88 protein-coding genes (1 of these 88 running past the window's edge) are annotated in these 93,718 nt (G+C 72.0%); 46 read left to right on the forward strand and 42 right to left on the reverse strand.

Annotated features, from left to right (window positions below; all coding sequences use genetic code 11):
• Nucleotides 1–173 carry the 3' portion of a low temperature requirement protein A gene (locus tag HCN51_RS33370; protein ID WP_168015021.1) on the forward strand. The gene continues 1,036 nt to the left of window position 1, outside the view, so 173 of the gene's 1,209 nt are visible here — the last part of the coding sequence; its start codon lies off the left edge, out of view; it ends in the stop codon at nt 171–173.
• A 6-nt stretch (nt 174–179) separates the two neighbouring features.
• Here HCN51_RS33370 and HCN51_RS33375 read toward each other — a convergent pair whose 3' ends face one another.
• Together HCN51_RS33375 and HCN51_RS33380 are read right to left on the reverse strand one after the other, a co-directional pair.
• Nucleotides 180–839, reverse strand: coding sequence for a cyclase family protein (locus tag HCN51_RS33375; RefSeq protein WP_168015023.1), 660 nt, complete (start codon nt 837–839; stop codon nt 180–182).
• 28 nt (nt 840–867) lie between these two features.
• Nucleotides 868–1,611 (reverse strand): SDR family oxidoreductase, encoded by a 744-nt coding sequence (locus tag HCN51_RS33380; RefSeq protein ID WP_168015025.1) that lies wholly within the window; start codon nt 1,609–1,611, stop codon nt 868–870.
• 77 nt (nt 1,612–1,688) lie between these two features.
• Here HCN51_RS33380 and HCN51_RS33385 point away from each other — a divergent pair, with 77 nt between their 5' ends.
• Nucleotides 1,689–2,168, forward strand: a complete 480-nt coding sequence (locus HCN51_RS33385; RefSeq protein WP_206068185.1) for an RrF2 family transcriptional regulator — start codon at nt 1,689–1,691, stop codon at nt 2,166–2,168.
• Between the two features lie 104 nt (nt 2,169–2,272).
• Here HCN51_RS33385 and HCN51_RS33390 read toward each other — a convergent pair whose 3' ends face one another.
• From HCN51_RS33390 to HCN51_RS33400, 3 genes are all read right to left on the reverse strand, one after another.
• Nucleotides 2,273–2,467, reverse strand: coding sequence for a ferredoxin (locus HCN51_RS33390; RefSeq protein ID WP_080046005.1), 195 nt, complete (start codon nt 2,465–2,467; stop codon nt 2,273–2,275).
• 28 nt (nt 2,468–2,495) lie between these two features.
• Nucleotides 2,496–3,707, reverse strand: a complete 1,212-nt coding sequence (locus HCN51_RS33395) for a cytochrome P450 (RefSeq protein WP_168015029.1) — start codon at nt 3,705–3,707, stop codon at nt 2,496–2,498.
• Nucleotides 3,708–3,933: 226 nt separating this feature from the next.
• A complete protein-coding gene (locus tag HCN51_RS33400) occupies nt 3,934–5,148 on the reverse strand; it encodes an FAD-dependent oxidoreductase (protein WP_168015031.1) in 1,215 nt (404 codons plus the stop codon).
• A gap of 136 nt (nt 5,149–5,284) precedes the next feature.
• On the opposite strand from HCN51_RS33400, the gene HCN51_RS33405 reads away from it, so the two are divergent.
• Nucleotides 5,285–5,923, forward strand: coding sequence for a TetR family transcriptional regulator (locus HCN51_RS33405; RefSeq protein ID WP_168015033.1), 639 nt, complete (start codon nt 5,285–5,287; stop codon nt 5,921–5,923).
• Nucleotides 5,924–5,940: 17 nt separating this feature from the next.
• Here HCN51_RS33405 and HCN51_RS33410 read toward each other — a convergent pair whose 3' ends face one another.
• Together HCN51_RS33410 and HCN51_RS33415 are read right to left on the reverse strand one after the other, a co-directional pair.
• On the reverse strand, nt 5,941–6,255 hold the full coding sequence (locus HCN51_RS33410) for an SMR family transporter (RefSeq protein WP_168015158.1): 315 nt from the start codon (nt 6,253–6,255) through the stop codon (nt 5,941–5,943).
• Nucleotides 6,256–6,324: 69 nt separating this feature from the next.
• Nucleotides 6,325–7,401: a LacI family DNA-binding transcriptional regulator gene (locus HCN51_RS33415; RefSeq protein WP_168015035.1), complete on the reverse strand. Its 1,077-nt coding sequence runs from the start codon at nt 7,399–7,401 to the stop codon at nt 6,325–6,327.
• A 175-nt stretch (nt 7,402–7,576) separates the two neighbouring features.
• Between HCN51_RS33415 and HCN51_RS33420 the strand changes: the two genes are divergently transcribed.
• The gene (locus tag HCN51_RS33420) at nt 7,577–9,706 is read left to right on the forward strand and encodes a DUF2264 domain-containing protein (RefSeq protein WP_168015037.1); all 2,130 of its coding nucleotides are present in this window, start codon (nt 7,577–7,579) and stop codon (nt 9,704–9,706) included.
• A gap of 258 nt (nt 9,707–9,964) precedes the next feature.
• Here the strand turns inward: HCN51_RS33420 and HCN51_RS33425 are convergent, their stop codons facing one another.
• Nucleotides 9,965–10,345, reverse strand: coding sequence for a DUF4267 domain-containing protein (locus tag HCN51_RS33425; protein WP_168015039.1), 381 nt, complete (start codon nt 10,343–10,345; stop codon nt 9,965–9,967).
• Nucleotides 10,346–10,442: 97 nt separating this feature from the next.
• On the opposite strand from HCN51_RS33425, the gene HCN51_RS33430 reads away from it, so the two are divergent.
• Nucleotides 10,443–11,015, forward strand: a complete 573-nt coding sequence (locus HCN51_RS33430) for a TetR/AcrR family transcriptional regulator (protein WP_206068189.1) — start codon at nt 10,443–10,445, stop codon at nt 11,013–11,015.
• Between the two features lie 398 nt (nt 11,016–11,413).
• The gene (locus tag HCN51_RS33435) at nt 11,414–12,796 is read left to right on the forward strand and encodes a S28 family serine protease (RefSeq protein ID WP_168015042.1); all 1,383 of its coding nucleotides are present in this window, start codon (nt 11,414–11,416) and stop codon (nt 12,794–12,796) included.
• A 230-nt stretch (nt 12,797–13,026) separates the two neighbouring features.
• Here HCN51_RS33435 and HCN51_RS33440 read toward each other — a convergent pair whose 3' ends face one another.
• The 5 genes from HCN51_RS33440 to HCN51_RS33460 are packed head-to-tail and all read right to left on the reverse strand — an operon-like array spanning nt 13,027 to nt 17,931.
• The gene (locus HCN51_RS33440) at nt 13,027–14,115 is read right to left on the reverse strand and encodes a Gfo/Idh/MocA family oxidoreductase (RefSeq protein WP_206068173.1); all 1,089 of its coding nucleotides are present in this window, start codon (nt 14,113–14,115) and stop codon (nt 13,027–13,029) included.
• Nucleotides 14,112–14,891 carry a ThuA domain-containing protein gene (locus HCN51_RS33445; protein ID WP_168015044.1) on the reverse strand — a complete coding sequence of 260 codons (780 nt, stop codon included), beginning with the start codon at nt 14,889–14,891 and terminating at the stop codon, nt 14,112–14,114. Before HCN51_RS33445 ends, HCN51_RS33440 begins: the two co-directional genes overlap by 4 nt.
• A gap of 14 nt (nt 14,892–14,905) precedes the next feature.
• A complete protein-coding gene (locus HCN51_RS33450) occupies nt 14,906–15,757 on the reverse strand; it encodes a carbohydrate ABC transporter permease (RefSeq protein WP_168015046.1) in 852 nt (283 codons plus the stop codon).
• Nucleotides 15,754–16,692 (reverse strand): carbohydrate ABC transporter permease, encoded by a 939-nt coding sequence (locus HCN51_RS33455; RefSeq protein ID WP_168015048.1) that lies wholly within the window; start codon nt 16,690–16,692, stop codon nt 15,754–15,756. The genes HCN51_RS33450 and HCN51_RS33455 overlap by 4 nt, the downstream gene beginning before the upstream one ends.
• A 12-nt stretch (nt 16,693–16,704) precedes the next feature.
• The gene (locus HCN51_RS33460; RefSeq protein WP_168015050.1) at nt 16,705–17,931 is read right to left on the reverse strand and encodes a sugar ABC transporter substrate-binding protein; all 1,227 of its coding nucleotides are present in this window, start codon (nt 17,929–17,931) and stop codon (nt 16,705–16,707) included.
• Between the two features lie 258 nt (nt 17,932–18,189).
• On the opposite strand from HCN51_RS33460, the gene HCN51_RS33465 reads away from it, so the two are divergent.
• The 4 genes from HCN51_RS33465 (at nt 18,190) to HCN51_RS33480 (ending at nt 25,884) form a co-directional block, all read left to right on the forward strand.
• The gene (locus HCN51_RS33465) at nt 18,190–19,197 is read left to right on the forward strand and encodes a LacI family DNA-binding transcriptional regulator (RefSeq protein WP_168015052.1); all 1,008 of its coding nucleotides are present in this window, start codon (nt 18,190–18,192) and stop codon (nt 19,195–19,197) included.
• Nucleotides 19,198–19,330: 133 nt separating this feature from the next.
• Complete coding sequence (locus HCN51_RS33470; protein WP_168015054.1) at nt 19,331–23,269, forward strand: metallophosphoesterase; 3,939 nt, start codon at nt 19,331–19,333, stop codon at nt 23,267–23,269.
• Between the two features lie 55 nt (nt 23,270–23,324).
• Entirely contained in the window at nt 23,325–24,437 is a 1,113-nt protein-coding gene (locus HCN51_RS33475; protein WP_168015056.1) for a HupE/UreJ family protein, read from the forward strand.
• A gap of 82 nt (nt 24,438–24,519) precedes the next feature.
• A complete protein-coding gene (locus HCN51_RS33480; RefSeq protein WP_346433878.1) occupies nt 24,520–25,884 on the forward strand; it encodes a sensor histidine kinase in 1,365 nt (454 codons plus the stop codon).
• Nucleotides 25,885–25,890: 6 nt separating this feature from the next.
• On the opposite strand, the gene HCN51_RS33485 is transcribed toward HCN51_RS33480, so the two are convergent.
• Entirely contained in the window at nt 25,891–27,093 is a 1,203-nt protein-coding gene (locus tag HCN51_RS33485; RefSeq protein ID WP_168015058.1) for a hypothetical protein, read from the reverse strand.
• A 207-nt stretch (nt 27,094–27,300) separates the two neighbouring features.
• Between HCN51_RS33485 and HCN51_RS33490 the strand changes: the two genes are divergently transcribed.
• Nucleotides 27,301–27,585: a hypothetical protein gene (locus HCN51_RS33490; protein ID WP_168015060.1), complete on the forward strand. Its 285-nt coding sequence runs from the start codon at nt 27,301–27,303 to the stop codon at nt 27,583–27,585.
• A 4-nt stretch (nt 27,586–27,589) separates the two neighbouring features.
• Here the strand turns inward: HCN51_RS33490 and HCN51_RS33495 are convergent, their stop codons facing one another.
• Nucleotides 27,590–27,958 carry an STAS domain-containing protein gene (locus HCN51_RS33495; protein WP_168015063.1) on the reverse strand — a complete coding sequence of 123 codons (369 nt, stop codon included), beginning with the start codon at nt 27,956–27,958 and terminating at the stop codon, nt 27,590–27,592.
• 154 nt (nt 27,959–28,112) lie between these two features.
• On the opposite strand from HCN51_RS33495, the gene HCN51_RS33500 reads away from it, so the two are divergent.
• On the forward strand, nt 28,113–28,469 hold the full coding sequence (locus HCN51_RS33500; protein ID WP_168015065.1) for a MarR family transcriptional regulator: 357 nt from the start codon (nt 28,113–28,115) through the stop codon (nt 28,467–28,469).
• On the opposite strand, the gene HCN51_RS33505 is transcribed toward HCN51_RS33500, so the two are convergent.
• Nucleotides 28,442–29,329, reverse strand: a complete 888-nt coding sequence (locus HCN51_RS33505) for a DNA-3-methyladenine glycosylase family protein (RefSeq protein ID WP_168015067.1) — start codon at nt 29,327–29,329, stop codon at nt 28,442–28,444. The genes HCN51_RS33500 and HCN51_RS33505 overlap by 28 nt on opposite strands.
• 26 nt (nt 29,330–29,355) lie before the next feature.
• The gene (locus tag HCN51_RS33510) at nt 29,356–30,000 is read right to left on the reverse strand and encodes an O-methyltransferase (protein WP_168015069.1); all 645 of its coding nucleotides are present in this window, start codon (nt 29,998–30,000) and stop codon (nt 29,356–29,358) included.
• Nucleotides 30,001–30,053: 53 nt separating this feature from the next.
• Between HCN51_RS33510 and HCN51_RS33515 the strand changes: the two genes are divergently transcribed.
• On the forward strand, nt 30,054–30,674 hold the full coding sequence (locus tag HCN51_RS33515) for a TetR/AcrR family transcriptional regulator (protein ID WP_168015071.1): 621 nt from the start codon (nt 30,054–30,056) through the stop codon (nt 30,672–30,674).
• Nucleotides 30,675–30,684: 10 nt separating this feature from the next.
• On the opposite strand, the gene HCN51_RS33520 is transcribed toward HCN51_RS33515, so the two are convergent.
• Entirely contained in the window at nt 30,685–31,587 is a 903-nt protein-coding gene (locus HCN51_RS33520) for a MerR family transcriptional regulator (RefSeq protein ID WP_168015073.1), read from the reverse strand.
• Between the two features lie 33 nt (nt 31,588–31,620).
• Nucleotides 31,621–32,319 (reverse strand): SDR family oxidoreductase, encoded by a 699-nt coding sequence (locus tag HCN51_RS33525; RefSeq protein ID WP_168015075.1) that lies wholly within the window; start codon nt 32,317–32,319, stop codon nt 31,621–31,623.
• Between the two features lie 93 nt (nt 32,320–32,412).
• Here HCN51_RS33525 and HCN51_RS33530 point away from each other — a divergent pair, with 93 nt between their 5' ends.
• The 4 genes from HCN51_RS33530 to HCN51_RS33545 all read left to right on the forward strand — a co-directional run bounded on the left by HCN51_RS33530 (nt 32,413) and on the right by HCN51_RS33545 (nt 35,562).
• Nucleotides 32,413–32,775 (forward strand): MerR family transcriptional regulator, encoded by a 363-nt coding sequence (locus HCN51_RS33530; RefSeq protein WP_080046030.1) that lies wholly within the window; start codon nt 32,413–32,415, stop codon nt 32,773–32,775.
• 41 nt (nt 32,776–32,816) lie between these two features.
• On the forward strand, nt 32,817–33,632 hold the full coding sequence (locus HCN51_RS33535) for a patatin-like phospholipase family protein (protein WP_168015077.1): 816 nt from the start codon (nt 32,817–32,819) through the stop codon (nt 33,630–33,632).
• Nucleotides 33,633–33,656: 24 nt separating this feature from the next.
• Nucleotides 33,657–34,658 (forward strand): 1-acyl-sn-glycerol-3-phosphate acyltransferase, encoded by a 1,002-nt coding sequence (locus tag HCN51_RS33540; protein ID WP_168015079.1) that lies wholly within the window; start codon nt 33,657–33,659, stop codon nt 34,656–34,658.
• Between the two features lie 88 nt (nt 34,659–34,746).
• Nucleotides 34,747–35,562: an SAM-dependent methyltransferase gene (locus HCN51_RS33545; protein ID WP_168015081.1), complete on the forward strand. Its 816-nt coding sequence runs from the start codon at nt 34,747–34,749 to the stop codon at nt 35,560–35,562.
• A gap of 51 nt (nt 35,563–35,613) precedes the next feature.
• On the opposite strand, the gene HCN51_RS33550 is transcribed toward HCN51_RS33545, so the two are convergent.
• Nucleotides 35,614–37,101 carry a cobyric acid synthase gene (locus tag HCN51_RS33550; RefSeq protein WP_168015083.1) on the reverse strand — a complete coding sequence of 496 codons (1,488 nt, stop codon included), beginning with the start codon at nt 37,099–37,101 and terminating at the stop codon, nt 35,614–35,616.
• Between the two features lie 125 nt (nt 37,102–37,226).
• Here HCN51_RS33550 and HCN51_RS33555 point away from each other — a divergent pair, with 125 nt between their 5' ends.
• Nucleotides 37,227–38,579 carry an MFS transporter gene (locus tag HCN51_RS33555; RefSeq protein WP_168015085.1) on the forward strand — a complete coding sequence of 451 codons (1,353 nt, stop codon included), beginning with the start codon at nt 37,227–37,229 and terminating at the stop codon, nt 38,577–38,579.
• Nucleotides 38,580–38,658: 79 nt separating this feature from the next.
• Here HCN51_RS33555 and HCN51_RS33560 read toward each other — a convergent pair whose 3' ends face one another.
• Nucleotides 38,659–38,946: an antitoxin gene (locus HCN51_RS33560; protein ID WP_168015087.1), complete on the reverse strand. Its 288-nt coding sequence runs from the start codon at nt 38,944–38,946 to the stop codon at nt 38,659–38,661.
• Nucleotides 38,947–39,089: 143 nt separating this feature from the next.
• Between HCN51_RS33560 and HCN51_RS33565 the strand changes: the two genes are divergently transcribed.
• Genes HCN51_RS33565 through HCN51_RS33575 form a run of 3 tightly spaced genes read left to right on the forward strand, consistent with a single transcriptional unit; the run spans nt 39,090 to nt 41,927 of the window.
• A complete protein-coding gene (locus tag HCN51_RS33565) occupies nt 39,090–39,998 on the forward strand; it encodes an ABC transporter ATP-binding protein (protein ID WP_168015089.1) in 909 nt (302 codons plus the stop codon).
• Nucleotides 39,976–40,767: an ABC transporter permease subunit gene (locus HCN51_RS33570; protein WP_168015091.1), complete on the forward strand. Its 792-nt coding sequence runs from the start codon at nt 39,976–39,978 to the stop codon at nt 40,765–40,767. Before HCN51_RS33565 ends, HCN51_RS33570 begins: the two co-directional genes overlap by 23 nt.
• Nucleotides 40,767–41,927, forward strand: coding sequence for a PucR family transcriptional regulator (locus tag HCN51_RS33575; RefSeq protein WP_168015093.1), 1,161 nt, complete (start codon nt 40,767–40,769; stop codon nt 41,925–41,927). The genes HCN51_RS33570 and HCN51_RS33575 overlap by 1 nt, the downstream gene beginning before the upstream one ends.
• Nucleotides 41,928–41,942: 15 nt before the next feature.
• On the opposite strand, the gene HCN51_RS33580 is transcribed toward HCN51_RS33575, so the two are convergent.
• The gene (locus tag HCN51_RS33580) at nt 41,943–42,563 is read right to left on the reverse strand and encodes a LysE family transporter (RefSeq protein WP_168015095.1); all 621 of its coding nucleotides are present in this window, start codon (nt 42,561–42,563) and stop codon (nt 41,943–41,945) included.
• A gap of 244 nt (nt 42,564–42,807) precedes the next feature.
• Complete coding sequence (locus HCN51_RS33585; protein ID WP_168015097.1) at nt 42,808–43,755, reverse strand: quinone oxidoreductase family protein; 948 nt, start codon at nt 43,753–43,755, stop codon at nt 42,808–42,810.
• Nucleotides 43,756–43,886: 131 nt separating this feature from the next.
• Here HCN51_RS33585 and HCN51_RS33590 point away from each other — a divergent pair, with 131 nt between their 5' ends.
• Nucleotides 43,887–44,471, forward strand: coding sequence for a dihydrofolate reductase family protein (locus HCN51_RS33590; protein ID WP_168015099.1), 585 nt, complete (start codon nt 43,887–43,889; stop codon nt 44,469–44,471).
• A 106-nt stretch (nt 44,472–44,577) separates the two neighbouring features.
• On the opposite strand, the gene HCN51_RS33595 is transcribed toward HCN51_RS33590, so the two are convergent.
• From HCN51_RS33595 to HCN51_RS33605, 3 genes are all read right to left on the reverse strand, one after another.
• The gene (locus tag HCN51_RS33595; protein ID WP_168015101.1) at nt 44,578–45,585 is read right to left on the reverse strand and encodes an RNA polymerase subunit sigma-70; all 1,008 of its coding nucleotides are present in this window, start codon (nt 45,583–45,585) and stop codon (nt 44,578–44,580) included.
• A gap of 338 nt (nt 45,586–45,923) precedes the next feature.
• Complete coding sequence (locus HCN51_RS33600; protein WP_168015103.1) at nt 45,924–46,814, reverse strand: Vgb family protein; 891 nt, start codon at nt 46,812–46,814, stop codon at nt 45,924–45,926.
• A gap of 268 nt (nt 46,815–47,082) precedes the next feature.
• Complete coding sequence (locus HCN51_RS33605) at nt 47,083–48,975, reverse strand: ABC-F family ATP-binding cassette domain-containing protein (protein WP_346433882.1); 1,893 nt, start codon at nt 48,973–48,975, stop codon at nt 47,083–47,085.
• A gap of 121 nt (nt 48,976–49,096) precedes the next feature.
• Here HCN51_RS33605 and HCN51_RS33610 point away from each other — a divergent pair, with 121 nt between their 5' ends.
• Nucleotides 49,097–49,633 carry a TetR/AcrR family transcriptional regulator gene (locus HCN51_RS33610; protein ID WP_346433879.1) on the forward strand — a complete coding sequence of 179 codons (537 nt, stop codon included), beginning with the start codon at nt 49,097–49,099 and terminating at the stop codon, nt 49,631–49,633.
• Nucleotides 49,634–49,879: 246 nt separating this feature from the next.
• Here the strand turns inward: HCN51_RS33610 and HCN51_RS33615 are convergent, their stop codons facing one another.
• The 8 genes from HCN51_RS33615 to HCN51_RS33650 all read right to left on the reverse strand — a co-directional run bounded on the left by HCN51_RS33615 (nt 49,880) and on the right by HCN51_RS33650 (nt 57,830).
• Nucleotides 49,880–51,511: a serine/threonine-protein kinase gene (locus tag HCN51_RS33615; RefSeq protein WP_346433880.1), complete on the reverse strand. Its 1,632-nt coding sequence runs from the start codon at nt 51,509–51,511 to the stop codon at nt 49,880–49,882.
• A 118-nt stretch (nt 51,512–51,629) separates the two neighbouring features.
• Nucleotides 51,630–52,154, reverse strand: coding sequence for an RloB family protein (locus tag HCN51_RS63090; protein WP_428981560.1), 525 nt, complete (start codon nt 52,152–52,154; stop codon nt 51,630–51,632).
• Between the two features lie 73 nt (nt 52,155–52,227).
• A complete protein-coding gene (locus HCN51_RS33625; RefSeq protein WP_240973508.1) occupies nt 52,228–53,259 on the reverse strand; it encodes an AAA family ATPase in 1,032 nt (343 codons plus the stop codon).
• A gap of 13 nt (nt 53,260–53,272) precedes the next feature.
• Nucleotides 53,273–53,938 (reverse strand): HAD family hydrolase, encoded by a 666-nt coding sequence (locus tag HCN51_RS33630; RefSeq protein WP_168015113.1) that lies wholly within the window; start codon nt 53,936–53,938, stop codon nt 53,273–53,275.
• The gene (locus tag HCN51_RS33635; RefSeq protein ID WP_168015115.1) at nt 53,928–55,019 is read right to left on the reverse strand and encodes an ABC transporter ATP-binding protein; all 1,092 of its coding nucleotides are present in this window, start codon (nt 55,017–55,019) and stop codon (nt 53,928–53,930) included. The genes HCN51_RS33630 and HCN51_RS33635 overlap by 11 nt, the downstream gene beginning before the upstream one ends.
• Nucleotides 55,016–55,867 (reverse strand): ABC transporter permease, encoded by an 852-nt coding sequence (locus tag HCN51_RS33640; protein ID WP_168015116.1) that lies wholly within the window; start codon nt 55,865–55,867, stop codon nt 55,016–55,018. Before HCN51_RS33640 ends, HCN51_RS33635 begins: the two co-directional genes overlap by 4 nt.
• Nucleotides 55,855–56,679, reverse strand: a complete 825-nt coding sequence (locus HCN51_RS33645; RefSeq protein WP_168015117.1) for an ABC transporter permease — start codon at nt 56,677–56,679, stop codon at nt 55,855–55,857. The genes HCN51_RS33640 and HCN51_RS33645 overlap by 13 nt, the downstream gene beginning before the upstream one ends.
• Entirely contained in the window at nt 56,676–57,830 is a 1,155-nt protein-coding gene (locus HCN51_RS33650) for an ABC transporter substrate-binding protein (protein ID WP_168015118.1), read from the reverse strand. The genes HCN51_RS33645 and HCN51_RS33650 overlap by 4 nt, the downstream gene beginning before the upstream one ends.
• A 112-nt stretch (nt 57,831–57,942) precedes the next feature.
• Between HCN51_RS33650 and HCN51_RS33655 the strand changes: the two genes are divergently transcribed.
• Genes HCN51_RS33655 through HCN51_RS33665 form a run of 3 tightly spaced genes read left to right on the forward strand, consistent with a single transcriptional unit; the run spans nt 57,943 to nt 62,691 of the window.
• Complete coding sequence (locus HCN51_RS33655; RefSeq protein WP_168015119.1) at nt 57,943–58,710, forward strand: GntR family transcriptional regulator; 768 nt, start codon at nt 57,943–57,945, stop codon at nt 58,708–58,710.
• A gap of 58 nt (nt 58,711–58,768) precedes the next feature.
• Nucleotides 58,769–59,035 (forward strand): DUF6504 family protein, encoded by a 267-nt coding sequence (locus tag HCN51_RS33660; RefSeq protein WP_168015120.1) that lies wholly within the window; start codon nt 58,769–58,771, stop codon nt 59,033–59,035.
• Nucleotides 59,035–62,691, forward strand: a complete 3,657-nt coding sequence (locus HCN51_RS33665) for a DNA polymerase III subunit alpha (protein ID WP_206068175.1) — start codon at nt 59,035–59,037, stop codon at nt 62,689–62,691. Before HCN51_RS33660 ends, HCN51_RS33665 begins: the two co-directional genes overlap by 1 nt.
• A 3-nt stretch (nt 62,692–62,694) precedes the next feature.
• On the opposite strand, the gene HCN51_RS33670 is transcribed toward HCN51_RS33665, so the two are convergent.
• Together HCN51_RS33670 and HCN51_RS33675 are read right to left on the reverse strand one after the other, a co-directional pair.
• Nucleotides 62,695–63,420 (reverse strand): DUF4328 domain-containing protein, encoded by a 726-nt coding sequence (locus HCN51_RS33670; protein WP_168015121.1) that lies wholly within the window; start codon nt 63,418–63,420, stop codon nt 62,695–62,697.
• Between the two features lie 46 nt (nt 63,421–63,466).
• Nucleotides 63,467–64,114 (reverse strand): response regulator, encoded by a 648-nt coding sequence (locus HCN51_RS33675; protein WP_080046055.1) that lies wholly within the window; start codon nt 64,112–64,114, stop codon nt 63,467–63,469.
• A gap of 91 nt (nt 64,115–64,205) precedes the next feature.
• Between HCN51_RS33675 and HCN51_RS33680 the strand changes: the two genes are divergently transcribed.
• Both HCN51_RS33680 and HCN51_RS33685 read left to right on the forward strand, forming a co-directional pair.
• Complete coding sequence (locus HCN51_RS33680; protein WP_168015122.1) at nt 64,206–64,889, forward strand: ABC transporter ATP-binding protein; 684 nt, start codon at nt 64,206–64,208, stop codon at nt 64,887–64,889.
• A complete protein-coding gene (locus HCN51_RS33685) occupies nt 64,886–66,826 on the forward strand; it encodes an FtsX-like permease family protein (RefSeq protein ID WP_168015123.1) in 1,941 nt (646 codons plus the stop codon). The genes HCN51_RS33680 and HCN51_RS33685 overlap by 4 nt, the downstream gene beginning before the upstream one ends.
• Nucleotide 66,827: 1 nt before the next feature.
• On the opposite strand, the gene HCN51_RS33690 is transcribed toward HCN51_RS33685, so the two are convergent.
• Nucleotides 66,828–67,829 carry an LLM class F420-dependent oxidoreductase gene (locus HCN51_RS33690; RefSeq protein ID WP_168015124.1) on the reverse strand — a complete coding sequence of 334 codons (1,002 nt, stop codon included), beginning with the start codon at nt 67,827–67,829 and terminating at the stop codon, nt 66,828–66,830.
• Between the two features lie 82 nt (nt 67,830–67,911).
• Between HCN51_RS33690 and HCN51_RS33695 the strand changes: the two genes are divergently transcribed.
• Nucleotides 67,912–69,339, forward strand: coding sequence for a sulfatase-like hydrolase/transferase (locus tag HCN51_RS33695; protein ID WP_168015125.1), 1,428 nt, complete (start codon nt 67,912–67,914; stop codon nt 69,337–69,339).
• Here HCN51_RS33695 and HCN51_RS33700 read toward each other — a convergent pair.
• Nucleotides 69,336–70,043, reverse strand: a complete 708-nt coding sequence (locus HCN51_RS33700; RefSeq protein ID WP_168015126.1) for an FCD domain-containing protein — start codon at nt 70,041–70,043, stop codon at nt 69,336–69,338. The two genes, HCN51_RS33695 and HCN51_RS33700, sit on opposite strands and share 4 nt — an antisense overlap.
• Before the next feature lie 89 nt (nt 70,044–70,132).
• Between HCN51_RS33700 and HCN51_RS33705 the strand changes: the two genes are divergently transcribed.
• Genes HCN51_RS33705 through HCN51_RS33715 form a run of 3 tightly spaced genes read left to right on the forward strand, consistent with a single transcriptional unit; the run spans nt 70,133 to nt 72,796 of the window.
• Nucleotides 70,133–70,864 carry a heterodisulfide reductase-related iron-sulfur binding cluster gene (locus HCN51_RS33705; RefSeq protein ID WP_168015127.1) on the forward strand — a complete coding sequence of 244 codons (732 nt, stop codon included), beginning with the start codon at nt 70,133–70,135 and terminating at the stop codon, nt 70,862–70,864.
• Nucleotides 70,861–72,252 (forward strand): lactate utilization protein B, encoded by a 1,392-nt coding sequence (locus HCN51_RS33710; protein ID WP_168015128.1) that lies wholly within the window; start codon nt 70,861–70,863, stop codon nt 72,250–72,252. Before HCN51_RS33705 ends, HCN51_RS33710 begins: the two co-directional genes overlap by 4 nt.
• Nucleotides 72,239–72,796, forward strand: coding sequence for a LutC/YkgG family protein (locus tag HCN51_RS33715; RefSeq protein WP_168015129.1), 558 nt, complete (start codon nt 72,239–72,241; stop codon nt 72,794–72,796). The genes HCN51_RS33710 and HCN51_RS33715 overlap by 14 nt, the downstream gene beginning before the upstream one ends.
• Here HCN51_RS33715 and HCN51_RS33720 read toward each other — a convergent pair.
• On the reverse strand, nt 72,786–73,808 hold the full coding sequence (locus HCN51_RS33720) for a baeRF2 domain-containing protein (protein WP_168015130.1): 1,023 nt from the start codon (nt 73,806–73,808) through the stop codon (nt 72,786–72,788). The genes HCN51_RS33715 and HCN51_RS33720 overlap by 11 nt on opposite strands.
• Nucleotides 73,809–73,811: 3 nt before the next feature.
• Nucleotides 73,812–74,222: a DUF2795 domain-containing protein gene (locus HCN51_RS33725; RefSeq protein WP_240973511.1), complete on the reverse strand. Its 411-nt coding sequence runs from the start codon at nt 74,220–74,222 to the stop codon at nt 73,812–73,814.
• Nucleotides 74,223–74,298: 76 nt separating this feature from the next.
• Here HCN51_RS33725 and HCN51_RS33730 point away from each other — a divergent pair, with 76 nt between their 5' ends.
• From HCN51_RS33730 to HCN51_RS33765, 8 genes are all read left to right on the forward strand, one after another.
• A complete protein-coding gene (locus tag HCN51_RS33730; protein ID WP_168015131.1) occupies nt 74,299–75,378 on the forward strand; it encodes a GNAT family N-acetyltransferase in 1,080 nt (359 codons plus the stop codon).
• 79 nt (nt 75,379–75,457) lie between these two features.
• Complete coding sequence (locus tag HCN51_RS33735; RefSeq protein WP_168015132.1) at nt 75,458–76,633, forward strand: bifunctional cobalt-precorrin-7 (C(5))-methyltransferase/cobalt-precorrin-6B (C(15))-methyltransferase; 1,176 nt, start codon at nt 75,458–75,460, stop codon at nt 76,631–76,633.
• Between the two features lie 70 nt (nt 76,634–76,703).
• Nucleotides 76,704–77,549 carry a sirohydrochlorin chelatase gene (locus HCN51_RS33740; protein WP_080046066.1) on the forward strand — a complete coding sequence of 282 codons (846 nt, stop codon included), beginning with the start codon at nt 76,704–76,706 and terminating at the stop codon, nt 77,547–77,549.
• A gap of 124 nt (nt 77,550–77,673) precedes the next feature.
• Complete coding sequence (gene cobT / locus HCN51_RS33745) at nt 77,674–78,744, forward strand: nicotinate-nucleotide--dimethylbenzimidazole phosphoribosyltransferase (protein WP_168015133.1); 1,071 nt, start codon at nt 77,674–77,676, stop codon at nt 78,742–78,744.
• Nucleotides 78,745–78,789: 45 nt separating this feature from the next.
• Entirely contained in the window at nt 78,790–79,785 is a 996-nt protein-coding gene (gene speB / locus HCN51_RS33750) for an agmatinase (protein WP_206068178.1), read from the forward strand.
• A gap of 79 nt (nt 79,786–79,864) precedes the next feature.
• Nucleotides 79,865–81,097, forward strand: coding sequence for a uroporphyrinogen-III C-methyltransferase (gene cobA, locus HCN51_RS33755; protein WP_168015135.1), 1,233 nt, complete (start codon nt 79,865–79,867; stop codon nt 81,095–81,097).
• Complete coding sequence (locus HCN51_RS62515) at nt 81,094–84,006, forward strand: dynamin family protein (RefSeq protein WP_346433881.1); 2,913 nt, start codon at nt 81,094–81,096, stop codon at nt 84,004–84,006. Before cobA ends, HCN51_RS62515 begins: the two co-directional genes overlap by 4 nt.
• The gene (locus HCN51_RS33765; RefSeq protein ID WP_168015136.1) at nt 84,003–85,625 is read left to right on the forward strand and encodes a GTP-binding protein; all 1,623 of its coding nucleotides are present in this window, start codon (nt 84,003–84,005) and stop codon (nt 85,623–85,625) included. The genes HCN51_RS62515 and HCN51_RS33765 overlap by 4 nt, the downstream gene beginning before the upstream one ends.
• 25 nt (nt 85,626–85,650) lie before the next feature.
• Here the strand turns inward: HCN51_RS33765 and HCN51_RS33770 are convergent, their stop codons facing one another.
• Nucleotides 85,651–86,631, reverse strand: coding sequence for a hypothetical protein (locus tag HCN51_RS33770; protein ID WP_168015138.1), 981 nt, complete (start codon nt 86,629–86,631; stop codon nt 85,651–85,653).
• A complete protein-coding gene (locus HCN51_RS33775) occupies nt 86,628–87,194 on the reverse strand; it encodes a PadR family transcriptional regulator (RefSeq protein ID WP_168015140.1) in 567 nt (188 codons plus the stop codon). The genes HCN51_RS33770 and HCN51_RS33775 overlap by 4 nt, the downstream gene beginning before the upstream one ends.
• A gap of 155 nt (nt 87,195–87,349) precedes the next feature.
• On the opposite strand from HCN51_RS33775, the gene HCN51_RS33780 reads away from it, so the two are divergent.
• From HCN51_RS33780 to HCN51_RS33805, 6 genes are all read left to right on the forward strand, one after another.
• Nucleotides 87,350–88,774, forward strand: a complete 1,425-nt coding sequence (locus HCN51_RS33780; RefSeq protein ID WP_168015142.1) for an MFS transporter — start codon at nt 87,350–87,352, stop codon at nt 88,772–88,774.
• Nucleotides 88,775–88,800: 26 nt separating this feature from the next.
• Entirely contained in the window at nt 88,801–89,652 is an 852-nt protein-coding gene (locus HCN51_RS33785; protein WP_168015144.1) for an SDR family NAD(P)-dependent oxidoreductase, read from the forward strand.
• Nucleotides 89,649–90,617, forward strand: a complete 969-nt coding sequence (locus HCN51_RS33790) for an alpha/beta hydrolase fold domain-containing protein (protein WP_206068179.1) — start codon at nt 89,649–89,651, stop codon at nt 90,615–90,617. Before HCN51_RS33785 ends, HCN51_RS33790 begins: the two co-directional genes overlap by 4 nt.
• A gap of 8 nt (nt 90,618–90,625) precedes the next feature.
• Entirely contained in the window at nt 90,626–91,120 is a 495-nt protein-coding gene (locus HCN51_RS33795; protein ID WP_168015146.1) for a hypothetical protein, read from the forward strand.
• 31 nt (nt 91,121–91,151) lie between these two features.
• Nucleotides 91,152–92,498: an SGNH/GDSL hydrolase family protein gene (locus HCN51_RS33800; RefSeq protein WP_168015148.1), complete on the forward strand. Its 1,347-nt coding sequence runs from the start codon at nt 91,152–91,154 to the stop codon at nt 92,496–92,498.
• A 158-nt stretch (nt 92,499–92,656) separates the two neighbouring features.
• Nucleotides 92,657–93,637 (forward strand): single-stranded DNA-binding protein, encoded by a 981-nt coding sequence (locus HCN51_RS33805; protein WP_168015150.1) that lies wholly within the window; start codon nt 92,657–92,659, stop codon nt 93,635–93,637.
• Nucleotides 93,638–93,718: the final 81 nt, after the last annotated feature.

Here is a 93,718-nt window from a genome sequence, read left to right on the forward strand (position 1 = left end):
CCACCGTGAAGGTGCCGCGGCTCGTCACGGTGGCGGTGCTGCTGGTGGCGCTGCCGGGCGCGATCGTGGTGCCGCCGCTGGCCGCGCTGGCCGGCCTGGTGCTCGTGCTCGGGGCCCTGATCGTCTTCGAGACCAGGCAGTACGCCCAGCAACGCCAGGAGCTGCGGCAGTAGCCCCGGTCAGCCGCTCAGCAGCGCGTACGCCCGTACCGTGAAGGTGCCCATGCCACGCACGGCGGGCGGCGCGGCGTGGAAGGCGAACGACCGCCCCGCCAGCCGCTCCAGCCCGGTCAGGTGCTCCACCACCGGGATGCCGGCGGCCAGCAGCTTCGTGTGCGCGGGGCGGGACGGGTCGGCCGTGTCGTCGATGTTCACCGAGTCGATGCCCACGAGCGCGGCCCCCTGCTCCACCAGCCACTCGACGGCGTCGGCGGTCAGGAACGGGTGGGACCCGCCGCCGTACAGCTCGGTGCGCCAGTGCCGGTCCCAGCCCGTGTGGACCAGCACCGCCCTGCCGCGCACCTCGTGCTTGTCGAACGCCTCCCGCCCGATCGCGCGGGGCTCGCCGGCGGACACGAGCACCCCTTCGAGGCCCACCAGCCTCGACAGCGGCAGCTCGCTCAGGTCGGCGCCGTCGGGGTAGCGGTGGAAGGGCGCGTCGAGGTAGGTGCCGGTGTTGGCGACCATGCTGATGCGGCCGATCTGGAACTCCGTGCCGGGCCCGTACGTGCCGCGCGACGCCTCCCTGGACAGGTGGTCGGCGATCTCGGGCCCGGGCAGCCCGGGGTAGGTGATCATGCCGTGCTCGACGGCGTGCGACAGGTCGACCACTTCGGTCATCTCGGGCCTCCAATGCTCGGGGGCCACGTTACCGCTGCTGCCCGAGCCACTCCTCGAAGGTGGTCGGCGCGAGGCGGGCGTCCTTGCCGGGCAGCAGCACGTCGCCGGCCATCTCCGTGCCGAACAGCCCCGACCACACCGGCACCAGCTTCACCTCGCGCCCGCGCGCCTGGTGCGTGCGGCGGGCCATGTCGACCAGGTCCTGCGTCTCCGGCCCCGCCACGTCGGCGTGGCGGCCCTGGGGCTCGCCGAGCGCGACCTCGGCCAGCACCTCGGCCACGTCGGCGGGCGCGATCGGCTGGATGAGCAGCGGCGCGATCGTGGACACGCCGTCCTGCTCCGTCCAGCCCGCCACCATCTCCGCGAAGTCGTGGAACTGCGTGGCGGGCATGATCGTCCACGGCACCTGGCCGGCCTCCACCAGGCGCTCCTGCTCACGTTTGGCCGCGTAGTGGGCGTTGCCCTCGACGCGGTGCACGCCCACGATCGACAACAGCACGTGGTGGCGCACGCCGGCCCGCCCCTCGGCGGCCAGCAGGTTGCGCGTGGCGGCGGCGAAGTAGCTCACCGCCTCCTCGCGCGAGCCCGCCGGGCCGTTGACCGCGTCCACCACCGCGTCGACGCCGGCCAGCGCCGCGTCCAGCCCCTCGCCGGTCACGAGGTCGACGCCCAGTGAGCGGCTGATGCGCACCACGTCGTGGCCGTCCCGTTCGAGGGCGGCGGTCGTCAGTGCTCCGATGTTGCCGGTCGCGCCGGCGACGGCGATCCGCATGATGATCTCCTTCTCGATCCCGTAATGCCCTGACCGTATCTCGGACTAAACAGATCCGCAATATCCACGATATGCTGATGATCGTGAAGCTGCCTGTGAGTACCGAATGGCTGTTGCACTGCGCGACGTCCCTGGCCCAGCTCGAACCGGGCACGACCGCGTCCGCGGCGCAGCTCGCCGACTACTACGACCTACCCGCGCCCTACCTCGCCAAGCAGCTCCAGGCCCTGGTCAAGGCCGGGATCCTGGCGGCGACGACCGGGCCCAGGGGCGGGTTCCGGCTGGCGCGGGCGGCCTCCGAGATCACGATGCTGCAGATCGTCGAGGCGGTCGACGGCGCGTCCATGCCGTACGAGTGCCGCGAGATCCGCCGGCAGGGGCGCGGCGCGCTGCCACCTGAGGACTGCCGGAGCATCTGCGTGCTGGCGGCGAAGATGGCCGACGCGCACCGGGCGTGGCGGGCCAGCCTCGCCGGCGTCTCGCTCGCCGACGTCCTCGCCGAGCTGCCCGCGTACGCGCCGGAACGAACCCGGTCCCGCCTCACGTCCCGGGCATGAGTCCCGGGCATGAGTCCCGGGCCCGGGTCCCAGGCACGCGTCCCGGGCATGAGAAGGGCGCACGTGCCTGCTACGCACGTGCGCCCGGAGTCATCGGCGGCCGGCTACTCGCTCACCTCGATGGCGGCGCCCGGGCACACCGCGGCGGCCTCGCGCACCGCCGCGTGCTGCCCCGCGCCCGGCTCCGCGTCCAGCAGGATCACGATGCCGTCGTCCTCCCGCTGGTCGAACACCTCGGGCGCGATCAGCACGCACGACCCGGCGCCGCAGCACTTGTCCTCATCGACGGTGATCTTCATCTTGGGGTTCCCTCCTCGTCGAACGATGTCACCAGCGGACCGGCACCGTACGCAGGCCGCCGACCGCCAGGCCCTCCACCCGCTCCAGCTCCGCCACCGGCACGGCCAGCTCCAGCGTCGGGAGCCTGCGCAGCAGCACCTCCAGCACGACCTGCAGCTCGGTGCGCGCCAGCGACTGGCCCAGGCACGAGTGCGCGCCGGCGCCGAAGGCCAGGTGCGGGTTCGGGCTGCGGGTCAGGTCCATGGACGCCGCGTCCTCGAACGCGCTCTCGTCGCGGTTGGCCGCGGCCATGCTGCAGATCACGGTGGTGCCCTTGGGCAGGGTCTCGCCGCCGATCTCCGCCTCCACCGGCAGGTAGCGGGGCAGGCCGAAGCCGGAGTTCGCGTCGAGGCGCAGCGTCTCCTCGACGGCCGTGCGCACCAGCGACGGGTCGGCCAGCAGCGCCTCCCAGCGGGCGCGGTCGGCCAGCAGCATCGAGACCATCTTGCCGATCATGTTGGCGGTGGTCTCGTGCCCCGCGACCAGCAGCGCCATGCCCGTCACGATGATCTGCAGGTCCTCGAGCCCACCCTCGTCGGGGCCGCCCGCCGCCAGCAGCTCGCTGAGCAGGTCGTCGCCCGGCTCGGCCCGCTTGGCGGCGATGAGGTCGGACATGTACTGGAAGAACTCGGCCTGCGCGGCCTCGATCTCCTCCTTGCCGTACCGGGTCAGGTTCAGCAGCGTGTCCGACCAGTACGAGAACCGCTCCCGGTCCTCGGCCGGCACGCCCAGCATGTCGCAGATCACGTACACCGGCAGCGGGAAGCCCAGCCCCGCCCGCAGGTCGCCCGGGGCGCCCCGCTCGACCAGGTCGTCGATGAGGCTGCCGGCGATCTCCGCCATCCGCGGCCGCATCGCGGCCATGCGCTTGGCCGTGAACCACTTGCCGACCAGGCGCCGCCAGTGCAGGTGCCCGTCGCCGCTGTCGGGGATGATCTGGGCCACGTCGCTGTTGAACACCCCGCCGCCGTCGGCCGACAGCCGGGCCGCGTCGGGGGCGGTGAGCTGGCGGGTGAAGCGCGGGTCGGCCAGCACCTGCTTGACGTCCTCGTAGCGGGTGATCAGCCGCGCCGCGTCGCCGCTGGGCAGCTTCACGTGCGCCACCGGGCACCCGCCGCGCAGCTCCGCCCACTCGGCGGGCGGCTCCAGCGGCGCTTCTGCGGGGATCGGGTAGCTCAGGACCTGCTCGTTCACACTCATGAGGCACTCTCCTCGTACGCGGATCTTCCGGCCGCCCGGTGGCGGCCCGTGTCATGCCTGGATCGCTGGTGGCGGCCTCTCCCGAAGCCGCGTTGGGCACTCGCGCGGCCGCGCTGGGCATTCGCGCGGTCGAGTTGCGCTCTCATGCGCTCGCGCCGGGCTGTCATGCGCCGGCACCAGGCTCTTGCGCAGTCGCGACGGGCTGTCATGTGCTCGTGCCGCGCGCTTACGCGGTCGCGACGGGCTGGGTGGCGAGGTGCTGCTGCCGCAGGACGCGCGCCTGCTTCGGCATGTTCCAGCCGAGCACCCCGGTGACCCGGCCGTCCTCGCGGTAGACGGCGGCGAAGCGGCCCTGCTCGGGGTCGCCCTCCACGACGCTCACCTCGGCGCTCGCCGACGGCAGCCCGTGGGCCTGGATCTTTATGTCGTACTGGTCGGTCCAGAAGTACGGGATCGGCGTGTACGGGCGATCGGCCCCGAGGAGGTTGGCCGCCACCACCTGCGCCTGTTCGGTGGCGTTGGTGCGGTTCTCCAGCCGCAGCCGCCGGCCGAGCCCTTCGTGCTGCCACGACGCCACGTCCCCGACGGCGTAGACGCCCTCGGCGGCGCGGCAGCGCGCGTCGCACTCCACGCCGTCGCCGAGCGACAGCCCGCTGCCCGCCAGCCAGCCGGTCGCCGGGCGGGAGCCGATGGCCACCACGACCGCGTCGGCGGGCAGCACCTCGCCCGTCGCCAGCCGTACCCCGGTGACGCGCCCGCCCGCCGACGTCAGCTCCTCGACCGCGACGCCGAGCCGCAGCTCGACGCCGCGCTCGGCGTGCGCGCGGGTGAGCAGCCCGCTGACCTGGTCGCCGAGCTGGTCGGCGAGGATCGCCCGGCCGAGGCCGACGAGCGTGACCTCAAGGCTCAGCTTGCGGGCCGTCGCGGCCAGCTCGCCGCCGAGCACGCCCTCGCCCACGACCACCAGCCGCCGGGCGGCGGCCAGGTGCGCGCGCAGGGTGAGCGCGTCGTCCAGGCCGCGCAGCTCGTGCACCCCCGCAAGCCCCTGTTGCCCCGGCCCCTGCATACCCGCCGGCCCCTGTTGTCCGGGCAGCCGGTACGGGGTCAGGCCGGTCGCGATGACGACGGCGTCGGCACGCAGCATCCGTCCGCCGGCCGTACGCACCTCGCGCGCCCCGGCGTCGAACGCGACGGCCGCCTCGCCGCGGACGAACTGCGCGTCCAGCGCGTCGAGCTGTGCCTGCGAGCGGAGCTGGGCGCGGCCCGGCTCCCAGTCGCCGGCCAGGACCTGCTTCGACAGCGGCGGCCGGTCGTAGGGGAGATGCGGCTCGGCGTCGAGCAACGTGAGCGGCCCCTGGTAGCCCTGGCGCCGCAACGCCTCGGCCGTGCTCAGACCGGCGGCCGACGCGCCGACGATCAGGACGCTCCCGGGCGGGGTCACGCCGCCCCGCTCCGGTGAGAGGTGGCTCCACCTGCAGTAACCCGCATGGCTCGTCGTCCTTTCCCTCGTGTCGCCCACAGATTACCCTACATCTGTAGGAAAACCTTCACGTGTCGTTAGACGGTAGGGTGAACACGTGGCCACGACCAGAGCAAGCACCACCACCTCCGCGGGCGACCGGCGCGTGCGCCGCACCCAGGCGGCCCTGGCGCGGGCGCTGCTCGACCTCGTCGAGGAGCAGGACCTGTCCCGCGTCACCGTCGCCGACGTCGCCGAGCACGCCGGCGTGAGCCGCTCCACCTTCTACGACCACTACCGCGACGTGCACGAGCTGGCCGAAGCCGCCTGCACCGCGATGATCGACCGGCTGATCGAGTCGCTGCCCGGCGACTTCAACTCCACCGACCCCGAGGCGGAGGCCACCGCGTCACTGGAGTCGTTCTTCGCCAGCCTCGCCGAGCACGCCGGGCTCTACCGCGCGCTGCTCGGGCCGCAGGGCAGCGCCCGCGTGGCCGACCACATCCGGCAGCGCAGCACGGCCGCCATCCGCGAACGCCTGGAGGAGGCCGTGGCCGGCGACGACGTGCCCGAGCAGGCCAGGCCGCTGCTCAGCCTGCCGCTCGACGTGCCCGCCTCCTTCACGGCGGGGGCGCTCATCGGGGTGGCCGCCGAATGGCTGCAGGGCGGCTGCGCCCGCTCGCCGGGGGAGATGGCCGCGCTGACGTGGCCGCTGTTCCACTCGCTCTTCCGCATCGAGGCCCGCCCGCCCTCCTGAGCGCTGGTGACGGGCTTCTAGTGCACGAACTTCAGGCCCACGACCCCGCCGATGATCAGCGCCAGGCAGACGAGCCGCGCGGCCGTGGCCGGCTCCTGGAGGAAGACCATGCCGTACAGCGCCGTGCCGACCGCCCCGATGCCCACCCACACCGCGTAACCCGTGCCCACGGGGATGGTCCGCAGGGCGTACCCCAGCCCGAGCATGCTCGCCGCCAGCGCCGCACCGAACAGCAGGCTGGGACGCAGGCGCGACAGGCCGTGCGAGGCGGCCAGGGCGGCGGCCCAGACCGACTCCAGCACCCCGGAGACGACCAGCACGATCCACGCCACGACGCACCCCCTGACCTTCGCGGGGGTTTCGTCCTGTATCGACGCTATCACGGGCGGTAGGGCAGATCCTCAGGTCACGTCGGCCCGGAGCGGCCGCACCGAGTCGCGGACGATGATGTGCGTGCCGAGCAGCACGTGCTGGGCCGGCTGCGACCGGTCCTGGCGGCGTTCGAGCGCCAGGCGCACGGCGGTGCGCCCCAGCTCCTCATGCGGTACGTGCACGGTGGTGAGGTCGATGTCGGCCGCGGGCGGCAGGTCGTCGAACCCGACCATCGAGATGTCGTCGGGCACCCGCAGCCCGTGCTCGCGCAGAGCCTGGCGGGCGCCGGCGGCGATGAGGTCGTTGCCGGCGAAGACGGCGGTGAAGTCGGGCGGGCCGGCCGCGAGCCGTTCGCGGATCATGCGGTAGCCCTCGCTGCGCTCCATCGTGCCGTCGACCTCAAGGCCCGGATCATGGGGGACGCGGTGGTCGGCGAGCGCGTTGCGGTAGCCGGTGATGCGGCTGTCGGAGGTGGTGTAACCCTCGCGCCGGCCCAGGAACAGGATGCGCCGGTGCCCGGCCGACAGCAGGTGGCTGGTGATGGCGTAGGCACCGCCCGTGTTGTCGTACTCGACGACGAGGGCGGGCACGTCGGGGCCCAGCGTGGGCCGTCCGCACAGGACGAGCTGCGAGCCGGCCGCCGCGAGCGCGCGCGCGTAGTCGGCCATGCGCTGGCGGTAGGCGTCGTTGTTGACGACGTTGCCGACGAGGATCACGCATTCGGCGTGCTCCTGCCGCATGAGCTGGACGGTGGCCAGCTCCCGCTCGGGGTCGCCGCCGGTGGTGCCGACGATGCACAGCTTGCCTTCGAGCGCGGCCTGCGTCTGTACGCCCTGAGCGACGTGCGCGTAGTGCGGCGAGACGACGGAGCTGACGATGATGGCGACGCTGCGGCTGCTGGCTCCGGCGAGGTTGCGGGCGTTGGCGTTGGCCACGTAGTCGAGCTCGCGGACCGCCTTCATGACCTTGCTGCGGGTGGCGGGGGCGCTGGGATAGGAGCCGGACAGGATGCGGGAGACGGTCGCCACGGACACGCCCGCGTGCGCGGCCACGTCGCGGATCGTCGGCCGCCGCTCCTCGCCCTCGGACGCCGCCCGCCGGACCATGCCACCTCCTGGTGAAACATGCGGGTAAACCGCTTACACACGATGTTTCCGCCCGGCCGCCGCGGTGTCAAATCCCCCTGGTGCCTGGTTCGCCGTAACGATGAGGTAAAACGCTTACTGGGGAAGCCCTTTCCGAACCTCCATATTCCAGGCACACTGGCCTAGTATCCGCTTTATGTCGATTCCCGAAGAGCGCCCCCGACTTCGGTGGGAGGCGGCCGCGGACCACCTGCTCGCCTCCGTGCTGCCCTACGCCACCGACGGCCATGCCCAGTACCGCCTTCCCGGCCGGACCAGCAGGTCGGGGACGGTGAGCGACGGCCTCGAAGGGTACGCGCGCACGTTCCTGCTCGCCGCCTTCAGGATCGCGGGCGCCGGCGGGGACGTGCCGGCGGCGCTGCTGGAACGGTACGCGGAGGGCCTCGTCGCCGGCACCGACCCGGCGCACCCGTACGCGTGGCCCGCCCTGACCGACATGGCGCAGCAGCTCGTCGAGGCGGCCTCCATCGCCCTCGCCCTGCACGAGACCCGGCCGTGGCTCTTCGACCGGCTCTCTCCCCAGCAGCAGGAGCGGGTGGTGGACTGGCTGGCCGGGTTCATCGGCAAGCGCACGCCCGACAACAACTGGGTGCTCTTCCGGGTGATCGTCGAGCAGTTCCTCGCCGGGGTCGGCGGGCCGCACGAGCCCTCCGAGATCACCGGCGGCCTCGAACGCATCGAGGAGTGGTACGCCGGCGACGGCTGGTACACCGACGGCAAGGGCCGCAACTATGACTACTACTGCGGCTGGGCGCTGCACCTGTACCCGTCGCTGTGGGCCAGGATGAGCGGCGACACCGCCAGGCAGGACCTCTACGCGGGGCGGCTGCGCCGCTTCCTGGAGCAGTACCAGCACTTCTTCGCCGCCGACGGCGCACCCGTGCACCAGGGACGCTCCCTCACCTACCGGTTCGCCACGGTCGCACCCCTGTGGCTCGGCGCCCTCACCGGCGCCTCCCCCCTCCCGCCCGGCCGCACCCGCCGCATCGCCGACCGCGTCCTGCGCCACTTCGCCGACCACGGCGCCCCGGACGAACGCGGCCTCCTCACCCTCGGCTGGTACCACGAGTTCCTGCCCGTCACCCAGTCCTACTCGGGGCCCGCGTCACCGTACTGGGCCAGCAAAGCCTTCCTCGGCCTCCTGCTCCCACCCGATCACCCCGCCTGGACCGCCCCCGAGGAACCCGCCCCCGTCGAACTCGCCGACCAGACCCTCACCATCCCCGCGCCCGGCTGGCTGCTGCACACCACCAGCGCGGACGGCATCGTCCGCCTCGTCAACCACGGCACCGACCGCGACCGCGTCCAACCCCCCGACGGCATCCCCGACCCCCACTACGTCAAGCTCGCCTACACCAGCCACACGGGGCCGGAGGTGGGGGAGCAGGCGCCGGGCGTCGACAACCACGTCGCCGTCCTCGCCCCCGACGGCACCCCCTCGTTGCGCCGCCTCATCGAACCCCTCACCACCGCCGACCGCTTCGCCGCCTCCGCCTACCAGGACGGCGCCGTCCGCATCGTCACCGCCTCGGTGGTGGACGGCGCGTCCGAGATCCGCATCCACCGCGTAACCGCCCCAGCCGGCCACCAGGTCCGCGACGGCGGCCACCCGGTGGCCGCCGGCTCCGAAACTGGCCTGTTCCTGTGGCAGGAGGGTGATTTGGCGCTCGCCCGTCGGCGGCAGGAGGGTGATCCGGCGCTTGGCGGTAGGCGGCCGGAGGGTGTTCCGGCGCTTGGCGGTCCGGGACGGGAGGGTGGCCTGCCGCCCGTCGACGAGCGGCCGTGGGATGGCGTGGCGCTCACCGGTCATTGGCCTGAGGATGATGTGGCGCTTGCTGGTCTGGCGCGGGAGGGTGGCGTGGCGCCCGCCGACGAGCGGCCGGAGGGTGACGCGGCGCTCACCCGTCTGCCGCAGGGAGACGGCCTGACGGGCGCCGACCGTTCGGCCGGTGGCCTGACCAGCGCCGTCCGCGCCCTGCACGGCTTCACCGGTACGGGCCTGGTCACGGCCACGAACACCAACGCCTTCGGCCGCCACTCCGCCACCCCGTACGCGCTCGCGACATCCCATCCCGGCGGGACCGCCCTCTACGTGAGCCTTGTGTGGCTGGCGGGAGTGGGGCAGGAGCCGCCCGCCCCTGCGGTGCGCGTCGAGCCAGGCGATGTGGCCGTCATCTCCCTTCCCGAAGGCAGGACGGTCACGGTCGACATGGGCACGGACGTGCCGACCGCACGCTGGCAGGATCCCGCCGCTCGCCATCCATAACGTGCCCGCTCGGCTCCCGGTCGGTTGTCCGTGTGCAGGTCCCTGGCCTGTGTCCGCGTGCGGGTCCTCGGTCATGTGCGCGTCCGGTCGTGTGGGCACCCCCGATACGCCGCTGTATGTCCGCCCACCGTGTGCCCGGCGAGTCAGGTGACCGGTGATCCTGCCCGTCTGCCACCCGACCGTCTTAGGGGCGGTCAGGCGGTCGGCCGGTAAGCGTCAGCCTGGGCATGCGCGTGCCATGAACGGGTGAGGGGGTTGTCAGGTGAGGCCGATGGTGAAGAGGAGGGCGGCGCTGAGCAGGACGGCTATGGCGGTTGCGAAGTGGATGCCGAAAGCGGTCGCCTTGGTGCCTCCGTGCCGTAGGACGATCAGCGTGTCTCCCAGCGGGGCCAGGGCGGCGGCCAGCATGAACCAGGCTTCGGCTGTGGGGCCGGCGAAGGCCAGGAGGGCCAGGCCGATCACTCCGAACGTGAAGTCGCGCAGGCCCTTGATCGTCAGGTAGGCGGCGTCGCCGTGCTCCTTGGCGGGGACGCCGTAGCCGGCGGCGGCGGGGTGGGGGGTGAGCAAGAAGCGGGCGCCGATGAAAAGGATCATCAGGTTGAGGGCGATGGCTAGGCCGTAGGCAAGGTAGGTGACCATGTTCGTTCCTTGAAATGCTAGCGATGCTAGGAATTGGAGCGATGCTAGCACTAGCGATGATAGAAGTTCTAGCGGTGCTAGATTTGGAGGCGTGACGATGCAGACGCGGCGTGAGCGGGTTCGGGCCGAGCGGGAGAAGCTGATCGTTTCTGCGGCCAGGGAGCTGGCCGAGGCTGAGGGGTGGGAGGCGGTGACGACTCGGCGGCTTGCCGAGCGGGTCGAGTACAGCCAGCCGGTGCTCTACAGCCATTTCAAGGGCAAGGGGGCGATCATGACCGCTGTGGCGGTCGAAGGGTTCGCCAGCATGGCTGAGGAGTTGCGGGCTGCGCGTACGGAGGCGGTCGACGCGGCTGGGGCGCTGGAAGCCGTTGCGCGGGCGTATACCGCCTTCGCTGGATGGCGGCCGGCGCTCTACGACGCGATGTTCCACCACCAGGTGGATCTGCCGTTCGGTGATCCCGAGGCGCCGCCTGCGCTCTGGGCGGCGTTCAACGAGCTGGCCGCTGCTGTTCGGCCGTACGCGGAGAGCGAGGATGAGCTGGGGGCGCTGGCCGAGACGTTCTGGGCTGCGTTGCATGGCCTGACGACGTTGATGCGTCAGGGCAGGCTTCCGAATGATGGTCACGAGCGTCGGCTTGCGCTCCTGCTGTCCCGATTCACCGGGGTGTGACGCGCCGCCCGCGCCTGTTAGCTCTGTGCTTCTTTCTGTCGTCCGTTGCTTCGTCTCGGTGTGGGGTGAGGAGGCGAGAGAGGGCGTGACGGGTGTGGTTGCGGGCTTGCTGTCCTGCTCTCCTGCTGTCCTGCTTCGTCTCGGGCTTCGGGCCTCGGGCTTCGGGCCCCGGATTGCGGGCTTCGGGCTTCGGGCTTCGGGCTTTGGGCCCCGGATTGCGGGCCTCGGGCTGCGGCCGCGGGTCTTGGGTCTCGGACGGGAGGAGGGAGGGGTCGTGATGGTCATGGCCGTTGGGTTGGGCTTTTGCCGGGCCGCTTTCGTCCGGGGTGGGGTGGTCGGGAGGGCATGATCGATATACCTTCGGGCGAAACCGGTTCTCCTTCGAAGGAGCGCATGTCGTGCGATTACGGTTTCTCGCCGCGTTGGCGGCAGCGACCCTGGCCCTCCTCCTGCCCGCTTTCCCCGCCACCGCCGCAGCTCAGGACGAGCTGCTTGAACGGCTCAAGGCCATCCCCGGCCTGACCGTGGTGTCGGAGGCGCAGCCGGCCGGCTATCGGTTCTTCGTCCTGTCCTATACGCAGCCTGCTGATCACCGGCATCCCGGCCGGGACGTCTTTCAGCAGCGCCTCACTCTGCTCCACCGTTCGGAGCAGGCACCTGTCGTGCTCGCTACCAGCGGGTACGGGTTGCCGGTGAACCCGGTGGCCTCGCGTACCGAACCGACCAGGCTGCTCGACGGCAACCAGGTCTCCGTCGAGCACCGCTTCTTCCGCTCCTCCCGGCCGTCGCCCGCCGACTGGGATGACCTGACGATCTGGCAGGAAGCCACCGATGAGCACCGCATCGTTCAGGCGCTCGAGACGATCTACTCGGGGAAGTGGATCCAGACGGGGGTGAGCAAGGGCGGGATGACCTCGGTCTACCACCGTCGCTTCTACCCGGGTGACGTGGATGGCGTGGTCGCCTACGTTGCGCCCGACGATCCGGTCAACCCGCAGGATCTCGCCTACGACCGGTTCTTCGCCAGGGTCGGTACCCCGGCTTGCCGCGCGGCGCTGGAGAACGTGCAGCGGGAGGCGTTGCAGCGGCGCGAGCGGATGGTGGCGCTGCTGGAGGCGGACGCGGCGCGCAACGGGTACACGTTCGGGCGGACGCTGGGCAGCGCCGACCGGTCGTTCGAGATGACGGTGCTCGACACGGCGTGGGCGTTCTGGCAGTACCTCGGCGTGGCCGACTGCCCGTCCGTGCCGCCCGTGACGGCGACCGACGAGGAGCTGTACGCCTGGATCGACAACGTCGCCTCCTTCGCCTTCTACACCGATCAGGGCATGGAGTACTACACGCCGTACTACTACCAGGCGGCCACCCAGCTCGGCTGGCCCGATCTCGCCTTCCGGCACCTGCGCGGGCTGACCCGCTACCGTGGCCTGTACCAGCCCAACTCCGTTCTGCCGGCCGAGCTGCGGTCCCGGCATGATCCGTGGCCGATGCTGGACGTGGACCACTGGGTGCGTACGCGCTCGGAACGCATGATGTTCGTCTACGGCGAGAACGATCCGTGGAGTGCCGAGCGGTTCACCCCGAGCAGGCGTGACTCCTACCTGTACGTCGCGCCGGGCGCGAACCACGGGGCGTCCATCGCGCTGCTGTCCGAGGCGGAACGGGCGGAGGCGACGGCCACGCTGCTCCGATGGGCGGACCTGTCCACGGCCCGGCAGCGGCTCCCGGAAGCGGCGCCTCTTCCGGATGATCCGATGCTTCCCGACCGTCACACCCGCTGACCGTCTCGCTCGGTTGACCGTCTCGCCCGCTGACCGTCTCGCCTCCTGACGTCGTACGTGGTGCGCGTTCGTCGGACGCCACGCGGGCTGCGTCGGCGGAAACGGCGCGGGGAGCAGGGAAGAGGGAAGGAGGTGGGCGAGCAGGGCGATGGCGTTCCGGGGCACTTGCCCATGCGAACGTCGCGCCCTGCCGCGCCCGCGCGCCGCGCGACGGCGTCCCGTCCTTGAGATCAGGACAGGACGGTGGCCGCCGCGCCCCAAGCCTTCAGCCGTTCCCGGACCTCCTCCCGCACCGGCAACGCCAGCGCCTCCTCGTACGCCCGCTCCAGCAACGCCCCGATCTGCACCCTTTCTCCCGTTTCGGCCGATCGGACGGCCGCCTCGACCATGGCCAGGCTGCGGAGGTTGCCGTGGATGGTGCCGTCGGGCTCGGAGCCGGTCCGTACGGCGTGCACGAACGCGGCGAGTGCCCCGGCGATCTGCTCGTGCGCGGCCGGAGGCACGTCCTCGGGCCGGTCGCGAGCGCTGGAGGTGACGTGACGCTCGCCGTCCCAGGTGGCGGTGCCGCCGGCGGTGACGGCGCGCCATTCGCCGTTCCAGGACGTGTCCCGGCCCTCCGCGCACCAGCTCCCGGTGAACACGTACCGGGTGCCGTCGGAGAACAGGAAGGTGGCGGTGGCGGACGCGTCCCCCTGGTACCAGCTCCAGGGCGGGTTCCAGCTCTCGCACACGACGGAGACCGGCTCGGCGCGCAGGAGGTAGCGGCTGGCGTCGAAGGCGTGGATGGCCATGTCGACCAGCAGGGGTTGCGGCATCTCGTCGCGGAAGCCGCCGAAGTGGGGGGCGCGGAAGAAGCTCGTGGTGAGCAGGCCGGGGGTGCCGAGCTCCGCGATGCGTTCGCGGAAGGTGGACAGGGCGGCGAAGTAGCGGCGTGACTGGCTGATCATGAGCAGCCGGCTGGCGGCCTCCGAGGCGGCGGCCTGGACGAGTGCTTCGGCCAGGGTCGGGGCGGCGGGTTTCTCGCACAGGACGGGCACGCCGGCGAAGAGCGCCTCGATGTTCACCGGGCTGTGAGCCGCGGGGACGGTGACGTTCACGACCGCGTCGGGCTCGATGGACGCGAGCAGCTCACCGAGCGAGCCGGCCACTTCGATCGAGTCAGAGCCGGAGAGCGACCGGACGGCCGCCTCCGCGCGCGCCACGTCGAGGTCGGCCACGCCGACGAGCTCGACGTCGGAGGAGGCGGCGAGCGTGCGCAGCCACGCCATCCCCATCGCCCCGGCCCCCACCTGGACGACGCGGAGCGGACGCGCACTCACTGGCCGCTCTCCTTGTTGTGCATGGCGCCCCGGTAGCCGTGCCCGTTGAAGAAGTCCCCCATCTCGTACCGGAGCAGGGTGGGCAGCTCGCGCCGCGCGGGGTCGCCGGCCGCCCACTCGACCCCGTTGGCGATGACCTGCAGCACGTCGGGGTGGTGGTAGACGGGGTAGTCCTGGTCGCCGGGGCTGAAGTAGAAGATCTTGCCGTTGCCGCGCCGGAACGTGCACCCGCTGCGGAACACCTCGCCCCCGGTGAAGGAGCTGATGAAGATGAGCTCGTCGGGTGTCGGGATGTCGAACTGCTCCCCGTACATCTCCTGGGCGGGGATCTCGATGGGGTGCGGGATGCCGCGCGCGATGGGGTGGGTGGGGTTGACGGTCCAGATCAGCTCGCGGTCGTTCTGGCTGCGCCAGCGCAGCGTGCAGGTGGTGCCCATCAGCTTGGTGAAGATCTTCGACCAGTGGCCGGAGTGCAGCACCAGCAGCCCCATGCCGGACAGGACGTGCCGGTGCACGCGCTCCACCACCTCGTCGGCCACCTCGCCGTGGGCGGCGTGCCCCCACCATGTCAGCACGTCGGTGGCGGCGAGCACGTCTTCGGTCAGGCCGTGCTCGGGGTCGTCAAGGGTGGCGGTCCGTACGGTCGCCCGCTCGCCGAGCCGCTCCTCGATGCCGCGCCGGATGGCGTTGTGCATGCCGTCGGGGTAGATCTTGGCCACTTCGGGCTCGGCCTGCTCGTGGCGGTTCTCGCCCCACACCAGGACACGGATCGTCATAAGAGTGAATCTCCTTACTTGACGGCGCCGGCGACGGCGCCTGCCGCGATGTAACGCTGCGCGAAGATCAGGAGCAGGGCGGCGGGGATGGAGGCGAGCACCGCCGTGGCCATCACCGTGTCCCAGTCCTGGGTGTTCGCGCTGATGTAGTCGTAGATGCCGAGGGTGATGGGCCGGACTTCCGGTGTGCTGGTCAGGGTGAGGGCGAACAGGAAGTCGCTCCAGGCCGAGAGGAACGTGAACAGGGCGGCGGTGACGATGGCGTTCTTGCTGATCGGCACGACGATCGAGAGGAACGCCCGTAGCTGCCCGGCCCCGTCCACCATGGCGGCCTCGACGAGCGCCCGGGGGATGGAGCCCATGAACGCCCGCATGAGCAGCACCGCGAACGGGATGCCGGCGGCGGTGTTGGCGAGGATCAGGCCGAAGACGTTGTTGATCAGGTAGAGCTGGTTGAACAGGGGGTAGAGCGCGTTCGCGATGACCATGGCGGGGATCATCTGCGTGATCAGCAGCACCAGCACGAACGTGCTCGCGCCGCGCGAGCGGAAGCGGGACAGGCCGTAGGCGGCGGGGGTGGCGACGACCAGGGTGAGCACGACGGTGCCGAGGGCGATGAGCAGGCTGGTGACGAAGTTCTGTCCCTGCTCGGAGATGGCCTTCGCGTAGCCGGACAGGGTGGCGTCGAGCGGGAGCCAGTCCCTGGTGGTGGCGCCGGAGCTGGACTGCAGGCTGCTGTTGACCATCCAGTAGACGGGGAACAGCATCACGGCCAGGAAGAGCACGCCCAGCGCGGTCATCGGCAGCCGCCGCAGGTCGAGGCTGGCGCGGGCGCCTGCCGCGCCCGGGCCGACGGTGAGGTTCATTCGGACGGCTCCCGGCGCGAGAGGTACAGGTAGACGAGGGCGAAGGCGAGCGAGACGACGATGAGGACGTTGCTGATCGCCGCCCCCTCCCCGAAGTTGAACTCGACGAACGACTTGTTGTACGCGTTCGTCGCCAATGTCTGCGTGGAGTTGGCGGGCCCGCCGCCGGTCAGCCCGAGGATGATGTCGACGACCTTGAGCGTGTAGACGACGCCGAGCACGATGACGACGCTGACCACGGGCCGCAGGTTGGGCCAGGTGATGTGGCGGAACGCCGTCCACCCGGTGGCGCCGTCGAGCGAGCCCGCCTCGTACAGCTCCTTGGGCACGGCCTGCAGCCCGCTGTAGAGGATGGCGACGTTGAACGGGATGCCCAGCCAGATGTTGACGCCGATGACGCCGGCCAGCGCGAGCGTGGGGTCGACGAGCCAGGGCACGGCGGGCACGCCGAACAGGCCGAGGAACTGGTTGAGCGCGCCGCTCTCCTGGTCGAGCAGCCATTTCCAGACGGCGCTGGAGGCGATGAGCGGGATGAGCCACGGCAGCAGCAGCATCGAGCGCAGGAACCCGCTGAGCGGGAAGGCGCGCTTGAAGAACAGCGCCAGCGCGAGCCCGATGACGAACTGGAAGGTGATGGACCCGACGGTGAACAGCGCGGTGTTGACCAGCGTGGTGGTGAACAGGTAGCTGGACAGGATAGTGGCGTAGTTGGCCAGGCCGACCCAGGGCGCCTCACTGCTGTAGAACGTCGAGGTGGTGTACTCCTGGAGGCTCATGACGACGTTCTGGACGATCGGGTAGCCGAAGAACATCGCCACGAACACGACGGCGGGCAGGGAGAACAGCCAGGGCGTGGCGCGCCGCAGCAGCCGCGTCCACAGGATCGTGCGGCGCTCGCCGGCCGCGACGGTCAGGCTCAGGTGGGCTGAGGTCATCGCGGTGCTCCTTTACTGCTCGCCCTGCGCCTGGCGCAGGGCCTCGGCGGGAGCGGCCTTGCCCGTGAGGGCGATCTGCACGGCGTTGTAGATCTTGGTGGCCGCCTTGGGCCAGTCGGGGCCGAGCAGCGCGGTGCGGGAGCGCGCGGTCCTGACGGTCGTGACGAACGGGGCGAGCGCGGGGTTCTCCTTGCCGGCCTGCTCGGCGACGTCGGGGTTGGACGGCACGTTCTGCTTGATCCTCGCCGTTTCGAGCTGCTTCTCCGGCGATACGAGACATTTCACGAACTGCCCGGCCTTGGCCATCTTGGCGTGGTTCCCCGTGCGCGGCACCGTGAAGACCTCGCCGCCGAGCGGCGCGACCGTGGTCTGCGACGGGTCCCGCTTGGGGATCGTGAACGCGCCCCAGCGCACCTCCCGCTGCTTCTTGAGCGCGGGCAGCTGCCAGGGCCCGTTGACGACCATCGCCGCCTTGCCCGCGACGAACTGGTCGATCACGTCGTCCTGGCTCCAGATGATCGAGCTCCTGGACATCGACCCGTCGTTCTGCAGATCGACGAGGAAGCGCAGCGCCTGCACGGTCTGGGGTGTCGTGATGTCCCGTTCGGTGCCGCCGTTGCCCCACATGAACGGCAGGAACTGCCAGGTGCCCTCGTACGTGTTGATCGTGCTCATGGCGAAGCCGTAGCGGCTCTGGCCGGTCAGCCGGCGGGCGATCGCGCGCAGCTCGTCCCAGGTGGCGGGCGGGGTGGTGATGCCGGCCTGGTCGAACAGGTCCTTGTTGTAGAAGATGCTCAGCGTGTTCACGCCGGGGGCGAGCCCGTACAGCTTGCCCGCGTACGTGCCGGCCTGCACCACGGCGGGCACCATGCCCTCGCCGGTGAGGCCGTAGTCGGACAGCGGGGAGAGGGCGCCCGACTTGGCGATTTGCTGCACGTCGGGGTTGTCGAGCATGAGCACGTCCGGCAGGGTGCGGGAGGAGCTCTGCTGGAGCACCTTGGGGATCAGCCCGGGGCCCGCGACGTGGCTGATCTCGATGGAGACGCCGATGCTGCTCGCGCACGAGTGGTAGATCGGGTCCTGGGTCTCGTCGTAATAGTCCTGAATGGTCAGCGTGTTCGGGGATTCCGTGCCGGAGGCGGCCGCCCCGGTGCACGCGGTGAGCGTGAGGGGGGCGAGCAGCGCCGCCGCGACAGCCACTTTGGGCGCCTTTCCCTGGCGCTTCTGTGCTGTCTCCATGTGATGACTCCTGTCCCGTTGGAGCGGGTCGCGGAAATCGGCCGTGGAGGGGTGGAGAGCAGGGGAGATGGAGGGAGGGGGCCGGCCCGCACTGATCGATCAAAGCGCTTAACCGGCGTTCGCTTGTTGTGTATGTTGCGCTGATCTGTCTGTGATGTCAACCACAAGTTAAGCGTTTTGCCGAAGGCCGCAGGGATATATAGTCGCAGTGCTCGGTGCTCCCTCAGAAAAGTCTCCCGGCAAAGAGAGCGGGCCGCCATGGTCACGATGCGCGACGTCGCCGCCCGGGCGAACGTCTCCATCGCCACGGTCTCCTTCGTGCTCAACGGCACCAAGCGGGTCGCGCCCGAGACCAGGGCCCGCATCGAGGCCGCCATCGAGGAGCTCAACTACCGGCGCAACGTCGTGGCGCGCGCCCTGGCCAGCTCGCGCACCCGCATCCTCGCCCTGCTCCACCCCGACCTGGAGTCGCGGCCGAACGCCACCGTGATCCAGTTCGCCATGGGCGCCGCGCACGGGGCCCGCGAGCGCGGCTACGACCTGGTGCTGTGGCCGGTCAACGACGACGAGCAGATGTCGCACCTGCTCGCGGGCGGGCTGGTCGACGGGGCGCTGCTCATGGAGGTGCAGATCCGTGACTCCCGGGTCGAGCGGCTGGTGGCCAGCGGCATCCCGTTCGCGCTGATCGGCCGCACCGAGAACGACGACCTGCCGTACGTGGACATCGACTTCGCCACCACGCTCCGCGAGGCGGTCGCCCACCTGCGCTCCTACGGGCACGAGCGCATCGCGCTCGTCACGCAGCGCACGAAGGGCGGTGCGGAGCCGGGCCGGATCATGCGGGTCGAGTCGGCCTACCGCGACGCGATCGCGCCGCTCGGCACGCCGCCCGTGGTCATCCCCGTGGACGGCACGTCGGCCGGCGGGCGGGAGGCCGCCCGCCTGCTGTGCGAGGAGCACCCGGGGTACACGGCCGTCGTCCTCGTCAACGAGGGCGCCTCGGCGGGGTTGGCCAAGGGGCTGCGGTCGGCCGGTCGCGCCATTCCCGGCGACGTGTCGGTGATCTCGGCGTCCACCACGCGGGAGCTGGGCGAGATGATCGAGCCCGAGCTGACCGTCATGGCCGCGCCCGCCGCCGAGCTGGCGAGGCTGGCTGTGGACGCGCTGATCGACCAGCTCGAAGGCGTGCCCGACGCGCCGCCGCACACGCTGATCCCGTGCGCGCTGGTGCCGGGGGAATCCGTGGGGCCCGTTCCCGTTTTGTGACAAATGCCCAGAATGAGGAGACAGTTCCCATTCTCTTCAGTCACTCCATGCTCAACGTTCACCCGAGCGCCCCAAGGTGCCCGGGGGCCGTCCGACCGGCCCCGGAACGTTTGAGAAAGGGACCCCTCTCCCGATGCAGCGCAGATTATGGCAACGGGGACGGCCGGCCACGGCCGTCGCGCTCACCGCACTCCTGGTGAACACCCTGGTGACGGCCGCGTACGCCGACCCGGAGCGCGGCCGGCCGACCCCGTCGCCCACGCCCCCCGCCTCCCCGACCCCGCCGGCCCTCACCCCGGCCGACGGCTCCTACCTCGAAGGCACGGTCAAGGCCGCCGCCGTCCCGGCGACGGCCGGCGACAGCGTCACCAAGCTCGCCGTGGACGACGCCGCGATCGAGGGCGCCACCCGTACGGTGGGCGTCTCCAAGCTCGCCTTCGACGTCGGCTCCAACTCCACCGAAGCCCAGTACCACAGCTACGTGCTGGTCAACGGCGCGTACAAGGTCGAGATCGGCAACTACGTCAGCCAGCGGGCCACCCTCGACATTCCGAACGAGCACCTCGTCAAGGGCGAGAACACCGTCGAGATCGTCGTCGGCGCCATCCAGTCGTCCTGCGGCACCAACTACGACGACTTCGTGCTGTCCGACGTGGGCCTCGAACTGCTCGGCGAGGTCGCCGACGGCGAGGACAACCCGTACACGCTCTCGTTCGGCGACGGGAGCTGCGGCACGAACACGACGCTGCTCAAGCGCGCCACCCTCACGTTCTTCACCCAGTCCGACCCGCAGGGCACCACGGGCCTCGCGGCGGACGTGGACACGACCAAGCTGTCCAACGGCCCGCACGTGCTCAGCGCCACGACCGCGGCGGGCGTCACCGTCAAGCACGACGTGACCGTCAACAACGCCCCCGCCGGGGCGCCGCGGCTGCTGCCCACCGACGGCACGCTGGTCGCGGGCACCAAGGCGGTCTTCGCGACGGTCCCGGCGGGCAGCGCGGGCGGCGTCAAGAAGCTGACTGTGGACGGCGAGGCTCCCGTCACGAAGGCCACCCTCGGCAACGGGGCCGCGATGCTCGCCTTTGACGTCGGCGCGGACGCGCTGGACGACAAGTACAACAACTTCCTGCTCGTCAACGGCAAGCGCATCGACCTCGGTGGCTCGTACGTCAACGGCCGCGCCACCGTCGCCGTGCCGGCCCGCTTCCTGACGCCCGGCGACAACACGATCAAGGTCGTCACCGGGGACTACAAGGAGGCGTGCGGCAACGACCGCGACGACTTCACCCTGTCCGGCCTGGCCCTGACGCTCGACGGCGCCACGGTGACCGGGCAGGGCGTCGAGGCGTCGTACGCGATGGGCGACGGCACCTGCGGCTCCGACACCGCGGCCAGGCGCGAGGTCGAACTGCGCTACACGATCGACGCCCCGGCCGTGCACCTCGTCGAGACGCTCGGCTCGGGCGAGGCGAAGCTCAGCTTCAACGTCGGCAGCAACTCGATCGAGGCCCGCTACCAGAGCTACCTGCTCGTCAACGGCCAGAAGGTCATCGTGGACGGCGACTTCGTCAGCAAGCGCGTCGACCTGACGATCCCGAACGAGTACCTGGTGCCCGGCTGGAACACGATCGACTTCGTGGCCGGCACGTACCCGACGTCCTGCGGGAACAACCGCGACGACTACGCCATCTCCAACATCGCCCTGACGCCGGCGCAGGGCACGGCCACCGGGCAGATGCTGAAGAGCTCGTACAGCATGGGCGACGGCAACTGCGGCGACTCGGTCAACCCGCTCACCGAGATCGACCTGGAGTTCCTGGTGGCCGCCCCGGCGGGCGGCCTGCGCGCCGACCTCGACACCACGGCGATCAAGGACGGCAAGCACACGCTGGCCGCTGAGTCGAGCGGCGGCGAGCGCGCCACCCGTACGCTGATCACCGACAACTCCGCGCCGAAGGTCACCAGGAGCGTCCCGGCGGCGGGCGAGAAGATCAGGGCCACGGTCGTGCTGGACGTCCGGCTGGAGGACGCCTCCGGCGTGGTCACCGGCCCCGAGGTCAAGCTCGACGGGCAGCCCGTCGCGCTCGGCGCCCAGGTCGGGCCGGGCCTGAAGGCGGGCCGGCACACGCTGTCGGTGTCCGGCTCCGACGGGCTCGGCAACGCCGCGACGCGCGAGATCGTGTTCGAGTCGGCCGGCATCCCGGACGTGCCGTCCGAGCTGAGCCCCGCGCTGGGCGCCGTGGACGTCTCCGACCCCGCCACCCTGTCGGCCAAGGTGGCCGAGCCGGACGGCGGCCCGGTCACCGCGACGTTCTCGCAGGCCGAGATCCTCACCCCGAACGAGGTGTACCAGGGCACGGCCACGACGCTGCCGACCACGCTCCAGGTGCCCGGCGAGAAGAAGGTCAGGGCGCGCGGGCTCGAACCGGCCGACGGGCAGACGCTCGACGCGCCGAGCGGCCAGGACCTCGTCTACCAGCGCTTCGACGTCCAGGTGAAGGGGCACGCGGACGACCCGGTGCTGCGCTGGGAGGGCTCGATCGACCCCGAGCGGCTCGCCTCGCTGCGCGTGTGGAACACCAAGGCGAAGGCGTGGGACCTGCTGACCAGCTCCCGCGGCGCCCCCGAGGGGAAGACCGCGCTGACGGCCGTGGTGGACCCGGCCTACATCGACCGGCAGAAGGTGCACGTCATGGTGACGGCCGAGGACCCGTTCGCCGACGACATCGAGCCGGGCGACCCCAACGGCTTCGCCGACCCGTCCACCTACGACTTCTCGATCGTGCACTTCACCGACACCCAGTACATCTCGGAAGGCGCGGTGGAGCAGGAGACGGCCGAGGAGCGCGCGGTGTGGGAGTCCGCCTACGCCGGCATCGTCAACTGGATCAAGGACAACAAGGACCAGCGGAAGATCTCGTACGTCGCCCACACCGGCGACATCGTGGAGAACAACATCCGCAAGCCCGCCGACGAGGCCACGCAGCGGCAGGTGGTCGGCGAGTTCGAGGTCTCCTCCAAGCAGCAGCGCGTGCTGGACGACGCCGGCATCCCGAACGGCGTGATCGCCGGCAACCACGACAACCAGTCGGGCACCGAGGATGGCCCCGGCGCGATCTACAACCAGTACTACGGACCCTCCCGCTACCGGACCGCCGCGCAGGGATGGCAGCACGCCGAGTACGGAGGCCCGTGGAAGGAGGGCGACAACCAGAACCACTACGACCTGTTCTCCGCGGGCGGGCTGGACTTCGTGGTCGTCGGCCTGTCGTACGGGGTGACCCGCGACGAGGCCGAATGGGCCGACTCGGTCTTCAAGAAGTACCCGAACCGCAACGGCATCCTGCTCTCGCACGACTACCTCGTGCCGAGCACGAACCCCGACGGGCGCGGCGCCGGCTTCTCCGCCCCCGACGGCTCGATGCTGTACAAGACGGTCGTCGAGAAGAACCCGAACGTCTTCCTCATCCTCGCCGGCCACGAGCACGGCGTGGGCACCAACGTCAAGCCGAAGGTGGGCCAGGTCGGCAACGGCGTCGTGGAGCTGCTGGCGGACTACCAGTTCTACACGGTCTCGGCCGACCGGCTCGGCCTGACCGAGATCGGCGGCTACAACCCGCAGGACCAGCTCCAGTTCGGCGCGAGCTTCCTGCGCATGCTGCAGTTCGACGTCAAGCGCTCCGAGCTGAGCGTCGACACGTTCTCGCCGCTGCTCAACGAGTTCGGCGCCACCGAGTACGACCCGCTGCGCCGCTACAACGGCCTCGAGGACAACATGGTGCTGCCGGTCGACCTCACCTCGCGTACGACGAGCCTGCAGACCGACTCGCTGGCCATCTACAAGCCGACCCGGGTCATCGGGCGCGACCGGGTGGCCTCCGGCCAGGTCGCCTCGGTGACGTGGGACCGGCTCAAGGACGACACGGCCTACGCCTGGTTCGTCACCGCCCGCTCCGCCGGCGGCGGCGTGACCGCGTCCGAGCCGAGCGTCTTCGTCACCAAGGACGAGCACGGCCGCCCCGGCAGGTGGGACGCCGACTCGCCCATGCACCGCTGGTTCAACCGCTAGATCCACCCGCCGCCCCGGGCCCGGCCCGGGGCGGCATCCCCTCTGGAGACCTGACATGCCGCGCCGGCTGCCTGCCCTCGTCTTACTGTTGCTGGCCGCTCTGCTGCTCCCCGCCCCCGCCGCGGCGCACGACGCCACCACGACCGCCCGCGCCGAGGTCACCGGCACCGGAGCGGACGTGCGGGTCGTGCTGGACCTCGAGTACGACCTGCTGATGAAGTCGGCCTGGCTCTACGCCTCCGCCTACGACGCCAAGGAACGGGCCGAGCAGCTGCGCCAGCTCAAGCTCAACCGCGACGCCGTCGTGGAGTACGTCACGGAGCGCTTCGCCGTCACGTACGACGACCGGCCCTGCGCGCCCACCCTGACCCGCGACGCCGACGTGCGCCCGCGGGACAGGAAGACCTTCGCCGTGCTCACCTTCGCCTTCGCCTGCCAGAGCGGCTCCGGGGGCACGCACGCGATCTCCAGCGCGCTGTTCCCCGACGCCGAGACGTTCGTGCACAGCACGGAGACGCTCGTCCGCTACGACCTCGACGGGAAGCGCGGCTCCGCCGTCCTGGTGGCGGAGTCCCCGACGCTGAAGGTGGGCGAGCGCGCGCGGAGCGACCAGGCCGGCGAGTTCTTCCTGCTCGGCGCCGAGCACCTGCTGACCGGCCTCGACCATGTGCTCTTCCTGCTGGCCCTGCTCATCGGCGCGCGCCGGCTGCGCGACGTCGTCGTCACCGCCACCGCGTTCACCGCCGCGCACAGCATCACGTTCCTGCTGGCGGCGCTGGGCCTGGTGGACGTGCCGGGCGCGATCGTCGAGCCGGTCATCGCCGCCTCCATCATCGTGGTCGCCCTCGCCAACCTGCTCGGCCGCGACGAGGACCGCCTCGGCCGCCGGCGCCTGCCCATCGTCCTCGCCTTCGGGTTGGTGCACGGGCTGGGCTTCGCGGGCGCCCTCGACATCGACCGGAGCGGGTCGTGGGAGCTGCTGCTGTCGCTGCTCAGCTTCAACGCCGGCATCGAGGCCACCCAGCTCGCCCTCATCGCCGTTCTCTTCCCCCTGCTCACCCTGCTCCGCCGGACGCCCTGGGCCCGCTGGGCGATGATCGCCCTATCGGTGCCCATCGTGGGGGTCAGCCTGTACTGGCTGGTCGAGCGCCTTCCGCTGCCGCTCTGACAGTAGGCGGATTTGTCGGGGAATCTCCCGAGGTTAGCGGCGAACACCCCCTCTGTGTTCTGCTGATCCTCGGGGGAGGGGCGTGAGCAGACGGTTGGGCCGGTCCTTGCGGACGCGGCTGGCCCTGTGGGCCAGCATCGCGATGTTGCTGCTGAACGTCGTCGTCAGCGCGTTCGTGTTGTTCGGCATCCGCAACGAGGTGGCCGACATCAGGGCGCGCGAGGTGACGAGCAAGAGCGTGCGCGTGCTGCTCATGGTGAAACGCAACCGGCTGCCCCAAGTGCTGCCGGACCACGGGCTCGACGGCGTGCAGGTCGTGGACCCGCACGGCCGGCCGGTCGCCTGGACGCGGGGGCTGGCCGGGGCGCCGCGGCTGACCACCGAGATCCCGCACCACGACCAGGCGAACGAGGTCGCCAGGCTCTGCGACCTGCCGCGCTTCCCGGGCACGTGCAAGACCGTCGTGGTGCTGGTCGCGTACCAGCCGGAGGGGGAGTGGCTGATCTACGGGGTCGGCCCGGCCGTGCCGTGGTACGTCGCCCCGCAGGTGATCGCGTTCCAGGCCGTCGTGACGGCGGCGCTGGTCGTGCTGACCTGGTTCGGGGTCTCCCGCGTCGTGGCGAGGACGTTGCGGCCGGTCGGCGGCATCACCAAGCGGCTGGCCGAGATCAGCGAGGGCGGCGGCGGGATGCGGGTGCCCGTGCCCGAGACCGACGACGAGATCAGGGCCCTGGCCGAGACGAGCAACCGCACGCTGGAGCGGCTGGAGTCGGCCCTGCAGCGGTTGCAGGAGGCGATGGAGCGGCAGCGCCAGTTCGCCGCGGACGCCTCCCACGACCTGCGCAGCCCCATCACCGCGATGCGCGCCCAGGTCGAGGACGCGCTGCTGCACCCCGAGGACGCCGACTGGCCGGAGACCGGCGCCGAGGTGCTGGCCAGCCTGGAGCGGTTGCAGGCGATCGTGACGGACCTGCTCACGCTGAGCAAGCTCGACGCGGGCGCCCCCGACGAGCGTGAGCCCCTCGACCTGGCGGATCTGGTGACGGCCGAGACCGCCAGGCCGCGCTCCAAGCGGATCGTCACCACGCTCCAGACGGGCGTGGTCGTCAACGGCGACCGGCTGCAGCTGGCCCGCCTGCTGACGAACCTCCTCGACAACGCCGAGCGGCACGCCGAGTCGCAGATCATCGTGACCCTGCGCAGGCAGGGCGACGAGGCCGTGCTGGAGGTCGTCGACGACGGCACGGGCATCGCGCCCGAGCACCGCGAGAAGGTCTTCGAGCGCTTCACCCGCCTCGACGCCTCGCGCAGCCGCGACGCGGGCGGCACCGGCCTCGGCCTGCCGATCGCCCGCGAGATCGCGACGGCGCACCTCGGCACGCTCACCATCGAGGACTCCGACACCGGCGCCCGGTTCGTGCTCAGGCTGCCGGTGCAGGAGGACTGATCGTGCTCAGCGCTGCATCTGGAGGCTGTGGACGGGGTGGTCGCCCTCGGTCTGCAGCCGGTACTCCTCGCCGGACTTGGCGCGGTTGTCGTCGATGACCCGCTCGGAGGGGGCCTTCTCGCCGCCCATCAGCGCCTCTTGCATCTTCTCGAAGCGCTCGTGGGCGTCCTGAACGTAGCCGGTGCCCAGGGTGGTGTAGTCGATCTGGGTGGCGATCAGCTCGCGCAGGTAGGCCTTGTTCGGCTCGAACGTGACCGGCTGCGGCAGCTCCGGCGCGCACACCTGCTCGGGGTCGCGGCCGTCGTGCTTCTTGAACAGCTCGGCGGCCAGCCGCAGGTGCTCCAGCTCCATGTTGAGGTGCAGCTCCCAGATGTTCTTCACCTTGGGGTCGGACTCGGTCTCCATGAACGAGTGGTACAGGTAGCACTCGTTGTACTCGTGGTTGAGCAGCATCTCCCACCAGCTCTCGCCCGGGTCGACCAGCGACTCGTAGTGGGTGACGTGCTCCTCCTCGATGAGGCCGATCTCCTGGTAGAGCTGGCGGGCGATCGGCTCCATGTAGGTGGGGCCGACGTTCATGTAGAAGTTCATGGTCTGCTGCTCGGCCGACATGATCGTCAGGGCGTGCAGCTTGCTGATCGGGGCGGCCGAGCTCTTGTCGTACGGCTCGCGCACGTTGTCGACCGGGTCACGGTGGTGCAGGTACGTGGGCCGGCCCGGCATGACCTCGGTCAGGTTGTCGACGATCTTCTCCGCCTTGCGGTGCTCGATCATCTCGTACAGGTTGGCGTAGCGGTAGAGGTGGTCGAAGTCCTCCAGCACGCCGAACTGGTAGGCCTGCTGCAGGTACGGGTCCGGCTCCATCCGCGCGACCCAGGCGGTCAGGTCGACGGCCACCTGCTCGTAGGCGATCGTGGTCTCCAGCACCGAGGCCAGGCCGGGCAGCAGCCAGTTGACGACCTTCTGCTGCTGGGCCTCGATGTAGCGCACCCGCGCCAGGTGCTGCTTCAGCTCCAGGTCGGGGCAGTGGCGGGCGAGCTGGTGGCTGAACAGGATGGCCTCCACCTCGATCCCGTTCATGGTGATGATCCGGCACCGCGTGTACGGGTCGGCGTGGTCGGGGTCGGTCGGGGTGACGTTCAGCTCCCGCCAGTTGCGCAGTTGCTTGTCCAGCGGGATGCCCCGCTCCTGAAGTGGATTGAAGGTCATGTCGGTGCGTTCCTTCGCGCTCGTCGGCGTGCGACCTGCCCGCCCGCCCTACCCGAGGCTTCCCGGTCGAATCTCTGGACGCTCCCGCTTGAACCTCCGCAGTCGGTAATGAACACACACGGGCCCGGCATGCTGCGGCATGACTGACCTGATGGGGATCGGGGCATGGACTCGGCACCAGGGTTGCGTGATCGGAGGGAGACCCAGATGGACCAGCGGGGCACCGGCGGGAACGTCCGCACCGTCGAGGGGCGGGCGGACGGACACGTCCGCTGCACGCCTCCTGCCGCCGCCGAGCTGTTCGAGATCGCCGTTCTGGACACCACGGGCGACGACGGCGAGGCGCGCTGGCACACGATCGGCTGGGGCGTGGACCGCGGCCACGCCGACAGCATCGCGGAGGCGTACGTGACGCGGCCCCTGTGCCCCTACGCCGAGGCACAGGTGCGGCAGAACGGTCACCTGGTGAACGTGCACCGCCGGCCGGCGTGACCCCCTACGCGGGCTCCTGCGGGTTGACCAGGTCGAGGTCGACGATCGCGCCGAGGGCCTGCTCGATGTGATCGTGCACCGTCACGGCCCGCCCCGCTCCGGTGATCTCCAGCAGGCGGGCCGGCATCGGTTGCAGCCCGGCCAGGTGCACCTCCGCGCCGTGCGCGCGGGCGAGGGTGGCGGCGGCGAGCAGGACGGCCAGACCCGAGCTGTCGAGGAAGGACAGCTCGCTCATGTCGATGACGAGATGCTCGTCGAGCCGCTCGCGGTGCTGGTCGATGTACTCTTCGAGGCGGCCGGACGTCGTGGTGTCCACCTGCCCGGCCACGGCGATGAGCGTGGCGCCAGGGAGACGGCGACAGGTGAGATTCACGGGCACTCCTGGGGCTGGGGGTCTTCGGTTACCGCGGGTACGCCTGTCGTTGCGCACAAACTCTATGCCCGTAGATAGATACAGGAAAGACTTTTCGTCATAGGATCTTCGTGAAAGGTTTTCATCCGGGGCCAGGATCGGAGTCGAAAGGGGCATGAGCGCAACCGACGATCGAACGTCCAGCTGGACCTTCCTCACCCACCACGCCCGCGTGCTCGTGGAGATCGCCAAGGATCCCGACATCAGGCTGCGTGACATCGCCGCCGGCATCGGCATCACCGAGCGCGCCGTCCAGAACATCGTGCGCGACCTGCTCGAAGGCGGCTACGTCACCCGCGACAAGGTCGGCCGCCGCAACCGCTACAGCCTCAACCTCGACCAGCACTTCCGCTACCCGACCGAGGCCGACCTGCCGATCAGGCTGCTGATCGACATGTTCACCCAGCACGACGACCTGCCCCAGATGCGGAAGATCGACGGAGTTCAGTCGCGCTCGTCCATGACGCCGTAGGCGGTCGCCCGGAACAGGAACGAGGCCCACGAGCGGTAGGGCCGCCACGTTTCGGCCAGCTTCCGGTACGCCGACGGCGGCGCGTCCTCCGCCAGCCCGTACGCCTCGCGCAGGATCGCGAACAGCCGCGGCTCGTCCCCGGGGAACGCGTCGGGGGCGCCCGCGCCGCGGATCAGGATCAGGCCCGCCGAGAACGGCCCCACGCCGGGCAGCGCCCGCAGCTCGGCCAGGGCCTCCTCCGGGGCCAGCGAGCGCAGGTGCTCGGTGGTGAGCAGGCCGTCGAGCGCCGCCCTGGCCAGGCCGCGCACCCACTCCTCCTTCTGCACGGGCAGCCCGAGCCCGCCCGCGTCCAGCAGCGAGACGGGCGGCGGGAAGGCGGTGTACGGGTGCCCGTCCACCTCGACCCGCGCGCCGTACCGCTCGGCGATGCGCTGCTTGATCCGGGACGCGATGAGCATCGACGAGCGCTGCACGATCACCGCCCAGCACGCCGCCTCCCACGGGCTCCAGAAGCACACGGGCCGCAGGCCGGGGCGCAGCCGCTGCAGGTCGCCGAGCACCGGGTCGGCCTCGCCCAGCTTGGCGAAGCCGGCGCCGTCCACGTCGAGGGAGAGGATGCGCGCCACCTCGCCCCTGATCGCCGGCCCGGCCGGCCGCGTAGTGGTGACCGCCACCCCGCCCGGCGCGCCCGTCACGCTCACGCCGATCGGCCGCCAGTCGGCCTCCGCGCAGTACGCGAAGCGCAGGCTCCGGCCGTCGGAGGGCAGCGCGCTCGTGGCCGGCCAGTCCTCGACGAACCGCAGTGAGTCGGCGAAGTCGAACGGCCCTTCGGCGGTCAGCGTGAATCCGTGCGTGGTCATGCGCGTATGGTAGGCGGCTCCGGGGACTAGAGGCGGCAGCTGATCTCGATGCCGTCCTCCACCGGGAACGGGACGCTCTCGTAGCCGTTGGCCGGGTCGCGGACGTGGTCGAGGTAGGGGCGGACGCTGTCGAAGGTGCTGTCGTCGGCGGCGACGAGCGTGCCGGGGGCGAGGCGGGGCTCCAGCAGGCGCAGCACGGGCAGGTAGAGGTCCTTCCAGCCGTCGAGCAGCACGAACCCGGCCGGCTCCGACAGGCCGGCGAGCGTCTCGCGGGCGTCGCCCTCCAGGACGGTGATCACGTCGTCCAGGCCGGTCTCGGCGAACGTGCGGCGCGCGGCGGCGATCTTGGCCTTGCTCAGCTCGGTGGTGACGACGCGGCCCGTGCCGTTGTCGCGCACGGCGGAGGCCAGGTAGAGGGTCGAGATGCCGAACGAGGTGCCGAACTCGACCACCGTGGCCGGGCGGGCGGCCCGTACCAGCGTGTAGAGCAGCCGGCCGCCCTCGGGGGAGATCGGCATGTAGATCTCGGCGGCGGCGTCGGCCTGCTCCTGGGCCGTCATCGTGCCGCCGGCGCGCGGGAACGGCCGGGAGTCGTCGCGCTCGGCCTCGGCGAACATGCGGTCGAGCGCCGCCGCCACGCGCGGGTCGGCGAGTGTGCTGGTGTGTGTCATGCCGCCTAGGCTAGACGCAACGTCGCGTCTACGCTAACGATATTCTTCATGACATGGCGGACACGGAGCGGCGGCACCACGGCAACCGGCACGGGCGCAGCGAGGCGGCCCGGCAGGCGGTGCTCCAGGCGGCCGACGACCTGCTGGCCGAGAAGGGCTTCGCGGGCGTCACCATGGAGGGCATCGCGGCCCGCGCCGGGGTCGCCAAGCAGACCGTCTACCGCTGGTGGAGCGGCAAGACGGCGGTGCTCGTCGACGCGCTCGTCGAAGACCTGGCCGAGGACCTGACGCCGCCCGACCACGGCCTGCTCGCCCTCGACCTGCCCGCCTACCTCGCCCAGCTCGCCCACGTGCTGAGCGCCACCGACACCGGGGCCGTGTTCAAGGCGCTCATCGCCCAGGCCCAGCACGACCCCGCCTTCGGGGCCGGCTTCCGCGCCCGCTACCTCGACGAGCAGCGGCGGCGCGACCGCCTGCCGCTGGAGCGGGCGGTCGCGCGGGGGGAGCTGCCCGCCGGGATCGACGTGGCGGCCGAGACCGACCGCCTCGTGGGGCCGCTCTACTACCGGGTGCTCGTCACGGACGAGCCGATCGGGCGCGACTACACCGACCGGCTCGCGCACGACTTCCTCGACCGCGTGCTCCATGAGCGCGGACCCGCGGCGCCGCGCTGAGGTCGCGCGTTCAGCGGGCGTGGGCCCGCAGGGCCCGGCCGAACCAGGTGAGCGCCGGGGTCAGGCTCTCCGGCGGCGGCCAGCCGTTGATCACCGCGAGCAGGCGCAGGTACCGCTCCCTGCGCGGGTCGCAGGCGGCCTCCAGCCGGTCGGCCAGCCCGGCCCGGTCCAGGCCGGAGGCGGCGAGAAGCGCCGCGACGTACGGCTCGGCCGCGGGCCCCGCCGGATCGACGCCGGCGGCAAGGGCTGGGGCGGCCAGGTCACGCGCCAGCGCGGCGGCGTCGGGCCGGATGCCGGGCTCTCTCGCCCGGTCGGCGGCGTGCCGCTCGATCATCCGGCGCAGCGCGGCCCGGAAGTCCGGGTCGCGCGACAGCTCCGCCAGCTCGACCCAGGCTTCGACCTGCTTCGGCGCCGGATCGTCCGGCAGCTCGGGCGTCATCGACACCATCGCCCCCGCGTAGGCGGGATCATGGTCCACACCGCCGAACGTGGCGGCGAGGAAGTCGCCGACCAGGTGGCGCCGGCCGGCTTCCGGCAGCTTGGCGAGCTCGTGCATCAGTTCCATCTCCTCCGGGGTGGAGCCGCGCCTGGCCACCGCCCGCAGCACGGCCTGCCGCAGGCGCAGCGTGCGGATCGAGACCTCCAGGGCCTCGGCGTGCGCCGCCGCGACCTCGGGCAGCGACGACTCGCGCTCCACGACCCGGCGGATCGTGGGCAGGTCGAGCCCGAGGTCGCGCAGCGTGCGCACGAGCTCCAGTCGGGCCGCGGCGGCGAGGTCGTACCGGCGGTAGCCGGCGGGGCTGCGGCTGGTGGGCGGCACGATCCCCGCGTCGGAGTAGAACCTGACGGTCTTGACCGTCAGCCCGGTGCGCCGGGCCAGGTCACCGATCGAGTAGAGCGTGTCCCCGTCCATGGGCCCACTCTGGCGTCTCCCCTTGCTGGAGACTCAAGCGGCGTCGTAGAACGCGCGCGGGTCGCCGGCCAGCGACGCCTTGACGTGCGCGGACCACTCGTCCACCACGACCTCGTACGCGCCGGCCTCGGCCCCGTCGAGCGCCGCCCGCACGACGTCGGCCGGGTCGAGCAGGTCGCCCTCGTAGCCGGCCATCATGTCGGTGGCGGCGGCGCCCAGGTGCACGCCGGTCACCTGCGTGCCCTGGCCGCGCAGCTCCAGGCGCACCCCGTTGGTCAGGCTCCAGGCGGCGGCCTTCGCGGCGGCGTAGGCGTTGGCGCCGTCGTAGGAGAACCAGGACAGCGCGGACAGCACGTTCACGATCGCGCCGCCGCCGCCCGCCGCCAGCACGGGGGCGAAGGCGCGGACCATGCTCAGCGTGCCGTAGAAGTGCGTGTCCATCTCCAGGCGGATCTTGTCCAGGTCGCCCGTGACGAGGTTCGCGTAGGTGGCGATGCCGGCGTTGTTGATCAGCAGGGTCACGTCGCCCGCGGCCGCGGCCGCCGCGGCCACCGAGGCCGGGTCGGTGATGTCGAGCCGCAGCGGCTCCACGCCGGGCAGGTCGACGCGCTCCGGGTTGCGCGCGGTCGCGTACACCTTCTTCGCGCCCCGCTCCAGCAGCTGCTGGGCGAAGTGGCGGCCGAGGCCGCGGTTGGCGCCGGTGACGAGAGCGACGGAGCCGGAGATGTTCATGGTTGTCCTCCGAAGTGAACTGAGTGAGGGGTGTGCGGATACGCTAAAACCTCACGTTGACGTCAGAGGCAAGTGTTGTGAGGAGGGTCACTCATGAGGATCGGCGAGCTGGCCGCCAGGACCGGGGTGAGCGTGCGCGCGCTGCGTTACTACGAGGAGCAGCGGCTGCTCGTCCCGGAGCGCACCCCCAGCGGGCAGCGCGTGTATCCCGAGAACGCGGTGGACCGGGTGCGGATGATCCAGCACCTCTACGCGGCCGGGCTGCCGAGCCGCTCGATCGAGCCGATCATGCCGTGCGTGGCGAGCGGCGAGGTGACGCCCGAGCTGCTGGAGCGGCTGCGGGCCGAGCAGCGGCGCATCGAGGAGCGGATCGACGACCTGGTCAGGACCCGCGACCGGCTCGACTCGATGATCAACGCGGCCTCGGTCTACGAGGGGCGAACCTGCCCCAGGTGAGCCTGTTATGACGATTCCCGCGTAAGGTGCAGAATTCCACCATGGCCGAGACCGCGTTCGTGCTCGGTGGTGGGGGCGTGCTCGGCGCGTACGAGGTGGGCATGCTGCGCGCGCTCGACGAGGCGGGCATCCGCCCCGACCTCGTCGTGGGCACCTCCGTCGGCGCCCTGAACGGGGCCGTCATCGCCGCCGACCCCGCCGAGGCGGTCGCCCGGCTGACCGGTCTGTGGCAGTCCGACGTCGTCCGTACGGCGTTCGCCGGGTCCTGGGTGTCCCGGTTGTCCACGCTCGCCAGGACGGGCACCCATCTGCACCCGGCCAGTCCGCTACGTGCGGTGCTGAGCAGGACCGTCCGGGTTTCGCGCATCGAGGAGCTGGCCGTGCCGTTCCAGTGCGTGGCGGCCTCGGTCGAGCGGGCGGCGGCGCACTGGTTCGTCCGCGGGCCGCTGGTGGACGCGGTGCTGGCGTCGTGCGCGGTGCCCGGGCTGCTGCCGCCGGTCGTGATCGGCGGCGAGCACTTCTACGACGGCGGGCTGGTGCACAGCATCCCCATCGGCCGGGCCGTGCAGCTCGGGGCGAAGCGGGTCTTCGTCCTGCACGTCGGCCGCATCGAGCGCCCGCTGTCGCCGCCGCGGCGGTTCTGGGAGGTGGGCATGGTGGCGTTCGAGATCGCCCGCCGCCACCGGTTCGCCGAGGACCTGGCCACGCTGCCGCCCGGCGTGGAGGTGCACGTGCTGCCGTCGGGCGTGACCGAGCCGCTCTCGCCGCTGCGCTACCGCGACGTGTCGCAGATCTCCGCCTGCATCGAGCGCTCCTACGAGGCGTCACGCGGCTACCTGCGGAACAGGGCAGGATGAAGGGAGACGCTGAAGGGGGCTTCGGTGCTTCCACCTCGGATCCTGCGCAGGCTCGTGCTGGCGCCGCTGGTCATCGTGGTGACCGTGTTCATGGTGCTGACGCTGCCGTTCTGGCTGGTCGTCGCGGCCGCCGCCGCGCTCCGGCTGCCGCCGCCGCAGCGCAGGAGCGCGAGGTTCGTGTGGTTCCTGGTGGTGTGGCTGACGCTGGAGTCGGCCGTGCTGGTGGCCTGCCTGTGGCTGTGGGTGGCGGGCGGGGCCCGGCGGCAGGAGCGCCACTACGAGCTGATCAAGTGGTTCCTGGAGAAGGTCTACACGACCGCCGTGCACATCTTCCAGCTGCGCGTGGACATCGAGAAGCCGGACCTGCCGGACGAGTCGGGGGTCGCCAGGCCGATCATCGTGCTGTCCAGGCACGCGGGCCCCGGCGACTCGTTCCTGCTGATCCACCACCTCCTGGAGCGCTACGAGCGCCGGCCGCGCATCGTCATGAAGGCCGCGCTCCAGTACGACCCCTCGCTCGACGTCGTCATCAACCGGCTGCCGAACGCGTTCGTCCCCCGCAAGTCCGGCCAGACGCTCGTGATCGAGGAGATCCGCCGCCTGGCCGCCACCATGAGCGGCCAGGACGCCCTCGTGATCTTCCCGGAGGGCGGGAACTTCACCCCGCGCCGCCGCCAGAAGGCCATCCATCGCCTGGAGGAGAAGGGGCTGCATGCCGAGGCGGAGCGGGCGCGCGGCATGAACCACCTGCTCCCGCCCCGCCCGAACGGCGCGATCGCGGCCATCGAGGCGTGCCCGTCGGCCGACGTCGTCTTCGTCGCGCACACCGGCCTCGACGACCTGGTCACCCTGCACGACATCTGGCGCTACCTGCCCATCCGCGCACACATCACCGCGAAGTGGTGGCGCGTGCCCGCCGACCACGTCCCGCGCGGCCGGGAGGAGAGGATCCGCTGGCTGTACGACCACTGGGAGCAGATCGACGAGTGGATCACGGCGCAACACGTGGCCGCCAGGAGGGGCTGAACGTGCGGATTCGTCCCGCATGTCAGGCTGTGAGCGTCTAGGTTGATCTCTGAGACGAATCGAAGTGAATGCCACCGGGGAGACATTGATGGGCGACGCGCCCAAGAAGATCGACAGGGCGGCGGAGCTGGCCCGCATCGACACCTCCGTCCCGCACCCGGCTCGCGTGTGGGACTACTGGCTGGGGGGCAAGGACAACTACGCGCCCGACCGCGCGGTCGGTGACGAGATCGTCAAGGTCATGCCGGACCTGCCGGTCAACGCCCGCGCCGAGCGCGAGTTCATCGGCCGCGCCGTCCGATACCTGACCGGCGAGTGCGGCATCGACCAGTTCCTCGACGTGGGCACCGGCATCCCGACCGAGAGCAACACCCACGGCGTGGCCCAGGCGGTCAACCCGGCGGCCCGCATCGTGTACGTCGACAACGACCCCATCGTGCTCGTCCACGCCCGCGCCCTGCTGGTCGGCACCGAGGAGGGCGAGACCGACTACATCGACGCCGACCTGCGCGATCCGGACACCATCCTGCGCGAGGCCAAGCGCACGCTCGACTTCTCCCGTCCGATCGCGCTGATGCTGATGGGCGTGCTGGAGTTCGTCCCCGACGCCGCGCAGGCGCACGCCTCCGTGAGCACGCTGCTCGACGCGCTGCCGTCCGGCAGCTACCTGGCGATCGCGCACAGCCTGCGCAGCCCTTCCATGGAGGAGGCCGCCGCCCGCTGGAACGCCAGCGGCGCGACCCCGCTCGCCCTGCGCACCGAGGAGGAACTGCTGGCCTTCTTCGAGGGCATGAAGCTGGTCGAGCCGGGGCTGGTGTCGCTGCCGAAGTGGCGGCCCGAGCCGGGGACCAGCTTCACCGATCGCGAGGTGTTCCAGTACGGCGTGGTGGGCCGCAAGCCGTAACGCTCGCTGGTGGGCCGCGCGTCGCCCGGCCGCACGGTCCCGGGCGCCGTTCTACCGGACGACCCCCGGCGGCAGCGTGGGCAGGGTCACGGGCGGGCCCTGGTCGATGAGGCGGAGCAGCGCGTCCGTGTCGAGATGCTGCTCGACCAGGTCGCCGAGCGCGTCGAGCCGCCGCTCGCGCAACCCCGCGAAGTCGGTGGCCGGGTCGGGGACGAAGTCGCGCCCGGCCCGCGCCGCCACGTCGGCGAGGAAGGCGCGGCGGAAGCCGTCGTTCTCCAGGGCGCCGTGCCACGTGGTGCCCCAGACGTCGCCCACCCGGCAGCCGTCGAGGAACGGCTCGCCCCCTTCGACCGTGGCCACCCCGTGGTGGATCTCGTAGGCCCGCACCGGCTGCCCGTAGGCCGTCCCCTCGGGCCTGGCCAGCCGCTTCTCCCGCCCGAACGTCACCCGTACCGGCAGGACGCCCAGCCCCTCGACGCGGCCCGCGCCCGACTCGACCTCGTCCACGATCTCCTCGGCCAGCATCTGGAACCCGCCGCAGATCCCCAGGACCGGCCCCTTCCTGGCGCTGATGGCCGCCGCCAGGCCGCTCTCGCGCAGCCAGTCCAGGTCGGAGACGGTGGCGCGGGAGCCGGGCAGCACGACCAGGTCGGCGTCGTCCAGCTCGACCGGATCGGTGGCGAACCGCACCACGACGCCCGGCTCGGCGGCCAGCGCGTCCACGTCGGTGAAGTTGGAGATCCTGGGCAGCCGCACGACCGCCACGCGCAGGGTCTGCCGGCCGTACGGGGCGCGCAGGGGGACGTGGCGGCTGTCGAGCGCCAGTGAGTCCTCGACGTCGAGCCAGAGCCCGTCGAGCCAGGGCAGCACCCCGTACACGGCCCGCCCGGTCAGCTGCCTGATCATGTCGAGCCCCGGCTCCAGCAGCTCCTTCGCGCCCCTGAACTTGTTGACCACGAACCCGGCCACGTGCGCCTGGTCGGCGGCGTCCAGCAGGCCCACCGTGCCGTAGAACGCGGCGAACACCCCGCCCCTGTCGATGTCGCCGACCACGATCACCGGCAGGTTCGCGGCCCTGGCCAGGCCCATGTTGGCGATGTCGCCGCGGCGCAGGTTGATCTCGGCGGGGCTGCCCGCGCCCTCGCACACCACCACGTCGTAGCGGGCGCGCAGCCGCTCCAGCGCCTCCAGGGCCGAGGTGCGCAGCAGGTCCTTGAGCGCGCCGTACTCCATGGCGTCCACGTCCGCCACCGGGCGGCCCATGAGGACGACCTGGCTGCGGCGGTCGCTGCCCGGTTTGAGGAGGATCGGGTTCATGTCGGCGACGGGTTCGAGGCCGCACGCCTGCGCCTGCATGGCCTGGGCGCGGCCGATCTCGGCGCCGTCGGCGGTGACGTACGAGTTCAGCGACATGTTCTGCGCCTTGTAGGGCGCCACGCTGACGCCCTGGCGGGCCAGCCAGCGGCAGATGCCCGCCGTGACCACGCTCTTGCCCGCGTCGGATGTGGTGCCCGCGACCAGCAATGCCCCCTTGACCATGGGATCACGGTACACGGAGGCAAATTCCCAGTAATTCACCATTTACGAACGCTGTGACTTCTGCCACTCTGGCTAGAACATTGCCCTAGAACGCAATTCTAGATTTCCCTACGGAAAGGGTGGGCATGGTCGGGACGTTCGGTTCGCCGCGTACAGGCACCATCAACGCGCAGTCCCGCGCACCATTCGGCTGGGCACCCCTCGTGGTGCTCTTCATCGTCGGACTAGTGGACCGGATCGAGCACAACCTCCTGTCGGGCGTGCTCCCGCTCATACAGAAGGAATGGGGCTTCAGCGACACCGCCGCCGGCTCCATCCCGACCGCCGCCGCGCTGGCCGCGGTCGTCGTGTCGCTGCCCGCCGGATACCTGGCGGACCGCTTCAGCCGCACCCGCATCATCGCGATCGTCGTCTTCTGCTGGGCCATCGCCACCCTCGGCTCCGGCCTGGCCACCGGCTTCGCCATGTTCTACCTCATGCGGGTCTTCCTGGCCGCCGCCGAGAACATCGACAACCCCGCCGCCGGCAGCCTCCTCGCCGACTACTACCCGCCCGTCAGCCGCGCCAAAGCGTACGGGCTCACCCGCGTGACCACGTACCTCGGCGGCGTCGGCACCCTGCTCGGCGGCGTGCTGGCCGAAGCGTTCTCGTGGCGCACCGCGTTCCTCATCATGGTCGTGCCGGGCGTGCTCACGGCGCTGCTCGTGTGGTTCCTGCGCGAGCCGCGGCGCGGCGAGCTCGACCGGCTCGTCGCCGCTGGCGAAGCGCCCGCCGAGACGCTTGCTGAGGCGCCCGCCGGGATGGCCGCCGAGACGCCCGCCTCGCAGGTCAAGCCGCCGTTCTGGGCGCAGCTGCGCCAGGTGGTGGCCATCCCCACCCTGCTCTTCGTCTGCGCCGGGCTGGCGCTGCTCAGCCTCGGCCTGGCCGGCGTCTTCTTCTGGCTGCCCACCCTCATGGTGCGCGGCTTCGGGGCCGGCGTCGGCGCGGCCGGCTCGCTCAGCGGCCTCATCACCATCGCCGGCACCCTGATCGGCACCCTCGTCGGCTCGTGGCTGGGCCGGAAGTGGCACGGCACCCGCAAGGGCGGCCGGCTCCTGGCGGGCGGCAGCGGCATCACGGCCGGCTCGCTCGTGCTGGCCGGCGCGCTGTCCATGGACTCGCTCGCCGCCCTCACGGCGCTGGTGCTGGTGGCGTGCTCGCTCATGTCGATCGCGATCCCCAACATGACGGCCTGCCTGGCCGACGTCGTGCCGGCCGCCTCGCGCGGCCTCGGCTTCGCCGTGCTGCAACTGCTGCTCACGGCCGGGACCGCGTTCGGGTCGCTGGTCGTCGGCATCGCCTCCGACCAGTTCGGGTCGCTGCTGACCGGCATGTACGTCCTGGTGCTGCCCATGGCCGCCGGCGGGCTGCTCACGCTGGGCGCCAGGGCGTCCTTCGAGCGGGACGCGCGCCGGGTCATGGAGGCCGCCGGCCGTTGACGAGCCGTCGACGAGCCTCTGACGAGCCTCTGACGAGCTGAGGGGCGTGGCCTGTGAGGCGGCCACGCCCCTCTCGCCGTCAGCCCTGCGAGCGGCGCTCGCGCTCCTCCTGCGAGTACGGCTGCTGCTGCGGCGGGTACGGCGGCCGCTGCTCACCGGCACCAGGGGTACCCGTCTCCCCAGGCGTGCCGCCACCGCCGTAGCGGCGCTGCACGGCGTCCACACCCTTGCTGATCTTGTCGTCGTACTTGTGGCCCGTGCGCTCCTTCGCATACCGCTCGGCGCGGTCAAGCACCTGGTCGGCCTGCTTGGAGTGCCCTCTGGCCAGGTTTTCGGCCTTCTTCAGCCATTCTCCGATGCGGCTCATGACCAATTCCCCTCTTCAGACTACGTGCGCCCCCTACCCCCGCAGCCTCGAATGATGTTTGCCGGGCTCCGGAAGCGAACCAGGTCACAAGCTGCCGTACTCGCCCCATGACGCCTCGCCCCCGCGAGCGGGACGATGCGGGCATGACAGCAGTGGTACAGGCGGAAGCCCTGACCAAGTACTACGGCAGGCGCCGCGGCCTGGAGGACCTCACGCTCGACATCCAGCCGGGCGAGATCTTCGGCTACCTGGGCCCGAACGGCGCCGGCAAGACCACCACGCTGCGCCTCCTGCTCGACGTCATCCGGCCCACCCGCGGCTCGGTACGCGTCCTCGGAGGCGCCCCGCGCGAGCCCGCCACCCGCGCCAGGATCGGTTACCTGCCCGGCGACCTCGTCCTGGAGGGCCGCGACCGGGCCATCGACTACCTGCGCTTCCTCGGCCGGATGCGCGGCGGCGTGCCGGCCTCCCGCATCGAGGCGCTGGCCGAGCGGTTCGACGCCGACCTGACGGTGCCGATGCGCAAGCTCTCCAAGGGCAACAGGCAGAAGGTCGGGCTGATCCAGGCGTTCATGCACGAGCCGGAGTTCGTCATCCTCGACGAGCCGACCATGGGGCTGGACCCGCTGGTGCAGCAGGAGTTCCTCGCCCTGGTGCGGGAGGTGCGCGCGTCCGGGCGTACCGTGCTGATGTCCTCGCACGTGCTGGCCGAGGTGCAGAGCGTCTCCGACCGGGTCGGCATCGTCCGCGCCGGGCGGCTCGTCGCCGTCGAGAACGTCGCCGCGCTGCGCGAGAAGGCGGTGCGCCGCGTCGAGCTGCACTTCGCCTCGCCCGTCCCGCCCGCCGCCTTCGAGAACCTGCCCGGCGTACGGGACCTGCGCGTCGAGGGGGCCAGCGTGCGCTGCACGATCGACGGCCGGCCCGACGCGCTGATCAAGGCCGCGGCCCGGTTCACCGTCGTCCACCTGGTCAGCGCCGAGCCGGACCTGGAGGAGATCTTCCTGACCTACTACAGCGAGGGGGAGCACGATGATCACCAGAACCCTGCGTGACCACCGGCGGCCGCTGATCTGGTGGAGCGCCGGCATCGGCGCCTTCATCGCCCTCTACCTGGCCGTCTACGGCAGCGTCCGCCAGGACCCCGAGGTGTACGGGCCGGCCGCGGTCGCCAAGTTCCCCGGCCCGCTACGCGATCTCATGGGCGGCATGACCGACATGGTGTCCGGCGCCGGATACCTCCAGACGGTCGTCTACCAGCTCTTCGTCCCCATGCTGTTCATCGCGTGCGCGACCCTGCTGGCCAACCGGGCGATCGCCGGGCCCGAGGAGAGCGGCACCCTGGAGCTCGTCGTCACCCTGCCCGTGGACCGGCGGCGGCTCGTGCTCGACAAGCTCGCCGCGCTCGCCCTGGGCCTGCTCCTGGTCGCCGGCGCGACGTTCGTCATCGCCGCAGGGCTGAGCGCGCTCATGGAGACCGGGGTCCCCTTCGACCGGATCCTCGCCGGGCACCTCGGAGTGCTCCTGCTCGGCCTGTTCTTCGGCACGGTCGCCCTGGCCGCCGGCGCCGCCACCGGGCGCCGCGTCGTCGCCTCCGCCGTCGTGGGCGTCTGGGCGGCGGCCGGCTACACCGTCGTCACCGTCGGCCGCTCCCTCGACGCCGTCGCCTGGCTCAAATGGGTCTCGCCGTTCCACTACTACGCCGAAGGCCGGCCCCTCTACGACGGGCTGCCCGCCGGGGACTACCTTGTCCTCGCGGGCGCGACCGCCGTACTCGCGCTCACCGCGGTCCTCGCCTTCGACAGGCGTGACGTAGGAGTCTGATGGCGATCTCCGAGCTGCCCGCCGACCTGCTCGCGGGGCACGGGCAGCGGCTGGCCGACCACGCGGCCACAGGCCGCTTACCCGACCGGCACGCCCTGGACACCTACCGCGCCGCCGGCACCAGGGCCGCCGAACTGGGCGTCCCGCTGCGCACCCTCGTGGACGCCGCCCTCGCCGCCGGCGAAAACCTCCCCGGAGTGCTGCCCGCCCTGCGCAAGGCCGTCTCCGCGCTCATGGAGGGGTACGAGGCGGCACAGCTCGCCGCCATCCGCAACGAGGAGGAGGCCCGCAGGGAGTTCGTCGACGACCTCCTCCAGGGGCGGGCCGAACGGCTCGCGGAACGGGCCGAGCACTTCGGGCTGCGACTCGCCGAGTCGTACGTGGTCGCGGTCGCCCGCGGCCTGCACACCGCTGACCACGGCGCGCACGAGGGCGCTGGCGGCCGGCACGACGACGCCCGCGGCCTGCACGGCGCCCCTGGCCTGCGCGGCGACGCTCGCGGCCGTCCCGCGCGCGAGGGGGATCTTGGCGACCGCGACCGCGACCGTACCGGCGGCCGGGACTGGGGGCGCATCGAACGCGACCTCATCGCCCGCTTCGGCTCCCACAACGTGCTCGTCGCCGTCCGGGACGGGCTGCTGGTGTGCGTGGCCCCCGCCACCCTGCCCGCCGCCGTGGGCGAGTTCACCCACCACGTACGCGCCCGCTTCCCGCCCGGCTGGCGCGTCGGCATCGGCCGCGCCCACCGGGGCCCCGGGGGAGTGGTGACCTCCTACCGCGAGGCCGCGCAGGCCCTGGAGCTGGCCGACGGCCTCCGCCTCACGATCGACGTGGTCAAGGCCGCCGACCTGCTGGTCTTCCCCGTGCTGCTGCGCGACAGAAGCGCCATCGAGGACCTGGTGAACAGCGTGCTGAGCCCGCTGCTGGAGGCGAGGGGCGGGCACGAGCCGCTCCTGGAGACCCTGGAGGCCATCTTCGCCGCCCACGGCAACCAGACGGCCGCGGCGCGACGGCTGAAGGTGAGCCCGCGGGCGGTCACGTACCGGCTGGAACGCATCCGCCGCCTGACCGGCTTCTCACCGGACGACCCGACCCAGCGCTTCACCCTGGAGACAGCCGTCCTCGGCGCCCGCCTCCTCGGCTGGCCCCCAACCGGCTGACCAGGGCTCACCGGTTCACTCGCTGACGGCGAGCCGTACCCCGAACCCCACGATCACCACACCGGTCAGCCGATCGAGGAACCGCCGCACCGCCGGCGAGCGCAGCACCCCGCCCATCCACGACGCGAACCCGATCAGCACCGCACTCCACACGAGCCCCTCCACCACGTGCACCCCGGCCAGCGCCAGCCCCATCACCGCATGCGGGGCCTGCGCCGGGATGAACTGCGGCAACATGGCCACGTAGAACGCCCCCACCTTGGGATTCAGCAGGTTCGTCAGCAGCCCCCGCCGCAACCCCTTCCCGAAGCGCAGCTCCTCCTGCCGCTCCACCTCCGGCGCCTGCGCGTGCCTGGTCAGCAGCATCCGCAGCCCCATCCACACGAGGTACGCCGCCCCCACCCAGCGCAGCACGTCGTAAGCGAGCTGGGAGGCGGCCAGCAGCGCCGACAACCCGGCCGCCGTGAGCACCCCCCAGCAGAGCGTGCCGAGCTGGATGCCCAGCGTCACTCCCCAGGCCGGCCGCCGCCCGGCCAGCAGGGACGTACGCAGGATCAGGGCCGTGTCGAGGCCGGGGGTCAGGGTGAGCAGGGCAACGACGGCGGCGAATGACCAGAAAGATCCAGCGATGTCCACGAACGCGAGGCTATAGCAGCCATTCACGACCACTCCTGAGACCTCGACTCCCGACCTCCGGCGCCGACCTCCGGCGCCGACCTCCGGCCCCGACCTCCGGCCCCTTGGCTCCCGGCCCCTTGGCTCCCGGCCCCTTGGCTCCCGGCCCTCGCGCGCCCGGCTCCGGCGCCCGGGCCTCGTGCGCTCGGGCCCTTGAAGCCCGAACGCCGGACCTCCGAGCCCTCGGACCCTTACCCCTCGCCTCCTACGGGATCAGGAGCAGCTTCCCGGTGGTGCGGCGGCCGGCCAGGTCCTCGTGGGCCTGGCGCGCCTCCGCCAGCGGATACCGGTGGGAGATGTTGATCGTGAGCTGCCCCTCGGTGATCCATCCGAACAGGTCGGAGGCCCGCCGCAGCAGCTCCTCCCGTTCGGCGATGTAGTGGACGAGCGTCGGCCGGGTGAGGAAGAGCGAGCCCTGCTTGTTGAGCGTCTGCGGGTCGAACGGCGGCACGGGGCCGCTGGCGGCACCGTACAGAGCCATGAGGCCGCGCGGGCGCAGCGCCTCAAGCCCGCCGTCGAACGTGGCCTTGCCGACCCCGTCGTACACCACGTCGATCTTGCCGCGCAGTGCCTCGGCGAAGTCGTCGTAACGCAGCACCTCGTCCGCCCCCGCCTCCCTGGCCAGCTTCTCCTTCTCGCTGGTGGAGACCGTGGTGTAGACCTTGGCGCCCTTGTGCTTGGCGAGCTGGATCAGCAGCTGCCCCATGCCGCCCGCCCCGGCGTGCACGAGCACCTGGTCGCCCTCCTTGACCTCATGCGTGGAGTGGGTCAGGTAGTGGGCCGTCATCCCCTGCAACATGGCCGCCGCCGCCACCTCGGCCGGCACCCCGTCCGGCACCGGCACCGCCCGGTGGGCCGGCAGGACGGCCTTCTCGGCGTAGCTGCCGAGAACGTTCGCCCAGGCGACGGTGTCGCCGACGGCGACGCCCTCCACCCCGGCCCCGACGGCCGAGACCGTGCCCGCCCCTTCGGAGCCGATGGGCGTGGGCAGAGGGAGGGGGTAGGCGCCTGAGCGATGGTAGATGTCGATGAAGTTCACGCCACTGGCGGCGACGTCGACCACGATCTCCCCGTCACCGGGGACAGGGTCGGGCCGTTCGACGTATTCGAGAGCCTCTGGGCCGCCTGGGGCGGAGACGATGATGGCATGCATGGTCCTAGTCAACTCCTCCCGTCGGGATCAGTGCCACTTGGGGACCGAGGCGGGGGCGGATCGTGCACCGACCAGGTTTCCGCGCCGTACCCGTCTGTATGGGTGAGATCGACTCACGAGAGGCTGGCACGATGCGGAAACTGATCTTCGGCATGAACGTGACCCTGGACGGCTACACCGCCGCCACCGGCGACGACATCGGCTGGAGCGGAGGGGAGGGGCCGGACTCGTCGCCGAGCGCCGAGCTGTTCCAGTGGTGGTACCACCAGATGCGGGCGAGCGAGCTGTCGCTGTACGGGCGCAAGCTGTGGGAGGCGATGAGCTCCCACTGGCCGACCGCCGACCAGCGGCCCGGCGCTCTCCCGGCGGAGATCGAGTTCGCGCGCCTGTGGCGGGACATGCCGAAGGTGGTGTTCTCGTCCACGATCGACAAGGTCGACTGGAACACCCGCCTGGTCACCGGCGACGCGGTCGCCGAGATCGCCCGGCTCAAGGCCGAGGACGGCGGCCCGATGGACATCGGCGGCGCGACACTCGCCGGGGCGGCCATGCGGGCCGGGCTCATCGACGAGTACACGATCGTCACGCACCCGGTCCTGGTGGGCGGCGGCACGCCGTTCTTCGCCGCGCTGGACAGCTGGGTGAACCTCCGCCTGGTCGAGACGCGGACGTTCCCCGGCGGCGTGGTGCTGACCCGCTACGAGAGGAGACGATGAGCACGGGCCACCCGCTCGGCTCGTAACGCCGCCGCCCCGGGGCCGGCGCGCTCACCGTGCCCCTCGGCGAGCCGTGGACCGCCTCGCCGAATGTGAGAACGATGGGTCAGAGCGTCGCGGGCAGACCCAGCCATGGCTTGTCCGTGGCGTCGAACCCGGTCAGCTCGGCGATCCTCCCGTCGACGATGCGCAGGACCGCGATGTTGAACAGACGGTACTCCGGGTCGTCGGGGGTGCGCCGGTACAGCACGGCGGCAGGCATGAGGTTGACCGTCGTGGGAACGCAGCGCCAGTCGTCGTAGCCACGCTGGAAGAGCCCGCCGGAGACCCAGCCGTCCACCGCGTCCTTGGCCGTGACGACCAGGGTGCCCCGATCGGGCAGCATCGCGAAGCGCAGGTCGTCGCGCAGCAGAGCCGTCAGCCCGTCGAGGTCGTTGCGCTCGTGAGCGTCCATGTACGACTTCACCACGCCGCGCTCCTCGTCCGACAGCTCGTGCGTGGCAGGGCTGCGCCAGTCGAGGCGGCGCCCGGGCAGCTGCTCACGCATCGTCACACGCGCCCGCCGCAGGGCGCTCGTCACCGATGCGACGGTCAGCTCCAGCTCGCCCGCCACCTTCGGCGCCGGCCAGCCGAGGACGTCACGCAGGACGAACACCGCCCGCTGCCGCGGCGGCAGGTGCTGGACGGCGACGACGAACGCCAGCTCGATCGTCTCCCGCGCCACCACCGACTCCTGCGGATCCTCCGGAAGCATCCGGTCCGGGTACGGCTGCAGGTAGTGCACCTCCGAGCCCGCTCCCGGCAGTTCGGCCGGCACGGGTATGCGGTCGTCGCGCTTGCCCAGGAAGTCGAGGCAGGCGTTCGTCGCGATCCGGTACAGCCAGGTCCGCAGCGTGGCGTGGCCCTTGAACGACTCCCGCTTGCGCCACACCCGCAGGAACGTCTCCTGCGTCAGGTCCTGGGCGTCCTCGTAGTTCGCGAGCATCCGGTAACAGTGCACCTGCAGCTCATGCCGGTAGCGCTCCGTGATGAGCGCGAACTGCGCCGCGTCGTTCGAGCGGGCCGCCGCGATGAACGCGGCCCCGTCGTCCTCCAGCAGCCTGGCATCGTTCATGGTCGTCAATCCTTCCGCGGGTGGCGAGGGCGTACCAGAACTGACGACGTGGCGACGGATTTCTGAGCGGTGCGGTGCAGGTGGTACTGCCGTGAGAACCGGCTCGCTCACCCCCGCTGCGCGCCGGCCAAGCCGCCCGGGTACGGCCCCCGCCACCGCCGCCATCAGGCCCCAGCGGGGGAACGCCCGTCTCCGCCATCACCGTCGTCAGGCCCCAGCGGGGGAACGCCCGTCCCCCGTCAACGCCCTCATCAGATCCCGGCAGGGGAGCGCCCGACCCCCGCCATCACCCCTCATCAGGCCTGGCGGCGGAAAGTGCTCCTCCCCGCCGTCACGGGTCAGCCGATGCGGGCCAGGGCTCCCGCCTCCAGTGCCACCCAGATCGCGCCGTCAGGGCCCACCGTCAGCCCGTGGGGCTCGGCCTTGCGTTCGTTGCCGTCCTCGCCCGGAACGCTGGGCAGTGGCTGCACGTCGAAGGTGCCGTCGGTGGTGAGGCGGCCGACGCGGCCCGCCGCCCACTCCGTGAACCACAGGGCACCGTCGGGGCCGGTGACGATCGCGTGGGGGCGGGCGGAGCGGTCGGGGAGCGGGTGCTCGGTGATCTTGCCGGAGGTGTCGATCCGCCCGATCTGGCCGGCGCCGATCTCCACGAACCACAGGGCGTCGTCGGGCCCCAGCGTGATGCCCACCGGCCCGGCTCCCTCGGTCGGGAGCGGGTGGACGGTCACCTCGCCCGACAGCGATATGCGGCCGATGGCGTTGGCCTGGTTGAGGGTGAACCAGAGGGCGTCGTCAGGCCCCACAGTGATGAAGGACGGCATACCGCCGCCCTCCACCGGCACCGCGAACCCCGTCATCGCCCCGTCATGCCCGATGCGGCCGATCGCACCCGGCTGCATCTGGGTGAACCACATGGCGCCGTCCGGGCCGGCGACGATCCCGTACGGGGAGGGCGCCTGGTGCGCCGTCACCACACCGTCGGCCGAGATGCGGCACACCCTGCCGATCTCACCGAACTTCCCCTCTGTGAACCACATCGCCCCGTCATGACCCGGCGTGATCACCATCGGCTGGCCGTCGGCCGGGTCGAGCTGGTGGATCACCGGATCCTGCCCGGGCACCATCCTGCCGATGCGCCCCTCATGGACGAGCGTGAACCACAAGGCACCGTCGGGCGCGGCGGCGATGCCGTAGGGCGCGCCCGCGTCGATCACGGTCAAGGTATGCATATGTCCCCCTGGTTGTCGTTCTGGTCCGGCGGGTGACCCCGCGCGGGCGGTTGCTTGTGCTGAGGCCTGCCCGTACGCCTCATGAGGGCGGTCGCTTGTGCTGAGCTGCCCGCACATCTCACGAGGGTGGTGAGGCTAGCCGCACACCTCACGAGGGTGGTGAGGCTGCCCGTACGCCTCACGAGGGTGTACATCCGTGCTGAGGCCGGGTGCGACGCCCGCGCGGGCGGCGTCTGTGCGTGGGCGGCTGCGTGCGCCGCGGTCTTGGTCAGCGGACGCGGCCTCCTACCAGCTCCAGCTCGGCCCCCCGGAAGCGGCGGACCAGTGCGCGGTCGTGCGAGACCAGGACGAGGGCGCCGCTGTAGGCGTCGAGGGCCCGCTCCAGCTCCTCGGCCAGGACCGGCGAGAGGTGGTTGGTCGGCTCGTCGAGCAGCAGCAGGTCGTACTGGCGCGCCAGCAGCCGGGCCAGCGCCAGCCTGCGCTGCTGGCCGACCGACAACGTGCCCACCTTCTGGTCGAGGGTGTGCGCCCTTAACAGGCCGGTACTCAGCAGCTTCGCGCGCCGCTCGTCCTCATAGCCCTCTCCGTACGCCTCCAGCACGCTCTGATCGGGATCGAACGTCACCTCCTGCGGCAGATAACCGACCCGGCAACCAGCCCAATCGGCCCCCTCGGCCAGGCGGGTCTCCTCGGCCAGGCGGGTTCGGTTGGTCCGCTCGGCCTGGGCGGCGAGGGCTTGCAGGAGTGTGGACTTGCCTGCGCCGTTCGCGCCCCGGACCAGGAGCCGCTCGCCCTGCCTGATCGTCAGCGAGTCGATGTGCAGGCGGTCACCGATGTGGAGGTCGCGCAGCTCGACGAGCACGCGAGCACCGGCATGCGAGCCCGCGTGCCCAGCCGGCCTTCGGGTCGCGCGGTCCTCGTCCGCCCGCCCGGCGGTATCCCGGACGGCGCTCTCGCCCGCCTTCGCGCGTGTGGTGCAGGTGGCGCTCTCGCCCGCCTTCCCCGGCGCGGTCCGGGTGGCGCTCTCGCCCGCCTTTCCAGAGGAGGCCCGGGCGGTGCTCTCGGCTCGCCGGACTGGCGGCGACCCCGTGGTGCTCCTGCCCGTCTGCACGGGGGCTCCGGAGCCCGTCGCATGTGCGGGGTGCGGCTCGGCAGGGGGCGGGGCCGGGTCGAAGGTGCCCAGGAAGCGGAGCGGGGCCGGTGGGCGGGGGACCGGGTCGGCCTCCAGGCGGCGCAACCGCTCGTGGGCGTTGCGGACGCGGGTGGCCACCGAGCTCTGCACGCGCCCGGCGTTGCGGTCGTAGGCCATCTTGTTGTTGTCGCGCATCACGCGCCCGGCCGCCACTCGGTGGGCGGTGGTGGAGGCGTATTCGCGGACCTGCCGCACCTCCTCGCACCACGCCGCGTATGCCTGCTCCCATCGGGCCCTGGCCGCGGCCTTGGCGGCGAGGAAGCCGGTGTAGCCGCCGCCGAAGCGGGTGACGGAGCCGTGCTCGACCTCGACGATCGCTGTGGCGACGCGGTCGAGGAAGACGCGGTCGTGCGAGATCACGGCCACCGCGCCCCTGTGCTCGCGCAGCCGGTCTTCGAGCCAGGTCAGCGCCGGCGCGTCGAGGTGGTTGGTCGGCTCGTCGAGCAGCAGCACGCGCGGCGCGGCGGCCAGCACGCAGGCCAGGCCGAGGCGCGCCTGCTCGCCGCCGGACAGGCTGGACAGCGGCCGGTCGCGGCCCACGTGGGCCAGGCCGAGGCCGTGGAAGGCCCGGTCGACGCGGGCGTCGGCCTCGTAGCCGCCGCGCAGCTCGTAGGCGGTGAGCAGCTCGCCGTACTCGTGCATGACCTCCTCGGTCAGCGCCGACTCCAGCTCGCGCATCCGGCGCTCCATGGCCCGCAGGTCGGCCAGCGCGGCGTCGACGGCCTGCTGCACGGTGTGGGTGGGCGGCAGGCCGAGCGTCTGACCGAGGTAACCGAGCTCGCCGGTCACCCGGACCTCGCCGTCGTCGGGCCGCTCGACCCCGGCCAGCAGGCGCATCAACGTGGACTTGCCCGAGCCGTTCTCGCCGACGATGCCGACGCGCTCGCCCGCGGACACGGACATCGAGACGCCCGTGAGGACGGCCCGGTCGCCGTAGGACTTGTGGACCTGATGAACGCTGATCAGGATGGAGCTCCAATCGCAACTCGTGTAGCGTTAGTTTGGCATACGGTGAGATCTAACGCAACTGGAGTAGTTTTTGGAGACGAGCAAGCGCCCTGGAGGGCGGAGCGCGCGGGTCCGTGACGCTGTGCGGCGGGCCACGCTCGCGGAGCTGTCCGAGCGCGGCTACCAGGGCCTGACCGTGGAGAACGTCGCCGAGCGGTCAGGCGTGCACAAGACGACCGTCTACCGGCGCTGGGGCGGGATCGAAGGGCTCATCTCCGACGCGCTGGAGCTGGCCAGCCACGAGCCGTGGCCCATCCCCGACACCGGCTCCGTCGAAGGGGACCTGCGGGGGGTCGTCCAGCTCGTACGCAGCGGGTTCGCCGATCCCGAGCTGGGGCCGGTGTCGTCGGCGTTCGTGGCGGCGGCCGTACAGGATGCCGCCGCCGCGCGGGCGCTGCACGATTTCTTCGCGGCCCGGCACGAGCAGTCGGCCGAGGTGGTGCGGCGGGCGGTCGCGCGCGGCGAGCTGCCCGACGTCGTGGACCCGAGCGAGGTGATCAGGGTGGCGGTCGCGCCTGTCTACTACCGGCTGTTCGTCGCGCACGAGCCGGTGACCGAGCGCGACGCCGACCGCGCCGCCGACGCGGCCCTGGCCGCCGCCCGCGCCGGCGTCCTGTGAAGATCTGAACGCGAAACGCCCCCGCAAAGGCGCGAATGTGGAACGCCCCCCCGCGAAGGCGCGAGTATGGGGTGTCCCCCCCGGCGAAGGCGCGAGTGTGGGGGCGTCCCTCGCGAAGGCGGGAACGCGGAACGTCCGCGAAGGCGCGAACGCGGAACGTCCCGCGAAGGCGCGAACGCGGAACGTCCCGCGAAGGCCCCCACCTGTGCCGGCGGCCCGCTGGGCGTCGCGGCCCAGGGGCGCGGGTCAGGTTTCCTTCTGGCCGCGCAGCTCGAAGTCGTCGAACGTCGTCTTCAGCAACGACTTCCCGTCCTCCGGCGTACGGGCGAACAGCCCCAGGGTGCCGCTGCCGATGCCGTTCGGATCTTCGACGTCCTGCACCAGCTCGTCGTTCACCCACATCCGCAGCCGCACGGTCGAGCCCGACTGCTCGCACGCGGCCACCAGCCGCGCCTTGCCCGGCAGGTCGGCCACGGGTACGGACTGGCCCAGCGTCCCGCCCGCGCCGTCCATGATGCGCCGGATCCTGGCGTTGCCCTTCGTGTCCAGCCCGAACTCGTAGTAGGTGTCGTCATCGTCGGAGTTGTGGCAGTAGATCCCGTACTCGCCGCTCCCGACCGCCTTCGTGACGTCGGCGGTGACGGCGATGACGACCGAGGACGGGAGGATCGGCGTGGGGGTGGCCGACGGGTCGGGCGTGCCGGTGGGTGAGCTGATCAGGAAGGGTACGGGCGCCTTCGCCCAGCGCTCGTCGTAGCCGTCGTCCGCCTCCGCGTCCAGCCCGTAGGTGCCGTCCGTGCGGTATCCCTGGCTGGTCGTCTCGTCCGGGTCGTAGATGCCGTTCCAGCCGCCGGAGGTCTGCGTGAAGTCCTCCCGGTAGAGCACGCCCATGTCGTCGGGCGGCCCGCTCGGCGCGAGCACGGCCCAGGCGGTCACGCTCCCGGCGATCAGGAGGGCCGCAGCGGCCGCCACCCCGCCGTACAGCAGCCCGCGCCGCGGCCGCCGCGCGCCCAGCGCGGTGGTCGCCGTGAAGGGGGTCGTCTGCCAGGCGGCCTGTACGGTCCGCGCCGCCTGTTCGGGAGCGGCCGCCCGCCCGACGAGATGGTCCAGCAGTTGCTGCGCGGTGGGCCGCGCGGCCGGGTCCTTGCGCAGCGCCGCCGCGACCAACTCGCGCAGGCCGGGCTCGACGGCGTCGAGGTTCGGCTCGGTGTTGAGCACCTGGTAGACGATGGCGGGCAGCGTGTCGCCGCCGAACGGCGCCCGCCCGCTGGCCGCGAACGCCACCAGCGTCCCCCACGAGAACACGTCGCACGCCGGCGAGACCGGATCGCCCCGCAGCACCTCGGGAGCCATGTAGCGCGGAGTGCCGACGATCTCGCCGGTGCCGGTGACGCCGCCGAGCGTGTCGAGCGCCCGCGCGATGCCGAAGTCGATCACGCGTGGGCCGACGGGCGACAGCAGCACGTTCGACGGCTTGAGGTCGCGGTGCACGACCCCGGCGGCGTGGATGGCGGTGAGCGCGGTGGCCACGCTGACGGCCAGCGCGTCGAGGCTGGAGCCGCGCAACGGGCCCGACTGGCGTACGGCCTCTTCGAGGTTGGGGCCGGGCACGTACTCGGTGACCACGTAGAGCTGGTCGCCGTCGAGCGCGGCCTCCAGCACGGCGGCCGTGCAGAACCTGCGCACCCGCTGAGCCGCGTCCGCCTCCCTGCGGAAACGCATGCGGAACTGCTCGTGCTGGCTGAGCTCCGGGTTGATCACCTTGATGGCGACCCGCTGCCCAGCGGCATCCTCGGCGAGATGCACCGTGCCCATCCCGCCCCGCCCCAGCACGCCAAGCAGCCTGTAGCGCCCGATGTGGGAGGTTTCACCGCTCACGCCGCGCAAGCTTACCGATACCGGGTCTCCCGCCGCAGACCCCGAGAGACGACACGCGTACGGCGGCTCCGGGACAAGGGTCATGGACGTCTTCCTGACCGGCGAATGGCTTCGACGATCAGCCAGACGTTCGTGGAGGGATTCGTGCCCTTGCGGTTGGGCTCGCAGTGCTCAGGGTCGGCCCGGCAGGCACGTTCCCGCGCTGTCTCGTGGTGAACGAAGGGAAATCCCGGCCCAGGTGCTTGTCGTAGTCCTTGATGTGCTTCCTGAGCCGCTGCCTGATGCGTTCCTGGTCACAGGCGGCTGTGTGATCCTCGAAGTGATAGAGGATCCACAGCTCGAAGCAGGGAAGAGAGATCGCGAGATTGACCTGCCCTCTCCGGGCCTCCACGAGTGCCTGGTCGAGAGTCTTGTGCTGGTCGACGTCCACGACGCACCACACCTCGTCGTAGGCGATGTTGGCGTCCCGCTGCGCACGCGCCTCCTTGTCCTTTTGTCGCGTTCCCGGACGGCGTACGCGACGATGGCCGCCGGGTCCCGTCCGAGACCGATCACCTTGCAGTTGAGAATCTCCACGGGGAGAGAGCGGAAGTAATCGCGGACGCCTGCGAAGTACTCGACCTCCGTGACCTCGCCCTCGCACACGATGGGCAGACGTTTCTTCGGGGTTCGTCGGCCGACGGGACGGTCAAGGCGCGGGGGGCTACGCCTGGGGCTCATGGCTTTAGGACGGGCCCTTTCTTGAAGATCTCGCGGATGCTCTCGAAATTGAGATACGGCACGGCGCCGTAACGGCCCTGCAGATAACCACGTTCGATGTTCTCGTCACGCCTGGTGTGGAATTCGGCGAGCGAGTAGAGGCTCGTGGCTCCGGAGTCGTCCTTCTCGGTGAACCAGACCTCGTCCCTGGCGAGGATCTCCTCATTGAGGAGGGAGCCGAGAAGCGTGGTGTCGTGCGAGGAGAAGATGAGCTGGGCGCCGTGACCATTGATGTCGTGGTCCTTGAACATCCGGATCAGCGTCGAGCTGAGCAACGGATGAAGGCTGGAGTCGATCTCGTCGGCGAGCAGGGTGCCACCGATGTACAGAATGCTCAGTGTGTGCCCCAGCAGGGAGAGCCACGCCCTCGTCCCCGCACTCTCCTCCTCCAGGCTCAGCGGCGGGGCGTCTTCCATCTGCCGGCGCAGGACCACCTTCTTCTCCTGCGCGCCTGTCTCCACGAGCTCCATCCGCTCGACGCCGAGGTCCGCGATGCGAAGGAGTTCGTTGATGTCGTCCGTCACGTACTCCGCGTCGAGGATGTGCTTCACGACATCCAGGCGGAACCTTTCGTGCAACTCGCCGTGCTGGATGAAATAGGCGCCGCTGGACGTGAGGCGTTCATAGAGGCCGCTGAGCAACGGATGATTGTTCGACGCCGCGCACGAGAGATAGAGCGAGTTCGGGCGGGTGAGCTTGCGTATGCGCTGTGTCTCGCCGGCGAGGCCGCGTCCGAAGGTGAAGTCGGTCGGCCCGCCGCGGTCGAAGAGTTTTCTGACGCGGCCTCGAGGAAAAGTGTTGAGCCATTCGCCGAGCACCACTTCGTCATCGACTTCGAAACCGTAGGAGTAGCGGACGCCTTCATGCAGGAAGTCGACCTCGAAGAACGACGGGGTCTCCCGCTCTGAGGGAGAGAGCTTGAACGGTCGCCTCGGCACCCCTCCGGTCGGCTTCCAATGCGTGTGGGACAGCCGGATCGCGTCGGACATCCACCTCAGGGAGTCAGGCCTCCTCAGGAAGGGATTCCCCGCAACTGGCCTCCCAAGCGCATACAGCATGCAAGGATGGCAGCCCTTGCTCCGGTGAGGCCACCAGTACGCGGCAGCCCGCCGCCCGGGCCGCCGCGATGCCCGCCGGGCTGTCCTCGATGGCCACGCAGCGTGACGGCGGGGCGCCCAGGCGGCGGGCCGCCTCCAGGTACGGGTCCGGCCACGGCTTGCCGCGCCGCGTGTCCTCGTTGGCCAGCACCAGGTCGAACACGTGGTCCAGCCGGGGCAGCACCAGGTCCACGATGCTCCGGGGGGAGGCGCTGACCAGGGCGGTGGGGATGCCGGTCGCGGCCAGGCCCGCCAGGAGCTCGGGGGCTCCTGGTACGACGGTGAGGTCGCGTTCGACGCGCTGGGCGAAGGCGCCGGTCAGGCAGGGGGTCAGGCCGGGGTCGCCCAGGTAGCCGGCGACGTCCTCGATGGTGCGGCCGTGGACGAAAGGGGCGTCGGCGGCGGTGAGCGGGCGGCCGGCCACGGAGGCGACCGCCTGCCACCACGACCCCTCGGTGTCCACCAAGGTGCCGTCCATGTCCAAGAGGACAGCCGCCGGACCAGGCCATGGCGGGTCGGTCCGCGCCGCCTCCGACCGCGCCGCCTCGGGTCGCGCCGGGTCAGACCGCATCGGCGGGTACGACGGGGGCGGGGACGGTGACGGTGCGGGCCGCGACGAGGACGGGCCGCTCCACCAGGCGTACCACCACGCGGGCGCCGGGGCCGAGCCGGGCGGCCTCGTGGCCGGGCACGTCCGCCAGCACCTCCCCGCCCTCCACCGCGAGCCGCAGCCGTACGGAGGCACCGCGGAAGGAGGCCGCCAGCACTTCGGACGGGCCGTCCTCGGACGGGACGACCTGGACGGCTTCCGGACGGATCAGCACGTCCACGGACGGATCCGCGGGAACGGGGCCGTCCACGGGGAGGAGCTGGCCGAGCACGGTCACGTGGTCGCCGGTGACCTGCCCGGCCAGGTGGTTCATGGTGCCGACGAACTCGGCCACGAACGGCGTGGCCGGCCGGTCGTAGACCTCGGCGGGCGTGCCGACCTGCTCCAGCCGCCCGTCGCGCAGCACCGCGACCCGGTCGGCGATCGACAGGGCCTCCTCCTGGTCGTGGGTGACGAAGACGGTGGTGATGCCCAGGGAGAGCTGGAGGCGGCGGATCTCCTCGCGCAGCGTCACCCGTACCTTGGCGTCGAGCGCGGACAGCGGCTCGTCGAGCAGCAGCACGCGCGGCTCCAGGGCGAGGGCGCGGGCGAGCGCGACGCGCTGCTGCTGGCCGCCGGAGAGCTGGTGCGGGTAGCGGTCGGCGTGGTCGGGCAGGCCGACGAGGGCGAGGAGTTCGTCCGCCTTGGCCCGTCTGACGGCCACGGGGGCCTTGCGGACGCGCAGGCCGAAGGCGACGTTGTCGCGGGCGTTCATGTTCGGGAACAGGGAGTAGGACTGGAAGACCATGCCGGCGTCGCGCTTGTTGGCGGGCACGTCGGTGACGTCCTTGCCGTCGACGAGGACGGCGCCCGAGTCGGGCCGCTCGAACCCGGCCACGCAGCGCAGCGCCGTCGTCTTGCCGCAGCCGGAGGGGCCGAGCAGGGCGACGAACTCGCCGGGGGCGATGACCAGGTCCAGGCCGTCCAGGGCGACGGTCCTGCCGAACGTGCGCCGCAGCGCGCGGAACTCCACCGAGGACGATCCCGTTACCGGTGCGGTCATTTCCCCTTCTCCTTGCCGAAAACGGTGGACACCGCGAGCAGCAGCAGCCAGATGAGCAGCAGGCTCAGGATCGACACCGCGACCGAGAGCTGCCCCTTGGACCCGGACACGGTCACGATCCACACCGCGAACGGCTGGTAGCCGAGCAGGCTCGCCACGGTGTACTCGCCCAGCACCAGCGCCAGGGTCAGGAACGACGCGCTGGCCAGGGCGGAGCGCAGGTTGGGCACGATGACCCGGGCCAGCACGTACGGCCACGAGGCCCCGAGGTTGCGGGCCGCCTCGACCAGCGTCCGCACGTCCATGGTGCGCAGCCCGGCGTCCAGCGACCGGTACACGAACGGCAGCACGAGCACCACGTACGCCAGCACGAGCACGAGCGGGAACCCGGGGTCCTGGATCGCGATCAGCGTGGCCCAGAACGGGGTGGGGGCCAGCAGGTCGGTGCCGCCGCGCAGCGCGGTGCCGATCCCGGCCACGAACGTGATGGGCGGCACGACGAGCGGCAGCGTGCACAGCACTTCCATGACGGGGCGGAGCCGGGGCGCGAAGAGCCGCACGGCCAGCATCGCGGGCAGCGCGAGCAGCAGCACGACCGCGATGGTGGCCAGGGCGAGCCCGAGCGAGAGCGACAGTGACCGGGCGAAGCCGTCGGCGGTGAGCAGTTCTCCGTAGGCGGACAGGGACACGCCCGCGCCCGGCGTGTGGATCGTGTACCAGAAGGCGGTGCCCAGGGGGACCAGGAAGTAGATCCCGGCCAGCAGGAACACCGCGCCGCGCCACCAGGCCCGCCGGGGGCGTGGCGTGTCGGCGCCGGAGACCCGTTCGAGGCCGGTCAGTGCAGCCATCGGGAGGTCCTCCTCTGCAGCGGCAGGTAGATCGCCATGACGAGCCCGGCGACGACGACCATGTCGAGGCTGAGGGCGAGCGCGATGTTCTCGTAGCCGACCAGCACGTCGCCGGTCAGCGCGCTGGCGATCTTCAGGGTGACGAGCGGGACGACGGTGCCGACCATGGCGTTCGCGGTGGCGTAGGCGGAGAAGGCCCCGCCGAACAGCAGGACCACGCCGCCGAGCATGGCGGGCGCCAGCACGGGCAGCGCGACGAAGCGCCAGTAGTGCCAGGTGGTGGCGCCGCTGTTGGCGGCGGCCTCGCGCCATTGGGGGCGCAGCCCGTCGAGGGCGGGGGCCATGGCCAGCACCATGAGGGGGATGGAGAAGTACAGGTAGACCAGGGCCAGGCCCCAGAACGTGTAGAGGGAGCCGGAGGGCAGCCCGACGAGGCCGCTGACCACGCCGGAGTTGCCGAGCGTGGCGATCCAGAAGAACGCCAGCGGCACCCCGCCGAAGTTGGCGAGCACGCCGGACGCGGTCAGCACGGCCTCGCGCAGCAGGGTGCGGCGCGAGGTGACGATCGCGTACGCGAGGAACGTGCCGAGCACGGCCCCGAGGAGCGCGACGACGGCCGACAGCCGCACGCTGCCGATCATGGCGTTGAGGTAGCCGCCCTGGAGGCTCTGTGACAGGTTGGCGAGGCTGGGCCGTCCCTGCGCCGTGAACGCCCCCGCCACCAGCACGACGGCGGGGACGCCGAACACGAGCGCGAAGAACGCCAGCAGCGGCAGCGCGCCCAGCCAGCCTCGTGACCGGGTGCGGTTCATCCCGAGATCGCGGCGTCCCAGCCGGCGGCCAGCTTGGCCTTGGCCGCGTCCACCTGCTCGGTCGTCGGGAACTCGGGCTCGCCCTCGACGGCGGGCAGCTTGGCCGCCAGCGCCTTGTCCACGGTGCCGTCGGCGGTCATCGCGGGCAGCAGGACGGGGCGGGCGAAGCCCTTGAGGTAGAGGTTCTGGCCTTCGGCGCTGTAGAGGTACTCCTGCCACAGGCGGGCGGCGGCGGGGTGCGGGGCGTCCTTGTTGATGGCCTGGGCGTACATCTGGAAGTACTTGCCGTCGGAGGGCACGTTCACCTTCCAGTCGATGCCCTTGGCGGCCATCTGGGGGGCGTAGGCGGCGTTGTTGTAGTCCCAGTCGATGCTGATCTGGGTCTCGCCCTTCTCGATGGTGGCGGGGGTGGTCTCGACGGGGTTGTAGTTGCCGGCGTCCTTGAGCTTCTTGAAGAAGTCGATGCCGGGCTGGATGTCGTCGAAGGAGCCGCCGTTGGCGATGGCGGCGGCGTAGACGCCCGCGAACGCGGAGCCGGCCTTGGTGGGGTTGCCGTTCATCGCGACCTTGCCCTTGTACTCGGGCTTGAGCAGGTCGGCGAAGCTCGTGGGGCAGGTCTTGATCTGCTTGGCGTCGCAGCCGATGGAGACGTAGCCGCCGTAGTCGTTGACCCAGAGCCCGGTGGGCTCCTTCTGGCCTTCGGGGATCTTGTCGAACGTCTGCACCTTGTACGGCGCGAACAGCCCCTCGGCGGCGCCGCTGATCGCGAACGACTGGCCGAGGTCGAGCACGTCGGGGGCGCGGTCCTGGCCCTTGCGCGTCTTGACCGCGTTGATCTCGTCGGCGCTGGCCGCGTCGGGCGTCTCGCTCTCGATCTTGATGCCGTACTTGGCCTGGAACTTCTCGATGATCTCGCCGTAGTTGGCCCAGTCGGGCGGCAGGGCGATGACGTGCAGGTTGCCTTCCTTCTTGGCCGCCTCCACGAGCTTGTCGAGGCCGCCGAAGTCGGCCGCGGAGGTCGCGGTGGCCGCGTTCACGCCGCCTTGCGAGGCCCGGGTGGTCTGCTGGGTGCTCGGGGCGGCGCCGCACGCCGCGGTGACAACGGTGAGGACTGCGACAACGCCGGCCGCACGGGCGCGAGGTGTGAACACGACGCCTCCACTTTCCAGGGGGTGTGGCAAGAACGTAAAGGAACTTGTACAAACAAGCGAGCACCAGTTAGTCGCATCAATGTTGCTCTTTCATGAATGGGAAGGATCGGGGATGGTTGCGCGCTATGAACGGATCGCCGATGAGCTGCGGGGCGAGATCCTGTCGGGCGCGCACCCGGTCGGCTCCCAGCTCCCGAGTGAGGCGGAGCTGGCCGAGCGGCACGGCGCGGCCCGCGGCACCGTCCGCCAGGCGATCGCGGTGCTGGCCGCCGAGGGGCTGGTCGGCTCCCGGCAGGGCGCCCGGCGGATCGTGCTCGGCAGGGCGCGCAGCCAGAGCTTCGCGGAGCTGCACAGCTTCGCCCAGTGGGCGCGCGCGAACGGCTACCGCTACGGCGGCCAGGTGATCGAGCAGCGCCGCCGGGCCGCCCGCGGCACCGAGCCGGCCCGGCTGGGCTGCGCGCAGGTGCTGGAGGTGCTGCGGGTGCGCACGCTGGAGGGCGAGCCGGTGCTGCTGGAGCGGACGGTGTACGCGGACTGGGTGGCCGGCGCCGTCGAGGGGCTGCCGGCCGACTGCGAGTCGGTCACCGAGGCGCTGTACGCGTCCATCGGCCTGGTGTTCGCCTACGGGGAACACCTCATCGACGCGGTGCCCGCCGGGGCCCGGGACGCCCGCCTGCTGGGGGTGCGCCGCGGCAGCCCGCTGCTGCGCCAGCGCAGGACCACCACCACGTACGAGGGCCGCCCCGTGGAGACCTCCGACGACCGTTACCGCGCAGGCAGCGTGGCCTTCAGCATCCGCAACTCGATCGGCGCCAACCCGCTCGTGAGGCAGGCCGGCGACTTGCGTTTCGGCGGCGGAGAACATATGTTCGAGTCATAAGCGCCCGTCTTCCCCCGGGTGGCTCAGTAACCGGACCAGAGCCGCGGGGAGAAGCGTCTTGAGCAGACTCTATGGCGATCCGATAGAGGTGTGGACCAGAGACGGGGAGCCGACCCAGTTCGTCTGGCGCGACCGGCTTTACCTCGTCCGCCGCGTCCTCGACCAGTGGGTGGTCGCGCGCGAGTGGTGGAAGACCGGCGAGGGCGACCCGGGTGAGCGCCAGTTCTGGCGGGTGGAGGCCAGCCCCGGCCGCGAGGTGGGCTCCTACGAGCTGCGTTACGACACCGCGAGCAACGGCTGGCTGCTGCTGAGGGCGTGGGACTGATGGCGCCCCCGTTCGCGCACCTCGACGTGTGCTCCGCCTACTCCATGCGCTACGGCACCGCGTTCCCGCGAGCGCTGGTGAACCGGGCGGTGGAGCACGGGATGGACATCCTCGCCCTGACCGACCGCGACGGCCTCTACGGCGCGATCAAGCACGTCCAGGCGTGCGCGGAGGCCGGTATCGCGCCGGTGGTCGGCGTGAACCTGGCGCTCGACGCCCCGGCCTCCGCCTTCACCCCGGTGCCGGGCGCCCGCGCGCCGCGCCCGCGGACCGGCCCCGACGCCGAGGATCGCGTGACCGTGCTGGCTCGCGGCAAGGGCTGGTCCCGCCTGTGCCGCCTGGTCACGGCCGCCCATCACGCGGGGGAGCGGGGCGCGCCCAAGGTGACCCGCGAGCTGCTCGGCGAGTGGGCCGGCGGGCCCGGCGGCGACCACGGCTTCGGCGCGGAGGACGGGCTCGTGGTGCTGCTCGGCCCCAGGTCCGACGTGGGCCGCGCGGTGGCCGCGCGGCGTGACGAGCACGCCAGGGCGCTGCTCGGCCAGTGGCGCGCCGCCGTGCCGGGCGTGGTGGTCGAGCTGGTCGACCAGTACGGCTTCCGCGACGCCGGCACCGCCGTCCGCATGCTCGGCCTGGCGGAGTCGGCGGGTGTGCCCGCGATCCTGACCAACGCCGTGCGCTACCTCGACCCCGCCGACCACCAGGTCGGCGACGTGCTCGACGCGGCCCGCCAGCTCGTCCCGCTGCACCCGCGCCACCTGGAGCGCACCACCTCCCACGCCTACCTCAAGAGCACCAAGGAGATGTGGCAGGTCGCGGCCAAGGTGTGCGGCGCCGACCAGGAGCGGATGGGCTGGCTGCTGTTCACCACGAGGCGGCTGGCCGAGGCGTGCGCGATGGAGCCGCTCGACGTGCTCGCGCTGCGCAACGACCCGCCCGCCCTGCACCTGCCGGAGATCGGCCGCGACCCCGTGCCGCTGCTGCGCCACCGCGTCGAGGACGGCCTGTTCAGGCGCGGCCTCGACCGCTCCGCCGACGCCAGGGAGAGGCTGCGCGACGAGATGGCGATCATCGAGCGCAAGCGCCTGTCCGGCTACTTCATCGCCGTGGCCGGCATCACCGACATGATCCGCGACATGGGCGTCCGCTGCGCCATCCGCGGCTCGGGCGCCGGCAGCCTGGTCAACTACCTCATCGGCATCGGCGAGGTGAACCCGCTCGAACACGGCCTGCTCATGGAGCGCTTCCTGTCGGAGGGCCGCATCGGGCTGCCCGACATCGACGTGGACGTCGAGTCGGCCCGCCGCCTCGACTGCTACCAGGCCATCTTCGACCGCTACGGCGAGTCCCGCGTGGCCTGCGTGTCCATGATGGAGACCTACCGGGCCCGCAGCGCCATCCGCGACGTCGCCGGCGCGATGGGCCTGCCGCCGCACGAGATCGACGCCATCGCCAAGGCGTTCCCGCACATCAGGGCCAGGCAGATCACCGCGTCCCTGGAGGACCTGCCCGAGCTGCGCGAGAGCCGGCTCGGCGAGGCCGGGCTCGACCGGGTCTTCCGGCTGGCGGAGAAGCTCGACGGCCTGCCCCGGCACATCGCGCTGCACCCGTGCGGCGTGCTGATCGGAAACGCCGGGCTGCGCGACCGCACGCCGGTCGAGCGCAGCATGCTGGGCTTCCCGATGTCGCAGTTCGACAAGGACGACGTGGAGGAGGCCGGGCTGCTCAAGCTCGACGTGCTGGGCGTGCGGATGCAGTCGGCGCTGGCGTACGCGCTGAGCGAGATCAAGCGCGTCGACGACGTCGTGGTGGAGCTCGACACCCAGCGCGGCGACGACCCCGGCGTCCAGTACGTGCCGCACGACGACCAGGACACCTACGACATGATCTGCGCCGCCCGCACCCTCGGCTGCTTCCAGATCGAGTCGCCCGGCCAGCGCGAGCTGGTGGCCAAGCTGGAGCCGCGCAGGATGCACGACCTGATCGTGGACATCTCGCTGTTCCGCCCTGGGCCGGTCAACTCCGACATGGTCACCCCCTACCTGGAGGCCAGGGGCGGGTGGCGGCAGCCGTACTACCCGCACGAGCGGCTGCGGGAGGCGCTGAAGGAGACCCACGGCGTCGTGGTCTTCCACGAGCAGGTCCTGAAGATCATCTCGGTGATGACGGGGCGCGACCTGTCCTACGCCGAGAAGCTGCGGCGCACGCTCGACACGCCGGAGGGCCGCGAGCGGGTGCGCCGCGCGTTCGTCCCGCTGGCCAGGGCCAACGGGTTCGACGACGCGGCCGTGGAGCGGGCCTGGCAGGTGCTCGACGCGTTCGGCTCGTTCGGGTTCTGCAAGGCGCACGCGGCGGCGTTCGCGCTGCCCACGTACCAGTCGGCCTGGCTCAAGCGGCACCACGCGGCGGCGTTCTTCGCCGGGGTGCTCACGCACGAGCCCGGCATGTACCCGCCGCGGGTCATCATCGACGAGGCCCGGCAGTGCGGGGTGAAGATCCTGCCCCTCGACATCAACAAGTCCGGCAGGGACTGGCAGGTCGAGCGGATCGGGCCGCGCGTCCAGGTCCGCGTGCGGCCCTCCTCGCTGGAAGGCGGATCTCCCGTGCGCAGAGACTTCAAGATCGGGGAGATCGGCAAGGGGTACGCGCTGCGGGTGCCGTTCTCGGCGATCAAGGGCGTCAGCGAGGCCGAGGTCGAGCGCATGGTGGCCGGGCAGCCGTACACGTCGCTGGCCGACTTCTGGGACCGCGCCCGGCCCTCGCGGCCCACGATCGAGCGGATCGTCCAGGTCGGCGGCCTCGACGCGCTGCACGACCTGCACCCGGGCGGCGGGCGCCGCTGGCGGCCCGGCGAGCTGACCAGGCGCGACCTGATCGCCCAGGTCGGCGCGCTCGACCGGGCCTCCGCCATCGGCGTGCAGGCGGGCCCGCGCAAGTCCAAGCGCTACAGCTCGCACATGTCCCAGCTGGATCTCACCAAGAACGCGGTTCCCCCGGCGGTACAGCTTCCGCTCGGGTTCGGCGAGAGGCTGCCGCCGGGGGAGCTGCCCGAGATGACGGAGACGGAGATGGTCGAGGCCGAGCTGGAGATCCTCGGCATCGACGTCAGCCGGCACATCCTCAGCTTCCACGACGAGCTGCTCGACGCGCTCGGGGTGGTACGTTCCAGAGACCTGCTCACGCGGCGCAACGGGGCGGAGATCCTCGTCGCCGGCGTCAAGGTGGCCACCCAGACGCCCGCCATCCGCTCGGGCCAGCGCGTCATCTTCACCACGCTCGACGACTCGACCGGGCCGATCGACCTGACGTTCTTCGAGTCGGTGCAGGGGCGGTGCGCGTCGATCGTGTTCGGGTCGTGGCTCATGCTGGCCAAGGGGGTGGTCCGGCGCACGGGGGTGCGGGCGGTGTCGCTGCGGGCGGTCGACTGCTGGAACCTCGCCGACCTCGACGCGCTGTGGCGCTCCCAGGGGATCGAGGCGGTGCGGGCCGTGCTGGAGCGGACGCCGCAGGACCTGGCCGGGGTCGGCGGCCGGAAGATCGAGTACGCCAACGGGTTCAGGCTGTCGCCCTACTCCGACCTGGGGCCGGCCGTCACCGCGAAGCCACCCAGGCAGCTCTGGCACGCCAGCCCGGGCAGCTCGGGCCCCACTGCGGCCTGACCGTCAGCTCGTGCGGCCCACCGCCGTGGACCCGGGAGCCGGTTGCGGCGACTGCGGGGAGAAGGCCCGCAGGGTGCCCGGCTCGACCACCCGGGCCGACCGGGCGGCCCGCTGCAGCCGCGTCAGCTCCCGTACGGTGCCGGCGCACAGCAGCGCCGCCACCGAGGCGCAGGCCAGCTCCGGCACCCCCACCCCCGTCAGGTCGCCGGCGGAGGCGTCGAGCGGCAGCCGGATCGTGAACAGGGCGAGCGTGCCGAGCCAGGCCGCCCACCACGAGCCCAGCAGCGCCAGCCAGCGCCCGCGGCGCCCGGCGGGCGGACGGGTGCCGCGCCAGACCTCGTCGACCAGCACCGCCGGCGCGACGAGGTTGACGCCCGGCAGCAGCCAGGCCGCCGCGACCGGGGCGGTGGCGGCGGAGCGGTCGTTGGCCTGCCTGGCGCGCACGAGCCAGGTCACGTAAGCGGCAGCGGCGGCGACGGTGGTGACCGCCACCAGCATCATCAGCACCGCGAACAGGGTCACCGCCCCCACCACGGCCTCGGCGTCGGCGCCCTGGGGGCGCCCGCCGAAGGCGGCCAGCTCGGCGGCGAGCCGGCGCCCGCGCGACAGCTCGAAGCTCACGAGAGCGCCGAGGGAGAGGATCTGGGCGGTGAGCGTCACGTAGACGGCGGAAGCGGCTCTGGCGGGCGATGCCTGGGTGTAGCGCACGTTGATCTCCCCCCGGGCCATGCGCTGAGGTTCTGATTCACTTGTATCCCGGCGGCCCCGCTGTTAATCAGCTCACCACGCCGGATTCCCACGCCCAAGCTGCGATTTCAACCCGATTGCGGACACCGAGCTTGGCCTGGATGCTGCCCAGGTGCGTCTTCACCGTCGACAGCGACACGAACAGCTCCGCCGCCACCTCCTGGTTGGTGCGCCCCCTGGCGACCAGGCGGACGACGTCCAGCTCGCGGTCCGTCAGCGGGTCGTTCACCGGGGCCGGGACGCGGCGGGGCTGGGCGAGGTGCTGCAGCAGCCGCACGGTGACCGACGGTGAGACCAGCGCGTCGCCCGCCGCCGCGGCCCTGACGGCCTCGATGAGCAGCGTGGGCCCGCTGTCCTTGAGCAGGAAGCCGGTGGCGCCGGAGCGCAGGGCTCCGTACACGTACTCGTCGAGGTCGAACGTGGTCACGATGACCACCCGCAGCGGGTTCTCCACGCCGGGGCCGGCCAGCACGCGGGTCACTTCCAGCCCGTCGAGCTTGGGCATCCTGATGTCGAGCAGGCACACGTCCGGCCGCAGCCGCCTGGCCTCCGCGACGGCCTCGGCGCCGTCGGAGACGGCGGCCACGACCTCCATGTCCGGCTGGGCGTCGAGGATCATCTGGAAGCCGGTGCGCACCAGTTGCTGATCGTCTGCGATGAGAACCCGAATAGTCACGGCCCCAACTCTAGGATCAGCCGTTCGGCCGAGGCGGATATGGACGCAAGGCCGATCCCCGCGCACCCCCTCCGGCGGGAGCCTGGACGGCATGAACGACGTGCTTGTTGGACGGGCCCTGGCCAAACGGTTCGGGCAGACGGTCGCCCTGGGCGGCGTGGACATCGCGGTACGGTCGGGCGAAGCCGTGGCGATCATGGGGCCGAGCGGTTCCGGCAAGTCGACCCTGCTGCACTGCCTGGCCGGCATCATGAAGCCGGACGGGGGCGAGGTGCACCTGCTCGGCCAGCGCATCGACACGCTCGGCGAGCGCAAGCGCAGCGCGCTGCGCCGCACCCGCTTCGGCTTCGTCTTCCAGTTCGGCCAGCTCCTGCCGGAACTGCCCGCCGAGGAGAACGTGGCGCTGCCGCTCATGCTCGGCGGCGTGCCGAGGGCCCAGGCCGTACGGCAGGCCCGCGAGTGGTTCGCCCCGCTCGGCCTGCACTCCCTGGAGGCCAGGCGGCCGGGGGAGCTGTCCGGCGGCCAGGCGCAGCGGGTGGCCATCGCCAGGGCGCTGGTGACCAGGCCGGCCGTGGTCTTCGCCGACGAGCCCACGGGGGCGCTCGACCAGCAGACCGGGCAGGAGACCATGCGGCTGCTGGTGGAGGCCACCAAGCACAACGACGCCAGCCTGATCGTCGTCACCCACGACCCCAACGTGGCCGCCTGGTGCGACCGCACGGTCGAGGTCCGCGACGGCCGGCTGCTGACGAGAGAGCCCGGGGTGTACGCGTGAACCTCGATCTGACCTGGCGGCTGCTCAAGGGCGGCGGGCGCAGGGGCCTGCTCGGCACCTGGCTCACGCTGGGCGCCGTGGCGGTGGCGACGGCGCTGCTGCTGTTCGCCGTGGCGGCGAACTCCGCCTTCCAGGCCAGGGCCGAGCGCGGCGCCTGGCGCAACCCGGTGCCGGCCGCCTCCGGCGCGGTCGCCGTCGAGGCGTCCCGCTACGACTTCGTCCGCGACCGGACGATCACCGTCGTCGACCTGGCCGCGCTGCCCGGCCGGACGCCGGAGCCGCCGCCGGGGCTGCCCCGCTTCCCCGCGCCGGGCGAGACGTGGCTGTCACCGGCCCTGGCCGAGCTGGCCGAGGAGCTGCCCGCCGGCGAGCTGGCCGAGCGTTACCCCGGCAGGAAGGGCGTGCTGGGGGACGAGGCGCTGGTGTTCCCCGGCGAGCTGGTCGCGGTCGTCGGCCACGCGCCGGACAGCCCGGCGATGACCGCGCAGCGCACCGACGACTGGGTCGTCGCCAAGCCGCCCGTCAAGGTCGCGAGCCTGGCCGGGCAGCCGAGCGAGGACGCCGAGGCGTACCAGGTGCTCTCGCTCATCGCCAGCGTGCTCATGGTCGTGCCGCTGCTCGTCTTCGGGGGCGCGGCGGCCCGGCTCACGGTGGCCAGGCGGGATCAGCGGCTGGCCGCGCTGCGCCTGGTCGGAGCCACGCCCGGGCAGGTCGTGGCCATGACGGTGGCGGAGGCGGTGATCGTCGCGCTGGCCGGCGCGCTGGCGGGGGCCGTCGTGTTCGCGCTGGCCGTGCCGCTGCTGGCCGGGATCGAGATGCAGGGCGGGCCGTGGTTCGCCGGCGACCTGTTCCCGCCGCCGCTCGTCCTGGCCGGGGTGCTGGTCGCGGTGCCGCTGCTGGTGGGGCTGTCGGCGGTGGCCGGGCTGCGGCGGGTCGTGGTGAGCCCGCTCGGCGTGGCCAAGCGGGAGACGCCGCCGGGCATGCGGTTCGTACGGGTGCTCGCCCTGCTGGCGGTGCTGGCCGCGTTCCCGCTGCTGACCAGGGGCACCAGCGCCTCGATCATCGCGGTGGCGCTCGCCCTGGCGTTCCTGTGCATCAACCTGGCCGGGCCGTGGGTGGTCGGCATGATCGGCCGGATCACGGCGGCGAGCGCGCGCGGCCCCGCCCGGCTGCTGGCCGGCCGCCGGCTCGTGGACGACCCGCGCGCGGCCTGGCGGACCGTGAGCGGCGTGGCGCTGACCGGCTTCGTGGCGGGCTTCCTCGGCCTGCTCAGCCCGACCGGGTTCGGCGACGAGGTGACGGGCCCGCCCCAGCTGCGCGTCACGGCGCCGGCCGGGCAGGTCACGGAGGTGGCCGCACGGGCCCGCGAGCGGCTGCGCGCCTCCGGCGTGCAAGCCACGGTGAAGCCCGTCAAGAACGTCGTGGTCGCGGCGCTGGGCAGCACCGCCGACGACGCCACCCTCGACCGCGCTCGCACCGCGCTGGCCGAGCTCGTGCCCGGCCGCACGCCCACCACGCAGCGTGACGACCGGCGCTTCGGGATCCAGATCCTGGCCGACGTGCGGGTGGGCACGATCGTGGTGCTGTCGGTGTCGTTCCTGGTGGCCATCGCCAGCTCGGGCATCACGGCCACGTCGTCGATCCTCGACCGGCGGCAGACGTACGGGCTGCTGCGGCTGGCGGGCACGCCGCTGGAGGTGCTCGACCGGGCCCGCCGCACCGAGACGCTGGTCCCGCTGACGGTCATGGGCGGCGGGGCGATCCTGGTCGGGGCGTTCTGCGCGGTGCCGTTCATGATCGGCGGCATGAACGTGGTCGGCACGGTCACGCTCGTCGCCTGCGTCGTCGCGGGCTTCGCCGGGGTGATCGGGGCGGGCGCGCTGAGCCGCCCGCTGCTCCGCTCGGTGACGGCCGACCCTGCGCCCCGCCCCGATTAGTTCACCCCAGCACGAGGTCGCGGACGAGCTTGAGCGAGGGCTCGTCCCGGACCCCCATGACGAGCAGGCTCGTGACCGGGCTGCGGTGCCACAGCTCCAGCCGCTCCTTGATCCGGCCGGGCGGGCCGACGAGCGAGATGCCGTCGGCCAGCTCGTCCGGGATCGCCCGGAACGCCTCGTCCTTGCGCCCCGCCAGGTAGAGCGCCTGGATGTGCTCGGCCGCCTCCGCGTAGCCCATCCGGCCGATGATGTCGGCGTGGAAGTTGCGCTGCCGGGCGCCCATGCCGCCGATGTAGAGCGTCAGCATCGTCTTCACGACGTCGAGCGCGCCCCGGAGGTCGTCGGAGATGAGCACCATCACCATGGCGGCCACGTCGAAGCCCGGCTCGGCGCCCGACAGCGCCTCGCCGTACATCTCCTCGATCTTCTCGGGGAAGGCGAACAGCGGCAGCCAGCCCTGCGCGACCTCGGCGGCCAGCGCCACGTTCCTGGGCCCCTCCGCCCCGAGATAGACGGGGATGTCGGGGCGGAGCGGATGGGTGATGGACTTGAGCGGTTTGCCCAGGCCGCCGGGCAGCGGCAGCGGGTAGTGCGGGCCGTCGCTGGTGACCGGCTCGTCGCGGCGCCACACCTTGCGCATGATCTCGACGTACTCGCGGGTCCTGGCCAGCGGCCGGGCGAACGGCTGGCCGTACCAGCCCTCCACCACCTGCGGCCCGGAGGCGCCCACGCCCAGCAGGAGCCGGCCGCCGGTGAGGTGGTCGAGCGTCATGGCGGTCATCGCGGTCGTGACCGGGGGCCTGGCGGAGATCTGGGCGATCGAGGTGCCCAGCTTGATGCGGGACGTCCGCGCGCCGTACCAGGCCAGCGGCGTGAAGACGTCGCTGCCGTACGCCTCGGCCGTCCAGACCGAGTCGTAGCCGAGGCGTTCGGCCGCCAGGACCGATTCGGTCGCGTCGTCGGCGTTGCGCTGCCAGTAGCCGAGGTTCAAGCCGAGCTTCATGGGACACCTCCGGAATTAAGTTCTATTACGGCCGGGGATGTCCCAAGTGTCAATGGAGGATCTTCCGGGGAAGTGACACTCTGTGCTCAAGGCTCTCTGTCGACTCGCCTGCCTGCTGCTTCTCCTGCCGGCGGCCGAGCCGACGATCGCGGCGGGCGACTCCCGGCCCAACATCGTCCTCATCCTGGCCGACGACCTCGAGACCGGCACGCTGCCGCTGTTCCCGAACATCACGCAGCAGCTCGTCCGCCAGGGCACCTCGTTCGACCGCTTCTTCGTGACGAACTCCTGGTGCTGCCCGTCCAGGGCGTCGATCCTGCGCTCGCAGCACGTCCACAGCCACGGGGTGCTGACCAACACCGCCCCGGAAGGGGGCTTCGACCGCTTCCACACCCTAGGACTGGAACGTTCCACGGTGGGCACCTGGATGCAGCAGGCCGGCTACCGCACCGGGCTGATGGGCAAGTTCCTCAACCACTACCCGGGCGGCACGGCGGAGGAGGAGTACGTGCCGCCGGGCTGGGACGAGTGGGACGTCCCCGTACGCAAGCTCTACGAGGAGTACGGCTACCGGCTCAACGAGAACGGCGAGCGGCGCGAGTACGGCTGGGAGGAGGACGACTACCTGTCCGACGTGCTGGCCGGCAAGGCCCACGACTTCATCACCGACGCCGACCAGCCGTTCTTCCTCTACCTGGCCCCGATCGGCCCGCACAACCCGTCCAACCCGGCCCACCGGCACGCGCACGCCTTCCCGCTGGCGATGGCGCCGCGCACCCCGTCGTTCAACCAGGCCGACGTGAGCCACGAGCCGTACTGGCTGCGCAACAGGCCGGCACTCACGCCGGACACCCAGGCCGACGTGGACGAGCACTACCGCAGGCGGCTGCGCGCCATGCTGGGCGTGGACGACCTCGTCGGCTCGGTGGTGGACGCGCTGCGGGAGTCGGGGAAGCTGGACAACACCTACATCTTCTTCACCTCCGACAACGGCTTCCATCTCGGCACGCACCGGCTGAAGCAGGGCAAGACCACTCCGTTCGAGGAGGCGATCAGGATCCCGCTCGTCGTGCGCGGCCCCGGCGTCGCGGCCGGCGCGACGGTCACGCACATGGGCGCCACGATCGACCTCGCCCCCACCTTCGCCGAGCTGGGCGGGGCCACGGTGCCGCCGTTCGCGGAGGGCCGCTCGCTGGTGCCGCTGCTGCGCGGCAGGCCACCCGCCCAGTGGCGAAAACAGGTGCTCGTGGAGTTCACCCGCCCGGCCGACCGGTCGTCGGCGGCCCAGACGCCCGTGCCCGCCTACCAGGCGCTGCGCACCGAGCAGCACACCTACGTCCGGTACGAGACGGGGGAGCGGCAGCTCTACGACCTGACCACCGACCCCTACCAGCTCACGAACCTGGCGAGCACCGCCGACCCGGCGCTGCTGGCCCGGCTCGACCAGCGGCTGTCGGGCATGGTCGCCTGCTCGGGGGCGAGCTGCCACGTCGCCGACAGCCAGGGCTAGCCGGGGCCGGCGAACAGCGCGGGGTAGGCGTGCGCGAGGTGCTCCGACACGGCCCGGGTCGCCTCGCCCGCCTCGCCGCGCTCGATGGCCTCGAGGATGCGGACGTGGTCGGCGCGCAGGACCGAGGTGTCGCCCAGCCGCCGCACCGCTTCGACCGAGTACCTGCGCATCGAGTCGCGCAGCGAGCGCATGATGGCGGCGATGAGCCGGTTGCCCGACGCGTCCGCGATCGCGCAGTGGAAGGCCGTGTCGTGCTCGACGAACTCCTCCGCCGTGCGCGCCGCGTCCATCCCGGCCAGGGCGGCGGCCAGGGCCGAGGTGTCGGCCCGCGACGCGGCGGCCTGGGCGGCGGCCCACTGCTCGATCATGTGCCGGGTGTCGATGACCTCGCGCATCTCCAGGCTGGCCAGGCCCAGGTGGAGCCGCAGCAGGTCGGTCAGCGCCGAGTCGGGGCGCGAGGTGAGCACGGCGCCCGCGTCGGGGCCCCGGCCGACCTGGGAGGAGACGACGCCGAGGGTCTCCAGCACGCGCATCGCCTCGCGTACCGAGGAGCGGCTGACGCCGAGCTGCTCGGCGAGCTGGCGCTCGGCGGGCAGCCGGTCGCCCACGGTGAGGCCGTCCTCGGTGATGCGCCGCTCGATCTGCGCGAGCACGTCCTCGAACGTCCGCGTCCGCTTGACGGGACGCCAGCCGGTGTCGTCCACCCTGGAGCCTCCTCGCTGCCGGCCGGTAATGTTGTGCTTCGATATGGTCTGACCATACTGTGGTCGGACCATACTTCGGAAGGAGAGCCGTGCGAGTCGCCCTGTTCATCACGTGCGTGAACGACACGCTCTTCCCGGGCACCGGCAAGGCCGTGGTGTCGCTCCTGCGCAGGCTCGGCTGCGACGTGGACTTCCCCGCCGCCCAGACGTGCTGCGGGCAGATGCACGTCAACACCGGTTACCGGGAGGAGGGCGTGCGGCTGGCCCGGCACTTCACGGAGGTGTTCGCCGGCTACGACGCGGTCGTCGCGCCGTCGGGGTCGTGCGCGGCCATGGTGCGCGAGCAGTACCCGAAGCTGGCCAGGCCCGGCAGCAGGGGAGCGGCGGCGATCGCGGAGGTCGCGCCCAAGGTGCACGAGCTGTCGGAGTTCCTCATCGACGTGCTGAAGGTCGAGGACGTCGGCGCGTACTTCCCGCACCGGGTCACCTACCACCCCACCTGCCACTCGCTGCGCGGGCTGCGCCTCGGCGACCGGCCCACGCGGCTGCTCCAGCACGTACGCGGCCTGGAGCTGGTGCCGCTGCCCGGCGCCGAGGAGTGCTGCGGCTTCGGCGGCACGTTCGCGGTCAAGAACCCGGCGGTCTCCGCCGCGATGGGCGCCGACAAGACCCGCAACATCATGGACACCGGCGCCGAGGTGCTGTGCGCCGCCGACAACTCCTGCCTCATGCACATCGGCGGCACCCTGAGCCGCCAGAAGACCGGCGTCAGGACCATGCACCTGGCCGAGATCCTCGCATCCACAGAGGAGGCCCAATGAGCGCGACCTTCCTCGGCATGCCGGGAAGTTTCCCGAAGAACTCGCAGAAGGCCGTCCAGAACTCGCAGCTGCGCTTCAACCTCCGCAAGGCCACCCACACCATCCGCGGCAAGCGGGCCGGCGTCGTCGGCGAGCTGCCCGACTGGCAGGAGCTGCGCGCGGCCGGCAAGGCCATCAAGGACCACACGCTGCGCAACCTCGACCGCTACCTGATCCAGCTCGAAGAGGCCGTGACGCGGGCGGGCGGCACCGTCCACTGGGCCAGGGACGCCGCCGAGGCCAACCGCATCGTCACCGACCTGGTCAAGGCCACCGGCGAGACCGAGGTGGTCAAGGTCAAGTCGATGGCCACCCAGGAGATCGAGCTCAACCAGGCGCTGGCCGCGCACGGCATCACCGCGTACGAGACGGACCTTGCCGAGCTGATCGTGCAGCTCGGCGACGACTTCCCCAGCCACATCCTGGTCCCCGCGATCCACCGCAACCGCTCCGAGATCCGCGAGATCTTCCTCGACAAGATGCCGCACGTCCCGCCGGGCCTGACCGATGACCCGCCCGCCCTCGCCGAGGCGGCCCGGCTCCACCTGCGCGAGCGCTTCCTCAGGAGCAAGGTCGCGATCTCCGGCGCCAACTTCATGGTGGCCGAGACCGGCACGCTGGTGGTGCTGGAGTCGGAGGGCAACGGCCGCATGTGCCTGAGCCTGCCCGAGACCCTGATCAGCGTCGTCGGCATCGAGAAGCTGCTGCCCTCCTGGCGGGATCTGGAGGTGTTCCTCCAGCTCCTTCCGAGAAGCTCCACGGGTGAGCGGATGAATCCCTATACGAGTATGTGGACCGGCGCCGTCGAGGGCCAGGACTTCCACCTGGTGCTGCTCGACAACGGCCGCACCGACGTGCTCGCCGACGAGGTGGGCCGCCAGGCGCTGCGCTGCATCCGCTGCTCGGCCTGCCTGAACGTCTGCCCCGTGTACGAGCGCGCGGGCGGCCACGCGTACGGCTCGGTCTATCCCGGCCCGATCGGCGCGATCCTCACCCCGCAGCTCAGGGGCATGTCGTCGGAGCTGGACGCGTCGCTGCCGTTCGCCTCCAGCCTCTGCGGGGCCTGCTACGACGTCTGCCCGGTGGCCATCGACATCCCCGAGGCGCTGGTGGACCTGCGGGCCAAGGCGCCGCACGCGGCGGCGGAGAAGGCCGGCATGAAGGTGGCCGGCTGGATACTGAACGACCACGAGCGGCTGGCCAAGGCGCAGCGCGCGGCCACCCGCGCCCGCAAGCTGGTGCCCAAGCGGCTGCCCGGCCCGCTGTCGGCGTGGACGGACACCCGAGACCTGCCCGAGATTCCCGAAGAATCCTTCAGAGACTGGTGGGAGCGGAATGAGCGCGCGTGAGGAGATCCTCGCCAGGGTCCGCAAGGCCATCGCCGGCGCGGAGGACGTCGAGATCCCCCGCCACTACCGGACGGACCGGCAGGGCGAGGACCTGGTGGGGCTGTTCGCCGAGCGGGTGGACGACTACCGGGCGATCGTGCACGTCGTCCCGGCGGCCGAGGTGCCCGGCAAGCTCGACGCGTGCCTCGGCGAGCGCCGCATGATCGTCCCGGACGGCTTCGGCCGGGCCGGCGGCTGGGACGACGTCAACACCGCCGACGGCGTGGTCACCGGCTGCGCCGTCGCCATCGCCGAGACCGGCACGATCGTCCTCGACCACGGGCCCGGCCAGGGCACGAGGGCCCAGACGCTCATCCCCGACTACCACCTGTGCGTGGTGCGGGCCGACCAGATCGTGGCGGGCGTGCCGGAGGCGCTGGCCAGGCTCGACCCGGCCCGCCCCCTCACCTGGATCAGCGGCCCCTCGGCCACCAGCGACATCGAGCTGAACCGGGTGGAGGGCGTCCACGGCCCCCGCACGCTCGAAGTGATCATCAGTACCTGAGCACCGCGGCCACGTCCTCGACCGCGTCGGTGAACCACAGCTCCGCGTCGGTCATCGCGGCCGCCCTGGCCAGCGCGGAGTCCGACCGCTCCCGGATCGGCTCCTCCACGCCCCAGCGGCGCAGCTCCCCCTCGTCGGTGGCGAGCTGCGTGCCGCCCTCGCCGATCCAGACCGGGCCGGGCCGCTCGCCGGGCAGCAGCACGGCGTGCACCCGGCCCTCGCGCAGCGCCTGACAGACGCGCGCCATCCCGGTCGGCCCCGCGGACTCCTGGTGGCGTTCCAGCAGCTCGGCGCGCCTGCGGTCGAGCCATTCGTCGAGCGCCCGCTCCACGTCCCGCTCGAACTGCCCGTGATTGTCGCGGCTGCCGTGCTCGACGATCATCACCCGGTCGGCCGCCTTCGTGCCGAGGTGGTGCAGCAGGTACGAACGCGACTTCGGCTCGCCCGCGACCAGGATCAGCTCGGCGCCGATCCGCCGGACCTGCTCGTCGATCTCCTTGGCCACGGCCTGCGCGTTCTTCTCCCAGGCGTCGTCCACGGCGCGCTCGTACCGCTTCTGCGACCAGCCGCCCTGGGCGGTCTTCTGCAGCGGCCACGAGGCCGCCTCCACGGTGGTGCTGCGCGGCGACCCGCCGCCGAACACCGTCACCTCCGCGCCCGCGTGATCCACGATCACCCGGATGTGCGGGATGTTCTCGCCGCGCCGCATCAGCAGCGGCGTGACGTGCGGCAGCGGCGTCCACGTGGCCAGCTCGGACGGCGCCTCGGGCAGCGACTCGGCCAGCACCACGTCACCGTGCGTGGCGAACAGGGCCCGCCCCGCGGCGGCGCCCAGGGCCTCCTCCTCCAGGGCGTCCAGGGTCGCCTCGTCGGCGTGCCCGGAGTGCCCGTCGAGCCGGTCGCGCACGCTGCGCCAGTGGGACTCGCGTTCAGGCCCCGTCAGAGCGCCCAGGTAGACCGAGGCGTACGGGCCGCGCCGCTCGTACAGCGGGCGGATGAAGTCGAGCCGCACGGCTCACCACCTCCGCTTCTCCACGCCGATGCCGAGCGCCTTGGCGACGTCGGCCATGTTCGTGTAGTCGCGCTCGGGCAGGGACTCGACCATGTCGATGATCGGATCGGGCGCGCCCTCGCGCTGGGCGCGGGCCAGCAGCTCGCGCTTGGACGAGGGCCAGTGGGTGTCGCTCAGCCACTTGGCGAGGTCGCTGCGCACGTCCACGTCCCGCTGCGTCATCCCTTCGGGGACGCCCGGCTCGTGTCCTGGCGGGTACGAGTGAAGCGACTCCTCACCGGGCGCCGGCATGGCCTCGGGCTCCTTCCACTCCTCGGCATGCGTCGTACCGCCTCCGCGCACCAGGCCCTCGGTCTCGTGCTTCTGCTCGTCGTCGAGGCGGGGTCCGTGCTTGTCGCTTCCACGTTCCATCATTCAAGCCACTCTCCTCTCAATCCGCCCCTACCCCCGCTTTCGTGGGCAAACATCGCGACTGTGTACCCTCCACACCGTGTTCGATCCCGACGTGAGCATCGCCACGGAACGACTTACGCTCCGGCCGTTCGGCCCCAAGGACACCCTGCGCATCCGCTCCATCGTGCAGTCCGGCGCCCAGTTCCTGCCGCCGGGCGCGCCCGCCAGGGTCTCCGGGATCGCCCCCTGGCTGATGCACGGCGTGCACGAGCTGCGCCGCTCCGGCCAGGGCATCCACCTGGCCATGACCGACGCCGAAGGGGTCATCGTCGGGGCGATCAGCCTGTTCAAGACCTCGTGGAGCGCGGGCACCACCGAGGTCGGCTACGGCGTGCACCCCCTCTACCGGGGCCGCGGCTTCGCCACCGAGGCCGTGCGCGGCCTGACCGCCTGGGCGTTCGACACCATGGGGCTGCGCAGGATCGACCTGACCGCCAGGCTCGACAACCTCGCCTCGCTCCGCGTCGCCACCAAAGCGGGCTTCACCTGGGAAGGCGTCGTCCGCGACGCGGTCGTGGACGGCGACGGCGCGCACGACCTCGTCCTGTTCGGCCTGCTGCACTACGACAGCCGCGTGCCGCCCGCCACCCTGTCGAAGGCGGAGCTGCGCACCCAGCGGCTCCTCCTGCGCAGGCAACGCCCCGAGGACGCCGCCGACCTGGCCGTCACCGGCGCCGACCCGCTCACCCAGCGGTTCACCGGCGTGCCCAGGGACTACTCGGCCGAGCACGCCCGCGCCTACGTCGCGCACGCCGAGCGCCGGTGGATCAGGGGCGTCGGCGTCGCCTGGACCGCCGCCGAGCTGGCCACCGGCCGGTACGCGGTCAACGTCGACCTGCGCGACCTCGACTGGACCGGCAGGACCGCCGAGGTCGGCTACATGACCGCGCCCTGGGCCAGAGGCAAGGGGTACGCGGGCGAGGCCGTGCAGGCGGTCGCCCGCTGGCTGTTCGAGCGGCACGGGTTCAGCCGCCTCCAGCTCCGTGTCTCCCCGGCCAACAACGCCTCCCAGCGGGTCGCGGAGAAGGCCGGCTTCGTCAGGGAAGGGCTGGCCCGCGCCTCGATCGCGGGCGAAGACATGATCGTCTACAGCCTCATCCCCACGGACCTGGTCTGAGGGCACACCGGACTGACCCCCGTACCCTTTGTGAAACCCCGTCCGAGCCGTCACCCTTGAGTGGAGGACGGTGAGGCGCATGATCACGGTGGTCGGCTGGGACGGCAGTGAGCTCTCGGCCAAGGCGGTGGGCAAGCTGCGGGAGGCCAAGCTCGTCGTGGGGCCCGACGCCGTTCTCGGCCAGCTCGGCCTGACCGCGGCCACCGCGGCCGACGGGGCGCTGCTGGAGGCGCTCGACGACCACCTGGAGCACGGAGAGGGCCCCGCGGTCGTGGTCGCGCCGGGCGATCCCGGCTTCTTCGGCGTCGTCCGCACACTACGGGCGCACGGCCTCAAACCGGACGTGCTGCCGGCCACCTCGCTCGTCACCCGCGCCTTCGCCTGCGCCGGGCTCAACTGGGAGGACGCGCTCGTCGTCGCCCCGTCCGGCCCCCGCCAGCTCGACCGGGTCGTCAACGCCTGCCGCGCCCATCCCAAGGTCGCGCTGCTCGTCGCCCCCGGCGTCGGCCCCGCCGAGATCGCCCGGGAGCTGGCGCCCACCACGCCGCGCGCGCTCATCGTGTGCGAGGACCTCGGCGGCCCCGACGAGCGCGTCACCCACAGCCGCATGGGCGAGGCCACCACCAGGCCGTGGAAGGACCCCGACGTGGTCCTCGTGATCGACCCGCTGCACCAGCCGAAGGAGCCGAGCTGGGTGGCCGGCGCGCGGCCCGGGCCGTCGGAATGGGCGCTGCCGTCCGCCGACGGCATGCCGGCCGAGGCCAGGGCGTACGTGCTGGCCAAGCTCGGCCCGCGGCTCGGCGACCTCGTGTGGGACGTCGGCGCCGGCACCGGCCAGATCGCCGTCGAATGCGCCAGGCTCGGCGCCGCCGTCGTCGCCGTCGAACGCGACGAGGAACGCTGCGCCAAGCTGCGCGCCCACGTGCTCGAACACGGCGTCAAAGTGGCCCTCACCAGAGGACAGGCGCCCCCGGCGCTGGAGCCGCTGCCCGACCCCGACGCCGTCTTCGTCGGCGGCGGCGGCCTCGACGTCATCCTCGCTTGCGCCGCCAGGCGCCCGCGCGTGCTGGTGTGCGCGCTGCGCAAGGTCGAGCACGTCGCCGGCGTGCTCGACCGGCTGCGCGAGCACGGCTACCGCGGCGAAGGCACCCAGATCCAGGTCTCCAAGCTGCTGCTCAACCCCGACGGCTCCCACAGCCTGGCCGCCGTCGACCCCGTCTTCGTGGTGCACGCGACACCCGCGCACGCAGCGTGACCTGTTGCCCACACGGGCGCATCGGTTATCCTCGCGTGTCTTTGTCCACCGCACCGGAGAATCCCTCACGATGAAGCCGCCGCTCCTGCTGATCGGGCAGAGCTCCCAGGATGACGCCTACGCCGCCGAGTTCGGCAGGTTCGTACACCGCCTGCGCTGCCGCCTCGACCAGTCGGGCGCCGATGTGTCCGGGGGCTACCTGGAGCGGGCCACGCCCCGGCTGAGCGACTCCGTCGCCTCCCTCGTCGCGCGGGGGCACCACCGGCTCGTCGCGCTGCCGCTGAGCCTCAGCAGGGTCGGCGAGGAGTTCCCCGCCGCCATGGCGCTGGAGCAGCAGCGCCACCCCACCCTCATGTACGACTACGGCCGGCCCCTCGGCCCCGACCCGCGCGTCCTCGCCCTGCTCGCCGAGCGGCTCAACGAGGCCGCCACCGAGCTGTCCAGGCCGCGCGCGCTGGAGCTGGCCGGCGCCCGGCCCCGGCTGCGCGCCGTCGACTCCCCGCCCGCCGAGGACCTCCACCAGCACATCGAGCCGGGGGAGACCGCGGTCGTGCTCGTCGGCGAAGGCTCCACCGACGCCGCCGCCAACGCCGAGGTCCACCGCGTCTCCCGGCTGTTCTGGGAGACCCACGCCTACGACTTCATGACCGTCGAGACCGCCTTCGTCTCCGTCACCCCTCCCGGGGTGCCCGGCGGGCTGGAGCGCTGCCGCCGCCTCGGGGCCAAGCGGGTGATCGTGGTGCCGTACCTGCTGTTCGCCGGTGGCCTGCTGGAGCGGGTCTGGGCGCAGGCGCTGGCGTACGGCGCGGGGCACCCCGACCTCGACATCCGCTGCGCCGAGGTGATCGGCGACTGCGAGACGCTGGCCGACGTCGTGATCGACCGCTACGAGGAAGCGCTCCAACTCGTCCCGTGACCGGAGGTTCGTCGTGGTCGCTGAGATTTTGTACTGGAGGTCCTGTGTTCGCTGAGACGCCGGCGGTTCTGTTTGGGAGGCGCCGTGTTCGCTGAGACGCCGGCGGTTCTGTTTGGGAGGCGCCGTGTTCGCTGAGACCCTGGCGGCGATCCGCCCCGCGGACCCGCGGGTGCTCGCCGAGGCGCGCGCCCACCAGGACCGCCTCACCAAGCCGCGCGGCTCGCTGGGCGCGCTGGAGGAGGTCGCGGTCCGCCTGGCGGGCGCGGCCGGCACCAGCCCGCCGCCCATGCCGGAGCCCGCCGCCCTGGCCATCTTCGCCGCCGACCACGGGGTGCACGCGCGCGGCGTCAGCCCGTGGCCGCAGGAGGTCACGGTGCAGATGGTGGCCAACTTCCTGGCCGGGGGCGCCGTCGCCAACGCCTTCGCCGCCCAGGCGGGCGCCTCGGTGACGGTGGTGGACGTGGGCGTCGCCGCCGACCTGCCCGACGCTCCCGGCCTGGTCAACCACAAGATCGCGTACGGCACCGCCGACCTGTCGCAGGGCCCCGCCATGACCGTCGACCAGGCCGTCCAGGCGCTGGAGGCCGGCATCGTCGTGGCCCGTGACCTGGTCGCCAAGGGCGCGCGCTGCCTGATCACCGGCGACATGGGCATCGCCAACACCACCGCCTCCGCCGCGCTCGTCTCCGCCTTCACCGGCAAGGACCCGGCCGAGGTGACCGGGCGGGGCACCGGCATCGACGACGAGACGTACGAGCTGAAGGTCGGGATCGTGCGCGCGGCCCTGCGCGCGAACGCGGTGACGGACCCCGCCTCCTCGCCCAGCGAGACGCTGCGGGCGCTGGCGGCCGTCGGCGGGTTCGAGCACGCGGCCATCGCGGGCTTCATCCTGGGCGGCGCGGCGCTGCGCGTGCCGGTGATACTCGACGGCGTGATCGCCGGGGCCGCCGCGCTGGTGGCCGCCGCGTTCGACCCGGCCGCCGTCGATCACTGCGTGGCCGGCCACCGCTCCGCCGAGCCCGGCCACACCGCCGCGCTCGCGCATCTCGGCCTGCGCCCCCTGGTGGATCTGGAGCTCCGGCTCGGCGAGGGAACGGGCGGCCTGCTGGCGCATCCGATGGTGTGCGCGGCGGTGCGGGTGATGCACGACGTGGCCACGTTCGACTCGGCGGGAGTGACTGAAAAGCCCGTGTGATGATGGGAGGCACTGGAGGGAGCGACAGTGTCTCGTTATGGACCGATGTACGGACCTGACATCACGTTCCTCGGGGTCGATCGCTGCGACGTGAACGACCCCGAGAGCTACGCGGGCGCCGACGTGGTGATCATCGGCGCCCCGTTCGACGGCGGCACGTCCAACCGGCCGGGCGCCAGGTTCGGGCCCATGGCGCTGCGCCAGGCGTGCTACCTGCCGCACGACGGCTCCAGGCCCAGCCTCGCGCTGCGCGTGGACGCGCTGCGCGACCTGCGGGTGCTCGACGCCGGCGACGTGGAGTGCTACTCGGGCGACGTCGAGGGCTCGCTGGCGGCCATCGAGGAGGCGGTGCACCGGGTGGCCGCCTCGGGGGCCGTCCCGCTGGTGCTCGGGGGCGACCACACGGTGGCGCTGCCGGACGCGCGGGGGACCGCCAGGGCGTACGCGGCGGGGCGCACCTCGATGATCCACTTCGACGCGCACGCCGACACGGGCGACATCGCCTTCGGCCACCTGTACGGGCACGGCCAGCCGATGCGGCGGCTCATCGAGTCCGGGGCCATCAGGGGCGACCGGTTCCTGCAGATCGGCCTGCGCGGCTACTGGCCGGAGCCGGAGACGCTCGGCTGGATGGCCCGGCAAAATATGCGTTCCTATGAAATGACGGAAATCGTGGCTCGCGGGCTCGACGAGTGCCTGACCGAGTCGTTCTCGGTCGCGCTCGACGAGTGCGACCAGATCTTCCTGTCCGTCGACATCGACGTCTGCGACCCCGGCCACGCCCCCGGCACCGGCACACCCGAGCCCGGCGGCCTCACCGCCCGGCAACTGCTCGATGCGGTCCGCCGGATCTGCTATGAAATGCCCGTGGCCGGCATGGAAGTGGTGGAAGTGGCGCCGCCGTACGACCACGCGGACATCACCGCGTACCTCGGCAACCGGGTTATCCTGGAAGCCCTGTCAGCGATGGCCAGACGCCGCAAGGACGATGAGGGCGGGCCACGTTGGGATCCCAGGCAGCCTCTTCTTGATGGTCGTTGACCCGTGCGCAGCAAATGACGCATGCGGAGCCGGTAGGTTTACGTCCTAACACAACCTTCGCGAACGGGAGATTCCCCCCATGGGTCCCTACCTCCTCGGCCTGCGGCTTTCCGGCCGCCGGGTCCTCGTCGTGGGCGGCGGCCGCGTCGCGCAGCGACGGGTGCCCGCGCTGCTAGAGGCCGGTGCGGAGGTCACCGTCGTGTCGCCGTCCGTCACGCCGGCCCTCGACGACCTCATCGCCGCCGGCCGGGTCACCTGGCACGCCCGGCCCTACGAGGTCGGCGACTGCGACGGGGCCTGGCTCGTACAGGCCTGCACCGATGACAGGTCCGTCAACACCGCGGTCGCCGCCGAGGCGGAGGCCAAGCGCGTGTGGTGCGTGCGCGCCGACGACAAAGACGCCTCCGCCGCCTGGACACCCGCCACCGGCCGGGTCGACGAGATCGGCGTCGCCGTCACCGCGGGCGGCGACCCGCGCCGCGCCGCCGGCATCAGGGACGCCGTGGTCGAGGCGCTGCGCGACGGCACCGTCGACGCCCGCCGCAACCGCACCAAGCCCGTCGGCGTCGCCCTCGTCGGCGGTGGCCCCGGCGACCCCGGCCTCATCACCGTGCGCGGCCGCCAGCTCCTCGCCCAGGCCGACGTCGTCGTCGCCGACCGCCTCGCGCCCCGCGCCCTGCTCGACGAGCTGGCCCCCGACGTCGAGCTCATCGACGCCGCCAAGGTCCCCTACGGCCGCGCGCTCTCCCAGGAGACGATCAACGAGCTGCTCGTCGACCGCGCCCGGCAGGGCAAGTTCGTCGTCCGGCTCAAGGGCGGAGACTCGTTCGTGTTCGGCCGCGGCGGCGAGGAGATGATCGCCTGCGCCGAGGCCGGCATCCCCGTCCTCGTCGTGCCCGGCCTCACCAGCGCCGTCGCCGTGCCCGCCGCCGCCGGGGTGCCCGTCACCCACCGCGGCGTCAGCCAGGAGTTCCACGTCATCTCCGTGCACGTGGCCCCCGACGACCCCAAGTCCACCGTCGACTGGCCCGGCCTGGCCCGCTCCCAGGGCACGCTGGTGCTGCTGATGGCCGTCGAACGCCTCGCGAAGGTGGCCGAAGCCCTCGTCCGCGACGGACGTTCGCCGGAGACTCCCGTAATGGTGGTACAGGACGGTACCCTTCCGACCCAGCGGGCGGTCACCGCTTCGCTTTCCACCGTGGCCGACCGCGTGTCCGCGGCTGGGATCCGGCCGCCGGCGATCGTCATCGTCGGCGACGTCGTGCGGGTCGGCCAGGAGGTCGAGATGGTACGAGCGGAGCGCTTGCCGTGAACACGGCCATGGATGACGGGCGGCACGAGTCGCTCGGGGAGCAGACGTTGAGCTTCCGCCCGATAACGGACGACGACCTCCCCCCGGAGGCCCAGCCCGACGCCACCCCCCGCACGGGGCCCGCCACCGACGGGGAGGTCGCCTCGGGCGAGCCCGCCGACGGGAAGGGCTCGGGCCAGCGCGCCCACCGGGAGAGCCGGGCTGAGCCCGCCCCTCAGCAGGGCCAGAGGGGGCCCGCCCATCGGGAAGGCCGGGGCGAGCCTGCCGGCCCTCAGTCCGTCGGCCCTCAGCCCGCCGGCCCGCGGTCCGCGGGGGAGGAGCCGCCTGCCCGCCGCCCCTCCCTCTTCGAAAAGCCCGCCATCCTCCGTCAGCCCGCGCCCGGCGGGCCGCCCTCGTCCGCGCGGCCCGCGCCCGAGGCCCCCTCGCCGGAACGGCCCTCCCTCTTCGTGAAGCCGGCCGCCCTCGGGGGCCCCGGCGCCCCTGTTTCGAGGGGCGACGTCCAGGACGCGCCGCATCCCACGAAGCCCGGCGAAGACCCGGCCGCCCCCGACCTCGCGACGGAGGCCGCGGACGCCTCCACCACCGCCCAGGCCGACGAGCCCGCCACCGAGCCCGCCACCGAGCCCGCCACCGAGAGCGCGTCGGAGGCCGCCGGCGCCTCCGCTGCCCAGCAGGGCGACGAGCCCGCCGCGGAGGCCGCGGATGCTCCCGCCGCGTCACAAGCGGCCGAGGAGCCCGCCGCCGGGGTCGCGACCGAGCCCGAGGCCGCGTCCGCCGCCACGCCCGACGGCGAGTCCGACGTAGCTCTCACCGCCGACGCGCCTGAGGGCGAGCCCGACGCCGCCACCGGCCCCGCCGCCGAGGTCGCGCCGGACACCGGCTCCGAGCCCGTCTCTCCTGACGAGGCCGCCTCCGCTTCCGAGCCGGAACCCGCACCCGAGCCGGACACCACGCCCGAGCCGGACACCACGCCCGAGCCCGAGGCCGCCTCCGAGCCCGAGGCCGCGTCCAAGCCCGAGGCCGACGCCTCCGCCGAGCCCGAGCGCGCGCCTGCGTCCGAGGCTGAGCCCGAAGCCCAGCCCGAGGCCCAGTCCGAGTCCGAGCCTGAGCCCGAAGCGGAGTCCGAGCCTGAGCCCGAAGCGGAATCCGAGCCTGAGGCCGAAGCCGAGGGCGGGTCTGAGGGCGAGGCGACGGGTGGGGCCGAAGCCGGAGGGGCGGGGGCGGAGTCCGGTGAGGAGCCGGTGGGGCCGGGCGAGACGCTGGAGGAGCTGCCGCAGGAGGCCGCCGAGGCGCTCATGTCGGCCCTGGGCGCCCTCCGCGAGAGCATCGCCGACCTGCGTTTCGGTCTCGACCTCCCGGGCTCGGCCGAGGCGAGGCAGGCGCAGGCCGACCTGCTGGCCCAGCTGGAGAACTACGTCCTGCCCCGGGTGCGAACCCGCACGGCCCCGGCCCTGATCGTGGTCGCGGGCTCGACGGGCGCGGGCAAGTCGACCCTGGTCAACAGCCTGGCCGAGAAGAACGTCTCGCGCACCGGCGTGCGCCGCCCGACCACCGGCACCCCGGTCCTGGTCTGCCACCCAGAAGATCGCGAGTGGTTCGCGAAGGGCGAGCTGCTCGGCGGCCTGCGCCGGCTCGACCAGCCGTCCCGCGAGGCCGGCATGGACGGCCTGGTGATCGTCTCGACGGAGAAGCTCCCACAGGGTGTCGCGTTGCTCGACACGCCCGACATCGACTCGGTGGTCGAGGAGCACCACGAGATCGCGCACCGCATGCTCGACGCCGCCGACCTGTGGATCTTCGTGACCACGGCGGCCCGTTACGCCGACGCCCCCGCCTGGAGCCTGTTGCGGCTGGCGAAGGAGCGCGGTGCCCGCCTGGCGATCGTCCTGTCGCGGGTGCAGGAGCGCTCGGCGGACGTGGTGCTCAAGCATTTCGTCCGTATGCTGACCGAGTACGGCCTGGGCGACATCGACCGGTTCGTCATCCATGAGGCGAAGGTGACCGATGGCAGGCTGCCCGACGCCGAGGTGACCGATCTGCGGTTGTGGCTGGCCGAGCTGTCGGTGGATGAGGCGCGGCGGGCGCAGGCGGTGCGCGAGACGCTCAACGGCGTGCTCAACAGTTTCCGCACCCGCGTTCCGGCGCTGGCCAAGCAGCTGGAGGCGCAGGTCGCGTTCCGGGCGGAGCTGCGCGCGGACGTGGAGGCGGCGTTCCTGAGCGCGCTCAGCGAGATCGACAAGGCGTCCAGGAACGGCTCGCTGCTGCACGGTGAGGTGCTGGCGCGGTGGCAGGAGTTCGCGGGGTCGGGCGACCTCGTCCGCTCGTTGCAGCTGCGCAAGCGCGGCCGGGCGGCCAAGCAGGCGCCGGAGCGGGTGCTGGCGTTCAAGGCGGCGATCCGCACGGGGCTGGAGGCGGTGATCGTCGCGGCCGCGAACCGTGCCTGCGAGGAGGTGGTGGCGCGCTGGCGGCACCGCTCGGAGCTGGGGGCGAAACTCGGGGAGGATCTCGACCGGCCGTCCGACGACCTGGTCCGCCAGGCGGGGCGGGCGATCGCGTCCTGGCAGGAGCATCTGGGCGAGCTGGTACGCACGGAGGGTGTGGCCAAGCGGTCGGTGTCGAAGCTGGTGTCGTTCGACCCCGAGTCGCTGGCGCTGATCTTCATGGTCGCCATGTTCAGCGGGGGCAGCGGCGAGGGGGTGCCGCACCGGCTGGTCAACGCCCTGCTCGGGGCCGAGTCGCTGCGCGGCATCGGGGCCAAGGCGCTCAGTGATCTGCGGGCCAGGATCGGCATGCTGTTCGACGAGGAGGCCATGCGTTACGTGCAAGCGCTCGACTCCGCGGGCATTCCCGACGAGTCCGTCGCGACCCGCCTCTATCAGGCAACGTACAACCTTGAGGTCGCTCGATGACCACCACGACCACCAGACCGGGCCTGGCTCCGCGGCTGACGGCGCTCACCAAGGTGGTGGAGCTGGGCCCGGGGCGGCTGGACAAGAAGCTGCTGAACGAGTCCGGCGCGCTGCTGCAGCGGGCCGGCAACCGGCTCAAGCTTTCCTCGGAGCACACGGTCGTCGCCCTGGCGGGCGGCACGGGCAGCGGCAAGTCGTCGCTGTTCAACGCGCTGTCGGGGCTGGAGCTGTCGCCGACGGGCGTCCGCAGGCCGACCACCGCCCGTACGCACGCCTGCGTGTGGGGGCTGGAGGGGGCGGGGCCGCTGCTCGACTGGCTGCAGATCCAGTGGCGTCACCGTTTCTCGCGGGCCAGCGCGCTCGACAAGGGCGACAGCCAGCTGCACGGGCTGATCCTGCTGGACCTGCCCGACCACGACTCGATCAGGGCGCTCACCGACACCGAGGCCGACCGGCTCATCGGCCTGGCCGACCTGGTGGTGTGGGTGCTCGACCCGCAGAAGTACGCCGACGCCTCCACGCACCGCCGCTACGTGACGGAGCTGGCGGGGCACGAGGCGGTCACCGTGTTCGCGCTCAACCAGGCCGACCGGCTGACCACCGAGGAGCTGGCCGAGCTGGTCATCGACCTCAACGACCTGCTGCGCAGGGAGGGCGTCGAGCATCCGAGCGTCGTCCCGACCTCGGCGGTCACCGGCCGCGGCATCGAGAGCCTCAAGAGCGTCATCGCGACCGCGGTGGCGCGGCGGCGCGCCGCCATCCAGAAGCTGGAGGCCGACCTGCACCGGCTGGAGCAGAAGCTCAGCCAGGTCATGCCGCTGAGTGAGGCGCTGTCGGCGCCGGCCACGGTCGACGAGGCCCGCAGGATGGGCCTGACGGACGCGCTGTGCGACGCGGTCGGCGTGCCGGCCGTGGGCGAGGCCATGGAGAACGTCTACGCGGAGCGGTCGAGCCGGTGGGTCGGCTGGCCGTACCCGCGCTGGATCGGCAAGCTGCGCGGCGACCCGCTGAAGAGCCTGCGGCTCGACGACGTCAGCGAGGAGATCCGCGGCATCTCCACCTCCTCGGTGAGCGCCCAGTCGGCCGAGGTCGCGAACGCGGTGCAGGCGCTGGCCGACGGCCTGTCCATGAGCATGCACCCGGTCTGGCGCACGGCCGTGCACCAGGCGGCCAGGTCCCGCGCCGGCCAGCTCCCGCAGGCCCTGACGGATGACCTCGCGGAGGTGGCGCCGCAGCTCGACCGGGTGCCGGGCTGGTGGCGGGCGCTGAAGGTGTGGCAGTACTTCCTGGTGGTGGCGTTCGTGGCCGGGCTCGCCTGGCTGGCGGTCGGCCTTCTCATGCCGGGGCAGCTCCCGCCGTCCCTGGAGCTGCTGGGCGACACGGCGACGCTGCCGTGGGTGGGGCTGATGATGGCCTCGGTGCTCGGGCTGGGGGCGTTGTCGGGCATCGCGTCCCGCAACTTCGTGGAGCTCGGCGCCTCGCGGGAGCGGGAGCGGCTCGAACGGGAGATGCGCCGCAGGGTCGCTGCGGTGGCGGCCACGATGGTGGTGGAGCCGGTGGAGCGGGAGCTGGGCCGGCACCATGCCTTCTACACGGCCCTGAGGGATTTGTCGGTATAAATCAGCACCACCGGCCCCGGCGCGGTCAGCTCTGGGCGATCAGCCGGCGATACACGTCGTAGGCGGGCTTGGGCCGGTAGTCGCTGGTGGTCAGCCCGAGCCGGGCGGTCGGCTCGTCGCGGCCCGAGTCGGCGTCCCGCAGGCCGAACAGTTCGTAGTGTGTGACGTTGAGCCGGGCGGCGCAGGCGGCCACTGTACGGATCATGATGTCGAGCCGGGCGGCCTGGTCGGCGGGCGTGCGGCCGGGCCCCGTGGGGGTGCCGTTCTCGGCGACGTGAAGGGGCACCTCCGGGCCGAGGTGGGCGCGGGGCATGCGGTGCTCACGCAGGTGGCGCAGCGCGTGCTCGGTGAGCCCGGCCAGCGCCGGCTCGGGCACAGGGGAGAAGGCGTCCGGGTAGAGCCCGAGTCCCACGTAGTCGACGTGGGCCGCGAAGTCGGCGGGAGCGAGCGCCTCCAGGTGCGCCCAGAACGCGTCGTCGCCGCCCAGGAACTCGGGCGGTTCCGCGACGGAGAACCCGATCCGGACGTCACGGTGCCCCGCCGCGTCGAGCAGCCGCCGGGCGTGGCGCGTCCCGGCGGTGAGGGCGTCGAGGACCCCGGGGGAGCTGCCGTCGATCCAGGGCAGGGGGAAGTTCGGCTCCAGGGTGATCTGCAGGAAGCGCGCGACGGCCCCGTACCGGTGCACGGCCCGCTCGACGAACGCCAGCCAGCCGTCGAGATCGCGCTGGTCCGGCAGGTAGCACAGCACGAGGTCGAGCCGGCGGTCGCCCGTCGTGTACCACTCGTCGGGCATGGTCAGCTCGCGCAGCCGCCGCTCGGGCGCCAGGGCCCGCGCCTTCTCCGGGTCCGCGGGCGTCCCCAGGAAGTGCAGGTATTCGCGGACGACGAAGGGCCGCCCGCCGCTCAGCCCGCCGACCAGGTCGTCGATGGCCGCGCGGTCGTCGGGCGGGCCCGCCGTGCCGGCGACCCGGCCGGCCGCGTAGATGCCGTACGTCAGCCCGCTCACGCCTGTCCCTCCGCCACCGGCCAGGCCAGCTCGCCGTCCTCGATGCGGATGATCAGCGCGCGGATCCAGTCCGCCTCGGCGCGGAGCTGGTGCAGGACGAAGTCCACCTCGATCATGGTGATCTCCTTCACGCCGGGGCCGCCCGCCCGTTCCAGCTCCGAGATCCGCTCCTCCAGCGACTCCAGCCGCTCGCGCAGCACGTGCGGGGCCTCCGTGCGGTCGAGCGCGCCGAGGTAGGCCAGCGCGTCCACGAACGCCGAGGTGGTCACCCTGGCCTCGCGGATCTGCCGCCGCACTCGTTCCCTGAAGACGCGCCAGCCCTGGTCGGTCAGGGCGTAGACAGTGCGCGTCGGGCGGTTGCCCACCTGCTCGACCCCGGTCTGGGCGACCCAGCCGGCCGCCTGCAGCGACCGGACGAGCGCGTAGACGGAGCCGCTCTTGGCGTTCAGGTACGGGTAGCGCTCGTTGAGCGCGACGGCCAGGGCGTACTGATGCATGGGCCGCTCGACCAGGAGGCCGAGCAGCCGCAGGGTCAGGGGGTTGTCCACTGCGGTCGTTGGCATAGCCGAATACTAACAGTCGAATACGAGTATATGGCTTATCGGGACAGAAGTTCCCTTAATGTGCGATCGGGTGCTACTGTTCTCTCGTCTTAACGGAACTTTTGAACCGTTTGTAGCGGCGTGCCGTCCCGCACGCCCGAGAGGAAGCCCCTGCCATGACCACCACCACACCCCTGCCGGCGACCACCGGTCAGGCGCCATCGCCGCAGCTCACCGGCCGCCTGCGCGTCGTCCTCGCCGTGCTCCTCGTCGCCCAGTTCATGCTGGCCGTCGACTTCTCGATCCTGAACGTCGCCCTGCCCGCCATCGGCGACGACCTCGGCTTCTCCCTCGGCGGCCTCCAGTGGATCGCCACGGCCTTCGCCCTCTGCGCGGCGGGGTTCACCCTGTTCTTCGGCCGCATCGGCGACCTGGTCGGGCGCAAGCGCATCTTCCTCGGCAGCCTCGCGCTCCTCGGCGTGGCCTCGCTCGCCGGCGGGCTCGCCCCCACCCCCGAGATCCTCATCCTGGCCCGGGTCGCGCAGGGCCTCGCGACGGCCGCCGCCACCCCGGCCGGGCTCGCCCTGCTCACCACGTCCTTCCCCGAAGGGCCGCTGCGGCAGAAGGCGCTCGGGCTCAACGGCGCCCTCATGTCCGCCGGGTTCACCGCCGGCGCGGTGCTCGGCGGCGTCCTGACCGACCTGCTCTCCTGGCGCTGGGCGTTCCTCATCAACGTGCCCGTCGCCCTCGTCGTGCTGCTCGTCGCGCCCGCCGTCATCGCCGAGTCCCGCCCCGCCGGACGTCCCCGGCTCGACCTGCCCGGCGCGCTCAGCGTCACCCTCGGCCTGCTCGGCATCGTCTACGGCCTGACCCAGGCCGGCGAGCACGGCTGGACCCACCCCCTCGCCCTGACCGGGCTGCTCGCCGGCGCGGCCCTGCTGGTCGTCTTCCACCGCGTCGAACGCCGCGCCGCCGAGCCCCTCGTGCCCCTGCACGTCCTGCGCCGGCCCACCGTGGCCTGGGGCAACCTGCTCGGCCTGCTCGCCTTCGTCACCGAGACGTCGCTGGTGTACCTGCTCACCCTGTACCTGCAGAAGACCCTCGGCTTCTCCGCCCTCGCCGCCGGGCTGTCGTTCGGCGTCCTCGGCCTCGGCACCGTCGCCGGCGGCCTGCTCGCCCCTAAGGTGATCGCCCGCACCTCCACCGCGACCGTCCTGATCGGCGGTGGGCTGCTGCAGACGGCCGCCACCGCCGTCCTGCTCCTCATGGGCGGTACCTCCGCCTCCATGGGGCTGCTGCTGCCCGCCACCTTCCTCGGCGGCGTCGGGAACATGCTGGTCATCGTCGGCTTCATGGTCACCGCCACCACCGGCCTGCCCGACCATCAGCAGGGCCTGGCCACCGGGCTGGCCTCGATGTCCCAGCAGATCGGCATCACCATGGGGACCCCGATCATGTCCGCGATCGTCACGGCGGCCACCGGCGGCGTCGTCACCGCCGGAGCCGTGCTGCACGGGGTCACCGTCGCCATCGCGGTCAACGCCGCGCTCGTCCTGGCCGGCGTCCTCATTGCCGCGCTCTTCCTGCGGCACCGCGCCTGACCGGCCCCATCTCTACGGAGCACATCATGGATCTTCAGCTCACCGGCAAGGTGATCCTCGTGACCGGCGCCACCAGCGGCATCGGGCTGGCCGCCGCGCGCGTACTGGCGGCCGAGGGAGCCCATGTCGCGGCCCTCGCCCGCGGCCACTCCACCACCGTCGCGCCCGCGCCGTCTGGGGACGCGCTCGCAACCGGCGGGAACGCGCCCGCGCCGGCTGGGGACGTCCTTCCGGCTGGGACGCTGCTCGTCCGCAGCGACCTCACCGACCCCGCCACCCCCGCACGGGCCGTCGCCGCGATCATCGACCGGTACGGCAGGCTGGACGGCCTCGTCAACAACGCCGCCGCCCTGACCTCCCGCGACTCCTTCGCCGCCATCGACGACGAGCAGTGGCACGCCACCTTCGAGCTCAACCTGCACGCGGCCGTCCGCATGACCCGGGCCGCACTGCCGCTCCTGGAGAGCAACCCGGCGGGCGGTGCGATCGTCCACGTGGCCAGCGAGGCCGCCCGCCTGCCCGACCCCACCATCGCCGACTACGCCGCGTCCAAGGCGGCGCTGCTGTCGGTGTCGAAGTCGCTGGCCGCCGCGTACGGCCCGGCCGGGATCCGCTCGAACGTCGTCTCCCCGGGCCCCACCCGCACCGCGCTGTTCGACGCGCCCGGCGGCTTCGCCGACCAGCTGGCCCAGCGCTTCGACCTGCCGCCGGACCAGGCCGTGGAGCACTTCGTCCGCGTCGAACGGCGGCTGCCCACCGGGCGCATCGGCACCCCCGAGGAGGTGGCGGGCGTCATCGCCTACCTGCTGTCACCGCTGGCGGCGCAGGTCACGGGGGCGGAGTGGGCCATCGACGGCGGCGCCCTGAGGCAGCTGTGAACACGACCACGAAGCCCACCGCCGCCACCCCCGGACCGGAGCCGGTCACCGGCCCGCCTCCGTCCTGGTCGAGCCTCGTCCTTCCCGGCGCGCCACCCGTGCCGGTCCGGGTCCACCTGCCGGAGGACCGCGCCCCCGCCGGGCTGCTGGTCTGGGCGCACGGCGGAAGCTGGCAACACGGCTCGGCCGCCGAATGGCACCACACCACCACGGCCCTGGCCGTCCGCTCCGGGTGGGCGGTGATCAGCGTGGACTACCGGCTCGCGCCACGCCACCGCCACCCCAGCGCCGTCCAGGACGTTCTCACCGCCCTCACCTGGGCCCACGACGGAACGCCCGGCACCCCGCTCGCGGCGGATGGCTCCAAGGCCGGGACTCGGCTTGCGGCGGCCGGTTCCAAGGCCGGGATTCCTCTCGCGGTGGGCGGTTCCAAGACCGGGATTCCTCTCGCGGTGGGCGGCGACAGCGCCGGTGGCACGATCGCCGCCGTCGCCGCCCTGGCGGCCCGGGACCGCGGCCTGCCGCTGGCCGCCCAGGTGCTGGCCTACCCGCCGTTCGACCCTGACTGCGCCGCCCCGTCCTACCACCGCTCACCCTCCGCGTTCCCGCAGGCGGCGGCGCTGCGCGGAGCGTGGCGCGCCTGGCTCGGCGACAACACCGCCACCGCCGGTGACGTCGCTGCTCACGACATCGGCGGCGCGCCCACCGCGGACCGCACCCGCCTGTACGCGACCCCCTGGCAGGCACCCACCCTCGCAGGAGTGGCCCCCGCCATCCTCGCCGTCGGCCGCGACGACCCCGTGCACGACGACGTCGTCACATACGCGCGCCGCCTGCACGCCGACGGCGTCCCGGCGAGGCTCCTCCGCCCACCGGGCGCCCGTCACGGGGACATGCTGCGCCCCGACCGCCCCCTCCTCCACCAGCTAGCCACAGCTCTGCGCGAGCTCACCCCGTCCCCTTGAGGAGAGACATGACCGCGAACGTCCCCCCTGCCCCGCTAGAGGCTCTCGTCCGCCACTTCACCGACCTGCGTGACGGCACCCACGCCGGCCACGCCACCCGCGAGGGCAAGGAACGCGCCTTCCACCAGGCCGTCGCCCTCCTGAACGCGCCCGCCCGGCAGGTGCTGGCCGAGTTCGACCACCACCTCCTCCTGGACACCGGCACCGTCGAAACCACCGGCCTGGTGCCAGACAGCACGGGCGGCAGCTTCGCCACCTGGTCCCTGTCCTGGCCGGCGCAGCGAGCGGCGGGCATCGCGCCCATCACCCTGACCGCCCACTACGGCGCCGGCTTCCACCACCCGCACCTGCGGGGCGCCACGGTGGGCGAGTGGCCGCTGAACGTCATGGACGCGCGGCACGCGGCGGAGCTCGTCCCCGTCCTGAGGGCCATCGCCGCCGCCGACCTGCACAACCTCGTGTTCCTGCGCGACTGGCGCATCGTGCCGGCCATCACCCGTTGATGGCTGAAATACCTATCGAGTGGGAGATGTGATGACCCTCTTCTTCGCCGCCAAGACCGGAACGGCGCTGACCGCGCTGCTGATCGCTCTCGGCACCCCCGCAACCACCACCAGCCCTGCCCAGGCCACGGCTGCGTCCCCCCAGGCCGCCGCCGCGCCCGTCCCGGCAGGTGTCACATCAGCACAGACCGACGCCCTCAGGCGACAAGCCGGCTGGCGAGCCGCCTGGATGGCCGCCCCCCAGCGCGCCAGCACCGGCTTCGAGCCCAACTGGTCGGAGGAAGGCTTCAGCGGCCAGAGCGTCCGCCAGATCGTCAGACTCACCGCAGGCGGCTCATCACTGCGCATCCGCCTGTCGAACGACTACGGCCCCTCACCCGTCCACCTGACCGGAGCCACCGTGGCCTACGCGGGCCAGGGCGCGTCGTTGCAGCCAGGCTCGATACACCGCCTCACCTTCGGCAGCGCCCCATCGGCCGACCTCCCCGCGCACGGCGCCCTGACCAGCGACCCGGTACGGCTGCGCATCGAGCCGTTCCAGTCCGTGGCCGTGACGCTCTACTTCGCCGGCACCACCGGCCCGGCGACGTTCCACTCCCAGGCCTATGCCACCAGCTACCGCGCCCAGGGCGACCACGCCGCCGACACCACCGCCACCGCCTTCACCCAGAGCACCCACTCCTGGTACTACCTGTCCCGGGTGGACGTCACCGGCGGAAAGGACCAGCAGGGGAAGGCCGTGGTGACCTTCGGCGACTCCATCACGGACGGCTTCGGCTCCACCAACGACGCCAACAACCGCTACCCCGACGAACTGGCCGAGCAACTGGCCGCCCGCGGCGCCCCCCGCCCGGTCCTGAACGCCGGCATCGGCGGCAACCTCGTACTGAACGACTCCGCCTGGTACGGCGACCGCTCGGCGGCCCGCTTCCGCCGTGACGCGCTCGACCAGCCCGGCGTCGGTACGGTCATCATCTTGCAGGGCGTCAACGACATCGGCTTCAGCGAGTCCGACACCCCGACCTACAAGCCCGCACCCGTGGTCTCCGCGGACGAGTTGATCGCCGGACACCGCCGGCTCATCCGCCAGGCCCACGCCAAGGGCATCAAGGTCGTCGGGGCGACGCTGCTCCCGTTCAAGGGCTCGGACCACTGGGGCGCGCACGCCGCCGCGGTCAGCGACGCCGTCAACGAGTGGATCCGCACGTCAGGCGAGTACGACGCGGTGGTGGACCTCGACCGCGCCCTGGCCGCCCCCGACGACCCCGACGTCCTCAACCCCGCGTACGACAGCGGCGACCACCTGCACCCCAACAACGCCGGCTACACCGCCATGGCCCGCCACATCACCGACAAGCTGACGTCCACAACGAAGTAGCCCCTCCCCTCCACCCCTTGAACTCCCTCATCCACAGCCGGCACAGCCCTCCCACCCCCCATCCACAGAACCACCTTCGGCCACCGCCACCCCCCTCCCACCACGGCACCGTGTTCACCAGACCGCGGGCAGCCGGCCCGCCACATGGGAGGCACGGGATGAACGACATCTACATCACGCTCACCGGCAACGTCGCGGCAGAGCCGAGGCAGTACAGCTTCGACGAAGGCGTCAAGGTCACCTCACTGCGGGTCCTCACCACCCACCGCTACTTCGACAAGAGGGCGGGCCAGTGGGTGGACGGGGAGAAGGTCTGCTTCACCGTCCGCTGCTGGCGCGCCCTGGGGGAGAACGTCGCCGCCTCCGTACGGGCGGGCCATCCCGTGGTGGTGTCGGGCAAGCTGCGCATCCGCGAGTTCGGCGCCGAGGGAGACCGCCGCTTCATGCCTGAGATCGAGGCAAGCGCGGTAGGCCACGACCTGCGCTGGGGCACCGGCGCCTTCACCAAGCCGGAACGCGGCGGGTCCGGCGCGGTCAGCAAGGAGATGCGCGACCGCCTGGACGAGGAAACCCGCGACTGGGCCATGGGCCCCCGCCCCCAACGCTCCCTGAGCCGCTCCCCCCTCCGCGAAGAACCCAACCCCTTCCACACGTCCGACGACAACGAGCAACCCCTGACCACCGTCAGCGCGACCGTTGGAGGTAGCGGGGCCGCCGAGAACGACGTGACGGCCGAGCGCGCCGTGACCGCCGAGCGCGGAGAGACGGCCGAGGGCGGCGAGACGGCCGAGCGCGGCATGACCGCTCACAGCGGCGTGATCGCAGAGGGCGGTATGACCGTCGAGAACGGTCTGCGCGACTTGGGTGGCACCGTTCACACCCTCGTCCCCGACCACGCCCCGGCAGCCTCGGTCACTGGACACTCCACGGAACCGAGCGGACATCACACGGTCGCAAGAGGCCACGACGCGGACGTGAAGGGACGTGGCTCGGACCTCAAGGGACGTGGCTCGGACGTCAAGGGACGCGGCGGGAACACCAAGGGACGCGACGCGGAGGCCAGAGGACGCGACACCGGCACGAAGGCAGCCGATGGTGACGACGGACACCTGACCACGGCAGAGAAGGCAGCAGCTTAGCCACGAGCCAGAAAAGCGCCGAAAGCACCGGGGCGCCGTTCGCCGGCACGGCGCCCCCCGCTTGCCAGCACAGTGCCCCCG

Source organism: Nonomuraea composti (assembly GCF_012034275.1).
In the GTDB taxonomy this organism is placed as follows: Bacteria; Actinomycetota; Actinomycetes; order Streptosporangiales; family Streptosporangiaceae; genus Nonomuraea; species Nonomuraea composti.

Coding starts and splice junctions, on each gene's coding strand:
- HCN51_RS33375 (WP_168015023.1), bottom strand. CDS start 839: ATGACCGAAGTGGTCGACCTGTCGCACGCCGTCGAGCACGGCATGATC.
- HCN51_RS33380 (WP_168015025.1), bottom strand. CDS start 1,611: ATGCGGATCGCCGTCGCCGGCGCGACCGGCAACATCGGAGCACTGACG.
- HCN51_RS33385 (WP_206068185.1), top strand. CDS start 1,689: ATGATCGTGAAGCTGCCTGTGAGTACCGAATGGCTGTTGCACTGCGCG.
- HCN51_RS33390 (WP_080046005.1), bottom strand. CDS start 2,467: ATGAAGATCACCGTCGATGAGGACAAGTGCTGCGGCGCCGGGTCGTGC.
- HCN51_RS33395 (WP_168015029.1), bottom strand. CDS start 3,707: ATGAGTGTGAACGAGCAGGTCCTGAGCTACCCGATCCCCGCAGAAGCG.
- HCN51_RS33415 (WP_168015035.1), bottom strand. CDS start 7,401: ATGGTCCGGCGGGCGGCGTCCGAGGGCGAGGAGCGGCGGCCGACGATC.
- HCN51_RS33420 (WP_168015037.1), top strand. CDS start 7,577: ATGTCGATTCCCGAAGAGCGCCCCCGACTTCGGTGGGAGGCGGCCGCG.
- HCN51_RS33425 (WP_168015039.1), bottom strand. CDS start 10,345: ATGGTCACCTACCTTGCCTACGGCCTAGCCATCGCCCTCAACCTGATG.
- HCN51_RS33430 (WP_206068189.1), top strand. CDS start 10,443: ATGCAGACGCGGCGTGAGCGGGTTCGGGCCGAGCGGGAGAAGCTGATC.
- HCN51_RS33445 (WP_168015044.1), bottom strand. CDS start 14,891: ATGACGATCCGTGTCCTGGTGTGGGGCGAGAACCGCCACGAGCAGGCC.
- HCN51_RS33450 (WP_168015046.1), bottom strand. CDS start 15,757: ATGAACCTCACCGTCGGCCCGGGCGCGGCAGGCGCCCGCGCCAGCCTC.
- HCN51_RS33455 (WP_168015048.1), bottom strand. CDS start 16,692: ATGACCTCAGCCCACCTGAGCCTGACCGTCGCGGCCGGCGAGCGCCGC.
- HCN51_RS33460 (WP_168015050.1), bottom strand. CDS start 17,931: ATGGAGACAGCACAGAAGCGCCAGGGAAAGGCGCCCAAAGTGGCTGTC.
- HCN51_RS33465 (WP_168015052.1), top strand. CDS start 18,190: ATGGTCACGATGCGCGACGTCGCCGCCCGGGCGAACGTCTCCATCGCC.
- HCN51_RS33470 (WP_168015054.1), top strand. CDS start 19,331: ATGCAGCGCAGATTATGGCAACGGGGACGGCCGGCCACGGCCGTCGCG.
- HCN51_RS33475 (WP_168015056.1), top strand. CDS start 23,325: ATGCCGCGCCGGCTGCCTGCCCTCGTCTTACTGTTGCTGGCCGCTCTG.
- HCN51_RS33485 (WP_168015058.1), bottom strand. CDS start 27,093: ATGACCTTCAATCCACTTCAGGAGCGGGGCATCCCGCTGGACAAGCAA.
- HCN51_RS33490 (WP_168015060.1), top strand. CDS start 27,301: ATGGACCAGCGGGGCACCGGCGGGAACGTCCGCACCGTCGAGGGGCGG.
- HCN51_RS33500 (WP_168015065.1), top strand. CDS start 28,113: ATGAGCGCAACCGACGATCGAACGTCCAGCTGGACCTTCCTCACCCAC.
- HCN51_RS33505 (WP_168015067.1), bottom strand. CDS start 29,329: ATGACCACGCACGGATTCACGCTGACCGCCGAAGGGCCGTTCGACTTC.
- HCN51_RS33510 (WP_168015069.1), bottom strand. CDS start 30,000: ATGACACACACCAGCACACTCGCCGACCCGCGCGTGGCGGCGGCGCTC.
- HCN51_RS33515 (WP_168015071.1), top strand. CDS start 30,054: ATGGCGGACACGGAGCGGCGGCACCACGGCAACCGGCACGGGCGCAGC.
- HCN51_RS33520 (WP_168015073.1), bottom strand. CDS start 31,587: ATGGACGGGGACACGCTCTACTCGATCGGTGACCTGGCCCGGCGCACC.
- HCN51_RS33525 (WP_168015075.1), bottom strand. CDS start 32,319: ATGAACATCTCCGGCTCCGTCGCTCTCGTCACCGGCGCCAACCGCGGC.
- HCN51_RS33530 (WP_080046030.1), top strand. CDS start 32,413: ATGAGGATCGGCGAGCTGGCCGCCAGGACCGGGGTGAGCGTGCGCGCG.
- HCN51_RS33535 (WP_168015077.1), top strand. CDS start 32,817: ATGGCCGAGACCGCGTTCGTGCTCGGTGGTGGGGGCGTGCTCGGCGCG.
- HCN51_RS33545 (WP_168015081.1), top strand. CDS start 34,747: ATGGGCGACGCGCCCAAGAAGATCGACAGGGCGGCGGAGCTGGCCCGC.
- HCN51_RS33550 (WP_168015083.1), bottom strand. CDS start 37,101: ATGGTCAAGGGGGCATTGCTGGTCGCGGGCACCACATCCGACGCGGGC.
- HCN51_RS33555 (WP_168015085.1), top strand. CDS start 37,227: ATGGTCGGGACGTTCGGTTCGCCGCGTACAGGCACCATCAACGCGCAG.
- HCN51_RS33560 (WP_168015087.1), bottom strand. CDS start 38,946: ATGAGCCGCATCGGAGAATGGCTGAAGAAGGCCGAAAACCTGGCCAGA.
- HCN51_RS33565 (WP_168015089.1), top strand. CDS start 39,090: ATGACAGCAGTGGTACAGGCGGAAGCCCTGACCAAGTACTACGGCAGG.
- HCN51_RS33570 (WP_168015091.1), top strand. CDS start 39,976: ATGATCACCAGAACCCTGCGTGACCACCGGCGGCCGCTGATCTGGTGG.
- HCN51_RS33575 (WP_168015093.1), top strand. CDS start 40,767: ATGGCGATCTCCGAGCTGCCCGCCGACCTGCTCGCGGGGCACGGGCAG.
- HCN51_RS33585 (WP_168015097.1), bottom strand. CDS start 43,755: ATGCATGCCATCATCGTCTCCGCCCCAGGCGGCCCAGAGGCTCTCGAA.
- HCN51_RS33590 (WP_168015099.1), top strand. CDS start 43,887: ATGCGGAAACTGATCTTCGGCATGAACGTGACCCTGGACGGCTACACC.
- HCN51_RS33595 (WP_168015101.1), bottom strand. CDS start 45,585: ATGAACGATGCCAGGCTGCTGGAGGACGACGGGGCCGCGTTCATCGCG.
- HCN51_RS33600 (WP_168015103.1), bottom strand. CDS start 46,814: ATGCATACCTTGACCGTGATCGACGCGGGCGCGCCCTACGGCATCGCC.
- HCN51_RS33625 (WP_240973508.1), bottom strand. CDS start 53,259: ATGTCCGACGCGATCCGGCTGTCCCACACGCATTGGAAGCCGACCGGA.
- HCN51_RS33630 (WP_168015113.1), bottom strand. CDS start 53,938: ATGCGGTCTGACCCGGCGCGACCCGAGGCGGCGCGGTCGGAGGCGGCG.
- HCN51_RS33635 (WP_168015115.1), bottom strand. CDS start 55,019: ATGACCGCACCGGTAACGGGATCGTCCTCGGTGGAGTTCCGCGCGCTG.
- HCN51_RS33640 (WP_168015116.1), bottom strand. CDS start 55,867: ATGGCTGCACTGACCGGCCTCGAACGGGTCTCCGGCGCCGACACGCCA.
- HCN51_RS33645 (WP_168015117.1), bottom strand. CDS start 56,679: ATGAACCGCACCCGGTCACGAGGCTGGCTGGGCGCGCTGCCGCTGCTG.
- HCN51_RS33655 (WP_168015119.1), top strand. CDS start 57,943: ATGGTTGCGCGCTATGAACGGATCGCCGATGAGCTGCGGGGCGAGATC.
- HCN51_RS33665 (WP_206068175.1), top strand. CDS start 59,035: ATGGCGCCCCCGTTCGCGCACCTCGACGTGTGCTCCGCCTACTCCATG.
- HCN51_RS33670 (WP_168015121.1), bottom strand. CDS start 63,420: ATGGCCCGGGGGGAGATCAACGTGCGCTACACCCAGGCATCGCCCGCC.
- HCN51_RS33680 (WP_168015122.1), top strand. CDS start 64,206: ATGAACGACGTGCTTGTTGGACGGGCCCTGGCCAAACGGTTCGGGCAG.
- HCN51_RS33690 (WP_168015124.1), bottom strand. CDS start 67,829: ATGAAGCTCGGCTTGAACCTCGGCTACTGGCAGCGCAACGCCGACGAC.
- HCN51_RS33710 (WP_168015128.1), top strand. CDS start 70,861: ATGAGCGCGACCTTCCTCGGCATGCCGGGAAGTTTCCCGAAGAACTCG.
- HCN51_RS33715 (WP_168015129.1), top strand. CDS start 72,239: ATGAGCGCGCGTGAGGAGATCCTCGCCAGGGTCCGCAAGGCCATCGCC.
- HCN51_RS33725 (WP_240973511.1), bottom strand. CDS start 74,222: ATGATGGAACGTGGAAGCGACAAGCACGGACCCCGCCTCGACGACGAG.
- HCN51_RS33735 (WP_168015132.1), top strand. CDS start 75,458: ATGATCACGGTGGTCGGCTGGGACGGCAGTGAGCTCTCGGCCAAGGCG.
- HCN51_RS33740 (WP_080046066.1), top strand. CDS start 76,704: ATGAAGCCGCCGCTCCTGCTGATCGGGCAGAGCTCCCAGGATGACGCC.
- speB (WP_206068178.1), top strand. CDS start 78,790: ATGTACGGACCTGACATCACGTTCCTCGGGGTCGATCGCTGCGACGTG.
- cobA (WP_168015135.1), top strand. CDS start 79,865: ATGGGTCCCTACCTCCTCGGCCTGCGGCTTTCCGGCCGCCGGGTCCTC.
- HCN51_RS33765 (WP_168015136.1), top strand. CDS start 84,003: ATGACCACCACGACCACCAGACCGGGCCTGGCTCCGCGGCTGACGGCG.
- HCN51_RS33775 (WP_168015140.1), bottom strand. CDS start 87,194: ATGCCAACGACCGCAGTGGACAACCCCCTGACCCTGCGGCTGCTCGGC.
- HCN51_RS33780 (WP_168015142.1), top strand. CDS start 87,350: ATGACCACCACCACACCCCTGCCGGCGACCACCGGTCAGGCGCCATCG.
- HCN51_RS33785 (WP_168015144.1), top strand. CDS start 88,801: ATGGATCTTCAGCTCACCGGCAAGGTGATCCTCGTGACCGGCGCCACC.
- HCN51_RS33795 (WP_168015146.1), top strand. CDS start 90,626: ATGACCGCGAACGTCCCCCCTGCCCCGCTAGAGGCTCTCGTCCGCCAC.
- HCN51_RS33800 (WP_168015148.1), top strand. CDS start 91,152: ATGACCCTCTTCTTCGCCGCCAAGACCGGAACGGCGCTGACCGCGCTG.
- HCN51_RS33805 (WP_168015150.1), top strand. CDS start 92,657: ATGAACGACATCTACATCACGCTCACCGGCAACGTCGCGGCAGAGCCG.